Genomic DNA, 115,343 nt, shown 5'->3' with positions numbered 1-115,343 from the left:
CAGCGTCAACGGTGTGGCGCTGGCATACGCGGCCGGCTCCGGACAGGGCGACGCGAAGGCCACCAAAGACGGCAACAAGTACAAGATCACCGGGAATGCCACTGGCGTTGACGTGGCCAATCCGATGACGCCGGTGAAGAAGCCGTTCGAAATCGACGTGACTTGCCCCTAGCTCGGCGACGATGCGGGCCGGCACGGCCCGAGGAGAAGCCGGGCAATCAGCCCTAGCTCGGCGACGATACGGTGCGGTTGCCACCCGTCGAGTGGCAACCGCCCCGTAAGCTCAACGTCAACATCGATGGGATCAGACGCCCTGAGGGCGTCTTAACGGTGGAGAAAACCGTGCACGACGGACCCGGCAGCTCTGCAGCAAAAGACGCCGGTGATTCCGTCGACGAAGTCAACAGCACCGGCAATTCAGAGCCCTCGAATCTTCCGCCCACCGAACGCGGTACGCCGTTCGGCCGGTACCGGCTGATCGAGTTGCTCGGCCGTGGCGGCATGGGCGAGGTGTGGCGGGCGCTCGACACGGAGGCCAACAACCGCACCGTGGCGATCAAACTGCTTCCCGCGCATCTCGCCGGGGACAGCTCCTTTGTGCAGCGGTTCCGGCGGGAAGCCGAAGCCGCAGCGCAACTGAACAATCCGCACATAATTCCGATTCACAACTACGGCGAAATCGACGGCCAGCTGTATGTGGACATGCGGTTGGTCGAGGGCCGTGATCTTCAGGACGTGCTCTCTGCCGGCCCGTTGGAGCCGGCGCGGGCGGTGCGGATCATCGAGCAGGTGGCGAAAGCGTTGCAGGCCGCCCATAAGGTCGGCCTGGTCCACCGTGACGTCAAGCCGTCCAACATTCTGGTTGACGACGACGATTTCGCCTATCTGATTGATTTCGGTATCGCTCGCGGCGCCGATCAGACGGGCTTGACCGGCACCGGGAACATGATCGGCAGCCTGCATTACATGGCACCGGAGCGCTTGCAGGCCCAGGAGGCCGACGCCCGCGCCGACATCTATGCGCTGGCGTGCGTGCTCTATGAGTGCCTCACCGGGAGCCGTCCTTTCCGCGGCGACTCCTTGGAAAGCCAAGTGGCCGCGCACCTTACGGAACCACCGCCCCAACCATCGAGCCGATCGAACGTGCCCGCGCAACTGGACGCGGTGATTGCCAGGGGAATGGCCAAGAACCCAAACGTGCGGTATCCCACCACAATCGAGTTGGCAACCGCCGCGCGAGATGCGATTACCGTCCCGAATCCCCGGCCGGCACCGGGCACGCCGTCGCCTCAGATGACGCGGCAAGCGACGTTCCAGCCGACAGAGCACGGTCACGACGCGGCCGCCTTTCGCCCGAACACCGTCGCTCCCGAGAGGTTCGCGAACCCGCTTCCGCCGCTGTGGCCGGCCCCGTACGTCCCGGCGAGCAGTGCGAAGAGCAATCGGAGTGTCGCGATCGCGCTAATCGGCGGTGCGATAGCACTTGTCGTCGTGGTCGCAGTCGTCGTCGGCTTTTTCGTAACGAGCAAATTCGGCCAGAAGAGGTCGTCCCCAACAGCTTCGGAGCCCCCGACAGCGGAATCATTCGGCATCCAGACCGCTCCGCCGTCCACGAAACCGTGGAGCGCCCCATCGGTTGCCCCCGGCGGCGGTGCCGGGGCCGCGAAGGTGCTCATCGACGGCGTCGACCAGAACGTCAGCGGCACGGTCGTCTGCATGACATCGGCCGGCAACGTCAACATCTCGATCGGCGGCGCGTCGGCCGGCGTCGCCGCCGTCGTCACCGACGCGACCCCTCCCGTGGTGAAATCCGTTGGGCTGGGCAATGTCAACGGCGTGACACTGGCATATTCATCGGGCATGGGCCAGGGCGACGCTTCGGCCACCAAGAACGGCAACAGTTACAAGATCACTGGGACCGCCACCGGAGTTGACATGGCCAATCCGACGGCGCCGGTGAAGAAGCCGTTCGAAATCGATGTCACATGCCCCTGATTCAGGCGCCAACCGGCGGTTGAAACCCGTTGAGGGGCAACCGGACCGTGAACTCGGTGTGGCCGGGGGAACTCCGGACGGTGATCGTCCCGTGGTGCGCCTTGACGACCGCGGAAGCGATCGCAAGACCGAGGCCGGTGCTGCCGCCCTTGCGCGACCGCGAGGAATCGCCACGCGCAAACCGCTCGAAAACCTCTGACTGCAGTGCCTCCGGAATACCGGGCCCGTTGTCGATCACCTGAAGGACGCTGTGCGCCGGTTCGGTGCTCAACCGCGTCGTGACGACGGTACCGGCGCCCGTGTGGATGCGGGCGTTGGCGAGCAGGTTCGTCACCACCTGATGCAGCCGGGCCGCGTCGCCGGGCACCACCACCGGTTCTTCGGGCAGATCAAGCTCCCACTGGTGATCCGGTCCGGCCACGTGCGCGTCGCTGACTGCGTCGACCGCCAGCCGGGAAAGGTCTACCGGTTCGCGTTCCAGCGGCCGGCCGGAGTCCAGACGGGCCAGCAGCAGCAGATCCTCGACGAGGCGCGTTACCCGCTCGGTCTCGGACGCCACCCGGCTCATCGCATGCGCCACCGCTTCGGGATCATCACCCATCCGCTGAGTGAGTTCGGTGTAGCCGCGGATCGCGGCCAGGGGTGTGCGCAGCTCATGGCTGGCGTCTGCCACGAACTGACGCACCCGGGTCTCACTTGCCTGCCGCGCCGACAGCGCGGAGGCGATGTGGTCGAGCATCCGGTTCAGGGCCGAACCGAGTTGACCCACCTCGGTATAAGGGTTCGCGTCGGACTCCGAGACCCGCACCGGGAGTTCGACCTCGCCGCGGTCCAGCGGCAGATCGGCAACCCTGCTCGCGGTTTGGGCGACCCGGCGCAGCGGCGCCAGCGCGCGCCTGATGATGACGATGCCCGCGGTAGTCGCGGCGATCAGCGCGACCAGGGTGACGATCGCGAAGATCACCAGCATCCGCAACATCGTGGCGTCGATGTTGGACATCGACAGACCGGTCACGATGATGTCGCCGCCGCTGCGGCTGGGCGCGGCCACGACGCGGTACCGCCCCAGCCCGTCGAGGTCCACCGTCACCGGTCGGCGGCTACCGGCGATCCGCTGCAGCTGGTCCTGCGCGGTCGGGGTCAATGCGGCGCGGGAACCGGTACTGGTCAGGTAACCGGCGTCGACCGTCATGCCCTTGCTGACCACCGCCGCCACCATGCCCGCCGGCTGGCCCGGCGCATCGAGGAATCTGGGGCCCGGACCCGGCCTGACGTAATGCTCGTGCCGGTGCGGCGGTTCCGGGTACATCAAGGCCGACCGGTAGGAGGTGCCGCCGAGTTGCTGGTCGAGTTGCTTCAGCAGGTGGTGCCGCAGCGCCAGCTCCGTCACCGCGGTGATTCCCACGCATACGACGGCCAGCACCACCACCTGTCCGACCAGCAGCCGGAAGCGGAGCGACCAGACTCGCGGAGCTCTAGCGGGCCGGCTTAAGGACATAGCCCGCGCCGCGCAGCGTGTGGATCATGGGTTCGCGACCGCTGTCGATCTTCTTGCGCAGGTAGGAGATATACAACTCGACGATGTTCGACCGGCCGCCGAAGTCATAGCTCCACACCCGGTCCAGGATCTGCGCCTTGCTCAGCACCCGCTTGGAGTTGCGCATCATGAACCGCAGCAGTTCGAACTCGGTGGACGTCAACGAGATCGGTTCGCCCGCGCGCGTCACCTCGTGGCTGTCCTCATCGAGGACCAGGTCGCCTACTACCAGTTGGGCACCGCTGTCGACGGTGGTCACCCCGGTGCGCCGCAGCAATGCCCGCAGCCGCAGCACGACCTCCTCGATGCTGAACGGCTTGGTGACGTAGTCATCACCGCCTGCGGTCAGCCCGGCGATGCGATCTTCGACCGCGTCCTTTGCGGTCAACAGCAGCACCGGCAACTGCGGAATCTCCTCACGCAGTTTGTGCAGTACCTCGAGGCCGCTCATGTCTGGCAGCATGACGTCGAGAACCACCACGTCAGGCCGCTGGGCGCGGGCCGCGGCTATCGCGGACAATCCGTCGCCTGCGGTGGCGATGTTCCAGCCCTCGTATCGCAGCGCCATCGACACCATTTCGGCGAGAACGGGTTCGTCGTCGACTACCAGCACGTTGATCGGGTTGCCGTCGGCACGGCACATGACGACGCGCTCAACCGCCGTTCGGGGATACGACACAGGTTCAAGTATCCGTATACGTCTGGGCCGACGCTATGGCATTCCTTTGGGTGAACTGTGAAAAACCGCGTGACTGCCGAAGCAGTCACGCGGCTTCCACCCGCTCCGTTTGCGTGGACTTAGTACCAGTACCGCCTGCCGGCGACCGGGCGACCTACAGATCCCATGATCCACAAGATCGCACCGATTACCAGCAACACGATGCCGAGTGTCCACAGAATATGGAGCGTAGGGAACACAAGTCCCAGAATGATCAAGACGACACCAAGTGCGATCATGGTCAACTTCCTTTGTTTGAGAGGGATAGAGGGTTCACTTATTGCTTGGGCTGCGGCACATTCACCGGCGGCACATCACAATGGACTGCTGGATTGAGTTTGTAATTCAATGGTCCCGCAATCACCGTTGTTGCGATGGAAGCCGCTGAGGCGCAGTTAGTTGGCCCATTCTCGAAGTAGTGACGCTGCCACGCCGCGAATACGCCGATGAGCAGCCACACTACGACAATCGCACCAATAATTCCGCGGCCTCGCATAGTGACCTCCGTTGTGTCCGAGATTAAATCCCGTGGCACTAGCGATACCCGTTGGCCCGATGTCTAAACATCTTCTTAGACTGAGCTGTTGCACTTTGTCGGACATAGGCGCTACCGCTGTTGGGCCAGCCAGGCGGCGGCACGTTTCTTCGATGCCCGCGACAACCAGGCGTCCTGAACCAACTCGGTCAATTCGGCCTTGCCGATTTCCTTGAGCCGGCTCGCGCGCACCAGAACGGAAGGGTGCCCGTCGAAATGGCCGGTGGTGAAGAACGGCGAATCAGGGTCTTGAACCAGCGCCAATTTGTCGCTCTCCGACTCCACCCAGAGCATGATCACGTCGGCATAGCGTTCGCCGGTGACCGGGTCGGTTGCGTCGGGCTGGGGAGTTCGGAAGAACACGAACGACTTACCGCCCACCTGATAAATGGCGTTGCCCTTCGGGCCTTCCAGGCGCGTGACGTGTGGCATCGACGCGGCGATCCGATGCACGTCGTCAACCCGGGCGGGGCGGTCAGCCATTGCCGCGACGATACCCGGCGCCGCCGTCGTCGTCGCGTCGCTGCGCGGACACGAAAAGCGTTGGGGGCATTGAGTCCTCGGCACCGTGCGGAATGCTGCGGCCGTAGCGCGCCATCAGCTCGGGTAAGGTCGCCGCCGATGTGTCCCAGCCGTGTTGACGCAGCCAGTCGGCGACGGGTGTGCGTTCTTCGGCGTACCACAGGTCGTCGAAATCCGTAATCTCCGCGTCGACCAGTTTCGCGGCCGCCGCCCTCATGCGGCGCATCTCCTCGCGTTGGCGCTCCACTCGCTCGGGAGCGGTGAATCCTTCGGCGGGAACGTTGGAGGCCAGCCAACTGCCGTCCGAACTGAGGGCATGTACGCGCTCGAACAAAAGATCTTGGGCCTGCGCCGGCAGATACCGCACCAACCCCTCAGCCGACCACGCAGCCGGCCGTGATGCGTCAAACCCAGCTTCTTGCAAAGCTTTCGGCCAGTCCTGGCGGAGGTCTATCGGCACGTTCACCAATTGTGCCGTCGGTTGTGCGCCGTGATCGTGCAGCGTGGCGGATTTGAATTCCAGCACCTTGGGCTGGTCCAGCTCGTAGACGACGGTGCCCTCGGGCCACGGCAGCCGCCAGGCCCGCGCGTCCAGGCCGGACGCCAGAATCACGACCTGGCGAACACCGGCGTCGGCCGCGCCCAGGAAGAACTCGTCGAAAAACGCTGTACGTGTGGCCATGAAATCGACCATCAGCCGTAGTCGTGCCCGCACGTCGGGCTCTATGTCGGACGTTTCGGCCAGCAGCGCCGGGTTCAAGTACAAGCTCCACATCCCGTCGCCGGCTGCCTCCACAAACACCCGTGCGAAGGGGTCGTTGATGAGCGGGTCGTCGCTCGCGGTCTCGGCGGCGCGAGCCGCAGCGACGCCCAATGCGGTGGCGCCGACACTGTGCGTGATGTCCCAGGAATCGTTGTCCGTGCGCGGCATTCGCCCAAGCCTCCCTAGCCACCCCAACAGAACGTCAGTTTCGCAAACTATTCTTCCAGCATCGTTGTCCTCGTTGGAGGTTCCAGCCGCCTGCCGGGGGTGCCCTACGCTTTTTCCCAGAACGATCACCAGGTTTCGAGAGGTCGAGGAGCACCATGACTCGTACGCCGCAGCAAATATTCGCCCACCACGGCCAGGCGCTCGCCGCGGGCGACCTCGACGAGATCGTCGCCGACTACGCCGACGACTCGATGGTGATCACCTCGTCAGGTGTGGCGCGCGGCAAGGACGACATTCGAAAGGTGTTCGTCAAGCTGCTCGACGATCTGCCCAATGCGGCGTGGGACTTGAAGACTCAGGTACTGGAAGGCGACGTGCTTTTCCTCGAGTGGTCCGCCGATTCGGCGGCGAACCGGGTTGAGGACGGCGTCGACACGTTTGTGTTCCGCGACGGGATGATCTGGGCGCAGACCGTGCGGTACACCCCGCGGGCCAAGGGTTGAGCCGCGTGGAACCCGTAGACCTGAAAGCCGTTGCGGACTGGATGTCCGAGCAGGGGTTGGGCGAGGGTCCGCTGACCGACGTCTCGGCGGTTACCGGCGGAACCCAGAACGTCATGTTGCGCTTCAACCGGTCCGGGCGCTCCTATGTACTCCGCCGCGGGCCGCGGCATTTGCGACCCCGCAGCAATAGCGTGATCCTGCGGGAAACCAAGGTGCTCGCCGCGCTGGCCGGCTCCGACGTGCCGCACCCGCACCTGATCGCCGCCTGCGATGATCCCGGCGTGCTGGGCGATGCCGTGTTCTATCTGATGGAGCCGATCGACGGATTCAACGCCGGCGAAGGGTTGCCGCCGCTGCATGCCGGCGACCCAGAGGTGCAGTACGGCATGGGGCTGTCGATGGCCGATGCTCTGGCGAAGCTTGGGGCCGTCGACCATGTCGCCGTCGGTCTTGCCGATTTCGGCAAACCGGAGGGCTTCCTGGAACGCCAAGTGCCGCGCTGGCTTTCGGAACTGGAGTCCTACCAGGAGTACGACGGCTACCCCGGGCCCCAGATCCCGGGCGTCGATCAGGTCGCCGCGTGGCTGGAGAGCCATCGGCCCAAGACGTGGAAACCCGGCATCCTGCATGGTGACTACCACGCGGCCAATGTGATGTTCTCCCGCACCGGCCCGGAGGTGGTGGCCATCTGTGACTGGGAGATGTCGACGATCGGCGACCCGTTGCTGGATCTGGGCTGGCTGTTGGCGACCTGGCGTCAGAATGACGGGTCGTCGGTTTTCAGCCACTTTCTGGGCACGCAGGAGGGGCTGGCGAGCACCGACGACCTGCTACAGCGATATGCCGTGAACACCACTCGCGACCTTTCCCAGATGACCTGGTACACCGTGCTGGCCTGCTTCAAGCTCGGCATCGTGATCGAGGGGACGCTGGCCCGCGCGTGTGCGGGCAAGGCCGAGAAAGAGGTTGGCGACCAACTTCACGCGGCCACGGTGCAGCTGTTCGAACGAGCGTTGGGGCTGATCGAGACGGGGACTTGAGCTGCAGGTTGGCGCTCCGCCACGCCGCTTTCCGGCCGGCCGCCGAACTAAGCCGTTGGGGATGGGCCGCGAGTGTCCGGCGCCGCAGTTCCTGCTCCCACGGTGGGTCCATTGCGTCGGCGCGCCAGTCCGGCGAGCCCGAGCAGCCCAGCAAGCCCGGCCAGCCCCCACAACTCGCGGTTGTCACTGCGGTTGTCGGCGTGATTGTCGGCGATTGTGGTAGTCGACGATGGCGACGCCGGTGTCGGCGGAGGAGGGTTGACAAGTGCCCCGCCGAACAAGAGCGTCCCCGTCGCCGCGGTGACAGCTATGGTCATTCGCATAGCAAACTCCGAAGGTGAGTAGGTAAGACCTACCAGGCGCGTACCCCGCAAAGCCCGCACTAATCAACTTGTGTGTTACAAGCGTTCGGTTCAGGGAACCCGTATGTCGAAGATGGAGCCCATCGGGGGCGCCGTTACCGACAGGAGTTGCAATGATTGGGACAATAATCCTCGCCATCGTCGTGGGCGCGGTTATCGGTTTGGTGGCGCGTCTCGTCATGCCCGGTAAGCAAGACATCGGCATGATCATGACGATTGCGCTCGGCGCCCTAGGCGGGTTGATCGGCTCTTGGGTGGCTAGCTACTTCGGATACCACAATGCCAACGGTGGAATCGCCTGGATTCCCTTCTTCATCGGCGTAGGTGTTGCCGTCGTCCTCATCGCGATCTGGGAAGCCGTGCGGGGTCGTAGTGCCCGCCGTAGCGGGTTGCTTCGACGGTAGGCGATATCGAACTCGCCGGGTGCCTCCAGCCGCGGCGGCAAAGCTAGCCAAGCTCGCGGTGAGCGCGCCCGAAGAGATTCGAACTCCCAACCTTCTGATCCGTAGTCAGATGCTCTATCCGTTGAGCTACGGGCGCATGTCTTCAGTTGTGCTGCGTGGCGGAGGCGAGAGGATTTGAACCTCCGGTCCCCTTGAAGGGGGACAACTCATTAGCAGTGAGCCCCATTCGGCCGCTCTGGCACGCCTCCATTGGACTTCCTGAGGGTACCCGACTTCTTTTCGGCATCCCCGAACCGCCGGAGGGTTAGCGTACACAGCGGCGACATATGCTGTCGAAGTGAGCGCCCGCCTGCGTCCCGTGCTGGCCGGCCTTCCGGTTTATGTTCCCGGCAAAACGGTGCCGGGCGCAATCAAACTGGCCAGCAACGAGACCGTGTTCGGCCCGCTGCCCAGCGTCCGCGCCGCAATCGAACGGGCCACCGACGTCATCAACCGCTATCCCGACAACGGCTGCGTGCAGCTCAAGGCTGCGCTGGCCAGGCATCTGGGTTCGGACTTCGCGCCCGAGCACGTCGCAGTCGGCTGCGGTTCGGTCAGCCTGTGCCAGCAGCTTGTGCAAATCACCGCCTCGGCGGGCGACGAGGTGATCTTCGGCTGGCGCAGCTTCGAGCTGTATCCGCCGCTCGTCCAGGTCGCCGGCGCGATTCCGCTCAAAGTGCCGCTGACCGACCACACCTACGACCTCTACGCCATGCTGGCCGCGATCACCGACCGCGCCCGGCTGATCTTTGTCTGCAACCCCAACAACCCCACGTCCACCGTCGTCGACCCGGACGCACTCACGCGCTTCGTCGAGGCGGTACCGCCGCACATCCTGATCGCCATCGACGAGGCCTATGTCGAGTACATCCGGGACGGCATGTTGCCCGACAGCTTGGAGCTGGTCCGCGCCCACAGCAATGTCGTTGTGCTGCGCACGTTTTCGAAGGCTTACGGACTGGCGGGCCTACGCGTCGGCTATGCCATCGGGCAGCCCGACGTGATCACCGCGCTGGACAAGGTCTACGTGCCGTTCACCGCGACGAGCGTCTCGCAGGCCGCCGCCATCGCCTCGCTGGCTGCCGCCGACGAGCTACTGGCGCGCACCGACGCCGTCGTCGCTGAACGCGTCCGGGTCAGCAACGCGCTGCGTGATGCCGGATTCACCCTGCCGTCCTCGCAGGCCAACTTCGTCTGGCTGCCGCTCGGGCCGCGCACTCGGGACTTCGTGGAACAGGCCGCCGAAGCGCGTATCGTGGTTCGTCCGTACGGCACCGACGGCGTCCGGGTCACCATCGGCGCGCCCGACGAAAACGACGCTTTCCTCGAGTTTGCCCGGGGTTTCGCCCGCAGCTGGAACACCGATCGTAAGGAGTGACGATGAGCCTGGCCCGTAAGAAGTTCGCCGATTTCAAGGACCGCAGCGTTTCCGACGCCGAACTCGACGATTACTGGGCCAGCCTGGAGCCGGCGACCATCGAAGGCATGATCGGCGAGTGGTCCGGCGGCGAGTTCGTCACCGGCCACAAGATGAACGGCAAGCTGGAAAAGGCCGGCTGGTTCGGCAAGACCTTCAATTCGGTTACCGACGTCCAGCCGCTGGTGTGCCTGGACGCCGACGGCAACAAGTTCTCCAATGTGACGATGGGCAAGGGCGAAGCCTGCCTGTGGCTCGAAGAATTCCGCGGCGAAGTCACCGCCACGATGGTCTACGACGGGCAACCCGTGCACGACCATTTCAAAAAGATCGACGACGATGCGGTGATGGGCATCATGAACGGCAAAGGCGTCCTGGACAACGGCCGGTACTACTACTTCTATCTGGAACGCGTCTAGCCACTCGGCCTAAGCGGGTTGCGGCCGGTGAATGCGATCAGCCGGTCCATCGGGCCGGCATCGGCGGCCACCTCGACCGGCTCGGCGAACCCGCCGCGTGCGCGTTGATCCGGCTGGATGAGCCGCCGCGCCAAGTCGAGGACGTATTCGACCAGCGGATCCGGGGCCCTGACCTCGCGTCCCAGGGCCGCGGCGTAGTCCCAGGCGTGGACCAGGAACTCGACCGACAACACCGACGCGGCGACTTTGGCGGGTATCTCCGATTCGCCCAGCGAGACGTTGCCCTCCAGCCCGTGCCGATGCCAGGCATCCAAAGTGGGCCGGGCCGCGCCGATGATCCGGTCTTCCACCGCGCCGCTCGGTTCACCCGTCGGATGGTCGGCGTCAACCATGCGTCCGAGCGTGGTGACGGAGTTCAGCAAATGCTCGGTCAACTGCGATACGTCGTACTCCGAACACGGTGTCTGCCTGGACAAGTCGTCCCCGGCGATGGTGTGCACGACTTGCTGCAATACCGCGAGGGACTGCTCGGCGCTGCGTAGCTCGTCGGTCGGCGGGGAATCCGGTCCGGGTCGCAAATCTGAGGACATATCCGCCACGCTACGGTCTGGGAATGGGCGAAACATACGAATCCGTGACCGTCGAAACCAAGGACCAGGTTGCGCAGGTGACGTTGATCGGGCCGGGCAAGGGCAACGCGATGGGCCCCGCTTTCTGGTCCGAGATGCCGGAGGTGTTCGCGAAGCTGGACGCCGACCGCGACGTGCGGGCGATCGTGATCACCGGATCGGGCCGGAACTTCAGCTACGGCCTGGACGTGCCCGCGATGGGAGGTTCGTTCACCGCGTTGCTGGCCGACGGCGCGCTCGCTCGCCCGCGCGCGGAGTTCCACGCCGAGATCAAGCGGATGCAGGGCGCGATCAGTGCCGTCGCCGACTGCCGGACCCCCACTATCGCCTCGGTACACGGCTGGTGCATCGGCGGCGGCGTCGACCTGATCTCTGCGGTGGACATCCGCTACGCCAGCGCCGACGCCAAGTTCTCGGTGCGTGAGGTCAAACTGGCCATCGTCGCCGACGTCGGCAGCCTCGCCCGTCTGCCGCTGATCTTGAATGACGGACATCTGCGTGAACTTGCGCTGACGGGCCGCGACATCGATGCGGCAAGGGCCGAGAAGATCGGTCTGGTCAACGATGTATACGACGATGCCGAGGCCACACTGGCGGCCGCCCATGCCACCGCCGCCGAGATCGCCGCCAACCCGCCGCTGACCGTCAACGGCGTCAAGGATGTCCTTGACCAGCAACGCATTTCAGCGGTTTCGGAGAGCCTGCGCTATGTCGCGGCCTGGAACGCGGCCTTCCTGCCGTCCAGGGATCTGACCGAGGGCATCCAGGCGACGTTTGCCAAGCGTCCGCCGCAGTTCGCCGGCGAGTGACTTGCGGCCCGAGGGCGACGAAGCGTGCGCGACCACGCTAAATGCAGTCCCGGGCCGGCGGCACGTACCCTCTCGAAGGTGGCGACTTTGACACACGACGGAAGAATCCGTGTGCCGACCGACCTGGATGCAGTCACGGCGATCGGCGAAGAGGACCACTCCGAAGTCGACAGCGCAGCCGTGGAGCGGATCTGGCGGGCCGCGCGGCATTGGTACCAGGGCGGCATGCACCCCGCGATCCAGCTCTGCATCCGGCGAAACGGCCGCGTCATACTCAACCGGGCCATCGGCCACGGCTGGGGCAACGCGCCCACCGATCCGCCCGACGCCGAGAAGATCCCGGTCACGACCGAGACGCCGTTCTGCGTGTACTCGGCGGCTAAAGGCATCACCGCGACCGTCGTGCACATGCTCGTCGAGCAGGGGCACTTCTCGCTCGATGACCGAGTCTGCGAGTACATCCCCACGTACACCAGTCATGGCAAGCACCGCACCACGATCCGCCACGTGTTGACCCACAGTGCAGGGGTTCCGTTTCCCACCGGACCCAGGCCAGACCTCAGCCGCGCGGACGACCACGAGTACGCACAGGAGCAGCTCGGCAAGCTCAGACCGCTGTATCGGCCGGGCCTGGTGCACATCTACCACGCGCTCACGTGGGGTCCGCTTATGCGCGAGATCGTCTACGCCGCCACCGGCAAGGACATCCGCGACATCCTGGCCACCGAGATTCTGGACCCACTGGGCTTCCGGTGGACCAACTTCGGCGTCGCCAAGCAGGACATCCCGTCGGTCGCGCCCAGCCACGCGACGGGCCGGCCGTTGCCGCCGGTGATCGCGGCGATCTTTCGCAAGGCGATCGGCGGGACCGTGCACGAGATCATCCCGTACACCAACACTCCGGCGTTCCTGTCCACCGTGGTCCCGTCGTCCAACACGGTGTCGACCGCGAACGAGATGTCACGTTTTGCCGAGATCTGGCGTCGGGGCGGTGAACTCGACGGCGTGCGCATCATCAGCGCGGAGCGGATGTACGGCGCGGTGCAGGAATGCCGTCGGTTGCGGCCGGATTTCGCCGTGGGCCTGATGCCGGCTCGCTGGGGTACGGGCTACATGCTGGGCACCAACCGGTTCGGACCGTTCGGGCGCAACGCGCCGGCGGCGTTTGGAAATCTCGGCCTTTCCAACATCGCCATCTGGGCCGACCCGGCGCGCGGCATATCCGCCGGTGTGATCAGCAGCGGCAAGCCCGGGCGCGATCCTGCCGTCAACCGCTACACGGCGCTGATGGACACGATCACCGCTCAGATCCCCGCCGGTTAACAAAGTGGGCGGTGGGAACACTGCCGCTATGGCTACCTACCGAGTGCTCAACCCCAAAGGCGATGTGGTCGCCACCAAGGACATCGAAAGCGCCGACGACGCGCATGCCTGGTTCGTCGACAACGAGGTCGAGGGCAGCGAGCTGGGCTGGCGCATCGAGGTCGAGCGCGACGGCGAATGGCATTTCTTCGACGACAGCGAAGGCGACCGCAGCTATTAGTAGTGGGCGCGTCGCGCGCGTGCGCGAAATGTCAGCAACATCGGCATGTCGTCGTACAAACGCGCACCCTCGCGATGGGGGCTGACGCGACTCATGGCAAGAGCGGTGGCGGAGGGATTTGAACCCCCGGACGGTTTTAGCCGTCTCTCGCTTTCAAGGCGAGTGCATTAGGCCGCTCTGCCACGCCACCGCCGATAAGGGTAGCGGCCGCTGGCGCACCCGATCTCAATGCGGCCATCGACTGCACCGCATTGGCCACAGCTGCCACATCAGTCTCCAGCCCGGGGCGGGGTCCATACGAATTTGCCCTCTTTCGCGCGACACCGATGGCGTGTCCTCGATTTCTGCGAACCGGGTGCGCGAGCACGCCCACTAATCGCCTGTGCATCTACGGCTTTCAGTGTGCAGCGAGGGCGGGATTTTCGTCGTGAGAGCGCCCTGGGCTCACTCTGAACGCCGTAGATACACACTGAAAGCCCTGGGGCTCACACTGATCGCGCTGGGTTCATTGCTATAAGCCCGGGTCGCATACCGAGAGCTGCCAGCGGCCGATTCCGCCTGACAGCAGCCGGTAGCGTGACCCTATGCGCGCCATCGTGGCTGAATCCCCCGAGCAACTGACCTGGCAAGAAGTACCCGACGTCTCCGCCGGCCCCGGCGACGTACTGGTCAAGGTCGCGGCGGCCGGCGTCAACCGCGCCGACGTGCTGCAGGCGGCCGGAAAATACCCGCCACCGCCCGGAGCCAGCGAGATCATCGGCATGGAGGTCGCCGGCGTCGTCGCCGAGGTGGCCTCCGATGTGCCCGGATGGACTGTCGGACAAGAGGTTTGCGCCTTGCTGGCGGGTGGCGGGTACGCCGAGTACGTGGCCGTTCCGGCCGGCCAGCTGATGCCGATTCCCTCGGGTGTCGACGTGGCCGACGCCGCCGGGTTGCCCGAAGTGGCCTGCACGGTGTGGTCGAACCTGGTGCTCACCGCTCACCTCAGCGAGGGACAGGTCGTCCTGCTGCACGGCGGTGCCAGCGGCGTCGGAAGCCACGCGATCCAGGTGGCTCGAGCGCTGGGCGCTCGCGTTGCCGTCACGGCTGGATCGTCGGAAAAGCTGGAGTTTTGCCGCGACCTCGGCGCCCAGATCACCATCAACTATCACGACGAGGATTTCGTGGCCCGGCTGAGAGAAGAGACCGACGGGGCCGACGTGATCCTCGACATCATGGGCGCGGCGTATCTGGACCGGAATATCGACGCCCTGGCCACCGACGGGCAGCTGATCGTCATCGGGATGCAGGGCGGGGTGAAGGGCGAGCTCAACCTCGGCAAGCTGCTCGTCAAACGGGCCCGGGTGATCGGCACGACGCTGCGCGCCCGGCCGGTGTCTGGGCCGAACAGCAAGAGCGAGGTCGTCGCGGCGGTGACATCGGCGGTGTGGCCGATGATCGCCGACGGCAAAGTCCGGCCGATCATCGGCGAGCGCATGCCCATCCAGCAGGCCGCCGAGGCACATCAATTGCTGGTCTCCGGGAAGGTGTCCGGAAAGATCGTGCTCACCATCTGACGCGCAGAGGCTCCCGTTTCGGGCACGAAATGAGGAGCTTTTGCGTCCGCTCGCCGCTGGATCTGGCGTTACGCTCGCGAGGTTAGGTGAGGAAGGCGTGCCGATGGACGAGGTGGCGTTTGGCCGTTACCGGTTGTTGTCACTGATCGGTGCGGGCGGTATGGGCCGGGTGTATCGGGCCCACGACACGATGATCGGCCGTGATGTGGCGGTCAAGGTGTTGCCCCCCGAATTGGGTGCCGAACCGGGCTATCGGGCGCGCTTCAAGCGTGAGGCCCACGCGGCGGCCCGGCTCAACGAGCCGCACATCATTCCGATCTATGACACCGGCGAGATTGACGGGCAGCTGTATCTGGTGATGCCGATCGTCGACGGCATCGATGTACACGAGCTGTTGCGCCGCGAGGGCCCGATGAGCCCGCAGCGGGCTGTGCATGTGATCGAGCAGCTGGGTGCGGCGCTGGATGCCGCGCACACGGTGGGGTTGGTGCATCGTGATGTCAAGCCGTCCAACGCGCTGGTGACTGCTCGTGATTTCGTGTATCTGATCGACTTCGGCATCGCCCACGACGGCGCTGCCACCAAGCTGACCAGCACCGGGATGATGGTCGGCACGCTGGCCTACATGGCGCCAGAACGCTTCAGCGCCGGTGTGGCCGATGCCCGTTCGGACGTGTATGCGTTGGCGTGTGTGTTGCACGAATGCCTGACGGCACATCAGCCGTTTCCCGGTGACAGCCTTGAGCAGCAGATAGCCGCTCATCTGACGTTGGATCCGCCTCGGCCTACCGAGCGCCGGGCCGACCTGCCCGCGGGATTGGACGACGTCATCGCCCGGGGTATGGCGAAAAGTCCCGAGCAGCGCTACCAGAGCGGGCATGAGCTGGCCGACGCGGCCCGTCACGCATTGTCCAGCGCCTCCTCGCCGATCCCGCTTTCGCGGCTCACCGCTACCCGGCCCGCACCCGCTGCGTCTCCGCCCGTCGCCTCGACGTTGACGTCCACCCGCCGGGTCGCGCCTGAGCCTGCTCGGCGCACCGTTGCGACCGGACGGCCGGGATGGTGGATCGCCGCCGTGGTGGTCGTCATCCTGGCCGTCGTCAGCGTCGCTGTCCTGACGACGCTTCTGCTTCGGCATCCCAGCGGATCCCAAACCCCAACTGCTGCACCGTCTTCGGGACCGATCACACAGCCCGCGCCAGCCGCGGGCCAAACGGCCCAACCCGCACCTGCGTCAACCCATACCACCCCACCGGTCCAAGCCTCGACGCCGTATGTGAAGCTTCCAGGCCTTGCCGGATGCATGGTCGCTACGGAAAACGTTGTCTGTCAAGGTAATTGGCCGCAGGCCCCGGTGACGCCGTGTGCGCAATGCCGAGAACCGATGCACATGGACCAAGTGCTGGTGGACACCAACGGCACCCTCACCTGGCGAGACGCGAACATCGGCAGTCCCAATAGCCCCGGCGGTCCTGGGTGGTTTGTCCTCAACGCTGGACAGCCCTACCACGGCTACGGCTGGACAGCCGAGTCTGATGGCGGTGGCCATGTCACCTTCAAGAACGACGCGACGGGCCATGGCATGACCATTACCGCGGTGGCGACCGGCGACTCCAGCCATGGCGAGATCAAAGCGTTTTAGCGCGCAGCACTTTCGACGCGCAGACGTAATTTTGCGGCTGGTCGCCGAATTAACCGAGCGAGGCCAGCGCGCGGACCAGCTGGTCGACCTCGGCCATCGTCGAGTAGTGCGCCAGTCCGACGGTTACCGCACCGCCGACGTCGTTGACCCCCAGCACATCCAGCGCACGCGAATGCTCGTCGGTGATCGCCAGGATTCCGTTGTCCGCCAGGCGCTGGACCACCCGCTCGGCCGGCACTCCGTGCAGAGCGAAGCTGATCACCGGTATGCGCGTCTCGGGCCGGCCGATGAGCATCACCAACGGCAACGACCGCAACGACACCATCAGATAGTCGAAGACCCGGTTCAGATAAGAAGCGGCCGATTGCATCGACACCGCCAGGCGTTCGCGTCTGCTGCCGCGAGCCGACTCGTCAAGCGCAGCCAGGTATTCGATGCTGGCGACGACACCGGCCAGCAGACCGAACTGGTGCCCGCCGACTTCCAAGCGCGCCGGGCCGGTCGCATGCGGATCGGTCGAGACCGAGCTGAACGAGTCCACCAGAACCGGATCGCGAAACACCAACGCGCCGATCGGTGGACCGCCCCACGCGTTGGCGTTCACCGCCACCACGTCGACGTCGGTCTCCCTGACGTCCAGCAACCGATAAGGCGCGGCGGCGGAATGGTCGACCACGGCCAGCCCGCCGACGTCGTGGACCAGTTTGGTCATCGCCCGCAGATCGGTGACCGTGCCCAATGTGCCCGACGCGGAGGTGACGGCCACCAGCCGGGTCGACTTGCCGATCAGGCTCTCCCACTGCCACGTCGGCAAATCACCGGTCTCGATGTCGATCTCGGCCCATTGCACCTTGGCCCCATAGCGATGGGCCGCGCGTAGCCAGGGCGCGATGTTTGCCTCATGGTCCAGGCGGCTGACGATCAACTCGTAGCCGAGGCCGGCCCGCGACGACGACGCTTCGGCCAGCGAAGCCAGCAGGATCGCGCGATCGGCACCCAATACGACACCGGCCGGGTCGGCGTTGAAGAGGTCGGCGACGGCCGTGCGTGCCGCATCCAGCACCGCCGCACTGCGCTGCGCCGACGGGTGCGCGCCCACCATGCTGGCGCTGGATCGGCGAAACGCCGTCGAGACCGTGGTCGCGACGGAGTCGGGAATCAGCATCCCGGCCGGCGCGTCCAGGTGCACCCACCCGTCACCCAGCGACGGATGCAACCCACGCACCCGGGCGACGTCGTATGCCATGACAGCCACCTTAGAGCTTCCGCAATCCCGCGAAATTGTGACGGTAGCGGGCGTCCCAGACGGTCCAATCCGGTCCAGCCGGCCGGCTGTACGAAGAGGCCTCGCGAGCCAGGTCACCCGGCCAGCCATACTAGTCGAGTGGGGCTTGCCTTCGGAACGCTGATCGCGCTGTTCTTGCTAATCGCCCCCGGAGCCATCGTCGCACGCATTGCACAGCTAACTTGGCCGACCGCCATCGCAGTTGCTCCGGCACTCACTTACGGGGTGGTCGCGCTGGCCATCATTCCCTACGGTGCGGTCGGAATTCCCTGGAACGGGTGGACTGCGCTGGCCGCACTGGTCGCGGTCTGCGTACTGGTGACGGGTTTGCAGGTGTGGCTCGCCCGCTACCGTGACAGGGACGCTGAGGCCCGCGCGGTGGGCGGTCGGCCGGCGCTCATCGTGGCGGCGGGTGTGCTGCTCGGCGCGCTACTGATCGCCTTTGCCGCCTGTCGCGGCCTCGTGCACTGGCAGTCCATCCCGAGCACGTGGGATGCGGTCTGGCACGCCAACACCGTGCGCTGGATTCTCGACACCGGTCAGGCGTCCTCGACCCACATGGGCGAGCTCCGCAACGTCGAAACACACCGGGCGCTCTACTACCCGGCGGTCTTCCACGCATTGACCGCGGTGTTCTGTCAGCTGACCGGGGCCGCACCCACTACCGGTTACACCCTGAACTCCGTAGCGGCGTCCGTCTGGCTGTTCCCGGTCAGCGCCGCCATCCTGACTTGGCACGTGCTGCGACCGCGGACCAGCGAAATACGCGCTGCCGGGGCCGCGGCTACCGCGGCCGCGCTGTCGGCGTCGTTCACCGCGGTGCCCTATGTCGAGTTCGGCGTCGCCGCGATGCCGAACCTGGCCGCCTACGGAATCGCCGTTCCGACGATGGTGCTGATCACCTCGACGTTGCGGCACCGCGACCGCATTCCGCTGGCCGTGCTGGCATTGGTGGGGATCTTTTCGGTGCACATCACCGGCGGTGCGGTCGTCATGCTGTTGCTGGGTGCGCGGTGGCTTTTCGAAGAGCTATGGCACCCCGTCCGGGGGCGCATCGCCGACGTTCTGACGCTTGCCGGCGTCGGAGTGGTTGCCGGACTGATCCTGTTGCCCCAGTTCATCAGCGTCACCCAACAAGAGGACGTCATCGCCGGACATTCGTTCCCGACATATTTGAGCAAGCGACGCGGACTCTTCGACGCCGTCTTTCAGCACTCGCGCCACCTGAACGACTTTCCGGTGCAATACGCGATGATCGCGCTGGCCATTGCCGGCGCGCTGGTGCTGCTGTTCAAAAAGGTGTGGTGGCCGCTGGCGGTCTACCTGTTGCTGATCGTCGTGAACATCGATGCGGGCACACCGCTGGGTGGGCCGATCGGCGTCGTGGCCGGCGGCATCGGGGAGTTCTTCTACAAAGATCCACGGCGGATCGCGGCGGCGACGACGCTGCTGTTGACGGCCGGAGCAGGTCTTGGCTTATTCGTGGCCGTCAAGCTGTTCGCGGCGTTGGGGAGACGACTGACCGACCGTTTCAGACCGGTGCCCGCACGGGCCTGGGCCGCGACAACAGCCGTGCTGCTGACCGTGGCCACCCTGGTAAGTGCGTGGCACTACTTCCCGCGGCACCGCTTCTTGTTCGGCGACAAGTACGACTCGGTGATGATCAATCGCCAAGACCTCGACGCCATGGCTTACCTGGCGACGCTTCCCGGAGCCCGCAACACCATCATCGGCAACTCCAACGTCGACGGCACGGCGTGGATGTATGCGGTCGCCGACCTGCACCCGCTGTGGACCCACTACGACTTCCCACAACAGACGGGCCCGGGGTACTACCGCTACATCTTCTGGGTTCACGCCCGCGAGGGCACCAGCAATCCGAAAGTGGTCGAGGCCGTCCACGCGCTCAATATCCGCTACATCCTGACCAGCGAGCCGACGGTTCGCGGGTTCGCCGAGCCCGAAGGGATAAGGTCTCTGGAGAAATCGGAGTCGTGGGCGAAGCTGTACGACAACGGTGGGGCCCAGATCTGGGAATGGCGCGGGTATACCGCAGCGAAACGCCCCTGAACGGCTTGCAAGAGGACGGTGAGTGAATTGAGAACTGGTGACGATGGCCCAGATGACAACGGCATCGAAATCATCGGCGGTATTGACCCGCGGATCATGGCGCCCCGCGGTGCGGACGATGACGATAACGACGAACGCTCGCTGACCGACTTGGTCGAGCAGCCGGCCAAGGTGATGCGCATCGGCACGATGATCAAGCAGTTGCTCGAGGAAGTCCGCGCCGCGCCGCTCGACGAAGCCAGCCGCAACCGGCTGCGGGAAATCCACGCCACCAGCATCCGGGAACTTGAAGACGGGCTGGCGCCGGAACTGCGCGAAGAGCTCGACCGCCTCACCCTGCCGTTCAACGAGAACAGCGCGCCCTCGGACGCCGAATTGCGGATCGCCCAGGCCCAGCTGGTCGGCTGGCTGGAAGGGCTGTTCCATGGCATCCAGACCGCACTGTTCGCCCAGCAGATGGCCGCCCGCGCGCAACTCGAGCAGATGCGCCAGGGCGCCTTGCCACCGGGTATCGGTAAGCCGGGCCACCCCGGCGGTCACGGCACCGGCCAATACCTCTAACCTTCCAAGACCGTCAACCCGTGTCTCCCCGCCCGTACATCGAAACCCGCAATGCGTGGGTGGAGTTTCCCATCTTCGACGCGAAGTCGCGTTCCTTGAAGAAGGCCGTGCTCGGCAAGGCAGGCGGCACGATCGGGCGCAACAACTCCAACGTCGTCGTCGTCGAGGCATTGCGGGACATCACGATGTCGCTGAATCTGGGCGACCGGGTGGGCCTGGTGGGACACAATGGGGCCGGCAAATCGACTCTGCTGCGGCTACTTTCGGGCATCTACGAACCGACCCGCGGCTCCGCGAAGGTCCTCGGCCGAGTGGCTCCGGTCTTCGACCTGGGCGTCGGGATGGACCCCGAAATCTCCGGCTTCGAGAACATCATCATCCGCGGCTTGTTCTTGGGACAGACCCGAAAGCAGATGCTGGCCAAGGTCGACGAGATCGCCGAGTTCACCGAGCTCGGAGAATACCTATCGATGCCGTTACGCACCTACTCCACCGGAATGCGGGTGCGGCTGGCGATGGGCGTGGTCACCAGCATCGACCCCGAGATCCTGCTGCTGGACGAAGGCATCGGCGCGGTGGACGCCGACTTCTTGAAGAAAGCCCAGACACGGCTGCAGCGCCTCGTGGAGCGTTCCGGGATCCTGGTTTTCGCCAGCCATTCAAACGAATTCCTGGCGCGGCTGTGCAAAACCGCGATGTGGATCGACCACGGCGTCATCAAGCTCACCGGCGGCATCGAGGACGTGGTGCGCGCCTACGAGGGCGAGGACGCCGCCCGGCACGTACGCGAAGTACTGGAGGAAACCCAGTCCGACGCCGAAAAGCCGCTGGCGCAAAAAGTATCCGGGGATGAGTGAGGCCGTATTCGCCGTGGTGGTCACCCACCGGCGCCCCGACGAGCTGGCCAGGTCGCTGGATGTGGTGACCAGCCAGACCCGATTGCCCGATCAGTTGATCGTCGTCGACAACGACGCATCTGATCACGTGCGCGATCTGGTCGCCCGCCAGCCGATTTCCACCACGTATCTGGGGTCGCGCCGAAACCTCGGCGGCGCAGGGGGTTTCGCGCTGGGGATGCTGCATGCGCTGGCCCAGGGCGCCGACTGGGTGTGGCTGGCCGACGACGACGGGCGCCCGCAGGACGCCCGGGTGCTGGCGACCCTGCTGGCCTGCGCCGAGAAGTACGGCCTGGCCGAGGTGTCGCCGATGGTCTGCAACATGGACGACCCGCAACGGCTGGCGTTTCCGTTGCGGCGCGGCCTGGTATGGCGCAGGCGCGCAAGCGAATTGCGCACCGAACCGGGCCAGGATCTGCTGCGCGGGATCGCCTCGCTGTTCAACGGCGCCCTGTTCCGCGCGTCCGCCCTGGAATCGATCGGCGTACCAGACATGCGGCTGTTCATCCGCGGCGACGAGGTGGAGATGCATCGCCGGCTGGTGCGGTCCGGCCTGCCGTTCGGCACCTGCTTGGACGCGGTTTACCTGCACCCCTGCGGATCCGACGAGTTCAAGCCCATCCTGGGCGGCCGGATGCACACCCAATACCCCGACAACCCGACCAAGCGGTTCTTCACCTACCGCAATCGCGGCTACCTCATGTCGCAGCCGGGTCTGCGTAAGCTGCTGTTTCAGGAATGGGTGCGGTTCGGCTGGTTCTTCGTGGTGACCCGTCGTGACGCCAAGGGCCTGCTGGAATGGATTCGGTTGCGCCGCTTGGGACGTCGCGAGAAGTTTGGACGGCCTGGAGGTTCGGCATGACGTTCATTGACGCGGCTGCACAGTCCAAGACGTTTGCTCGGGCCCGAACAGACTTGATCGAGGGTTTCCGCCGCCACGAACTCTGGCTGCACCTTGGCTGGCAGGACATCAAGCAGCGCTACCGCCGCTCAGTGCTGGGGCCGTTCTGGATCACCATTGCCACCGGCACCACGGCGGTGGCAATGGGCGGCTTGTATTCCAAGTTGTTTCACCTGGAACTGTCCGTGCACCTGCCTTACGTCACCCTTGGGTTGATCATCTGGAACCTGATCAACGCCGCGATTCTCGAGGGTGCCGAAGTATTCGTCGCCAATGAGGGATTGATCAAGCAATTGCCGACACCGCTGTCCGTGCATGTGTACCGGCTGGTGTGGCGGCAGATGATCCTGTTCGCGCACAACATCGTCATTTATCTGGTCATCGCGATAGTGTTCCCGAAGCCGTGGTCGTGGGCCGACTTGTCGGTGGTTCCGGCACTGGCGTTGATCTTTCTCAACGCGGTTTGGGTGTCACTGTGCTTCGGCATTCTGGCGACCCGTTACCGCGACATCGGTCCGTTGCTGTTCTCCGTCGTGCAGCTGCTGTTTTTCATGACGCCGATCATCTGGAACGACGACACGCTGCGCCAGCAAGGCGCCGGGCGCTGGTCGAGCATCGTCGAGCTCAACCCGCTGCTGCACTACCTCGATATCGTCCGTGCGCCGTTGCTGGGTGCTCACCAAGAGTTACGGCACTGGGCGGTGGTGGTGGTGCTGACGGTCGTCGGCTGGATGTTGGCGGCCGTCGCGATGCGGCAATACCGCGCGCGCGTGCCGTACTGGGTGTAGGGAGCTGCTCGATAACGCGGCGGGCGTCGTCGTCACATCTGTCCCTTGAGTACCGGAAAAGGGAGGCATGATGTGGGCTGCAAAGTGATAGCGCCGGCGATATCACTTGCATGGGCCGGCAGGCCTTCCGCTTTTCTGGCTTTCCGCGTGAATCCTGGGCTTTCGGTGTGAATCCTGGGCTTTCGGTGTGAATCCTGGGCGGAAATTCGCGCCGATCGCCGCCCTAGATTCACGGCGAGCGCCGTAGATTCACACCGAAACCCGTCAGTTCACACCTAAAGCACGCCGCGTCGCACGGCATTGCAGTCGGCGAGTCGAAACACGGCTCCAAGAATCCTTTGAGAATCCGCCAAGGATCCTTCAAGGCCTCGCGCGGATGCTGAGCCGACGCATGAACACGCTCGATCACATGCGTCTCCACAAATGATTCCGAGAGGATCCACATGCTGCGTCATGCTGACCTGTCGATGCTCGCCGGTGGCTCACCGCCAGCCCCAGACAGCATTTCCGAGGTGCTGATTGCCCGTCCGATTCCGTTTCATTCGCTGTGCGAGCAGCATCTGCTTCCGTTCTACGGCGTCGTGCGCGTCGGCTACGTTCCGGACGAAACGCAACTAGGGCCGTCGGAGCTGGCCCGCATTGTCGATGCGTGCGCCCGCGGCATTCAGATCCAGCGGCGGATGACCACCCGGATCGCGCTGTGGCTGCACCACCAGCTGGCGCCCAGAGGGGTGGGCGTCCTGGTGGAGGCAGTCCACATCTGCACGCCACCGAGTCGCGTCTCGGCCGTCGGCACGCAGACGCTCACCACCGCCTACTACGGATCCTTCTTTGAGAGCACCCGTGCGCGACACGAATTCCTCACCCTGGCAAGCCAAGAGCAGGCATCGACGCAGAAAGGCAAATGATGAGTAACACCGCCCTCGCTGACGTGGTGCAAATTGCGACGATGCACCGTGACGACGCGCCGCAGGGCCGAACGGCACGATTCCATATGCGCAACCAGTTCGACAGCCTCCCCTGCTGCCACCGCTCCAACGAAGGAAAGCGCTTCTTTCTGCACGGCTATGAGCGGACCTTCGAAATCGAATTCGCTTGCGCGCAAACCGAACCCGGCACCGGTTTGGTGCTGGGTCCCGACGCCCTCGACGAAATCCGCGCGGCGTTGCGAAAGCAGTTCGACCACACCACACTGATCGCCGCGGACGATCCAGAACGCGATCTGTTCGAGCTGCTGGCCGGCCGGGGTGTGATCGATCTGCGGATCATGGACAACACCGGCATGGAGCGCTCCGCGGCCTGGGTGTTCGACACCGTCGAGAGCATCGTGGTGCGGTCAACACAAGGCCGCGTCTGGGTGTCGCAAATAAAGGCGCGCGAGAGCCACAGCCACGGCGTAACCCTGACCGCCCGGGCACCAGCAATCCCGAACTGAACCGAGCGAGGCTCGAAACGGGCCTTTCCGGGCGCACGGGCCTCCTGGCAAAGACGATTAACTCGACGCCGGACCGCTCGGAGGAGGATCATGCGATCGTGAGCGAGGTGATCGGCTGCGTCGGAACGCTGGTCGTAGCGACTCGCGGCGACGGCGGGGCCGGCGAGGTCTTGCTTACTGTGCGGGGGTCCAAGGAGGCATTCCTGGCCTGGTCCGATGAACCACTCCCGAAGGGCACCACGGTGCTGGTAATCGACGTCCGCGGCGCGAGAACAGTTGTCGTCGAGCCCTGGCATGACCCCGACCTGTTCAGGCCGTATTCGGGCTAACTGACGAAATCCCCTAAAAACAACAACGAACACCCAGGAGTCACCATGCTCGGTTATAGAGTGCCCGATCCGGACGAGGCGATGCTGATTGCGGGCGCCCGAAGCAAGGGCAACGCCCCCTTCCGCGTCGTGACCGGTCACGGCGCGTTCGTAGTCCCGTTCTTCCGCAAGGCCCACTTCCTGACGCTGGCGATGTGCGAGTCCGAGGTCGCCGAAAAATGCGTCACCCAGCAGGGCATCACCCTCAATGTCCGCGCGGTGATCGCGTTCAAAGTCGGCAACGACACCGAGAGCATCATCGCCGCGGCCCAGCGATTCCTGTCCGAGCAAGACCAGATGTCGGTACTCACCGGCCGGATCTTCGCCGGCCACCTGCGTTCGATCATCGGCTCGATGACCGTCGAGCAGATCATCCGGGAACGCCAGAAGCTGGCGACCGAGGTACTCGACGGCTCCAAGGAGGAAATGGCCCGCATCGGCCTGAACGTCGACGCCTTGCAAATCCAGTCCATCGATGACGACGGGCTCGGCTACATCACCGCGATGTCGGCGCCGCACAACGCCGCCATCCAGCAACAGGCGCAGATCGCTCAGGCACAGGCGAACCAGAAGGCCGCCGAGGCGGAGCAGGAGTCACAGCGCCAGCAGGCCGAATTCGCGCGTCAGACCGCCATCGTCAAGGCTCAGTACAAGGCCGAGGTCGACAAGGCTCAGGCGGAGGCGGCGCAGGCGGGCCCGCTGGCCGAAGCCGAGGCTCAGCGCGAAGTGCTGGCGATGCGCACCGAGTTGGCCCAGCGCGCTGCCGAACTGCGCCAGCAGGAGCTGGTCGCCGAGGTGGTCAAGCCCGCAGAGGCCGAAGCCGAACGGGTCCGGATCCTGGCTCTCGCCGATGCGGAGAAGATGAAGATCCAGGCCGAGGCGGCGGCGTCGCACAACCGGGTGGCGCTGGACAGGATGCTCATCGACCAGTTGCCGCAGATCGTGGAAAAGGCCGCCGGTGGGCTCGCGGGCGCAAATCTAACCGTGCTCAACGGCGCCGACGGACTCAGCCAGGTGGCCAGTGGGCTCGTCTCGCAAGGCAAAGCCATCTTCGACGCCCTGCGCGGCGGGATCATCGATTACGAGTACGACGGCGAGGACGCGCCGCCACCCGCCACCCAATAACGCGGGTATGCCGTTTGCCGACCGATTGGAAAACGCTCGTCCGAAATCGCAGACGGCTACGCCCAGTGGTGTCACACTGAAGCGCCACGAATTGGATTCACGGCAGCTGAGCGCGGCGGCGAACGGGTATCCATAGGCAAAACGTCAATCGGGCGCGAAAGGTCGGCCGACGTGAGTAAAAAGGTCCAATCATCGGGGCTGGCTGGCTCGGCGCGCGATCACCTCGCCGCGGAGCTAGCTCGGTTACGCCAGCGCCATGATCGCCTCGAAACCGAGGTCAAGAACGATCGCGGCATGATCGGCGACCACGGTGACGCGGCCGAGGCGATCCAGCGCGCCGACGAGCTGGTGGTGCTCGCCGACCGGATCAACGAGCTCGACCGGCGCCTGCGAGCCGGACCGCCAGAACACTCGGACGCCTCCGAAGCGTTACCGGTGGGAACCGAGGTGACGTTGCGGTTCGCCGACGGTGAAGTGGTCACCATGCACGTGATCTCCATCGTCGAAGAGACTCCGGCCGGCCGCGAAGGTGAGACCTTGACGGCCCGCAGTCCGCTGGGGCAGGCGCTCGCCGGACGTCAGCCGGGCGACACGGTGACCTACTCGACCCCGCAGGGGCCCAACCAGGTCGAATTGATCTCCGTCAAGCTGCCCACCTGAACTGCGGGCATAAGCGGGCCGGCCATTAGACTCCCCCCAATGGTTGCCCCGATACCCGAGGCTGCACCGCCGCGCCAACAGTTGAGCCTGACCACGCAGATTTGGCGTTTCGTCGTTACCGGCGGCCTGTCGGCGATCGTCGACTTCGGCCTTTACGTCATTCTCCTGAAAGTAGGAGGTTTGCCGTATGACCCGGCAAAGGCGCTCAGTTGGCTCGCCGGCACCATTACCGCCTACCTGATCAATCGGCGGTGGACATTTCAGGCCTCACCCAGCACCACGCGCTTCGTCGCCGTCATGGTGCTCTACGGCATCACCTTCGCGGTGCAGGTCGGGCTGAACCATCTGTGCCTGGCGCTGCTGCACTACCGGGGCTGGGCGATACCCGTCGCGTTCGTGATCGCCCAGGGCACCGCCACGGTGATCAACTTCATCGTGCAGCGAGCCGTGATCTTCCGGATCCGCTGAGCCGGTGCCGCAGCCTGTACCCTCTTTGACGATGTTGAGCAGTGATATCCCGACGACCGCGACCCGGCTGATGGGCTTTGGCCGCACCGCGCCGTCAGTGGCGCAGGTGCTGTCAACGCCGGATCCCGAGGTGATCGCGAAAGCGGTGGCTCGCGTTGCCGACGCAGGAAACAGAGGCGTCATCGCGCGCGGGCTGGGCCGGTCCTACGGCGACAACGCCCAAAACGGCGGCGGGCTGGTGATCGACATGACCCCGCTGAACACCATCCACGCGATCAGCGCCGACACCCGCCTGGCCGACGTCGACGCCGGGGTGAGCCTAGACCAGCTGATGAAGGCCGCCCTGCCGTTCGGGCTGTGGGTTCCCGTGCTGCCGGGCACGCGGCAGGTGACCGTCGGCGGCGCGATCGCATGCGACATCCACGGCAAGAATCATCACAGCGCGGGCAGCTTCGGAAACCACGTCCGGTCGATGGACCTGCTGACCGCGGACGGCGAGATCCGCCAGCTCACGCCCGACGGTGAAGACTCCGAACTGTTCTGGGCCACCGTCGGCGGCAACGGCCTGACCGGGATCGTCTTGCGGGCCACCATCGCGATGACCCCCACGGAGACCGCGTACTTCATCGCCGACGGCGTCGCCACCAAAGACCTCGACGAAACGGTCGCCGTCCACCTGGACGGCAGCGAAGACAGGTACACCTACTCCAGTGCTTGGTTCGACCTGATCAGTCCGCCGCCGAAGCTGGGTCGGGCTGCGATCAGCCGGGGCAGCCTGGCGAGGCTGGATCAACTTCCGAAAAAGCTCGCCAAGAATCCGCTGAAATTCGATGCGCCGCAGCTGTTGACGGTGCCGAACGTGTTTCCCGTCAGCGCGATGAACAAACTGTCGTTCATGGCGATCGGCGAGGTGTACTACCGGCTGGGCGGAACCTACACCGGCAAGATCATGAACCTGTCGCAGTTCTACCACATGCTCGATCTCGTCAGCGGCTGGAACAATGCTTACGGCCCAACGGGTTTCGCGCAGTATCAATTCCTGGTTCCACCCGACGCGATGGAAGAATTCAAGGCAATCATTCGCTGGATCCAGACTCGCGGGCACTACTCGGCATTGAACGTGTTCAAGTTGTTCGGACCGGGAAACCGCGCACCACTGAGTTTCCCGATGGCCGGCTGGAACGTCGCGATGGACTTTCCCAACAAGCCCGGGATCAACGAGTTCCTCAACGAACTCGACGACCGGGTGATGGAGTTCGGCGGCAGGGTGTACACCGCGAAGGACTCACGGATCAGCGCCGAGCGATTCCACGCCATGTATCCCCGCATCGACGAGTGGATTGCGGTGCGCCGCAAAGTCGATCCGTCGAGGGTGTTCGCCTCCGACATGGCCCGACGTTTGGAGTTGCTCTAAATGGTGCTAGACGCCGTAGGAAACCCGCAGACCATTCTGCTGCTCGGCGGAACGTCCGAGATCGGGCTGGCGATCTGCGAGCGCTATCTGCAGAACGCGCACGCGCGGATCGTGTTGGCCGCCATGCCCGATGACCCCGGTAGGGACGACGCCGTCGCGCAGATGAAGGCCGCCGGCGCGCGGTCGGTAGAACTGATCGACTTCGAAGCCACCGACACCGACAGTCACCCCAAGATGATCGAACAAGCCTGGGCCAATGGGGATGTCGATGTTGCCATCGTCGCGTTCGGTTTGCTCGGCGATGCCGAAGAACTCTGGCAGAACCAGCGCAAGGCTGTGCAGATCGCCGAGATCAACTACACCGCCGCTGTTTCCGTCGGCGTGCTGCTGGGTGAGAAGATGCGGGCCCAGGGGTTCGGCCAGATCATCGCGATGAGCACGGTGGCCGGTGAGCGGGTGCGGCGGTCCAACTTCGTCTACGGCTCCACCAAGGCAGGCCTGGACGGCTTCTACCTGGGCCTGTCAGAAGCGTTGCGCGAGTACGGGGTTCGCGTGCTGGTGATCCGGCCGGGCCAGGTGCGAACCCGGATGAGCGCGCATATCAAGGAAGCTCCGCTGACCGTCGACAAGGAGTACGTCGCCAACCTCGCGGTGACGGCGTCGGCAAAGGGTAAGGAACTGGTTTGGGCGCCAGCAACGTTCCGGTACGTGATGATGGTGTTGCGACACATCCCGCGGAGCATCTTCCGCAAGCTGCCAATCTGACCATGCCGAGCAGACGCAAAAGCGCCCGATTCGGGCGCGAAATGGGAGCTTTTGCGTCTGCTCGCGGCGGTAACGTGCTGGCAGTTCTCGGCCAGATGGTTCTGGCGGCCCTTATTGCCGTCGTGGTCGCAACGGCCTCGCTGGTCGCCATCTCCAGCGTCCAGTGGCCGGCGTTTCCGTCGTCGAACCAGTTGCACGCGCTGACCACCGTCGGCCAGGTCGCTTGCCTGGCCGCACTGATCGCGACCGGCTGGCTGTGGCGGCGCGGACGGTTTCGGTTGCTGACTCAGCTGAGCGGGCTGGTGTTCGTCTCCGCCTTCACCGTCGTGACCCTGGGCATGCCGTTGGGGGCCACCAAGCTGTACCTGTTCGGCATCTCCGTCGACCAGCAATTCCGCACCGAGTACCTGACCCGGCTCACCGACAGCCCCGCCCTGCAGGACATGACCTATCGCGGGCTGCCGCCGTTCTACCCGCCGGGCTGGTTCTGGATCGGCGGACGCGTCGCGGCACTTACCGGGACACCGGCCTGGGAAATGTTCAAGCCGTGGGCGATCACGTCGATCACTATCGCGGTCGCGGTGGCGCTGGTGCTGTGGTGGCGGATGATCCGCTTCGAATACGCGCTGATCGTCACCACTGCCACCGCGGCGGTCACGCTGGCGTACAGCTCGCCGGAGCCGTATGCCGCGATGATCGCGGTGTTGCTGCCGCCGGTGCTGGTGCTGACCTGGTCGGGTCTGCGCGGCGGCACCCGCGCGGGCGGCTGGGCTGCGGTCGTCGGCGCCGGGATATTCCTGGGCTTCACCGCCACGTGGTACACGCTGCTATTCGGTTACACGGCATTCACCATCGCCCTGATGGCGCTGGCGCTGGCCGCATCGCGCTGGCGAAGCGACGGACTGAAAGCCGCCCTGGACCCACTGCGCCGGGTGGCCGTCATCGCCGTCGTCGCAGCAGCCATCGGGTCCACCACGTGGCTGCCGTTCTTGTTGCGGGCGACCCGCAGCCCAGTCAGCGACACCGGCAGCGCACAGCACTACCTCCCGGCCGACGGCGCCGAGCTGACCTTCCCGATGCTGCAGTTCTCGCTGCTGGGCGCGATCTGCATGCTGGGCACGCTCTGGCTGGTGGTGCGCGCCCGTTCGTCGGTGCGGGCGGGTGCCCTGGCGATCGCGGTGCTGGCCGTCTACCTGTGGTCGTTGTTGTCGATGCTGACCACGCTGGCCCGCACCACACTGCTCTCGTTCCGGCTGCAGCCGTCGTTGTCGGTGCTGCTGGTCACTGCCGGGGTGTTCGGCTTCGTCGAGGCGGCCCAAGCACTTGCCGGCCGGAGCCGCGCGATCCTGCCGGTGGCCGGCGCGATCGGGCTGGCCGGGGCGATCGCCTTCAGCCAGGACATTCCCGACGTGCTGCGCCCCGACCTCACCATCGCCTACACCGACACCGACGGCTACGGCCAGCGTGGCGACCGGCGGCCACCGAGCTCGGAGAAGTACTACCCGGCCATCGACGCCGCAATCCGGCGCGTCACCGGCAAACCGCCCGACCAGACCGTGGTGCTGACCGCCGACTACAGCTTCCTGTCCTACTACCCGTACTGGGGCTTTCAGGGGCTGACGTCGCACTACGCCAACCCGCTTGCGCAGTTCGACGAGCGTGCCGTCCAGATCAAACACTGGGCCAAGCTCAACACCGCCGACGAGTTCATCCATGCGCTGGACACGCTGCCCTGGCAGCCGCCTACCGTATTCCTGATGCGCCGCGGCGCGGGCCACACCTATACCTTGCGGCTGGCCGAGGACGTGTACCCCAACCAGCCCAACGTCCGCCGCTACCTCGTCGAGCTACCGGCCGCGCTGTTCGCCGACCCGCGGTTCGCGATGGAAAGCGTTGGCCCCTTCGTACTGGCGATTCGCAAGCCTGCGGGTAGCGGCTGATGGCCACCGAGACCTCACCTGACACGGTCGAAGAACTACGATCTACCTCCGTGAGCGACACGGGAGCGAATCACCGGATCGCTCGCTCCATTGCCGTCGTCGCGGGGCTCCTCGGGACCCTGCTGGCGATCGTCACCCCGGTGCTGCCGGTCAACCAGACCACCGCCCAACTGAACTGGCCGCAGAACGCCACCTTCAACAGCGTCGAGGCGCCGCTGATCGGCTACGTGGCCACCGAACTGAACGTCAGCGTGCCCTGCCAGGCCGCCGCCGGACTGGCCGGACCACAGAACGCGGGCAAGACGGTGCTGTTGTCGACCGTCCCCAAACAAGCACCGAAAGCCGTCGACCGCGGCCTGCTGATCCAGCGCGCCAACGAAGAGCTCGTGTTGGTGGTACGCAATGTCGCGGTGGTCACCGCCCCACTGAGCCAGGTGCTCAGTCCGGCGTGTCAGCGTCTGACCTTCACCGCCCACGCCGACCGGGTCACCGCCGAGTTCGTCGGCCTGACCCAGGGACCCAACGCCGAGCACCCGGGCTCGCCGCTGCGCGGCGAACGCAGCGGCTACGACTTCCGGCCCCAGATCGTCGGCATATTCACCGACCTGTCCGGCCCGGCGCCACCGGGTCTGAGCTTCTCGGCGACCGTCGACACCCGCTACAGCAGCAGCCCGACGATGCTGAAGCTGGTCGCGATGGTCCTCGGCGTGCTGATGACGGTCGCGGCGCTGGTCGCGCTGCACGTCCTCGACACCGCTGACGGCACCAGGCACCGGCGCTTCCTGCCCGCTCGCTGGTGGTCGATCGGCGGCCTGGACGCCTTGGTGATCGGCGTGCTGGTGTGGTGGCATTTCGTCGGCGCCAACACGTCCGACGACGGCTACATCCTGACCATGGCGCGGGTGTCTGAGCACGCCGGTTATATGGCCAACTACTACCGCTGGTTCGGCACCCCCGAGGCGCCGTTCGGCTGGTATTACGACCTGCTCGCCCTGTGGGCCCACGTCAGCACCGCCAGCGTCTGGATGCGGCTGCCAGTCCTCGCGATGGCGCTGACCTGCTGGTGGGTGATCAGCCGCGAAGTCATGCCTCGTTTGGGGCAGGCCGTCAAGCGAAGCCGGGCTGCTGCGTGGACCGCGGCGGGCATGTTCCTGGCAGTCTGGTTGCCGCTCGACAACGGCCTGCGGCCCGAGCCGATCATCGCCCTGGGCATCCTGCTGACCTGGTGCTCGGTCGAACGGGCGGTGGCCACCAGCAGGCTGCTGCCGGTGGCGGTCGCCTGCATCATCGGCGCGCTGACGCTGTTCTCCGGGCCGACGGGCATCGCCTCCATCGGTGCGCTGCTGGTCGCGGTTGGGCCGCTGCGGACCATCCTGCATCGCAGGTCAAAACGCTTCGGCCTGCTGCCGCTGGTCTCGCCCATCCTGGCCGCGGTAACCGTCACCACGATCCTGATCTTCCGCGACCAGACCCTGGCCGGAGAGATGCAAGCCAGCATGCTCAAGCGCGCCGTCGGGCCCAGCCTCAGCTGGTTCGACGAACACATCCGCTACGAGCGCCTGTTCATGGCCAGTCCCGACGGGTCGGTCGCACGCCGTTTCGCGGTGCTGGCCTTGGTACTCGCGCTGGCGATCTCGGTGGCAATGTCGTTGCGCAAGGGCCGAATTCCGGGCACCGCCACCGGACCGAGCCGGCGCATCGTCGGCATCACGATCATCTCGTTCCTGGCGATGATGTTCACTCCGACCAAATGGACACACCACTTCGGGGTGTTCGCCGGGCTGGCCGGATGTCTGGGCGCGCTGGCCGCTGTCGCGGTGACGGCCGATTCGATGCATTCCCGACGCAATCGCACGGTGTTCGCCGCCGCCGTGCTGTTCTTGGTCGCGCTGTCGTTCGCCAGCGTCAACGGCTGGTGGTATGTGTCCAATTTCGGTGTGCCATGGTCGAATTCGTTCCCGGATTGGCACTATGCCTTCGCCACCGTGCTACTGGGGCTGACCGTGGTGGTGCTGTTGCTGTCGGCGTGGTTCCACTTCGTCGCGACCCATAACGGGCCGCCCCAGACCCGGTACGGGGCGCGCGTGGCCGTAATCGTCCAGTCTCCGTTGGCAATTGCGACGTGGATCCTGGTGATCTTCGAGGTGGTGTCGTTGACCGCGGCGATGGCGACCCAGTACCCGGCGTGGTCGGTGGGCCGCTCCAACCTGCAGGCGCTCGCGGGCAAGTCCTGCGGTCTGGCCGAGGACGTGATGGTGGAGCTGGATCCCAACGCCGGCATGCTGCCGCCTGTTTCAGCCCCAGTTGCCGACGCCCTCGGAGCGGGCCTGTCGGAAGCCTTTACGCCCAACGGTATTCCCGCCGATGTCTCCGCCGACCCGGTGATGGAACGTCCCGGCGACCGCAGTTTCATCAACGAAGACAGCAAGACCACCAACAGCGAGGCCGGCACAGAGGGCGGCACCAACCCCGCGCCGGGCATCAACGGCTCGCGCGCCCAACTGCCCTACCACCTGGATCCGGGCCGCACGCCGGTGCTGGGCAGCTGGCGAGCCGGTATTCAGGTGCCTGCGATGCTGCGCTCCGGTTGGTACCGACTGCCCGCCAAGAACGAGCGCACCAAAGCCGGCCCGCTGCTGGTGATATCGGCGGCCGGCCGCTTCGATCCGCGGGAGATTCAGCTGCAATGGGCCACCGACGACGGCGCGACCAGCGGGCATCCGGGCGGGTCCTTCCAATTCGGCGACGTCGGCGCGGTACCGGCCTGGCGCAACCTGCGACTGCCGCTATCGGTGATTCCGAGCGAGGCCACCCAGGTTCGCCTGGTCGCCGACGACTCGGATCTGGCGCCGCAGCACTGGATTGCGCTGACGCCGCCGCGGATACCCGAGTTGCGCACACTGCAGGAGGTGGTGGGCTCGAGAGACCCGGTGTTCCTGGACTGGCTGGTGGGTTTGGCCTTCCCGTGTCAGCGGCCGTTCGGCCATCGAAACGGCGTCACCGAGACGCCGAAATGGCGCATCCTGCCGGACCGGTTCGGGGCCGAGGCCAACTCTCCGGTGATGGACAACAACGGCGGCGGGCCGCTGGGCATCACCGAGTTGCTGGTGAAGGCAACGACGGTAGCCAGCTACCTCAGAGACGACTGGTTCCGGGACTGGGGCAGCCTGCAACAGCTGACGCCGTACTACCCCGACGCCCAGCCGGCCCAGCTCGAGTTAGGGACGGAGACCCGCGGCGGGCTGTGGAACCCCGCGCCACTGCGTAAGACCTAATGGTGGCGGGCAAATATCGGCACAACCCCGTAATGACCTCGGCGTAACTCGTCGTATTTAGACCGCACCGACGGCCGATTAGCAGAAACCCGGAAAATGCGGGCTGCATTCGCCATACTTGTGGTCTTCTTCATATCTTTCACGGGTCGAGAAACGAGCCGATGGGAGTTGCGCGATGTCGGCAGAGGACGGCACGCCTTTCGGGCGTTACCGCTTGGTGGAGTTACTCGGCCGCGGCGGCATGGGCGAGGTGTGGCGTGCCCATGACACCGAAACCGACCGAATTGTGGCAATCAAGGTTTTGCCCGCGAATTTGTCCGACGACAAAGACTTTCAGCAGCGATTCCGCCGGGAAGCCCATGCGGCAGCACGATTGAACAGCCCGCACGTAATTCCGATCCACAACTACGGCGAAATCGACGGTCGCCTTTATGTCGATATGCGTCTGATCGAAGGCCGGGACCTGGGCGCCGTGCTGGCTGACGGGCCGCTGGAACCAGGGCGGGCGGTGCGCATCATCGAGCAAGTCGCCAAGGCGTTGCATGACGCCCACCAGGTCGGGCTGCTGCACCGCGACATCAAGCCGTCGAACATCCTGCTCGATCGCGACGACTTCGCCTACCTGATCGATTTCGGCATCGCCCGAGTGGCCGATGAAACGCGAATGACCAAGTCCGGCTACATGATCGGCACTTTCCAATACATCGCGCCCGAGCGTCTGGACAGCGGAACCGAAGATGCCCGCGCCGACATCTATTCATTGGCCTGCGTGCTGTATGAATGCCTGACCGGAAGCCCGCCTTTCGACGGGACGACGATGGCGCGCCTGGTTGCCGCACACCTGAGCACGCCGCCTCCCCGGCCGTCGATAAATCAACCGAATGTGCCTCCGCAAGCCGACGAAGTGATCGCAACCGGTATGGCCAAAGACCCCGACGAAAGGTATGCGACAACAATCGAATTGGCCGACGCAGCCCGCGACGCGATCACCACCCCGATTCCGCGATCCCACCCGGTGCCGCCGACCGCACCGGTCAACCAGATGCAGCCCGACGTGCACCAGGGTCAGGGCGCACCCGTGGCCGCTTTCGCTTCGCCGTCAGGCGCCACCCATTTCCATCCAGCCACCGGCCCCAGCTCGCTTGGACCGCTGGTGGGTCAGTCGCCTAGTGGCCAAAGAAACCGCCGCCGCATCGCATGGGCGGGAGCTGCAGCGGTGCTCGCCGCAATCGCCGTGGTACTCGCCGTCGTGTTGACCACCGGCAGCGACCGCAGCAACCGGCCCGCTGCCGTCCCGACGAGCACGGCACCGCCGAATACCGGTCCCTTCACCGGCGTGTACCGCGCCGACTTCGGTGCCTCGGCCACCTACGGGAAACCGGACGACGGCGGGACCCCGTCGACCGGCCAATGGGCGGTCCGTTCCGCATGCCGTAACACCGGTTGCGTGGCAACAGCGGCCGCCACGGGCGGTCCCACCCTGCAGCCGTCATTCGTGCTGGACGACATCGGCGGAGAGTGGCATGCCGTCGGGACAGCTTCGGTGACGTCGTTCCCACCAGATGTGACGGGGTTCAAGGGCTGTGCTCCCGGCGAATACTGGACCACCATCACGCTGCAGCCACGCCCCGATGGAACACTCGGCGGCCAGTATCGCGCGACCGGCCCTCCTGGTTGCGAGACGGAACGAACCATCACCTTCACCCGGACCGGAGACGTCGACCTCAACAGCCTTCCCGATCCGGCCAGCCAACCTGTGCGCGTAGCGTCCGCGGCCGAGGCTTGGCACGGCCGCTACCGCATTACGCATACGCCCGCCAACACGCGATTCAAGGCTATGTCGGACGATGGCACTGTTCAGACCACGTGCCTTCGGACAGGCGAACGCTGCGTCAGCGTCAACCATGGTCATGGGACTGACGTCTACAATTTCGCGAACGGAAAATGGATCTACACGTATGACGGCAATCAAAACTGCAGCGCCGGCGGATCCGTTCCGACGAAAGTCTATTGGGAGCTTCCGCTTCCGCAGCCGACGCAAGATCCAATCACGCAAATGACTGGCTTCGGACATAGGGACATAGCCGGCAGCGGTGCTTGTGCCGGCTCCTATAACGAAGCGCTGAATGTCGAACGCACCGGTGACTGAACGGCCGAGAAGCGTACTGCGCTGCCGAAGCATTGAGTTCGAGGCTCTGTAAGTCTAGACTTACGGTTCGTGGTCACTTACCAAACGGGCGCTGCGTGGCTCGCCTTGGCTGACGGGACACGCCGGTCGATTGTGGAGCGGCTTGCGCACGGCCCGCTGGCCGTCGGCGAACTGGCTCGTGACCTGCCCGTCAGCCGGCCGGCCGTTTCGCAACACCTCAAGGTGCTCAAGTGCGCGGGGCTGGTGCGCGACCGCGCCGACGGCACGCGTCGCGTCTACCAACTCGACCCGACCGGCCTGCAAGCGTTGCGAGCCGACCTCGACCGATTCTGGACGCAAGCGCTGGCCACATACGCACAAAGCCTCAACGACATGGGAGGGGATCCTGCATGACAGAGCCACGAACACCCGACGTGCGTCACCGCATCGTCGTCAACGCCCCGGTCGAGCGCGCGTTCGCCGTCTTCACCGAGCGGTTCGGCGACTTCAAACCGCGCGAGCACAATCTGCTCGCCGTCCCCATCGCTGAGACGGTTTTCGAGCCCCGGGTGGGCGGGCACATCTACGACCGAGGGGTCGACGGCACCGAGTGCCGATGGGCACGCGTGCTGGTTTACGAGCCGCCCACCCGCGTCGTGTTCACCTGGGACATCGGTCCGACCTGGCAACTGCAAGACGATCCGTCCAAAGCCAGCGAAGTCGAGGTGCGCTTTATCGCCGAATCCGGCCAACGTACCCGCGTCGAACTCGAACACCGCCATCTGGACCGCCACGGCAAGGGCTGGCAGTCGGTCGCCGACGGCGTCGACGGGGACGCTGGCTGGCCGCTGTATCTGGACCGCTATGGTCACCTGTTCAGCGTGGCGGCACGGTCATGACGACAAACGGAGAAGCCAGCCTGATGGACATGGCCCGCGCCGAGCGGGCCGACCTCGCGGAGTTCCTGGCCACCCTGACTCCGCAACAGTGGGCCGCACCCAGTCTGTGTACCAAGTGGAGCGTGAAAGATGTTGTCGCGCATGTGATCAGCTACGAGGAACTCGGCACTCTTGGGCTGATCAAGCGATTCGCGAAGGGCGGGATAGTGCGCGCCAATGAGGTTGGCGTCAACGAGTTCGCCGCCCGCAGCCCGCAGGAATTGCTGGACTTTCTGCGCAATCACCTCACTCCACGCGGGCTAACCGCGGGCTTCGGCGGAATGATCGCACTCGTCGACGGCACGGTCCACCACCAGGACATCCGGCGCGCGCTCGGCCAGCCGCGCGCCATCCCCGCCGATCGACTGGTCCAGGTCCTCGGCCGCGTGCCGGGCAACCCCCGACTCGGTGCCGGACGCCGGATCAGAGGACTGCACCTGCGGGCCACCGACGTCGACTGGGAACACGGCAGCGGGCCCGAGGTTTCCGGCTCCGGCGAGGCCCTGCTCATGGCGATGACCGGCCGCCCCGCAGCGCTCGCGGACCTCGCCGGCCCCGGCCATGCCACCCTGGCCGCCCGGCTAAGTGGCTGAGTCCCCGCTGACCTCGACGACGAACTCGCTGCTGCCGATGCGGATACGGTCGCCGTCGGCGAGGTTGGCGCTGCCCCGGATGCGCTGACCTCCTACCTCGACGCCATTCGTCGAGCGCGAATCGTAAATCACGAAACCCGCTCCCGTGTCGATGATTACCGCATGATGGCGGCTGACATCCTCGTCGTCGGCGACGACGATGTCGTTGTCGTCGAGACGCCCGAGCCGGGTGGTCGCGCCGCTCAGCCGATACCGGCGACCGGTCTGGTCACGCAGCCAGGCTTCGGCGGACTCGGCCGCGGCATCCGAGTCGGCTTGGTAAGCGCCCAGCCGGCGGGTGGTCGAAATCAAACGCTTTGCGGCCAACGGCTGCTGGCGCAGTATGCGCTCGTGCAACGCGGTGACGGTGGGACCGGGATCGATGCCAAGCCCGTCGGCCAAAGCCGTTTTGAGACGGCGGTAGGCCCCGAGAGCGTCCGACTGGCGCTCGGTGATGTAGTAGGCCGTGATGAGCTGCGCCCACAGCGGTTCGCGGTAGGGATGTTCGGCGGTAAGCGCCTCGAGCTCGGCGATCACCGCGCCGGCGCGGCCGCACGCGATCTCGGCGTCGGCGCGCGCGGTGTGCGCCGCCACCTTTTCCTCCACCAGCGCGGTGCCGAATGCCTGAACGAAGGCGAAGTCTCGTAAGTCGTCGAGGACCGGGCCGCGCCATTCGCGCAGCGCTGCCGACAAATGGCTGCTGGCATCCTCGAATCGGCCAGCGGCGGCGGCCTGGACACCGGCGGCCTTTTCGGTGGTGAAACGCCCGACGTCGCATTCGGTGTCGGCAATGCTGAGCTGGTAGCCCGGCGGTGCGCTGGCCAGCACCTGGTACGGGTCGACGCCCGCGTCGCGCAGCAGCCGCCGCAGGTTGGACACGTGGGATTGGATGCTGGTCCGCGCGGCCGGTACCGGGTCCTCGTCCCATACCGCGTCGATCAACGCGTCGACCGACACCGGACGGTTGCGGTTGATCACCAGCATCGCCAAGACGGCTCGCTGCTTGGGCGCGCCCAGCGGCAACCGGACACCGTGGGTGGTCATCAGTAACGGCCCCAGCACGCCGAACCCGAGTCCCGAGCTCTTCATTGCGCCGCGAGCCTCCTGGGTTGTCGAGGGCCGTCGCTCCCATTGTGACGGCATGCACGGCCGCAAGCGGGTGAATCCACGCGGCGCCGCTTCGCGCTGGGTCCGCTTCGCGCTGCGCCGCTTCGCGCTGGACCGCGACACTTACATGGCTGCGACGACACGCCGCCTGGGGTCGCAGTGGTTTAAGTCTCGGCAATCGCTGGCGAGGGCCGGAGTGCCAAATGCCAATACCTCACCCGTTCAGGCCCCTGCCCGGCCCGGCATCCTCACCCGCGAAAGCGGCGTCGCTTACCATCGACCCTCGTGCCCCCCGACGGTAATGAGCGATCGCAGCGGATCCCACGGCTGGTCGCCACCGTCGCCGGCATCGTGGGCTTGTTGTTGTGCGCGCTGGTTCCGTTGCTTCCGGTGAAGCAGACCACCTCGACCATCCGATGGCCCCAGGGGAGCACCGCGGACGGCAACGTCACCCAGATCACCGCACCGCTGGTTTCCGGGGCGCCCCGCGCGCTGGACATCTCCATCCCGTGCGCAGCGATGGCCACCTTGCCCGCCGACGGCGGCTTGGTGCTGTCCACCCTCCCATCGGGCGGAATGGATGCCGGCAAGCACGCGCTGTTCGTGCGCGCCAGTAAAGACGTAATCGTCGTTGCGTTCCGAGACTCGGTCGCGGCGGTCGCGCAACGCTCGGCCGTCGCCGCCGGCGCCTGCAACGTGCTGCACATCTGGGCAGACGCCAGCGCCGCGGGTGCGGATTTCGTCGGGATCCCCGGTGCCAGAGGGATCCTGGCCCCCGAGAAGAAGCCGCAAGTCGGCGGGATCTTCACCGAGATGAAGGTCGCGGCCCAGCCCGGGTTGTCGGCCCGCATCGACGTCGACACCAGATTCATCACCGCGCCGACGGCACTGAAGACGGTCCTGATGATCCTCGGCGCGCTGAGCGTCCTGGCAGCCATCATCGCGATGGGCGCGCTGGACCGCCACAGCCGCGGCGACGACACGTTGCGGGACTGGCGCTCCCCGATCGCCTGGCTCTCCCGCTATCGCCCCCGAGAACACCGGCCGTCGTGGTGGCGGGTCGGCCTGACGACCTGGATCGCCGACGCTGCAGTGATTGCGACGCTGCTGCTCTGGCACGTTATTGGCGCCACTTCGTCCGACGACGGCTACAACCTGACCATCGCCCGTGTGGCGCCGCACGCCGGATACGTCGCCAACTACTACCGCTATTTCGGCACCACCGAGGCGCCGTTCGACTGGTACCACTCGGTATTGGCCCAGCTGGCGTCGGTGAGCACCGCCGGCGTGTGGATGCGACTGCCCGCCACGCTGGCCGGGATCGCATGCTGGCTGCTCATCAGCCGCTGCGTGCTGCGGCGGTTGGGACCGGGCAAGGGCGGCATGGCCTCCAACCGGGCGGCCGTGTACACCGCGGGCGCGGTGTTCGTGGCCGCGTGGCTGCCGTTCAACAACGGCCTGCGACCCGAGCCGCTGATCGCCCTGGGCGTGCTGGTCACCTGGATGCTGGTGGAACGCTCGATCGCGGCGCGACGACTGGTCCCGGCGGCGGTGGCCATCATCGTCGCCATGCTCACGGCGACGCTGGCACCGCAGGGGCTGATCGCGCTGGCCGCGTTGCTGACCGGGGCCCGGGCCATCGCCGCGACGATCCGCCGCCGCCAGGCCACCGACGGGTTGGTGGCACCGCTGGCAGTACTGGCCGCGTCGTTGTCGCTGATCACCGTCGTGGTCTTCCGGGCGCAGACGCTGGCCACCGTCGCCGAGTCGGCCCGCATCAAGTACAAGGTCGGGCCGACAATCGCCTGGTACCAAGATTGGTTGCGCTACTACTTCCTGACGGTCGAATCCAACCCCGACGGGTCGATGGCGCGGCGCTTCGCTGTCCTGGTGCTGCTGCTGTGCCTGTTCGGCATGTTGTTCGTGCTGCTGAGGCGTGGCCGGGTGCCGGGGCTGGCCAGCGGCCCGGCCTGGCGGCTGATCGGAACCACCGCGGTCGGGTTGCTGTTGCTGACGTTCACGCCGACCAAGTGGGCAATTCAATTCGGTGCGTTCGCCGGGCTGGCCGGGGCGCTGGGCGCGGTCACCGCATTCACGGTCGCGCGTATCGGCCTGCACAGCCGACGCAACCTGGCGTTGTACGTCACCGCGCTGCTGTTCGTGTTGGCGTGGGCCACGTCGGGAGTCAACGGGTGGTTCTACGTCGGCAACTACGGAGTGCCGTGGTACGACATCCAGCCCGTCGTCGCCAGCCACCCGGTGACATCGATGTTCCTGACGTTGTCGATCATCACTGGGTTGCTGGCCGCCTGGTACCACTTCCGGATGGACTACGCCGGGCACACCGAGGTCCAGGACAACCGGCGCAACCGGGTGCTGGCGTCGACGCCCCTGCTGGTGGTGGCAGTGATCATGGTCCTGGGCGAAGTGGGCTCACTGGCCAAGGGGGCGGCTTTCCGCTACCCGCTCTACACCACCGCGAAAGCCAACCTGGCTGCGCTGACCTCCGGGCTCACCAGTTGCGCGATGGCCGATGACGTGCTGACTGAACCCGACCCCAATGTTGGCCTGCTGCAGCCGGTTCCGGGTCAGACGTTCGGACCGGACGGCCCGCTCGGCGGCAGCAATCCCGTCGGGTTCAAACCCGAAGGGGTGGGTGACGACCTGCGGTCGTACCCGGTGGTGACCAAACCTGGGGTGGTGAATTCCACCGGGTCGCCCAACAAGCCCAACGCCACGATGAGTGACTCCGCGGGCACGGCCGGCGGGAAGGGCCCGATCGGCGTGAACGGGTCGCACGTGGCGCTACCGTTCGGCCTCGACCCGGCCCGTACGCCGGTGATGGGCAGCTACGACGAGAATTCGCTGGCCGCCTCCGCGACCTCCTCCTGGTACCAGTTGCCGCCGCGTACGCCCGACCGGCCGGTGGTCGTGGTCTCGGCATCCGGTGCTATCTGGTCGTACAAAGAGGACGGCACCTTCACCTACGGACAGCAGCTGAAATTGCAGTGGGGCGTCGCTCGCCCCGACGGCACCACCCAGCCGCTTGCGGAGGTGTATCCGATCGACATCGGGCCGGAGCCGGCGTGGCGCAATCTGCGGTTCCCGCTCACCTGGGCGCCCCCGGAGGCCAACGTGGCACGCATCGTCGCTTACGACCCAAACCTGAGTTCCGAGCAGTGGTTCGCGTTCACGCCGCCGCGGGTCCCGATGCTGCAGACCCTGCAGGAGTTGATCGGATCGCGCACACCTGTGCTGATGGACATCGCGACCGCCGCGAACTTCCCGTGCCAGCGGCCGTTCTCCGAACACCTTGGCGTTGCCGAACTTCCGGGATATCGGATTCTGCCCGATCACAAACAAACCGCGTCGTCGTCCAACGGGTGGGAGGCCAGCGAGACCGGCGGTCCGTTTCTTTTCACCCAGGCGCTGTTGCGGACCTCGACAATCTCGACCTATCTGCGCGGCGACTGGTATCGCGACTGGGGATCGGTCGAGCAGTATTACCCCTTGGTGCCCAGTGACCAGGCGCCGACTGCCGTCGTCGAACAGGGTGTGATGACCGTGAACGGCTGGAGCCGGCAAGGACCGATTCGGGCGCTGCCGTGAGCGTCATCCAGCACGAAGAACAAGCCGTCGGCCGTACGCGCGACGACGTCCGCGTCACCCGGTGGGTTGCCACGATCGCCGGACTGATCGGCTTCGTGTTGTCGATAGCGACACCGCTGCTGCCGGTCGTGCAGACCACCGCGACGCTGAACTGGCCACAGAATGGCCAACTCAACAACGTTACAGCGCCCCTCATTTCCCTGAGTCCGGTCGACGCGACGGCCACCGTGCCATGCACCGTGGTCCGAGACCTGCCACCCGAGGGCGGCGTGGTGCTGAGCACTGCGCCCAAGAAGGGCAAGGACGCCGCGCTCAACGCGCTGTTCGTCGTCGTCAGCAGCAAGCGCGTCGACGTCACCGATCGCAACGTAGTGATTGCCAGCGCGTCGCGGGATCAGGCCTTGTCGCCGCAGTGTCAGCGGATCGAGATCACGTCCACTCGTGCCGGCACTTTCGCCACGTTTGTCGGGTTGACCGACCCGGCGGGTAAGCCGCTCGGCGGCGGTTTCACCGACCCCAACCTGCGCCCGCAGATCGTCGGGGTGTTCACCGACCTGACCGGTCCCGCGCCGCCGGGACTGAAGTTCTCGGCGACCATTGACACGCGATTCTCCACCACCCCGACGACGCTGAAACTGCTGGCGATGGTGGGCGCCATTCTGTCCACCATCGCTTCGCTGGTCGCGCTCTGGCGGCTGGACCAGCTGGACGGTCGCCGGATGCACCGGCTGATCCCGACTCGCTGGAAGAAATTCACCCTCGTCGACGCCACGGTGATCTTCGGGTTCGTGCTGTGGCACGTGATCGGGGCGAACTCCTCCGACGACGGCTACATCCTGGGCATGGCCCGAGTCGCCGACCACGCCGGCTACATGTCCAATTACTTCCGCTGGTTCGGCAGCCCGGAAGACCCCTTCGGCTGGTATTACAACCTGCTGGCGTTGATGACCCACGTCAGCGACGGCAGCTTGTGGATGCGGTTGCCGGACCTCGTCGCCGGGCTGGTGTGCTGGCTGCTGCTCTCGCGTGAGGTGTTGCCCCGGCTGGGGCCGGCGGTAACCGCCAGCACGGCAGCCAACTGGGCGGCCGGCCTGGTTCTGCTCACCGCGTGGATGCCGTTCGACAACGGCCTTCGTCCCGAGCCGATCATTGCGGTCGGTTCTCTGATCACCTACGTGCTGATCGAGCGCTCGATGTGCGCCTCTCGGTTGACGCCGGCGGCGCTGGCGGTGGTGACCGCCGCGTTCACCCTGGGGGTGCAGCCCACGGGCTTGATCGCGGTGGCCGCGTTGGTTGCCGGTGGACGTCCGATCCTGCGAATTTTGGTCCGCCGCCATCGCGTTGTCGGTACCTGGCCGCTGGTGGCGCCGATGCTGGCTGCAGGGTTCGTCATCTTCACCGTCGTGTTCGCTGACCAGACCCTGTCAACGGTGTTGGAAGCAACCAGGATTCGCACCGCGATCGGCCCCAGCCAGGCCTGGTACACCGAGAACCTGCGCTACTACTACCTGATCCTGCCCACGGTCGACGGTTCGTTGTCGCGCCGGTTCGGGTTCTTGATCACCGCGCTCTGCCTGTTCACAGCTGTGTTCATCATGTTGCGGCGCAAGCGAGTTCCCGGCGTGGCCCGCGGGCCGGCGTGGCGGCTGATGGGTGTCATCTTCGGCACCATGTTCTTCTTGATGTTCACCCCCACCAAGTGGGTGCACCACTTCGGGCTGTTCGCCGCGGTGGGCGCGGCGATGGCCGCACTGACTACCGTGCTGGTTTCACCCCAGGTGCTGCGCTGGTCGCGCAACCGTATGGCGTTCCTGGCGGCGGTTTTGTTCGTGCTAGCGCTCTGCTTCGCCACCACCAACGGTTGGTGGTACGTCTCGAGCTACGGCGTGCCGTTCAACAGCTCCATGCCGAAAATCGGCGGAATCTCGGTCAGTGCAATCTTTTTCGCGCTGTTCGCGATTACCGCGGTGTATGCGGCCTGGTTACACTTCGCGGATACCAGCCATGGCCAGGGCCGGCTGGCCCGGGCGGTGACGGCGGCGCCTGTCCCCCTCGCGGCGGGTTTCATGGCGCTGGTGTTCGTCGCATCGATGGTGGCCGGCATCGTTCGGCAGTATCCCACCTACTCCAATGCCTGGGACAACCTGCGCGAGTTCAGCGGCGGTTGCGGACTGGCCGACGACGTGCTCGTCGAGCCGGACAGCAACGCCGGCTTTATGGCGCCGCTACCAGACAATTACGGCCCTTGGGGCCCATTGGGCCCATTAGGGGGGACCAGCCCAACAGGATTCACCCCCAACGGCGCGCCGGAACGCACTCTGGCCGAAGCGGTCCGGGAGACGGCGGTACCGCAGCCCGGGACCGACTACGACTGGTACGGACCGACCAAGCTGACGGCCCCGGGAATCAACGGATCCCTACTCCCGTTGCCCTACGGTCTCAACCCCGACCAGGTTCCGGTGGCCGGCAGCTACACCACCGGTCCGCAGCAGCAGAGCCGCCTGACCTCGGCGTGGTACCAGCTGCCGAAGCCCGACGCCGGACACCCGTTGGTAGTGGTGACCGCCGCAGGCACGATCGCCGGTAACAGCATCCTGCACCACCACACCTCCGGGCAGACCGTCGTACTCGAATACGGCAGGCCCGGTCCCGGCGGTGACCTGCTGCCGGCTGGGCGACTGCTGCCCTACGACTTGTACGGCGAACAGCCGAAGGCGTGGCGCAACCTGCGCTTCGCCCGTTCCCAGATGCCCGCCGACGCGGTTGCGGTCCGGGTGGTGGCCGAGGACCTGTCCCTGACGCCGGACGACTGGATCGCGGTGACTCCGCCGCGCGTGCCGGAGCTGCGTTCCCTGCAGGAGTATGTCGGGTCGTCGCAGCCGGTGCTGATGGATTGGGCGGTCGGGCTAGCCTTCCCATGCCAGCAGCCGATGCTGCATGTCAACGGCGTCACCGACATCCCCAAATTCCGCATCACGCCGGACTACAACGCCAAGAAACAGGACACCGACACCTGGCAGGACGGCGTCAACGGCGGCCTGCTGGGGATTACCGACCTGCTGCTGCGCGCCCACGTCATGTCGACCTATCTGTCTCGGGACTGGGGCCGCGACTGGGGCTCGCTGCGCAAGTTCGAGACGCTCGTGGACGCCGGGCCGGCCCAGCTTCAATTAGGCACCGCGACCCGCAGCGGGTTGTGGTCGCCGGGCAGGATCCGGATCAAGCCGTAGCGTTTTGGCCTTAGGGTTAAGTTTTACCGCGGTAATCACAGGTGTCACTTCAGCACCGGCGCGGCTGGCACCAATCGTTTCGGGAAAGCGCTAGCGTCGGCGCTAGCACATCGCTGAGCGACGCGCCACCCCCTCCGGTGATGGGAGTGACCGATGTGACCCATGGTGTATCGAGCCAGTGCGGCGGCACTGAATCCCATTTCGAAACAACCTGGTTTCCGAACGATGAGTGCGTCAGCACCGGATGACCGGATCATTTTGGTTGGCTAGGGCATCTTCGAAGGGGCCGGCGGTCGCTTTCCCGGTCAACCCGTCCTCCGCAACGACTCCGACTACTTGCAGAACCCGAGCGAGGTCGACGACCGCCAACGACGGCTCGCGGGAAATCGACTATTTCGACACCAGGCCGTTGTCGCCAAGACACGACATTTGTACGTCGCCCGGCGATCGGTACGTCGAGGGCTAACGACGAACCCACTGGCAATCCCCTTGCGCCCCAAGGTATTTAGCGATTCGCCAGCAGGACACGCGCTCGCTAATTATGCCGATCGCGGCAGTATCCGCAGTTGAATTTCTTCAGCTAACTAAAGAAATTGAATTCAAAGAATTTCGGTAGTGCCGGGTTTTAAGTTTCACGAATTCGGTCAATACTTGGCTTTGGGTTTGCGGGATCTAAAACGAGCAAAATGGTGGGGCAAATGCGCACATGTACAATAATCACGAAATCCGCCGCGGCAATCACGCTGGTCACCTCCTCAGCAATCGCGACCGGCAGCGCTATAGCCTCGGCTGACCAGGGCGGCACAATTGTTGCGCTGGATTCGACTCTTCGAAATTGCGACTTCAGCGCCGTGAGCACCCCGCCCCTTGGCTTCGAGCCGGCTTTGGCCACCGGTTCGGTCCGCATTCACAAGAGTGGGTCAACAGCGGTCGCCGAGGTTTATCTGTCGGATTCGCCGGAGCCGGGAACCCATTTCGACGTCGGACTGATCCAGGAACCCCGGCCGACGTCGGCGGGGTGTGGCCCCGGGGCCCCGGGTACCGCCTTTGCGGGCCTGGACACCGATGGGGCCGGCGTCGGACGGACGACCGTTCAAGACACCCTCCGGCCGGGCACGACGGGCGTGTGGGTGATCGTCGAACGACCCAGTCCGCATTCTCAAGATCCGGGTGAGTACTACACCTCCGAGTTTGTGGTGCCCACCTAAAGGCTTGTAACACCACGCTTTTGTAATACCGTCGCGGTGTGAGCGACTACGACCTGGAGGCCGTGGACCGGCTGCCCTTCTCGACCCCGGAAAAGGCGCAGCGGTACCAGACGGACAACTATCGCGGAGCCGTCGGCCTCAATTGGTATCTGACCGATCCCAGCCTGCAGTTCCTGATGGCGTACTACCTGCGGCCCGACGAGTTGGCGTTCGCAGAGCCACATTTGACGCGCATCGGCGAGTTGATGGGTGGTCCGGTGGCGCGGTGGGCGGAGGAAACCGATCGAAACCCGCCGCGGCTCGAGCGTTACGACCGGTGGGGCCACGACGTCAGCCGGGTGGTCATGCCCGCGTCGTTCACGGCATCGAAACGGGCCGTCCTGGACGTCCAGCGGACATTGCGTGCTGAAGCGCGCAGCGCGGGACTGAGTTCGTCGCTGCCTATGTTCGCGTCCAATTACCTGCTGAACCAGGCCGACATCGGGATGGGATGCGCGCTGGGCACCGGCGGCGGCATGGTGCAGTCGCTGGTGGCCGCCTACGCGCCCGCCGACGTACGCGACCACGTGCTGGCCAAGTTCGACTCCGGCGAATGGGCCGGCGAGACCGCGCAACTGCTGACCGAGCGGACAGGGGGTTCCGACCTGGGGGCGCTGGAGACGACGGCAAGGCGCGTCAGCGGCGAAAAGGGAGAAGCGTGGCTTTTGAACGGCTTTAAGTGGTTCGCGTCCAATTGCGCCGGCGAGGCGTTCGTCGTGCTGGCCAAACCCGAGGGCGCCCCGGACTCGACCCGTGGTGTCGCCAACTTCCTGGTGCTGCGCACGCGCCGCGACGGTTCCCGCAACGGGGTGCGGGTGCGCCGACTGAAGGACAAGCTCGGCACCCGGTCGGTGGCCTCCGGCGAGGTCGAGTTCGTCGACGCCGAGGCGTTTCTGTTGTCGGATCAGCCTTCTGGCGAGTCGGGTCCGGCCGATGGCAAGGGACTTGGCCGCATGATGGAGCTGACGAACGCCGCGCGGCTCGGCATCGCGCTGTTCGGGCTGGCCAATGCGCGCCGGGCCCTGGTCGAATCGCTGTGCTACGCCCGGCAGCGGCGGGCGTTCGGCGGACCGCTTATCGACAAGCCCCTCATGCGCTGCAAGCTCGCCGAGCTGATCGTCGACGTCGAGGCCGCGCAGGCGCTGGTGTTCGACGGCATCGGGGCAAGCAACCACCGCCAGCCCCGAAGCCTGCGACAGCGCATCGCGGTGCCCGTCACCAAGCTCAAGGTCTGCCGGCTCGGGATCACCGCGGCCTCGGACGCGATCGAGATCCACGGCGGCAACGGCTACATCGAAACGTGGCCGGTGGCAAGGCTTTTGCGCGACGCGCAGGTGAACACCATCTGGGAGGGACCGGACAATATCCTGTGCCTCGACGTGCGGCGCGGCATCGAGCAGACCCAAGCGCACGAGACGCTATTGGCGCGGATGCGCGACGCCGTTTCGGTCTCCGATGATGACGAGACCACAGCATTGGTCGCCTCGCGTATCGAGGACCTCGAATCGGCGACGACGGCCTGGTCCAAGCTCGACCGGCCGGTGGCCGAGGCGCGGCTGTTCCCGCTGGCGGTGTTCATGGGCGACGTGTACGCCGCCGCGCTGCTCACCGAACAGGCGGCGTGGGAGCGGAACACCCGCGGCGCCGACCGGAAGGGGCTCGTCGCGCGGCTGTACGCGCAGCGGTATCTGGCCGATCGCGGGCCGCTGCGCGGCATCGACGCCGAGTCCGACGAGGCGCTGGAACGTTTCGACGAGTTGGTCGACGGCGCGTTCACGCCTCAAGTGTGAGTTGGCCACGCCCAAGCGGCGTGGGTGCTCGGCGAGCGAATTAAAGCGGGAGCAGGCTGTGCTTGCGCGCGACGCGGAACCACAGCTGCTTGTCCCGCAACAGGTGCATCGACTTGCGGATCAGCAGCCGGGTCTGGTGCGGGTCGATGACCGCGTCGATGAAGCCGCGTTCGGCGGCGGTCCACGGGATCGCCATGTTGAGGTTGTAGCCCTCGATAAAGTCCTTCTTGATCTGCTGCGCCTCCGGCGTCGTCGGGTCCGGGAACCGCTTCATCAGCAGCTGCGCGGCCCCCTCGGCGCCGATCACCGCGATGCGCGCCGTGGGCCAGGCGAAATTGAAGTCGGCGGTCAGCTGCCGCGACCCCATCACCGCGTAGGCGCCGCCGTAGGACTTGCGGATCGTGATCGTCACCTTCGGTACGTCGGCCTCGACGACCGCGGACAGGAACCGCCCGCCGCGCTTGATGATCCCGTTCTTCTCCTGCTCGGCCCCCGGCAAGAATCCCGGTGTATCCACCACGAACACGAGCGGAAGCTCGAACTGGTCGCAGAACCGGATGAATCGCGCCGCCTTGTCGGAGGCCTCGTTGTCGATCGACCCGGACAGATGCATGGGCTGGTTGGCGATCACGCCCACCGGACGCCCGTCGACCCGGGCGAACCCGGTGATGATGGCCGGTCCGCCCTGCGCGGCCACATCCAGGAAGTCGCCGTCATCGAAGATCCGCAGCAGGATCTCGTGCATGTCGTAGGCCATGTTGTCCGAGTCCGGCACGATCGAGTCGAGCTCCATGTCGGTCGGAGTGATCTCCGGCTCCAGCCCCGGGTTGACGACTGGCGGCTTGTCGAAGCAGTTGGACGGCAGAAACGACAGGAAATCGCGCACGTACTGGAACGCCTCGGCCTCGGAATCCACCACCTGGTGGATGTTGCCGTAGCGGGCCTGGGCGTCGGCGCCGCCCAGCTCGTCGAGGCTGACCTCCTCACCGGTGACTTCCTGGATCACGTCGGGCCCGGTGACGAAGAAGTAGCCCTGGTCGCGCACCGCGACAAGCAGGTCGTCCTGGATCGGCGAATACACCGCTCCCCCAGCGCATTTGCCGAAAATCAGAGAGATCTGCGGCACGACGCCGGACAGCGCCTCGTGACGGCGACCCAGCTCGGCGTACCAAGCCAGCGAGGTGACCGCGTCCTGAATCCGGGCCCCACCCGAGTCCTGGATGCCGACGATCGGGCAGCCGACCATCGCGCACCACTCCATGAGCCGCGCCACCTTGCGGCCGAACATCTCACCGACGGTGCCCTGGAACACCGTCTGGTCGTGGGAGAAGACCCCGACCGGCCGGCCGTCGATGAACGCGTGGCCCGTGACGCAGCCGTCACCGTAGAGCGCGTTCGGATCCCCGGGCGTCTTGCACAGCGCACCGGTTTCCAGGAAAGTGCCCGGATCGACCAGGGCGTGGATGCGGGCGCGGGCGCTCGGGATGCCCTTCTTCTCGCGCTTGGCGGCAGCCTTTTCACCACCGGGCTCTTTGGCCAGCTCCAGCCGGGCTCGCAGCTCGGCCAGCTTCTCGGCTGTGGAGTGGACGACGATAGCTGGTGCTGGGGCTAGATCCGTCACTACCTACCTCACCTGTTCTGACTCGGCCGCCTGCCGCTCGATGTCGCCGAGCGCACGACTCATGTGTGCGCCCACCTTGGCGATGATCGGCTCGTCGATGGCCTGAATGTGCTCGCCACCGATCGGCACGACCTCGAGGTCGGAGACGTACTCGCCCCAGCCGCCGTCCGGCTGGCGAACGGCGTACCGCGGCTCGAACATGATCGCGTCGTCATGGTAGCGATCGGCCATGTAGAGGGTGACATGACCGTCGTACGGTTGGATCTCGGCGGTGTCGATCGCCCGGTTGTCCAGGTACGACGTGCGCTGATGCTCGACGATCCCGGCCGGAATCTGCACGCCGCTTTCGCGGACGGCGTCGAGGACGAACCGGATCTGGCCCTCGTCGTCCAGCTGCTCGAGTTGCTCGTACGGGATCTCCGGAATGGTGACGTTGAACGTCTTCTCGGCGAACCGGGCATAGCGGTCCCAGCGCTTGCGGATCTCCTCCTTGGTCTGCGGAATCTCTTCGCCCGCGCGCACCGCGTCGATCAGCCCGACCCACCGGACGTCCTTGCCGAGCCGCTTGAGCCCGATCGCGCACGCGTAGGCCAGCACACCGCCCAGCGACCAGCCGGCCAGAATGTAGGGCCCGTCGCCCTGCATTTCGATCAGCTTCGGAACGTAGGCCGCCGCACGCTCTTCGATCGAGCCTTCCACCCGCTCCAAGCCGTACATCGGCGTATCCGGCGGCAGCCGGTTGAGCAGCGGCTCGTAGACCACCGTCGACCCGCCCGCCGGATGGAACACGAACACCGGCACTTTCGAGCTGCCGTCTGGCCGGGCCCGCAGCGTACGGACGAAGCCGTCGATCTGGCCGGCCTCGAGGTACCCGCGCACCTTGTCGGCCAGCTCCTCGATGTTCGACGAGCTCAGCACGTCCTCGGCGGTGATCGGTCCTTCGGCGCGCTCCGACAGTCGCTGCGCCATCTTGGCGGCGCTGTCCTGGTCCAGCTGGGGCAGCGTGTTGAAGATGCCGCCGGGTGACTTGCCGGTGACGATCGCCCAGGTGGCGAAGGTGACCCGCTCGGCGGCGTCGCGCGGCGGCACGTCGGAGTTGAGCGCCGCGGCGACGGCCTGCTGGTTCAGCGCCTCCGCGGCGGCCGCCAGGTTCGGCTGTGCGCCATTCCCCCGAGCACCGCCATTCCCCTCAGCACCGGAAGTGCCCGACGGGCCAGACGGGTCGGTCGGCGGGGGCGGGATGACGCCTTCCGTCGGCGGCGGTGACTGCTCCGCCGGCGCAGCCGGTTCCGCAGGCTGGGTCTGAGGCTCGGCCTGCGGATCGGGCGCGGGCGCCAGCACCGTCGAAGGCGTTGCGCCACTGAGCAATTCCGCCTGAGCCCGGGCGATCTCCTCGGCGGTCTGACTGCGCTGGTACTCGTGCAGCTGCTCCACCTCGTCGCGGTGCTCGATCGCGTACTCGATCAGCTTCTCGACGTTGTAGAGGTTCGCGTCGCGCACCGCCTGCAACTGGATCGGTGGCAGGTCGAAGTCGTACTCGACACGGTTCTTGATGCGCACGGCCATCAGCGAGTCCAGGCCCAGCTCGATCAGCGGCACCTCCCACGGCAGGTCCTCGGGCTCGTACCCCATCGCCGCCGCGACGATGCTGCCCAGCCGATCGGCGATGGTCTCGCCGGAATCCGGCGACCACTTGACGAAGTCGCTGGGCATATAGCGGGCGGTCAAGCTGTCCGACAGCGTCTCGGCGTCTTCTTCGGCGCCCACCGGTTCGGCCGCCACCGGAGTAGCCGCGGGGGTCGCGGTGGCAGCGATTGCGGTGCCGGCGCCCACGGCCGTCGGCAACACCGCTTCGGAACCGGCGCGGGCCACCAGCGCGTCGTACACCAGCGTGAACGACTCGTCGATCCGCGCGTGCACCTGAACCGACGCGCCGCCGGGATGCCGCGTCATCGTGGTGACCAGCCGGGCGCCCTCGCCGGGCACCGCCCGCTGCTCGGCGGCCGTCAACTGCGAATCCGGAAGCACTTGTGCCGCAGCGGCTCTCACCAATCCAGCCAAGTCCGTCTTGCCCTCACGGGGCGCGTACTCCCAGACGTGCCGGCCGTCCGGCAGCGCGACATGGTTGCCCGGCATCACCACCGAGGCGTCGCCGGAAAAGTGCGCGGGCAGCCAGTGTTCCTTGCGCTTGAACCGGGTCGGCGGAATGTTGGCGAAATCCTCCGGCCCCAGCGGCCCGTCGGAGCGCCGCGGGAACAAAGTCCAGATATCCAGGTCGTGTCCGTACACGTACAGCTGGGCCATCGTCGAGGTGATCGACTCGACTTCGTCCTGCTTGCGGGCCAGCGTCGGGATCAGCTGGGCGTCAGGAAGACCGGCAGCAGCCGTCGTCAAACCCACCTGCATCAATGCCACCGGGTTGGGCGCGAGCTCCAGGAATGTGGTGTGCCCGCTGTCCACGGCGTTGCGGATGCCGTGGGTGAAGTAGACGGAATGCCGCAGACCCTTCTTCCAGTACTCGACGTCGTGGATCGGCTCGCTGCCCGGCTTGATGTAGCGGCCCTCGTGCACCGTCGAGAAGATCCCGGCCGTCGGGCTCATCGGCTTGATGCCCTGCAGCTCGGCCGTGAGCTCACCGAGCAGCGGATCCATCTGCGAGGTATGGCTGGCGCCCTTGGTCTGGAACTTGCGGGCGAACTTGCCCTCGGATTCCGCGCGGGCGATGATCGCGTCCACCTGCTCGGGCGGACCGCCGATGACGGTCTGGTTCGGTGCGGCGTAAACACACACCTCAAGATCCGGGAAGTCAGAGAACACCGTCTTGATCTCGTCGGCGGAGTACTCCACCAACGCCATCAACCGGATGTACTCGCCGAACAGCATCGCCTCGCCCTCGCCCATCAGATGCGAGCGTGAGCAGATCGCACGGGTGGCGTCGCGCAGCGAGAGCCCGCCGGCGAAGTAGGCCGATGCGGCCTCGCCCAATGACTGGCCGACCACCGCGGCCGGCTTGGCCCCGTGATGCTTGAGCAGCTCACCGAGCGCGATCTGGATCGCGAAGATGGTGACCTGGGTGGTCTCGATGCCGTAGTCCTGCGAGTCGTCCAGGATCAGCTCGAGCACCGAGTATCCCAGTTCGTCCTGGACGAGCGCGTCGACCTTCTCGATCCACTCGGCGAAGACCTCGTTGCGCAGATACAGGCTCTTGCCCATCTTGCGGTGCTGCGCGCCGAAGCCGGCGAGCACCCACACCGGGCCGTTGGTCACCGGACCGTCCGTGCTGAACACGTTCGGCGCCTGCTTGCCCGCGGCAACCGCACGCAGGCCCTTGATCGCCTCGTCGTGGTCGTGGGCCAGCACTACCGCGCGAGAGCGGCCGTGGTTGCGCCGCGACAACGACCGGCCGATCGACTCCAGCGACGATGCGCGGCCTTCGGGGCTCTCCATCCAGTCCGCCAGCTCGGCGGCGGCGGCCTTCTTGCGCGACGTCAGAAACGCCGACACGGCCAACGGAATCACGGGAGCCGTCGCCTCTTGCGCGGCAAGCTCTTCCAGTGCGGCTTCCTTGAGCCGCACTGCCTCTTCGGTCAGGCCCGGAAGTTCGGGTTCGGGCTCTTCGGCGTCCGGCGTGGCGGTGAGGATGTTGCCGAAGTCGTCGAACCGGAGCGCGTGGCCTTCCAGGCCGCCCGGCTGGGCGGCGGCTTCGGTCTGGACCGGCTGGGCCGGCTCGGCCTCGGGTTCCCGCTCGATCACGTCGCGCGGCAAGACTTCGCGAACCACCATGTGCGCGTTGGCCCCACCGAAGCCGAAGCTGGACACCCCGGCCAGGGCGTAACCCCCGTAGCGGGGCCAGTCGGTGGCCTGGTCGATGACCTTGAGGTGCATCGCGTCGAAGTCGATGTACGGGCTGGGCCCCGCGAAGTTGATGGACGGCGGCAGCTTGTCGTGCTGCAGGGCCAGCACCACCTTGGCGATGCTGGCCGCACCGGCGGCCGACTCCAGGTGGCCGACGTTGGTCTTGACCGCGCCCAACAGCACCGGTCGGTCGGCGGGACGCCCCTTGCCGACGACGCGGCCCAGCGCCTCGGCCTCGATCGGGTCACCGAGAATGGTCCCGGTGCCGTGCGCCTCGACATAGTCGACGGTGCGCGGGTCGATGCCGGCGTCCTTATAGGCGCGGCGCAACACCTCGGCCTGCGCATCCTGGTTGGGGGCGATCAGGCCGTTGGACCGGCCGTCGTGATTGACCGCGCTGCCCGCGATGACGGCCAGGATCTGGTCACCGTCGCGTCGCGCGTCGTCGACCCGCTTGAGTACCACCATGCCGCCGCCCTCGGAGCGGGTGTAGCCGTCGGCGTCCGACGAGAACGACTTGATCCGGCCGTCGGGAGCCAGCACCGCGCCGATCTCGTCGAACCCGAGCGTCACCATCGGGGTGATCAAGGCATTGACACCGCCCGCCACCACCACGTCGGCCTCGCCGTTGCGCAGTGCCTGCACGCCCTGGTGCATCGCCACCAGCGAACTCGAGCACGCGGTGTCGATGGTGACCGAAGGCCCGCGGAAGTCGTAGAAGTAGGACACCCGGTTGGCGATGATCGAGCTGCTGGTACCGGTGATCGCGTAGGGATGCGCGACGGTGGGGTCCGAGACGGCCAGGAAGCTGTAGTCGTTGGTGGAGCTGCCGACGTACACGCCGACGGGCTTACCGCGCAGGCTGGACGCCGGAATGCGGGCGTGCTCGAGCGCCTCCCAGGTCAGCTCCAGCGCCATCCGCTGCTGCGGGTCGATGTTGTCGGCTTCGGTCTTGGCCACCGCGAAGAACTCCGAGTCGAAGCCCTTGATGTCCTTCAGGTAGCCGCCGCGGGTGCGTGCGGTGGCGACGCGCGCGGCCAGCCGCGGCTCTTCGAGGAATTCCGACCACCGGCCCTCGGGCAGATCGGTGATCGCGTCGCGGCCCTCCATCAGGGCCTGCCAGGTCTCGTCTGGGCTGTTCATGTCGCCGGGGAACCGCGTGGACAGCCCGACGATGGCGATGTCGACGCGTTCGGCCGCGCCGGCCCGCGACCAGTCCATATTGTCGTCGAAGGCCGAGGTCTCCGTTTCCGGCTCGCCCTCGACGATCCGGGTCGCCAGCGCTTCGATGGTCGGATGCTGGAAAGCCACCGCAACCGACAGCGTGACGCCGGTCAGGTCCTCGATGTCGGCCGCCATCGCCACTGCGTCGCGCGACGACAGACCCAGCTCCACCATCGGCACCGACTCGTCGATCGAGTCCGGCGACTTCCCGACGGCCTTGCCCACCCAGTTGCGCAGCCACTGCCGCATCTCGGGGACCGTGATTTCGCTCTTCTTGGCGGGCGCGTTCCCCGCAGTCCCCTCCGAGGTGGGGTCCGTGTTGTCCGCAGAATCGGCTATCTCAGACATAAGTCCCTTTGGTGGTTGCTCAGGATCCGGTGGCGAAGACCGTCGGGGATGCGACGCCGCTGCGCAGGCTGCCGTCCATGTAGGCGGTCCGGCATGCGCGACGGCCGATCTTGCCGCTGGATGTCCGGGGAATGGTTCCGGCCTGCACCAGCAGCACATCCCGCACGGTCACGCCGTGCCCGACGGCGATGGCCGCCCGGACGTCGTCGGCGATGGGCTGGTAGTCGAGCTTGTGCGTGCCGGCCGCCCGCTCCGCGACGATCACCAACTGCTCGGAGGTGTCTTCGGGGTCGAACTTGAGGCCGGCGTGCGGGTCGTCGAACACGTTCTGGGGCAGCTGGTTGGCCGGCACCGAGAACGCGGCGACATAGCCGACGCGTAACGCCTTGTTCGATTCCTGCGCCGTGAACTCGAGGTCCTGCGGGTAGTGGTTGCGGCCGTCGATGATGACAAGGTCCTTGATCCGGCCCGCTATATAGAGGTGTCCCTTGAAGTAGGTGCCGTAGTCGCCGGTGCGGACCCACAGCCCGTCGTCAGCGGCGCCCTCGGCGTGCGACTCGCTGATCCGCGACTTCAGGATGTTGCGGAAGGTGTGGTTGGTCTCTTCTTCCTTGTTCCAGTAGCCGGTGCCCAGGTTCTTGCCGTGCAACCAGATCTCGCCGATCTGCCCGTCGGGCAGCTCGCTGGCGGACTCGGGGTCGACGATGACGGCCCACTCGTCGACACCGATCACGCCGGCGGAAACCTGCGCGACGGCATTCGGCGCATCCGCGGCCACCTCGACGAAGCGTTGGTTGTTCAGCTCGTCGCGGTCGACGTGGATGACCGTCGGCGGCTCGTCCATCGGGGTCGTCGACACGAACAGCGTCGCCTCCGCCAGCCCGTAGGACGGTTTGACCGCGGTCTCCGGCAGGCCGTAGGGCCGGAAGGCGTCGTAGAACTTGCGCATCGACGCCGGCGATACCGGCTCGCTGCCGTTCAGGATCCCCTTGACGTTGCTCAGGTCCAGTGGCGGCTCGTCGTCGCGCGGCAGCCCGCGGTTGGCGGCATGTTCGAACGCGAAGTTCGGCGCGGCCGAGAACGTACCGCCCGTCTCGCCGGGCTTGCGGGCGAGTTCGCGAATCCAGCGGCCGGGCCGGCGCACGAACGCGGCGGGGGTCATGAAGGTGAAGCTGTAACCGAACACCGGGGAAAGCAGCGCGGTGATCAGACCCATGTCGTGGAAGAACGGCAGCCAGCTCACCCCCCGGTCACCTTCGGTGCCCTCCAGCGCGTTCAGCACCTGCAGCACGTTGGTGGGCAAGTTCAAGTGGGTTATCTGCACACCGGTCGGGGTGCGGGTGGAGCCGGAGGTGTACTGCAGGTACGCGGTGGTGCCCTCGGTGGCTTCCGGCTCCTGCCAGGTGACGGCCACCTCGTCGGGCACCGCGTCGACGGCGATGACGCGCGGGCGTTCCTTGGCCGAACGGGCGCGGATGAATTTGCGGACGCCCTCCGCCGAGTCGGTGGTGGTCAAGATCGTCGACGGGGTGCAGTCGTCGAGCACCGCGTGCAACCGGCCGACGTGACCCGGCTCGGCCGGGTCGAACAGCGGCACCGCGATACGTCCGGAGTACAGCGCGCCGAAGAAGGCGACCAGATAGTCCAGGTTCTGCGGGCACAGGATGGCGATGCGGTCACCGGGCTGGGTGACCTGCTGCAGACGTGCTCCCACGGCACGGTTGCGGGCGCTGAAGTCCGACCACGAGATGTCCCGTTCGACACCCTCACGTTCGGTGGAGTAGTCCAGGAACCGGTACGCCAGCTTGCCGCCGCGAAGCTTGGCCCACCGCTCGACATGCTTGACCAGGTTCGTGTTGTCCGGGAACCTGATCTTCCCATTCACGATGAATGGGTTGTGGTACACCATGCGGCTCTCCTGTCACATACTCAATCAGGTCGGCTTCGCCGACGTATCCGTTCTGGTCGGCTTGGCCGACTGTGTCTTCCTAGGCCGGCTTGCGCCGCCATGGTCTTTCCTAGGCCGGCTCGCGCCGCCATGCCGGCTTCGCCGACGTTCTGCACGCGTGCCGACCCTCGCACCGCGCATGCGTGCGCGGAGCCGGGTCGGTGCCAGCTGCGACCCGATCGGGTCAACCACAATGCTCTGATCGCTCTTAGTTTTCTCTTAATGTTAAGGGGCGGCGCGCGGCATACCAAATCACAAGGTACCTCTGTTCGCGCCGACCATCGGCGCTCTAAAGCGTGTCGAACGACGCGGCTTCTCCATGCCCGAATGCTTCGGGCGGATCAACCATGTTTGGGGTGCGGCGCGTTCTCGATGAGTCCGTGCGCCCAGTTCAACGTCCAGTCGGTCGCCGGTGCGCCGTCCATGTTCCAGAACTGCGTGGTGGCATACATCGCATGGATCGGCTGAGCGCCGTTGCCGGCCAGCGTATTCAGTGTGTTCGGCAGGTTCGTGATGCTGAAGGCCTCGGCCGGGGCGGCGCAGATGAGATCGCCGGGGGCGCAGATCTCATTCGTCTTGTCGTTGAGCGAGCCGAAGCCATCCGGCCGCGCGCCGGTCATGGTCAGACCCAAGCCGGAAAGGATCGGTATCTCATGCAGGGTGATCTCCGCGCCCTCGCCCGGCGGGTTGGGTCCGATCTGCTTGCCCACATCCACCTGGCGGCGGCCGTCGGCGATCAACGTCACACCGAGGACCAGGTCGTCGTCGACGGGCCCGCGGCCGTTGCCGATGTCGCTGGCGATGTCGCCCGCGATGACCGCGCCCTGCGAGAAACCGATAATCACATAGCTGGTCAACGGGCACTTGGTGTTCATGTCCGTCATCGCGCGCAGCGTTGCCTGGGTGCCCTGCGCCCGGCTTTCGTTGTAGGACATCTGGTTGTCCGCGGACAGCGGATTGTGGAACTGCGCCGTATAGGGCGTGGTGAACGCCTGCACCCGGGCCGGGCCGAATTGTTGCGTTAGTGTCCCAATCACGTTGTGCAACAACGCGTTCGGGAATTGAATCGGGGCTAGCGGCGGATCCTGCAGCGACGACTCCCACGTGCCCGGGATGTTGATCAGCTGCACGTCGGGGCAGGACGCGTCCTGGTATGCGGGTCGCGGCTTGTGCGGGTGTGGAGTGGCAGTGGCGGACGGCGGCAGCCCCCCCGGCGGCACCGCGCTAGGCGGCGTTTTGGGGGTGCGCAGCATGAGCACGATCGCCACGATCACGACGATGACCACCGTCGCCATCCCGCAGGCAGCAACCCAAGCCAGGATCCGGTGCCGCTTGCGTCGTGCATTCTTGGCCCGCTTGGCCATACGGGGTCTCCTGCTGACAGTGTCGGTAGGTGGCAGCGACGCGGCCATCCCGACCTCTGCTGCACTTGCCTACACGGTACCGGCTCCCCACTGGGAGCCGGCCGCGGCAGAGAGCTAGCCCAGGCGGCCGTGTCAGCTCAGGCGCTGAGTCTGGCCCCGCTTGGTTACCGAATGGCGCCGGCGATGTCGCCGGACATGGCGCCCAGTTCCCCGCTCCACGATCCCCAGCCGTGGTCCCCGCCGGCCGGGAAGTCGAAGTGGCCGTTGTGCCCGCCGACGTTGCGATATTGCTGGTAGAACGTCAGGCTGCTGCCCAGCGCCTGGTCGGGAACGTCGATCATGGCGGCCTGGTCACTGGCCGTCTGAACCTTGGGCGCGAAGACCCAGACCCGGGTGTTGTTGGCGGCCAGCAACGACGCGTGGACCCATGGGTCATGCCACTTCCACCGGCCCAGCTGTGGCGCGCCCCACATGCCGTTGCCGTCGACGCCGCCGTACTTTTGCAGCCCGGCCAGGATGGCACCGTTCATGGTGGTCTCCGACGGGTACAGGAAGCCCGACATCGAGCCGGCGAAGCCGAACCGGTCGGGGTGGAAGGCGGCCAGCGCCATCGCGCCGTACCCGCCCTGAGCGGCACCGACGGCGCCGTGGCCACCGGGCGCCAGGCCCTTGTTGGCGGCCAGCCAGTCGGGCAGCTCCTGGGATAGGAAGGTCTCCCACTGCTTGCTGCCGTCCTGCTCCCAGTTGGTGTACATGCTGTAGGCGCCGCCGGCGGGTGCCACGACCGAGATGCCCTTGCCGGCCAGGGTGTTCATCGCGTTGCCCGCGGTGACCCAGTTGCTGACGTCCGGGCCGGCGTCGAAGGGATCCAGCAGATACACGGCGTGCGGCCCGCCGGCCAGGAAGGCCACCGGGATGTCACGGCCCATGGCGGCGGACGGCACCATCAAGGATTCGTAGCCTGCTGCCCTGGCCGTGCCGGTGGAACCAGCGGTAACCGCAACACCGCCGATCCCGATCGACAGCACGGCAACGCAGAGCAGCCGCAGAACCGTCGACAGACGCCTTATGCCCCTCATGTCCACCTCCATGGTCGATTGCTCTGTGAACCCTATCCAGGGCAACCCTATGAGCGGTAGGCCCGGTTATGAACTGCGCCACACTAACGACCACCGGAGACGCCAGACGGCGACGACTCCGAGGAGTCGCCGCCGTCAGCGGGTGTAGTCGAGGCCGGCGCGAAAACCGGTCCCGGATCAAGCCCTACGCGCCGTGCGTGGTGCCGCCGCCGGTACCACCGGCCGCGGTAGCGGCGGGCGCGCCGCCACCGGGGGTGGCACCGAGCACGCGCTGCAGGTCAGGCTTCATCGCGTTGAGCTGCTGGCCCCAGTACTCCCAGCTGTGAGTGCCGTTCGCATCGAAGTTGAACACCGCGTTGTGGCCACCAGCCCCGTTGTAGGCGTCCTGGAACTTGATGTTGCTGGTCCGCACGAAGCCTTCCAGGAACTTCGCGGGCAGGTTGTCGCCACCGAGCTCGGACGGCTTGCCGTTACCGCAGTAGATCCAGATGCGGGTGTTGTTGGCGACGAGCTTGCCCACCTGAAGCGACGGGTCGTTGCGCTGCCAGGCCGGGTCGTCCTTGGGACCCCACATGTCCGCGGCCTTGTAGCCGCCGGCGTCACCCATGGCCAGGCCGATCAGCGACGGGCCCATCGCCTGCGACGGGTCCAGCAGGGCCGACAACGAACCGGCGTAGATGAACTGGTCGGGGTGGTACGCCGCAAGAATAAGGGCCGACGAGCCGGCCATGGAGATGCCGACCGCCGCGCTACCGGTGGGCTTGACCTGCCGCTGGCTCTGCAGGTACTGCGGCAGCTCGCTGGTCAGGAAGGTCTCCCACTTGTAAGTGGTGCAGCCGGCTTTGCCGCAGGCGGGCTTGTACCAGTCGGAGTAGAAGCTGGACTGCCCACCGACCGGCATGACGACCGACAAGCCCGACTGGTAGTACCACTCGAATGCCGGGGTGTTGATGTCCCAGCCGTTGAAGTCGTCCTGCGCGCGCATACCGTCGAGCAGGTACAGCGCGGGCGAGTTGGCGCCACCGCTTTGGAACTGGACCTTGATCTCGCGGCCCATCGCGGCCGACGGCACCTGCAAATACTCCACTGGCAGGCCTGGACGGGAGAACGCCCCCGCAGTCGCGGTGTCCCCGACGGCGCCGATCAGACCCGACAGCAGGGCCGCACCGACGGCTCCCACCACGAGTCGGCGCGGCATGCCCGTCACGGCACCGCGGAACCTGTCAACAAGCTTCATTCGTTGCTTCCTTATCCTCGTAATCCCTCGTAGGCCGCATCCAAAGGGGTTTGGGCGCATCCTGAACTAGGTCGGACTGCAAGCGTCCACGCTGCAGTGCCCGGTGTAGTCAACCACAACTTCGGGTGCCGGCTCGCATCGAGCGGGCCGCGCAAACCCTCATCCTGCGTTCGTCCACAGCGGATTCCGGCTCAAAATCGGCGGCCGGAGCTGGCATTTCCGCATGTGCCTGAGCGTCGTCGCGTCCTGGTAAGCGCCCAGATGTGATTTTGCTGTCAATCTCTGCTCGGGCACCGGAAGCGGGGCGGCAGTCAGCCGGTGGATAAGCATGCAAAAAATTTGCCGGCGAAGGTCGCCACGCCGCGCGACACGCCGTCAGTCGTGCGGCGGCGGCGGTCCCGCGTCGGGCACTTCGAGGCCACATCTGACGAGTTCGTAGAGCGGGACACGGTCGATGCGATACATGGTGAATTCATAGGAGTGAACGAAATTCGACACGAACCGGTGCAGGGTCATCGGGGCACGCACCGAGCTCAGCACGGCCTTGGTCGCGGGGCATTGCAACGCCGCCACCGCCTCGGCGACCCATTGCTGATCGAGGTAGCCAGGAATCCCCGGATACACCTTCACCCACGGACCGTCTGCCACCACCCAGTCCGGGAAAAGGTTCTTGTCGTGCCCGATCCGGCCATGCTTGAGCCGGTCGGTGTGCTGCGCAAGGGGATTCGCCAATCCGATCTGGTCTATCACCCGCACGTCGAGCCCCACGTTCATGCCCAACATGCCGAGGTTGGTGAAAAACACTGCGTGCTGCGGCTTTTGGTTCGCTGGAATGTCCGGCGTGCTGCCGGGCGGGATCATCGGCACCAGGTCCCACTGGGTGTAGTTGCCCGACGGCAGCAGCAACGCCCCGTCCGGGGTGTTGTTGATCGCGGTCAGGACGGCAGCCATCCTCGGGTAGTTGAGGTAGTCGGCGGCGGTCAGCGGGTGCGCGTGGCCGGTGGCCTGGGCATAGAAGCGGCGCTCGTCGACGATCCCGGAGTAGGTTACGCGGGTGGCGTCGTCACCCATTCCCGATGAGTTGGCCGCCCACAGCGACCAGCCCGCGACACCGAGCCACAGCACGCCGGCCGCCGCGGCGGCCAGCCAATTACCGGTCTCGCTGGTGAAGTCTTTTTGGTCGGGAAGCGTTACCGGAATGACCGCTACCGGTGCCAGCAAACAGAATAACGGCGCCAGCAATACCCGCGCGTGCATGAAGTCGCCGCCTTGGCGGATCCAGTAGAGCGCCTGCAAGAGTCCGCTGACGAGGACGAAGGCCACCGCAGCCGGCGGGCTCTGCACGGCCCGGGCCAGCCTGCCGTAGTTCGGCGCCTCAAGGGGCCGCAGGAACGACGGCCGCCGCCGCGCCACCATCAGCAGCAGCCCGAGCGGCACCAGCAGCACAACCGGAGCCCAAAGTGCGTAGGGCGCATTGAAATTCGACAGATATGTCATGCCCTGCGACCATTTGTCGCCGGCGGCGTCCTTGGCCAGGGCGGTTCCGGGGACCAACAGGCCGTAGTAGCCCATCCGGAAGATCTGGTAGACGATCGGCAGAAAACCGCCCGCCACCACGATCAGCACCCGCCGCTGCCAGGTACGTGCCGCGATCAGCATCATGATCAGCGCCAGGCCGCCCATCAGGGCCAGCTCGGGCCGCACCAGCACGCTCAACCCCGCGACAAAGGCCAGTGCGGCCAGGAACCACGGGTTGCCCGGACGGTTGCGCAGCGGCTGCGACCAGCAGACCATCATCCACCACAGCAGACCCAGATAGGCCAGCACCAGTCCGCTCTCCAGGCCGGAGGTGGCGAAGTCACGCGCGGGCGGCAGCGCGATGTAGACCAACGCACCGGCGGGCAGCATGATCGCCCGGCGGCCCCGCAGGCTGGGCGCATACAAGCGCCCGGCACCCAGCATGAGCAGCGCAACCCCCAACAGCGAGAGAGCCAGGGCCAGCGCCAGCGCCACGTACTCCATCCGCATCGGGCCGCCGACCCAGCTGCCCACGTACATCAGATAGGTCCACAGCGTGGAGGTGTTGGCCTCTACCCGCTCGCCCTTGTTGAACACCGGACCGTTGCCGGCCAACAGATTTCGCACCGTGCGCAGCACGATCAGCCCGTCGTCGGCGATCCAGCGTCGTTGCCAGGCACCCCAGCCGAACAGCACAACGACCACCGCCACGCTGACCCACAGGCTGATCCGGACTACCCGGTGGTAGCGGAACACCGGCCGAACGGGCCGCCGGACCACCGGCCGGCGGCGCAGCACGGCGGGATTCAGGCCTTTCAGACCGTCGAGGCGTAGCGGCCCGGTTATGGCCTTCAGGCGGGCGGATACCGGGCTAGCCGAAGGCAACGGCGGCTCCCAGCGTTGCGATCCACGCCAAGAACAGGAACTGCAACACCCGGTCGCGAAGCGCGATGTCCTCGGGCTCCCCGGCCAGGCCACCGTCGACGTCCACCGCGTACCGCAGGATCGCGATAGTGAACGGGACCATCGTCACCGCGAACCACGACGACCCCGAGTAACGGTCGCGCTCGAACGCCCAGAGGCCGTAACACATCACCACCGCGGTGGCCGACAACGTCCAGACGAACCGAAGGTAGGTGCCGGTGTAGCTTTCCAGCGATTTCCGGATCGCGGCGCCGGTGCGTTCGGCAAGTTGCAGCTCGGCGTAACGCTTGCCGGCCCCCATGAACAGGGACGCGAACGCCGCGGTGAGCAAGAACCACTGGGACAGCGAGATGTTGGTGGCCGCACCGCCGGCGATGGCCCGGAGCAGGTATGCCGACGACAGGATGCAGATGTCGAGCACCGCCTGGTGCTTGAGCCCGAAGCAGTAGGCCAGCTGCATGGCGATGTAGATGGCCATCACCACCGCCAGGTTGGGCGTCAACCACCAGGACAGGCCCAGTGACACCGCGGCGAGCACGACGGCCAGGGTGTAGGCCAGCCATTCGGGCACGACGCCGGCGGCGATCGGGCGGAACCTCTTGGTGGGGTGTTCGCGGTCGGCCTCGACGTCGCGGACGTCGTTGATCAGGTAGATGGACGACGCTGCCAGGCTGAACACCACGAAGGCGACCGCCACCTGGGTGCCCAATTGGCCATAGTCGTAGCGGTGGCCGCGGCCGGCCGCAGCCACCGGCGCGGCCAGTACCAGCACATTCTTCACCCATTGCCGCGGGCGGATCGCTTTGATCACACCGGTGACCAGGTTGCCCGGAGGTCCGGTCACCACGTGTTCGTTCGTGTCACTCATGCCCTGCCCCTGTCGAGCCGGACGGCGGTGCCCGCCACCGCGACGCCCAAGGCGATACCGGCAGCCACGTCGCTGGGATAGTGCACCCCAGCCAATACCCGCGAGAGAGCCATCGGAGGCACCAGCACCGCCGGCAGGGGCAGTCCGGTGGCCCGGCCCATCAGGATTGCCGCGGCGGTGGTGGAGGTGGCATGGGCCGACGGGAAGCTCAGCTGGCTGGGTGTGCCGACATTCACCGCGACGGCCGGATGGTTCGGCCGTTTGCGCCGCACCACCCGCTTGATCAGCACCGCGGCCGCATGCGCGACGAACGCCCCGGCCCCGGCTACCAGCCACTCGCGGCGGTGCCTTGGTATCAGCGCCGCCCCGAGCAGCGAGACGACTACCCAGCCGATGCTGTGCTCGCCGAAATGCGACAACCCGCGCGCGGCGGTCAGCACGCCGGGCCGGTCGCCCAGCGCCGACTGGATGGCCACCATTGCGGCCACTTCGCCGCTCGGCGGCCCCGGTTCAGGCATTTCTCGGCTCGTGATTTGCTGCCGAGCCCGTCGGCAAGAGAGCCGTCTCCCACTTCTGTTTGCTGGATAGCACGGGCAATGCGTCCCGGTACACCCGGCGCATCTCGTCGAACCGCCGCGCCAGCCGGCGCTGACGGCGCAAGGACTGAAGCAGCAGCGAGAACATCTTGGATCGATCGCGCTGCCGGTACACCACGCCGCAGCCGTCGGCCGTCGTGACGGTGACACCGTCGACGGTGCACAGCCGGAACCAGCGGGCGTCCTGAGTCGGGACGTTGTACTCCGGGCGCTGATGGTGGGCCGGGTCGGCGGCCTTGATGTTGTGCAGCGTCCCGCGGGCCAGCCGGTAGCCGATCACCAGCGGATTCACCGGCGGCTTCATCGCCTTGGTCTTGTGCAACGGCGCGGGCAGCTCGCTGGCGGCCGGCAGCACGACCGCGTCCGGAAACTCCTTGCGGATGCGATGCACTTCCGGCAGCGCCGACTCCAGGATCGAAAAGATGTGCTCGGGGCCGGCGAGGAAGTCGTCGATGGCTTTGTTCTGGATGGCCACCGTCGAATATTCCAGGCAGGCAAGGTGTTTCAGGGTCGCTTTGAGGTGGCTGCGGATCAGGCCGCCGATGTCACCGTCCCAGTGCATGGCCGCGACCACCAGCCGGTTACGCAGATGGAAGTAGGCCTGCCAGTCGATGGCGTCGTCCTTATCGCTCCAGGCCATGTGCCAGATCGCCGCGCCCGGGAGCGTGACGGTGGGATAGCCGTGCTCGGCGGCCCGCAGCCCGTAGTCGGCGTCGTCCCATTTAATGAACAGCGGTAGCGGCTGTCCCAGCTCCTCGGCGACCTGCCGCGGGATCATGCACGTCCACCAGCCGTTGTAGTCGACGTCGATGCGGCGGTGCAGCAGCTTGCTTCGGATTTCCTTGTCGCTGAGCGCATATTCGGCGAAGTCGTGGTCATACTCGGCGTGCGGTGCGGCGGTCCACATGAAGTTCGCCCGGTCCACCACCTCGCCCATGATGTGCAGGTGCGAGGGCTCCTGCAGGTTGAGCATCTGGCCGCCCACCAGCATCGGGGACTTGGCGAAACGGTGCATGGCCAGCACCCGCAGGATCGAGTCCGGCTCGATGCGGATGTCGTCGTCCATGAACAGGATCTGCTGGCAATCGGTGTTTTTCAGCGCTTCGTACATGACCCGGCTGTAGCCGCCGGAGCCGCCGAGGTTGGGCTGGTTGTGAATGGAGAGCCGGTTGCCCAATCGGGCCGCTGCGGCGGGAAAGTCCGGGTGGTCGCGCACTTTGCGGGTGCCCTGATCGGGCACGATCACCGCGCCGATCACCTCGTCCACCAACGGGTCGGCGGTGAGTTCACCCAGCGCGTTGGCGCAGTCCGCGGGACGGTTGAAGGTCGGGATGCCGACGGCGACGTTCGCGGTCCCGGGAGCGGGGACGGTCGCGTACCAGCCGCCGCTGAGCAGCGTGACCGCGGTTTCGGTGGTGATGTCGAACCAGATCCAGCCACCGTCCTCGAACGGCTGCAGGCCTACCTCGATCTCCAGCACGGTTGGTTTCTCCGTGCCGTCGAATTGCCGCCCCTCGACGAAGATGCGGGCGCCCGTGGCCTTGGTCCGATAGACGTCGACGCGGCCGGCTCCGGTCAGTTCGACACGCAGCACGACCGACTTGCAGATCGTCCAGCGCCGCCAGTAGCTGGCCGGGAACGCGTTGAAATACGTCGCGAACGACACCTCGGACTCTTTGCCGATCTCGACCGAGGTGCGGCTGGTCGCGTGCGCGCGCCGGGAGTTGGTTGCCGATTCCTCCAGGTACAGCTTGCGCACGTCGAGGGGTTCACCTGGCCGCGGCAGGATGATCCGGGACAGCAGGCTCACCGCGGTCATGCGCGCCCCCCGTTGTCGTCCACCAACGGGGCGCCGTCGCGCAGGTGCGGCGCGAGGACGTTGTCGTACATATTCAGTGCGCTCGCAATGGCCATGTGCATATCCAGATATTGATAGGTGCCCAGCCGTCCGCCGAACAGTACCTTCGATGCTGCGGTCTCGGACTTAGCCCTCGCCCGGTAGGCGGCCAAAAGGGCTCGATCGGCCTCGGTATTGATCGGATAGTAGGGCTCGTCGTCGTCATCGGCGAACCGGGAATACTCCCGCATGATCACCGTCTTGTCGGTCGGGTAGTCGCGTTCGGCGTGGAAGTGCCGGAACTCGTGGATACGGGTGTAAGGCACGTCGAGGTCGTTGTAGTTCATCACCGGCGTGCCCTGGAAATCCCCGATCGGTAGCACCTCCACCTCGAAGTCCAGTGTGCGCCAGCCGAGTCGGCCTTCGACGTAGTCAAAGTACCGATCGAGGGGGCCGGTGTAGACCACCGGCGCGTCGGGGCTGTCGGCGCGCAGTTGTTCGCGGACGTCGAACCAGTCGGTGTCCAGCCTCACCTCGATGCGGTCGTCGGCGGCCATCCTGGTCAGCCAGGCCGTGTAGCCGTCGGCCGGCAGGCCCTCGTAGGTGTCGTTGAAGTACCGGTTGTCGAAGGTGTAGCGCACCGGCAACCGGGTGATGTTGGCTGCCGGAAGCTCTTTGGGGTCGGTCTGCCATTGCTTGGCGGTGTAGCCCTTGACGAACGCCTCGTAGAGCGGCCGGCCAATCAAAGAGATGGCCTTCTCTTCGAGGTTCTGCGCGTCGGCGGTGTCGATCTCGGCGGCCTGCTCGGCGATGAGCTGCCGCGCTTCCTGGGGCGTGAAGTACCGGCCGAAGAACTGCGACACCAGGCCCAGTCCCATCGGGAACTGGTAGGCCTGGCCGTTGTGCATGGCGAACACCCGGTGTTGGTAGTTGGTGAACTCGGTGAACTGCCGCACGTAGTCCCAGACCCTCTTATTAGAGGTGTGGAACAGGTGGGCACCGTACTTGTGCACCTCGATGCCGGTCTGCGGCTCCGCCTCGGAGTACGCGTTGCCACCGATGTGCGGGCGGCGCTCAACGACGAGCACGCGCTTCCCGAGTTGGGTAGCCGCGCGCTCGGCGACCGTCAAGCCGAAGAATCCGGAGCCGACGACGAAGAGGTCGAAACGAGCGGGGAGGTCGGAACGAGTGGGGACGTCGGAACGAGTGGGGAGGTCGGAACGCGCTGTCATCGGTTGCCTAGGTTATCTGACCTTGCTGCCAAAACCCGACTTGACAACTCGCGGCAGGCCGACTTCTGCCGCTGCGGAGGGCCGTCAGGCGGCCGCATCCCAATGCAACAGGCAAGGTCGCGATTGCCTCACGATTCGATATCGCCACTCTAGTCACAGCAACCACACTCGTACCATCGAACGTGTGAGGTTCACGCCATGCATGACGGGCAGAGACGGACCGCACAAAACATAGTCCCGATTGAGGGCCAGATTGAGGAGACTTTCGTGCCGAACCGACGCCGACGCAAGCTTTCTACAGCCTTGAGCGCGGCCGCCGCCCTGGCAGTCGCAAGTCCTTGCGCATATTTCCTTGTTTACGAATCAACCGCGACCAGCAAGCCGACCGAGCACCACGACTTCAAGCGGGCAGCCCAGATCAGCGACCTGCCCAACGAGCTGATCGGCGCGCTGTCACAGGGGCTGTCGCAGTTCGGCATCAACTTGCCGAACGTGCCGAGCATCACCGGGGGTGGCGGTGCCAGTCCGAGCTTGGCCAGCCCAGGCCTGACCAGCCCCCTTACCCCGGGCCTGACCAGCTCGCCCAGCCTTGCCAGCCCCGGCTTGACCGGTACGCCTAGCCTGACCAGTCCAGGCCTGACCGGTACGCCCGGTTTGACCAGTCCGGGCCTGACCGGGACTACGCCGGGTTCGCTCGCCACGCCTGGCGGCCCACTGACGCCGACGACGCCGACGCCGGCCGCAGGGGTCAACCCCGCACTGACCAACCCCGCGCTGACCAGTCCGGCCGGCGTGGCACCGGGCGTGGCCACTCCGGGGGCCGCGAATCCGGCGATAGGCTCGCCGATTGCCGCTCCTGGTGAGGTGCCGATCACCTCGCCCGGAGCAGGATTGGACCCGGGCGCCGACGGCACCTACCCGATCCTGGGCGACCCGTCGTCGCTGGGCGGACTGCCGGGGACTTCCCCGGCTGCGGCGGCCGCCCCGAGCGGGGGCGGCGGGCTGGTCAACGACCTGATGCAAGCCGCCAACCAGCTGGGCGCCGGTCAGGCCATCGACCTGCTCAAGGGCATGGTGTTGCCGGCGATCACGCAGGGCATGCAGGGTGGCGCCGCAGGTGCGCCCGGTGCCGGCCTGCCGGCCGGTGGCATACCGGCGCCGTCGCTGCCCGCGGGCTTGCAGGGTGCCGGACTGCCCGGCGCTGCACTACCGGGTGCCGCGGGCGCCGCTGGCGCGCTACCAGCCGCGGGGGCGCTACCAGCCGCCGCCGGCCTTCCTGCTGCGGCCGGGGCGGTGCCCACCCTGACGTCCGCGCCGGTCGAAGCCCTACCCGCGGGGTAACGGGACTTGTCACCTGACGGCACCGCAGAGATTTGTTGCCGGCCGGATTGCCAGATACCGGCCTCAGTGCGACTCTGCGGTGCCGTCGAACAAGGCTCTCGCTGAATTCCGCGCCGATATACCGTGTCGGCTCAGGAATAACAATAGGCACACGCGTAACATCGCCTGGTGCCGTCTCGCAGCCGCGCACCCACGATGTTGCTCACCGCTATCGCGGCGACCGTCGTCATCGTCACGTGGCTGGTGGGCGCGATCCGCCACAACACTCAGGAAGCACCGCCGGCCGACGACACCCTCCTTTCCGAGCGGCCGCTGGTCGGGCTCGGCGGCGGTGTGACAATTCGCGAGCTCACCCAAGACGCGCCGTTCTCTCTGGTCGCGTTGACCGGCGACCTGGCCGGCACCTCGACACGAGTGCGGGCGAAGCGCTCCGACGGCTCCTGGGGGCCCTGGTACCAGACCGAGTACCAGACCGAATACCAAACCGGAGCGCGCGACGTAGAACCGGCGGCTTCGCGCGGGCCCGGCAGCACAGATCCGGTGTTCGTCGGCTCGACCAAGGCGGTGCAGATCGCGATCACCCGACCCATCGATGCCGTGGTGACGCAAGCGCCCGCGGGGCCGCCGAATGCCGGCAAGCCCGTCCTGGGATACCGGCCGGCCACCAAGGAAGAGCCCATCGGGCAGACCATCTCCGCCATTCTCATCTCCCCGCCGCAGGCACCCGCCGGATCGCATTGGACGGCGCCGTCCACGGCCGTGCTGCCCGGTCAGGTGCCCAGCATCATCAGCCGCGCCGAGTGGGGCGCCGACGAGTCGCTTCGATGCGGAACTCCCCAGTACGGCAACGGCATTCGCGCCGCGGTAGTCCACCACACCGCGGGCAGCAACGACTACTCGCCGCAAGAGTCGGCGGGGATCGTCAAGGCCATCTACACCTACCACAGCAAGACACTGGGCTGGTGCGACATCGCGTACAACGCGCTCGTCGACAAATACGGTCAGGTATTCGAGGGCAGCGCCGGCGGACTCAGCAAACCGGTCGAGGCTTTCCACACCGGCGGATTCAACCGCGGCACCTGGGGTGTGGCCATGATCGGCAACTTCGACGACGTTCCGCCCACGCCGCTGCAGATCCGCGCCGTGGGCCGGCTGCTGGGCTGGCGCCTGGGGATGGACAACGTCGACCCCAAGGCAACGGTGGAATTGGAGTCGGCCGGTAGCCACTTCACCACGTTTCCGGCCGGGACGTTGGCGAAGTTGCCCACCATCTTCACTCACCGCGACGTCGGCAACACCGACTGCCCGGGCAATGCCGCCTACGCACTGATGGACGAGATCCGCGATATCGCATCGCATTTCAACGATCCGCCGGAGGAACTGATCAAGGCACTGCAGGGTGGCGCGATCTACGAACACTGGCAGGCGATCGGTGGCATGAACAGCGTGCTCGGTGCCCCGACCTCGACGGAGGCGAGCGGGCTCGGCGCGAGCCGATACGTCACGTTCGCCAAAGGGGCGATGTACTGGGCGCCCGGCATCGGCGCCGAGCCGGTCACCGGGGCGATCTACGACGCGTGGGCGTCGCTGAGTTACGAGCGCGGTCCGCTCGGCCTGCCCACCAGCGCCGAAATCCAAGAGCCGCTCCGGATCACCCAGAACTTCCAGCACGGGACGTTGAATTTCGAGCGCCTCACCGGAAACGTCACCGAGGTGGTCGACGGCATCACCATGTCGCTGTCGACGGAACCTCCGAGCGGCCCGACTGTCCCGTCCGAACACTTCTCGGTTCCGACGCACCCGGCCGGCTAGGGCGGACCGCCCGGTGCGGCGGCCCGTACTACGCTGCGACCTGTGCCCGAGACGCCGTATCTGACCATCGATCTCGACCGGATACGGGAAAACTTCCGCAAGCTGCAGTCGGCTCTACCCGCCGCGCGGATCCGCTACGCCGTCAAGGCGAATCCGGCCGAACCCGTCCTGCGGCTGCTCGCGGGCGAGGGCGCGGAGTTCGACGTCGCATCTGCCGGCGAGATCGACGCGTGTGGGAATGCGGGTGTGGACGGAAGCCTGCTGACGTTCGGCAACACCGTCAAGAAACCTGCCGATGTGGCTCGGGCGCATTCGCTCGGGGTGCGCCGGTTCGCGTTCGACACCCAAGATGGGGCCGCCGCGATCGCCGCGCATGGCCCCGGTTCCGCGGTGGAATGCCGTATCGCGCCGCCGTTTCCGTCGTCGGTAACGCCGTTCGGCCACAAGTTCGGGTGCGCTCCGGCGGATGCCGTGGACTTACTGGACCATGCCCGTGGGCTGGGCCTGCGTCCGGAGGGGGTGTGCTTCCATGTCGGCTCGCAACAGTTGGACCCTTCTGCTTGGGAACTCGGTATACGTTGTGCTGCAGATATTTTCGGCACAGTGGGTGAGCTTTCGACGATCAACGTCGGCGGTGGGTTCCCGCTACCGTATGCGACCGGTGCGCCCGAACTCGAAGTGGTGGCCGAGTCGATCTTGTCTGCGCTGGCACGCTATTTCGGCTCCAGCCCACCACGGCTCGTGGTGGAGCCGGGACGGGTGGTCGTCGGTTCAGCCGGCATCATCCACTCCGAGGTGGTGTCGGTGCGCGCCGGCACCGACGGCAGGCGCTGGGTGTACCTCGACATCGGCCGCTACGGCGGACTCGCCGAAACCGAGAACGAGTACATCCGATACCGGCTGCGGACCGAACGCGACGGTGATCCCGTCGGCGCTGCCGTGGTAGCCGGCCCGACATGCGACGGCGACGATGTGCTCTACCAACGGTATCCGCTGCCGATGACGCTAGCCGCAGGTGACCATGTCGAAATCGAGGATGCCGGCGCCTACACCGCCAGCTACGCGTCGGCGCATTTCAATGGATTCGCTTCGTTGCCAACATATTTCGGAGGGCAGGCCTCGGCCGTGGAAGTCGTCGAACCAATTGCGCCTGGGATGGCCCGAAGCTGGCATCTGTCCGAGGTCATCTGCGACGCGCGCACGGAGTTCCAGCATCTCGTGATCGGCCAATCGGAACAGGGCGTGGCGTTGTTCAGCGACGGCGAGCGGCAGAGTACCGAGTTCAGCCAGCTCGTCTACCACGAGGCGCTGCTGGTGCCGGCGCTGCTGCTGGCGGAGAAGGTCGGACGTGTGCTGGTCATCGGCTCCGGCGAAGGGGTGGTCAGCCAGCTGGCGGTAGCCGCCGGCGCAACACATGTCGACCACGTCGACATCGACCGCGAAGCGGTGCGGCTGTGCGCGAAGCATCTGCCATACGGCTATTCGAGCGACGAATTGCGCAGGGCGGAAGGCGCAATCGGCCCTGTCGCCATGCATTACTGCGACGGGTGGAGCTTTGTCGAACGGTGCACCGCCCGCTACGACATCGTCGTTGTCGACCTTCCCGACGAGCGTGCCGAGCCCGCGCAACACAACCGGTTATATGAAGGTGACTTCCTGCGAACGTGCCGTGCTGTCGGTGGCGTCGTCGTCTTTCAGGCCGGCTGCCCGACGCTGTGGCGCAACACGTCGCTGTTACGTTCGTGGCGGCGATTTCACGAAACCTTCGACACCGTCGTCTATTTCGGCAGTGACGAGCATGAGTGGGCGTTTCTGTCCGGGCTGGCCGGATTCACCGGCGACCCCGTTGCGGTCATGGCGGCCCGGTTGGCGACGCTGCCGTATCAACCGCAGACGATCGACGCCGACTCTCTGGTCGCTACCACGGTGCCGCCAAAAACATTGCGGGACATGGGCCGTGGCCCGCACTAATGTCCCGGTCCACCGCCGGATTGGCTCGGTGCACCATTGGCCACACCGATCACTCCCATCACCGGAGAAGGGGCGTGTGTCGGTGCGGAAATTTTGATAGCGCCGACGCTAGCGCTTTCCGGATACTGCTGGTGGCAGCCGCGCCGCTGCTGAAGTGACAGCTGTGACTACGGGGTAACGGTCAAAGATGTGGTAGCGGCCCACGTTTACGCGAGACCAACCCGGCCGCACTTCAACGCCAGATCCAAACCCTAACTGCTGACCGGGTGTCCCATTCGTTGTCTCAGGCTTTCCGTGTGAATCGTGGGCTTTGCGCGTGTAAGTAGGGCGGAGATTCGTCCCGATTTCCGCCCAGATTGCACACTCAACGCCATCAGTACACACCGAAAACCCCCAGTACACACTGAACGTGCAGGGGTGCCCGCAAGTCGCCGGGGCGTCACTGCTACAGAATCGCGACCGCAACCACGATGCCGAGCGCGAACTGCGCGGCCGCCACCATCAGCGACGAGTAGTTGAACTCGTCGGCTTCGAGCAATGTGTCCATGTCGATCCCGATCACAAGAGTGGCGATCCGCATCATCACGACTTGTGCGACGATCCCGACGATCCCGAAAATGGCTGACCCCACCAGCCCTTCGACCAGCTTGCCTGACGACGCATAGATCGCCAGCACCACGATCAGCGCCATGCTGACCATGCCCGCGGCGGCGACGACGATAGCGTTGGGCTTCCCCGCGTCGACCATCTTGCGCAGCGGGCCTGGGGTAGTGAGATCAATCGCGTAGAAACCGATGATCATCAGTACCAGGCCGACGATCGCATACAGGATGATTGCATAGACCCCGCGGGCCAGCACATTCCAATAGCCCGCATCCCAATAGCCCGACAGCGCAACGCTAGTTGTCGTCATCGATGATCAACTCCATTCATTTGAGAGGAATCCGGTGCGGGACGAAAGCTGCGCCGTCGTCGGTCACTAGTCCGGCGGTTTCGCGGATGCCGAGTCCGGCCGCCGAATCGCCGACGAGCCAGGCGCCCAACGCGGGTCGCATGTCGTCGAACTCGGGCAGCGGATCCAGCAACTGATAGACGAAACCCTCTTCCCCGTAGACCCCGCCGGTAGCGGTCTCCAGGCCGGCGCCGACGATGGTGATGTTCGCGCCTTCGCGACCGAGCTTGGGCTTGCGCACGTATTCGGTCAGCTCGTGCGGGTCGTCGAGGTAGGCCGGAAGCAGGTTCGGGTGGCCCGGGTACATCTCCCACAGCACCGCCAGGATTGCCTTGTTGGACAACAGGGTCTTCCACAGCGGCTCGACCCACATCGTCCGGGGCAGGCTGGCAACGACATGTCGGCCGAACTCGTCGTCGAGCACCCACTCCCACGGGTAAAGCTTGAAGACGGCGTGGATCTGGTCCTCTTCCAAGTCGACGAACCGTTCCAGCGCCGAATCCCAACCGAGGTCTTCGATCATCAATCCGATCGTCTGAAAACCCGCTTCGGCGGCCGTCTCCTGCATATAGGTTGTCGTGATCTGATCCTCGCCGGTCGCTTCCACACCCGACCAGGTGAAGTGCAGCTCGGCGCTGGGCAGCGAATCACCGACCACCTTCCAGCGATCAACCAGCTGCTCGTGCAACGAGTTCCATTGGTCGTCGTCCGGAAATTTGTCCTTCAACCAATACCATTGCAGGATTGCAGCTTCCAGCAACGTGGTCGGCGTATCGGCGTTGTACTCCAGCAGCACCGCCGGCCGGCGGCCGTCGTAGCGCAAGTCGAATCGGCCGTACACGTGTGGGTCTGAGCGGCGCCAGGATTCGGCGACCGCTTGCCAACTCCATTCCGGCAGACCGAAATCGGCGTACCGCTCCATCAACACCACTTGCTCGACGGCGTTGAGGCACATCGAGTGCAGCAATTCGACGTCGGCCTCCAGCGCCAAGATCTCGTCCATGTCGAATTCGTAGTAGACCGACTCGTCCCAGTAGGGACGGTCTCTCCCCCGCGCGTCACGAGCCGGCGTACCGTACACCAGCCCTTGCGATTCGACGATCGAACGCCACTTGGGGCGCGGGTCTGTGCGGCAGCGCTTCACGAACCGCCGCCCCTGCTTCCGCCGAACTTGCCGCCCAGCCCGCCGCGCTGAATTGTGGTGCCCGACCCCGTCTTGATGGTCGCTCCCGGCGGTCGCGCAGTCGTACCGCCGAACGGCCGCGCACCAATGCCACCCGAGCTGCCGTAGTAATACCGGTACTGATGTCCCCCGTAATAGAAGAAGCCGTTGAGGCCAGACGTGTGCCCGGTGCAGTAGCTGTCCGGGACGATCACCGGCTGACCGTTCGGGTCATCCCGCACGCACTTGGCCATGACCGTGGGCGACGACAATGCCCAATATCCAAGGCCCGCGACGACGCCCACTATCCCCACACCGGCGCCGGCGCCGAGCAGTCGGCGGTTCCGTTTTTTCCGCTTCTCCTCCGCCGCGAGGCGCGCCTCTTCGATCTCGCGCTGCTTTTTCTCGTACTTCTCGCGAGCACGTAGTTCGGCTGGCGTCGCCGGCCGCGGCCGCGTGGTCGCCGCATCCTGGGACTTCATGCTGCCGCCGGATGCGAAGGTGCCGGGTTCGTCCTGATCCGTGCCCGTCTCCCCCGAACCCGAACCCGAAGACAGCCAAACCGGGTTCACCGGCTGGGGTTGCTCCCCAAAGGATGGGATCGGCGGCAGCGAGATGGCAGGGTCCTGACTGGCACCGGGGATCGGCGGCAGCGGCTTGGGAAACGCCGATTCCTCATCCGAGCCGCCACGCTCATTCCGACTTTCCGGCGGCGGGTCTTCTGGCACGACCGGCAGTCTCCCACATTGCCGCGTCGTTGGGCGATAGTGAAACCGCACCTGCTCGCAGGTTCTATTGCCACCATCGCTCGAGCACCCGCGCGACACCGTCGTCGGTGTTGGGTGCGGTCACCTCGTCCGCCGCGGTCAGCACATCGGGGTGGGCGTTGCCCATGGCCACGCCGAGACCGGCCTGCACCAGCATCGGCAGGTCGTTGGGCATGTCGCCGAACGCCAGCACGTCGCCGTCGGTTATGCCCAGCGGCGCCGCGATCTCCGCCACGCCGCTGGCCTTGGTGATTCCCGACGGCACGATCTCCACCAGCCCGTTGTTGGTCGAGTAGGTGATTTCGCCTTCGGTCCCCATGTGCTTGGCCAATTGGGCGGCCATGTCCGCGCTGCGGGCACCGCTCTTGCGGATCAGCAACTTGATCGCCGGCGCGCTGAGCAGGTCCGGGATAGACACCTCGGTGTTGTCCGGGTTGAGCCAGGCATGCTCGTAGCCAGGCGAGCTGACGAACTGCGGCGTCGCGGTGTCGTGGGCGCGCTCACCGATGCGCTCAACGGCCAGCCCGGCACCGGGAATGGCGCGGGTTGCGATCTCGGCCAACTCGGCCAGGGCGTCTACCGATAGCGTGCGCGCCGAGATCACCCGATCGCTCGAGGGATCGTAGATGACCGCACCGTTGGCGCACACCGCCATGGGTGCGAAACCGAGCGCCTCGACGACGGGACGCACCCACCGTGGCGGACGGCCGGTCGCGAGGATGAAGTGCGCACCCGCACCCACGGCGGCGTGCACCGCCGCCCGGGTCCGCGGACTGATGGTTTCGTCGTCGTCGAATAAGGTGCCGTCGACGTCGCACGCGATAAGCGCCGGTTTCGTCAGGACTGTTCGCCTTCGCTGCGGAATTCCGTCATCCGGAAGATCGGTTCTGCCATGGCTTCTCCTGCTGCGCCTGGGCGCGGCCGGCGGCTTTGGCCGCCAGCTCATCAGCCTCCGTCCGAGCCGCCTCCGCCATCGTCGGGGCTCCGCCTCCCAGTCGGCGCGGCACCCAGTACTCACCGGCCGGGTGCGGATAGCGCTGCTGCACCTGGTCCAGCAGCGCGGTCATCGACTCCCGCAGCGCTGCCGTGGTCTCCGAGATGTCCGAGGCGGGCCGCAACGGCACCCCCACCTGCACGGCGACCGGAATCTTCTTGCGGCCCAAGTGCCTTGGATGATCCTTGGTCCAAATCCGCTGTGCACCCCAGACAATCATCGGGATGATCGGCACATCCGCCTCGCCTGCCATCCGGGCCGCGCCGGTCTTGAATTCCTTGAGCTCGAAGCTGCGGCTGATGGTGGCCTCCGGATAGACGCCGACCAGCTCTCCCTCGCGCAGCCGCTGCACCGCCGCGGTGTAGGCGCCCGCCCCGGCTCCCCGGTCCACGGGGATGGTCTTCGTGTGCTTGATCAGGAAGTTGACCACCTTCACCTGTTGCATCTCGGCCTTGATCATGAAGCGCATCCGCCGGCCCCGGCGATACACCGCCAGCGCCGCCGGTAGCCAATCGACGTAGCTGGTGTGGTTGATCGCGATCACGGCACCGCCGTGGTCAGGGATGTTCTCTTCGCCGGTGAAGGTGATCGGGGTTCCGTTGGCCCTGACAATGAGCCGGGCAATTATCTCGAGCGCGCGGTATACCGGTTCCGCCATCGGCCACTACTCCGGCGCTCCGGCCCGCTGATTGCGGCGCGCCGCCCGTCGTAATGCCTCCTCATGGTCCAACCGGGCCGCTTCGGCCATCGACGGGGCGCCCCCACCGAGCCGGTGCGGCACCCAGAACTCCCCTGCCGGATGCGGGCCGTACTGCTCTTGCGCCCGCTCCAGCAGATGCTGCATCCGCGAGTGCAGCAGCCCTTTCAGTTCCTCGATGCCCAGCGTCGGCTCTATCGGCTCGCCCACCAGCACCGTGATCGGCACCTTCGGCCGGAACAGCTTCTTGGGGTGGTCCTTGGTCCAGATCCGCTGCGCACCCCAGATGATGTGCGGAATGATCGGCACCCCGGCGTCGACCGCCATCCGGGCAGCGCCCGTCTTGAACTCCTTGATCTCGAAGCTGCGGCTGATCGTCGCTTCGGGATATACGCCGACCCATTCACCGTCTTTGAGGTTCTTGACCGCGGCTTCATAGGAGGCGGCCCCGGACGAGCGGTCCACCGGTATGTGCCGCAGGCTGCGCATGATCGGGCCGGTGATCTTGTGGTCGAACACCTCCTGCTTGGCCATGAATCGCACCTTGCGGCCAAGTCCCTGCTGGTAGGCGGGCAGACCCGCGAGCATGAAGTCCAGGTAGCCGGTGTGGTTGATCGCAATGACGGCGCCCCCGCTGACGGGCAGGTTCTCCACGCCGATGACGGTGATCTTCAGGCCCTGTATACGAAAGGCCAAACGGGCAAGCTGAATGACGGTCGCGTATACGGGTTCCACAGAAATTCAGCCTAATGCTCATGTCCCCGCCGCGCCCCAAGTGGTGGAAAACAACGGCTGGGACGGCCCGCGGGCCAAGCCCCCGGTTAAACTCGACGGGGCGCGCTGCGCCGAAAACACCCCGTTCGATCAGTAGTCCGAAAAGGTACCCGTTCTGTTCCGAAAGGTACCCGTTTCTTTCCGAAAGGTACCCGTTTCTTTCCGAAAGGTATTTGTGCAGGTCACGAGCGTCGGCCACGCCGGCTTTCTGATCCAGACCCAGGCGGGCCGCATCCTGTGCGACCCCTGGGTCAATCCGGCTTACTTCGCTTCCTGGTTTCCGTTCCCGGACAACAGCACACTGGATTGGGACCAGCTGGGCGACTGCGACTACCTGTACGTCTCGCACCTGCACAAGGATCACTTCGACGCAAAGTTGCTCGCCGCACGCGTCAACAAGGACGCGGTCGTGCTGCTGCCCGATTTTCCGGTGCCCGACCTGCGAAATGAATTGCAAAAGTTAGGGTTTCACCGGTTCTTCGAAACCACCGATTCGGTCAAGCATCGGATCAGCGGGCCTCGGGGCGACCTCGACGTCATGGTCATCGCGCTGCGCGCTCCCGCCGACGGCCCGATCGGCGACTCGGCGCTGGTGGTTTCCGACGGCACCACAACGGTTTTCAACATGAACGACGCCCGCCCGGTCGATCTGGAGCCGCTGTCGTCCCAGTTCGGTCACGTCGATGTGCATCTGCTGCAGTACTCCGGAGCGATCTGGTACCCGATGGTCTACGACATGCCGGCGCGCGCCAAGGAGGCCTTCGGCACCCAGAAACGCCAGCGCCAGATGGACCGCGCCCGCCAGTACATCGCCCAGGTGGGCGCGACCTGGGTGGTGCCGTCGGCCGGACCGCCGTGCTTCCTGGACCCCGAGTTGCGCCACCTGAACGACGACAGCGATGACCCCGCCAATATCTTCCCCGACCAGATGGTGTTCCTGGACCAGATGCGCGCGCACGGCCACGACCGTGGCCTGCTGATGATGCCTGGGTCCAGCGCCGACTTCGCTGGCACGACGTTGAATTGGCTGCGGCATCCGCTGCCCACCGAACTGGTCGAGGCCATCTTCACCACCGGTAAGGCGGCATATATAGCCGATTATGCCGACCGGATGGCGCCGGTGCTGGCGGCCGAGCGGGCGAGTTGGGCGCCGGCCACCGGTGAGTCGCTGCTGGAGCCGCTGCGTGCGTTGTTCGAACCGATCATGCTGCAGAGTGACGAGATCTGCGACGGCATCGGCTATCCCGTCGAACTGGTGATCGGGCCTGAGTCAATAATCCTGGACTTCCCGAAACGCGCTGTGCGCGAACGGATTCCCGATGAGAAGGTTCGGTATGGATTTGCGATAGCTCCGGAGCTGGTGCGTACCGTGCTGCGCGATCAGGAACCGGATTGGGTCAACACCATCTTCTTGTCCACTCGATTCCGGGCCTGGCGCGTGGGCGGCTACAACGAATACCTGTACACGTTCTTCAAGTGCCTCACCGACGAACGGATTGCCTACGCCGACGGCTGGTTCGCCGAGACCCATGACGATTCCGCGTCGATCATTCTGGATGGCTGGGAGATTCAGCGCCGCTGCCCCCACCTCAAGGCTGACTTGTCGAAATTCGGTGTGGTGGAAGGCAATACATTGACCTGCAACCTGCACGGGTGGCAGTGGCGGTTGGACGACGGACGGTGCCTGACCTCACGAGGTCACGAGTTACGGAGTTCCCGGGCATGACTGAGATTTACGACGACGGGCTGGTCCAACTGGATCGTGAAGCGGTCACGTTGCGCCGCTACCACTTTCCCGACGGTACCGCAAAGGTCATCGCGCTTGACGCGATCCGCGGCTACAAAGCCGAGTCGTTAGGCTTGTTCATGCAACGGTTTCGCGTCTGGGGCACTTCGGATTTCCGTCGGTGGCTGCCGCTGGACGTACACCGCCCGTTTCGTTCGACCTTGATCACGCTGGACGTGCCGGGCAGCCGGTGGCGTCCGGCCTTCACGCCGGAACGCCCGGACGAGTTCACCGCCCTACTAGACAAGCTCCTGGGATAACGCGGTTGCGGCTCCCAAGCGGCCCGGCCTCAACCATCAATCGGTTATCAAACTGGGCTCAATCTGAGGTAGGAGGAGTCATGAACATCAAGTTCGATATCGGCACGAGCTCGGCTCAGTTTCATCGGAATCCGCTTACTGGGAGCACATATCTCCTGATCGACGGTCAGAAGACTTCGCTGGCCAGTCCGCTGGACCCCGCCACGCAGTTCAGTATGCAATTGAAGCGCGTGTGGACAGTCTCGCACGGCGAGCGCACGATTGAGATCGAGAAGGTTCGTCCACAATGGCTCGCCGGATTTCGGCCACAAACATACGTCGTCAGGGTTGATGGTGAAGAAGTCGCCACTGCTCACGGCTTCTGAACACGGCTGCCGCCAACCGATGAGAAATGTACTTCACTCGTTGCGGTCGGCGAGCGCCTGATGGGCCGCGTTGTAGCCGGGGATGAAGGTGATTCCGGGTCCGCCGTGGCACCCCGCACTGCCCAGGTATAGCCCGTCGACCGGAATCGGCTGCCCGATATAGCCTTTCGGTCCAGGGCGGTTCTGACCGATCTGGTCGGGGTGCAGCAGACCGTGGCAATAATCTCCACCCGGCGCCCCGAACATCACACCCATGTGTCTGGGGGTGAAGGTGGTGTGCCGGGTGATGCTGCGTTCGAAGTTCGGCGCCAGCCGGGTGATCTTGTCGATCACCCGCTGACCCATTTCCACCTTCGCCTGCCCGTAGTCCGCATTGCCTTCTATCGGGAACCACATCGCGAACGCCGACGCGGCATGCTTGCCCGCGGGAGCCAGATCCGGGTCGTGCAGCGAGGGGATCTGCAGCACAACGGTCGGGTCGGCCGGCACGATGCCGCGGCGGCAATCCTCCCACTGCTGCTGGACTTCTTCCGGGGTACAGAAGATTCCTATCGACGCCTGCATGGACGGGTCGTTGAGCGCCTCGTACGGTGAGAGGAACTCCGGTGCATCGTCGAGGGCGAAGTGCATCTGCAGGTAGCTGCCGCGGTGGTCGATCCGCGAATAGCGTTCCCGGACTTCAGCGGGCAGCGCCGACGGCTCGATCAGCTCGTTGAGCGTGATGTCGGGTGCAATGCCGGACACGACGATCGGGGCGGTCAGGGTCTCCCCCGCCTCGGTGCGCACGCCGTTGACCTTGCCATCGGCGACCAGGATTTCGGTCACCTTGGTGCGCAGCCGGACTTCCCCGCCGTCGCTTTCCAGCCGTCGGCCCAGATGCGCGGTGAGCGCGCCGATGCCGCCGCGCAGTTTCTTCATCTGTACAAAGTCGCCGTCGGGAATGCCGAGCCCGAACGCGAGCGCGGCGGCGCTGCCCGGCGTGGCCGGCCCGCGGTAGATGGTGTTGACGGCCAGCACGGTCATCGAACCACGTATGGCGGCGTGCTTCTCGCGGTCTGGAAAGTAGCGGTCCAATACGTCGCTGACCGAGCCGAACAGCATGTCGTCGATGGCCGAGCGCTCGAATTCGTTTGTGGCGCAGGCATACATCTCGTCGAGAGTCTTGGGCAGCGTACCGGCCTCGAACCGGCCCAGCGCCCGTGTCGGCGCCTGACTCCAGGCCAGCAGACCCGCCATCCCGGTGACGGCGTCCGCGCCGTGCACCTCGTTGAGGTGGCTGAACATCTTCGTCGGGTCGGTGTACTGGACCAGCGGATCGTCACCGACGCCGCGCAGTGCTACCGACATCACCTCCATGTCGACCGTTGGCAGCGTGTCCAGCCCAAGCGCCTCGATGACGACGGCCGACGTCGGGAACTGCACCGATCCGGCGATCTCGAACTTGTAACCGTCGAACAGCTCCACCGTGGAGGCCATCCCGCCGGCGTAGAGCTTGGAGTCCAGGCACAGCGTCCGCAGCCCGGCCTGCTGCAGGAGCACCGCCGCGGTCAGCCCGTTGTGCCCGGCGCCGATGACTATCGCGTCGTATTCAGGCATGCTCCACCTCCCGGGTTGCAGGCTGGCACGGACGTAAAGTTTTGTCAATTATGACGAAACTTGTGCTGTCCAGGTGACCCACGTGTCCGGGATGCCGGCCCGCAGTGATTCCAGTGCAACGTGGCTCATCCTGGCCAACTCCCCGAGCGACCGATCGTTGCCGACCATCCAGGCCTCCATGGCCCCGAAGATCGCGGCGGCAATGCAACGCGCGATGACCACCATGCGGAGCTGGGCGTCGGGGTCGCGGTCGAGCTTGCAGCTACGACGGTGCAGCTGCGCCTGAATGGCATCGGCGAGGTCTGCCTGAACATCGCGGATATGGCGCGCTAGCCGGTCCTGGTCGATCTCAGCGCCCCGGAGAGCGGCGATTTTCGCAACGGCCTCAACGTCATACGGAAAGGCGAAGATGGCCGACTGTACCGACTCGATCACCGGCTCGTCGGCCGGCCGGGCCTCCAACGCCGCGCGAAACCAGTTCAGTCCGGTGTAGTCGGCAAACAACAGCTCATGCTTGGACCCGAAGTGGCGGTAAAAGGTGCGCAGTGAGACTCCGGCGTCCGCCGCTATCTGCTCGGCCGAAGTGGCCTCCACACCCTGGGCCAGGAATCGCACCACCGCGGCCTGACGCAGCGCCTCCCGGGTGCGCTCGCTGCGCGCAGTCTGAGCCGGCCGAACCATGGCAGTAAGGTACCTCCAGATTGTTCTGTCAATATTGACAAAACTTTGGGTGTGGCGCGAGACTGCGCCCATGGCCTCCATCGTCATCCACTTCTTGCTTGGGCTCGTCTGCGTCGGCGGGATCATCGCGTCAAACCGGCAGATCTACGCCAAACCCGAAGGCGGGCCGTGGTTGTCGCCGCTGGAATGCGTGTACTACGCCGCCGGCATCGCCTCGATCGCGTTGGGCTACTGGTTCAACATCCACTTCGTGCTCGACGCGCACGGGCAGGGAAATCTGATCTCGGGACCGGCCAGCTATCCCACTTTTCTGCGTGAGCAGTTCGCCAACCCGGCGTGCGGTTCGGGCAATCAGGACTACATCATCGCGAATGTCATTCTGATGCCGGCGTTTACGATCGTCGACGGAGTTCGGCGCGGCATCCGGCGCCCCTGGCTGTTCTTTGCGTCCAGCTTCTTCACCAGCTTCGCGTTCCCGTTCGCGTTCTACTTCGCCACCATGGAACGGCAGCGCCGCCACGAACAAGCCGGCGCCGTACCGGCGCCGAAAGTCGACGCTTGAGCATGGCGATGACAAGTGGTTGAGATCGAGAGACAGCGGGTCAGTCGAACTACGGCAACCGCGCATTCATACGTTGCCGCGCGCGGCCTTCCGACGCCGGATCACTCGTTTGTCGACAAACGAGACACCATAGGTGTCACACCCGCTCCCTACGATTCGGTCATGAACAACGGCATGACTACACAGATTGGCTTGCTGGCCGTCGCGGCGCTTGATCTGCTGATCGACGCGACGAGTCAGATTCCGCCGGGAAGCTGGGACAACCCGTCGAACCTAGCCGAGTGGAGCCTGCGCGACCTGGTCGGCCATGCAACCGGCAGTGCAACGAAAATCGTCACGCTCGTCGAAGGCGGAAAGGTCTGGGACGGTCCATCCCAGCCTGCCGACTGGATTTGCGATAATCCGGTGGGACGTCTGCTTGAGCTGGCGGCTCGACTCCGGGATGCTCTGCCCGCAGCCGACCTGGACGCGATGCGGACCTCTCCGGAGGGCGAGGTGCCGCTGCGGCGGGCGTTGGTGTACCCGGTTGCGGATTTGGCCTTGCACAGCTGGGACATTCACCGCTCGCAAGGCAGGTCGGTCGAGCTGCCCGAAGATCTGCTCGCCCTATCCCACGGGCTGGTGGAGTCGGTGCCGGAAGCCGTGATGCGGCGCCCGGGCGGCTTCGGGCCGGCCCAACGCGCGCCGACGGACTCCTCGCCGACCACCCAACTGATGGCGTTTCTCGGGAGGTCGGTCGACGGATGACGATTTGGCGATCTCGTCACACCTGCCACTTCGTTACCAGAAAGGTGGCCATGTTGCGGTCTTCAATTCGATAGCGCCGGTGCTATCAGATTGCAGAATCGGTGGCCGCGACTCGTTGGGACTGATGTGACTGGTGTGGTTCCGGCCGCCGCGCATCGGGTCCGGCCTGCAGGGGACATTTCTAAGCGGGCTCCAGTACCTCGGTACCGACGAACGGCACGAGTGCCGCGGGTACCCGGACGCTGCCGTCGGGCTGTTGGTGGTTCTCCAGGATCGACACCAGCCACCGCGTGGTGCCCAGCGTGCCGTTGAGCGTGGCCGCGGTTTGCGGCTTGCCGCTGGCATCCCGGTAACGGGTCGCCAGCCGGCGCGCCTGAAACGTGGTGCAGTTCGACGTCGACGTCAGTTCGCGATAGGTCCCCTGCGTCGGAACCCACGCCTCACAGTCGAATTTGCGAGCGGCCGACGAGCCGAGGTCGCCTGCGGCGACGTCGATTACCCGGTACGGCACCTCGATGAGCGCCAGCATTTCGCGCTGCCAGCCCAACAGGCGTTGGTGTTCTGCCTCAGCGTGGGCGGGCTCGCAGTAAACGAACCCCTCCACCTTGTCGAACTGGTGCACCCGGATGATGCCGCGGGTGTCCTTACCGTAGCTCCCGGCCTCGCGACGGAAACAAGACGACCAGCCCACATACCGAAGCGGGCCGCCGGAGAGATCGAGGATCTCGTCGGAGTGGTAGCCGGCCAGCGGCACCTCGGACGTGCCCACCAGGTAGAGGTCATCGGCTTCCACCCGGTACACCTCCTCGGCGTGTGCGCCCAGAAATCCGGTTCCGGACATCACCTGGGGGCGCACCAGCACCGGCGGGATCATCGGGACGAAGCCGTTCTCCACGGCCAGCTGCAGCGCCAGCTGCAACAGGCCCAGCTGCAGCAGCGCGCCGCGGCCGGTCAGAAAGTAAAACCGCGAGCCGGACACTTTCGCGCCACGCTGCATGTCGATGAGACCCAGCGATTCGCCGAGCTCCAGATGATCCTTCGGGTCTCGCAATTGCGGTGGTTCGCCGACGATGTCGAGGACCGCGAAGTCGTCCTCCCCGCCGGCAGGCACCAAGTCCAAAATGACGTTCGAGATAGCCATGTGTGCCGCGGTGAATGCCTGTTCGGCTTCGGCTTGGGCGGCTTCTGCGGTCTTGACCTGCCCGGCGAGCTCCTTGGCGCGCTGCAGCAGCGCGGGGCGCTCGTCGGCCGTCGCTGCGCCGACGCTCTTGCTGGCGGCCTTCTGTTCGCCACGCAGGGCATCGGCGGCCGATATCGCTGCACGGCGGTTGGAGTCGGCCGTGAGCAGCGCGTCTACCAGCGCCGGGTCCTCTCCACGGCTGAGCTGGGAGCGACGTACCGCGTCGGGGTCTTCCCGGAGCAACTTCAGGTCGATCACGGGGCAAGATTACTGTTGGCGTCCCGGACGCCAGTCAATGCATCACATCTGCAACAGGGGTAACGCCGTTTGACCTCCCCTGTCAGAATGGAGCCGATGTCGGAGAAACCCGAGGACCTCGGGGACGAAGTTCCCGAAGCCAGCCCGCCCGCACCAGAGCCGCCCGCCGAAGAGGCAGAGCAGCCGCTGGGCAAATTTCACTGGCCGCGCGCGTTGGCGCCGGTGGCCACCAGGCGGGCGCTGCTTCTCACGGCGCTGGGCGGCCTGATGATCGCCGGGCTGGTCACCGCCCTTCCATCGGTCGCCACCGGATCGGGTCGGCTGACCAGTTACATGGACAACAACCCCGTCCCGAGCACCGGCGGTAAGACCAACCCCGCCTTCGGCCGCGCAACCAGCGGCAGCTGCCTGATGTGGCCGGAAGGCACGCCGGATGCCGCGGCGATAGTCAACTGCGCCGACGAGCACCGGTTTGAGGTCGCCGAGTCCGTCGACATGCGGACCTTCCCCGGCTCGGAGTACGGGCCCACCGCCGCTCCCCCGTCGCCCGCTCGCATTCAGCAGATCACCCAGGAGCAGTGCGAGTCGGCGGTGCGCAACTACCTCGGGCCGAAATTCGATCCCAACAGCAAGTTCACGGTGAGCCTGCTCTGGTCCGGCGACCGTGCGTGGCGCCAGGCCGGTGATCGCCGCATACTGTGCGGCCTGCAGTTGCCGGGCGCCAACAACCAGCAGGTCGCCTTCAAGGGCAAGGTCGCCGACATCGACCAGTCGAAGGTGTGGCCCGCCGGAACCTGCCTGGGCATCGACTCGGCGACCAACCAGCCGATCGACGTTCCGGTCGACTGTGCCGCACCCCACGCGATGGAGGTCACCGGCACGGTCAACCTCGCCGAGAAGTTCCCCAACGGGCTGCCTGCCGAGGCAGACCAGGACGGGTTCATCAAAGACACCTGCACCAAGATGACCGACGCCTACCTCGCGCCGATCAAATTGCGCACCACCACGCTGACGCTGATCTATCCCACCGTGTCGATGGCCAGCTGGTCGGCCGGTAGCCGCGCGGTGGCCTGCAACATCGGCGCGACCCTGGGCAACGGCGGCTGGGCGACCCTGCTCAACAGCGCCAAGGGGCCGCTGCTGATCAATGGTCAGGCGCCGGTGCCACCGCCGGACATCCCCGAGGAGCGGCTCACGTTGCCGCCGATACCGGCTCCTCAGGCGCCGACTCCCCAGCAGCAGCCAAGCGCTCCGGCACAGCCGACTCCGCCGGGCAATCAGCATCTGCCCCAGCAGCCGGTGGTGACTCCGTCTCAAGCTCCTCCTCAGGCCCCGGCGTCCCCGCCATCTCAGGCCAACCCGCCGCCGGCGGCTCCGCCCGCGCCCGATGGTGGAGCGCCGCCCGCCGCGCCTGCGCCGGAAGCGCCGCCACCAGCCGCGCCCGCCGAGCCTCCGCCGGGATAACGGCGTGGCCGTGCGGATGGACCCGCAGCGGTTCGACGAGCTGGTTTCCGACGCACTCGACCTGATTCCATCCGAGTTGACCGACGCGATGGACAACGTCGTGGTCCTGGTCGCGGACCGCCATCCGGAAGAGCACGACCTACTGGGGCTCTACGAAGGGGTGGCGTTGACCGAGCGCAACTCCGACTACGCCGGAGCGCTGCCGGACGCCATCACCATCTATCGCGAGGCGCTGCTCGACGTCTGTTCTTCCGAAGACGAGGTCGTCGAACAGGTGGCGATCACGGTGATCCATGAAATCGCCCACCACTTCGGCATCCACGACGACCGGCTGGACGAGTTGGGCTGGGGCTAACAGAGGGCTGCCGAGCCCGGCGCGGCATCACGGATTTGTCCGCCGCCGGTGCTATGAACGCTCGTATGAGCATGGGCTGCCGCGAGTGCCGGGCGGGCTTAGACCATTGCCACGGCACCGTCATTCGCCACTCTGTGGGTCGCTTACTGGGCCGCGCGGAGTGCACCGAGCCGGGGTGTGCGAGTCCCGAGCTGTCGTTGCACGCGTTCGTGGTCGACTGTGATGCGGTCGGCTGCGGATGCGCCGCCGAATCGGTCGCGCTGGTGGGCTGACTCAGCCCATCGGGTCACTGCTGGACGCCACGGCATCAGCGACCGCACTGGAGTCGGGCTTCGGGTAGAACGGCGGCGTCAGCGATCCCCACCGCACACAACTCCACCGCCCGTCGGTAATCGGCGACAGCACCACCGACTCCGCGTTGCCCAAATGGTTGTCCAGCGCAAAGTTGGCGTCCACCCCGGCCAGTACCGCAGCGGCCAGCCGGATCACCGCGCCGTGACTGACGACCACGATGTCGCCGTTCCAGTCTTGGTCGTCGAGGTAGCGCAACCGCAGGTCGGTCACCACCGGCAGATAGCGCTCCAGCACCTCGTCCCCGGTCTCGCCGCCGGGTAGCGGCACGTCGAGCTCACCGTGATGCCAACGCTCGTAGACGGCATTGAACTCAGCGACCGCTTCGTCATCGTTGCGGTTCTCAAGGTTTCCGACCTGCACCTCGTGAATGGCCTCGAACTCCTGCGCCGTCAGCTCGAGGTGTGCACCGATCACTGCGGCCGTCTCCGACGCCCGGAGGGCCACCGAATGCGCGAGCATCGCCGGTCGGCCAAAACCCAGCGCGAACGCGAGGGCCTGATCGCGGCCCAATGGTGTCAGCGGGCTGCCCGGAGGGCGCGTGTCCAACCTGCGGTCGACGTTGCCGTAGGACTGGCCGTGCCGCAGCAGCACCAACCGGCCGCTCATGGCCCGGACCCTTCGTCGGCACCTAGCCCGGTTTTGCCGGCCCGCAGCCGCTCCAGCCAGTTCGACGCCTCTTCTGCCGGCGGCGGCTGGGCGCCGGCGGCGCGTCCCATCGGCCAGGACCCCAGGTATCGCACGTCGGCACAACGACGGTGCAGCGCCATGAGTGCCTCGGCGACCAAGCCGTCGTCGATGTGCCCGACGCAGTCCACGAAGAACAGGTAAGTGCCGAGTTCGGTTCGGGTGGGCCGGGATTCGATCCGGGTCAGGTCAATATTGCGAATGCCGAATTCAGCGAGCGCCGCCAGCAGCGCACCCGGTACGTTGTCGATGCGCAACACCGCCGATGTGCGATCGGCCCCGGTGCGGGGCGGTGGAGGCCCGGGCAGCCCCACCAAGACGAATCGGGTGCAGGCATTCGATTCGTCGACGACGTCGTTTGCCAGCGTCTCCAGCCGGTAGTGCGTTGCGGCGAGCGGCGAGGTGACCGCGGCGTCGACCTGGCCGTCGCCCACCTGTCGCGCCGCGTCGGCGTTGGAATAGGCCGGCCGCAGCTCGGCATGCGGCAGATGAGCAGCCAGCCACTGCCGCACCTGAGCCGCGGCCACCGGAAAGGCCGCCAACGTGGCCACGTCAGCCGCGGTGAACCCGGGTTTGACGACGATGCTGAACGCCACGTCCAGCGTTGTTTCGGCGAACACCTGCAGCGGCGATCCGACGGCCAAGCTGTCCAAAGTGGGCATCACCGACCCGTCGATCGAGTTTTCGATCGGCACGCACGCGTAGTCGGCGCTGCCGTCACGGACAGCGGCCAACGCGGCCGGGGTGCTCTCGATCGGTAACCGCCGCACCGTATCCGGCCCCGCCGCGGGAATCATGCCCGCGGCGGTCATCTGCAGCAGGGCAGCCTCGGTAAAGGTCCCTTCCGGACCGAGGTAAGCGATGCGGGGCACAACGACAACCCTAAGACAACACTCACGGCGAGCGACCGTCCGTCAAGCCTTGCGGTTCATCATGCGGCAAGTTAACTTAGCCTTACCTAATTTGAGGAGGAATGGTGTCACCGGTCACAACCCCCGCGCCGACGACCGCAGAACGCATTCGCAGCGCCTGCGCCCGCGCCGGCGGCGCGTTGCTGGCCATCGACGGCCAGGAGCCGGTGGCCACGCCGCTGCACCACCTGCTCTGCGACGGATCGTTCGCCATCGCTACGCCGGCCGATCGCGGTGACCTGTCCGGATCGCAGGCGATGCTAGAGCTGACCGACTATGCGCCGCTGCCGATGCGAGAGCCGGTTCGATCGCTGGTTTGGGTGCGTGGAAGTCTTCAAAGTGTTCCGCTGGACGCGGTGCCCAGTCTCCTGGACTTGATCGCCAGCGAGGATCCCAACCCTGCGTTGCTTCAGATCGCGACGCCGCTATCGGTGCCGTCATGTCCGGAGGAAGCCCGCTACGCACTCGTGCGTCTGGAGATCGCCTCCGTGGTCGTCACCGACGCCACCGGCGCTGAACCCGTCAGCGTGTCAGACCTGCTGGCAGCCCGCCCCGACCCGTTCTGCGAGGTCGAATCGACGTTGCTCTGGCACCTGACCACGGCCCACGACGACGTGGTCGCGCGACTGGTCTCGAAACTGCCGACGCCGTTGCGCCGTGGGCAGGTCCGGCCCCTGGGTCTCGACCGCTATGGCGTGCGGTTCCGCGTTGAAGGCAGCGACGGCGACCACGACATCCGGCTGCCGTTTCACAAGCCGGTCGACGACATGACCGGGCTGAGCCAAGCAATCCGGGTACTGATGGGGTGCCCGTTCCTGAACGGGCTCCGGGCCCGCAGATAGCCTGCGTTCGCAGTTCGGGCTGCGTGCGCCCAAAGCGGCTGACCACGTAGGTTATCCGGGTGACCGGTGACCGATCACCGCATTTGCCGCGGCCGCATCGCCCGCCGCCGCGCAGGGAAGCCGAGCCGTCGCCGATCATTCGCCGTCACACCGGCTCTCCGCCACCGCGTTCCGAGCACACACAGCCGCTACACCGCACACCGTCGGCGCCCTCTCCGCCTGTTGCGCGACGGGGTCTGTCGGCGCGACCGGTCTCATCCCAGCGGCGCAAGCGCAACCGCCGGCGCTGGGCCCGCATGTTGGCGCTGACGCTGCTGATCACGCCGCTGATTGCAGTTCTGGGCATCATCGCTGTCGCAGCGTGGCTCGAGACGTCGCTGCACCGCGAGCCGGTACTGGCCGACTACACCGATCGGCCCGCGGCCGGCCGCGGCACGAACTGGCTGATCGTCGGTTCAGACAGCAGGCAGGGTCTTACCGCTGAGCAGCAGAACGAACTGGCCACCGGCGGCGACGTCGGCAACAGCCGTACCGACACGATGCTGTTGGTGCACGTTCCCGGCCTGGGTTCCGGCACCCCGCCGACGATGGTGTCCATACCCCGCGATTCCTACGTGCCGATCCCCGGTCACGGGAAAGACAAAATCAACGCCGCATTCGCCATGGGGGGCGCAACCCTGCTGACCCAGACGGTGGAGCAGGCAACTGGGCTGCGCATCGAGCACTACGCCGAAATCGGATTCGGCGGGTTCCCCGCCCTGGTCGACGCGCTCGGTGGGGTGACCGTATGCCCGACCGAACCGATCAACGATCCGCTGGCCGGTATCAACTTGCCCGCCGGGTGCCAGACACTGAGCGGCCGCAACGCGTTGGGTTACGTCCGGAGTCGAGCCACCGCCCGGGCGGACCTGGACCGGATGGTCAACCAGCGGCAGTTCATGTCGGCGCTGTTGGACCGCGCTGCAAGCCCCGCGGTGTGGCTGGATCCAAGGCGCTGGTACTCGGTGCCCCATGCCGTTGCGGGTGCCCTGACCGTCGACCGGGGCGACCACGTGTGGGATCTGGCCCGGCTCGGTTGGGCCATGCACGGCACCACCGCCGCGGTGACCATTCCCATCGGGGAGTTCACCGAGAGCGATGTCGGCTCGGTGGTGGTGTGGGACCACGACGCGGCCCGCAAGCTGTTCGCCGCCCTGGCGACCGATACACGGCTGCCCAGCAGCTTGTCGGACGTACACCAGTGAGGCGTATTCGCTTTGCGGCCGGGAATTATCTGAATTCAGCATAGCCTCGGTTTACTTAGGCAAGACTGCCCATATTTAGCAGGGTGACTTAGGAAATGCTTTCCTGAGTAAGTAATACCTTCGTTGCGACGGCACTTCACCTGCAGTAATCTCGCTTTCATGAGCGATTACGACGGTCCACGATCAAAATTCTTTGCGTTACTGCAAGAACAGATTCACAACGAATTCACGGCCGCGCAGCAATATGTGGCGATCGCCGTTTATTTCGATAGTTCCGATCTACCGCAATTGGCGAAACATTTTTACAGCCAGGCGGTCGAGGAACGCAATCACGCGATGATGCTAGTGCAGCATCTGATCGACCGCGGCGTCCGCGTGGAGATTCCGGGAGCCGACGCGGTGCGCAACCAATTCGACCGGGCCCGCGACGCTCTGGCGCTGGCTCTCGACCAGGAGCGCGCTGTCACCGAGCAGGTCAGCCGCCTCGCGGCGGTGGCCCGCGACGAGGGCGACTACCTTGGCGAGCAGTTCATGCAGTGGTTCCTGCAGGAGCAGATCGAAGAGGTGGCGTTGATGAGCACGCTGCTGCGGGTCGCCGACCGCGCCGGAGCCAACCTGTTCGACCTGGAAAACTTCCTCGCACGCGAGGTCGGCTCGGCGCCCAGCGCGGTTGCCGCGCCACGCGTCGCCGGAGGCCGATTGTCCGCCTAGTCCGACGGTGGCGACCCGCCGCGCCCGGCTACGCCGCGCTTGCGATCACCACTAGTCCGACGGTGGCGACCCGCCGCGCCCGGCCACGCCGCGCTTGCGATCACCACTAAGCCGACGGTGGCGACCCCGCTGCGCGGCCGTCGGCTGGACGCCCGTCCTCCAGCCAGGCTTTGGTGCGCCCGGGATAGTTGGTGGCAATCCACGCCACACCGATTTCCCGGCAGAAGTCGATGTCGTCGTACTCGTCGACGTTCCAGCAATAGACCGACCGGCCCTGGGCAAGCGCACGATCCACCAACTGGGGGTACTCCCGAAGCGCCGGCAGCCAGGGGCCGACGGCGGTGGCGCCGACGGCGGTGGCCGCACTGCTGGCCAGGTAGCGACCCGTCTTGCCGAGCAGAACGGTCGGCAACAGCGGTGCGGCTCGCCGAATCCGCCAGACCGCGGCGGCGGAAAACGACATCACCACTGCCCGGGACCTGTCCGCAGAGGCGGGCGCGGCGATGCCGAACCGATGCAGCAGTGCCAGCAGCTTGGTCTCCACCAGGGAGCCGTACCGGACCGGATGCTTGGTCTCAATGAAGATCTTCACGGGCCGGCGCCAGTCCAGCACCAGCGCTACCAGGGCGTCGAGCGTCAGCAGGCTGGTGTCGCCGTGCGTGCCGTCCGGGCGCCAGCTGCCGTGCCATTCGCCGTATTCGAGTTCGCGCATCTCGGCTAGCGTCTTGGTACTGACCACCCCGTCGCCGGTCGACGTACGGTCGAGCCGTCGGTCATGCACGCAAACCAGGTGGCCGTCGCGGGTCAGCCGAACATCGCATTCGACACCGTCGGCGCCCTGTTTGAGGGCAAGGTCGTAGGCCGCCAACGTGTGTTCGGGCAGGCTCGCCGAAGCTCCGCGGTGGGCGACCACGAAAGGATGCCCGGTGAGCACCTCGTCGGCCCACGTCATACGCCTATGCTGCCGGTTCCTGCCCGTCCATCTCAACCGGGGCGGCAGATCTGTCGGCGGATCGGGCGGGACCGTCTGAACCCACCACGACCCAGCGATGCGCCGGTCGTTCGATCGGCTTCAGTTCGAACCCTTCGAAGACCCGGGCGACAGCGGCCACGGCGGCGGCCGCGAACAGGTACGCGAACACCATCCACGCGGTGTTGTTCGCGATGCCCTGCGCGTCGGTGGCCAGGCTGGTGAAGATGGCGAAGATCGAGACCACGTTGCTGATAACCCACACGATCCACCACTGGACGATCGGTCTCTGCAGCCGGTGGTAGTGGTCCTCGACGGTGGCCAGTTCTATCACGTACACCGGCGCCCAGAACAGATTGACCAGCGGGATCAGACATCCGGCCCACAGCGCCCGGGCCGAACGCTGGTCCGGCAGACCGTGGTGTTTGAATGCGGCAGCGCGGCGCGCGATCAGCCATCGGATCAGCGTCACGGCGCACAGGATCGCCGTTGCTATCGCTGCCACACTGGCCACGATGCCAAGCCAGTCCACGGCCAGCGCCACCAGCGAATTCAGCAACACGCTGCGGTTGACGATCAGCACCACGTACCGCACGACGTACAGCAGCGCGACGATGCCCAGCACCAACACGCCCAGGAACAGCGTGGTGCGCACGGTTGCCGCGGAGGGCCCCTGCGCGGCAGGTCCGTCGGCCGGCGCCGCGGCCTGCTCCCCGACTTGTGGGCGGTCCGCCAGGCCCCAGCGCGGGATCACGGCATAGTGCGGTGTGGGACCGAGCGGTCGTCGCACGCGCCGTGCTGGCGGCGCGGCACCGGGTCGCACCGCGATCCAACGGAAGCCGGGCAGCAATCGCGGCGGTGTGCGCTGCCAACCCCCGGGCCTGGAGGCAGTGGCGCCGGGCCGGGTAGCGGCTGGGGCCGCCGCAGTGGATTGACCAGCGCTGGTGCTCCACCGCGGGTCGGCCCCCGGCGCGTTCGGTAGCGGCGCCATCAGCGCCCCGCGGCAACGGGGACACCACTCGCGACGCTTCTCCCGGACGTTCCACCGAGTGCCGCACTGGGAGCACACCTGGATCACCGGACCAGCCTAACGCTGACGGCGAAGCGGGCAGCGCCAACGGCCGTCGGCACCACGCAGCAACCTACGGCTATCCACAGTTTCCACAGGTTTATGCACAATGGTCATCCGGGTACCCGCACCCATTGATACAGCCTCTACCCGGTAGCCCGGCCCGCCATGTGGATAACCGGGGCTGTTTTACGTGTGCCCATCGACAACCAAACAGGTGTCCGAGCGAATGGATAGTTCCGCTAGCGACCACAGACACGATTGCCTCATGGCCGGCGCCCTGTCGCCGTCGGCGTTGGTCGATACGCGTCACGCGTGGCGCGAAAGCCCTGCTGAGAGCGCTGTTTTCGGACAAGTTTTCGCAACACCATTACAACGCGTTATGATCGCGGTCACTGGAGTCAGTTGTGACTCACCTCACTGCTGCGAAGTGAACGTCCAGGTGAAAGGCGTTTGATGGCCATGCATCCGTTCGGTCGGGGAACGACGGCGTCGTCGAACCCGTATTCGGGCTCGCCCGCGTGGAGCCATGCTTACGGCGTCGCCGCGTTGCGCGCCGGCCTCATCGCTCTGGCGTTGCTCGCCATCCTTCTCGTCATCGTTCTGTAGCGAGTTCATCCCGCTCGCGGCGTTTCAGGAAGCTCTCTACCGGTCATCCTTGCGGCGCGGGCGGTCATGGAGCAGGGTTGGTTACGCTAGGCCGCCCCACGCGGAACCCGCGCGAAAGACGCTTCAGGCGATCACCAACGATCATCGAAGGAAGGAATGCCGTGGCTGAATACACCCTGCCCGACTTGGACTGGGACTACGCAGCACTGGAACCACACATCTCCGGTCAGATCAACGAGATCCACCACACCAAGCATCACGCCACCTACGTCAAGGGCGTGAACGACGCCGTCGCCAAGCTTGAAGAGGCGCGCGCGAAGGAAGACCACTCTGCGATCTTCTTGAACGAAAAGAATTTGGCCTTCCATCTCGGTGGTCACGTCAACCACTCCATCTGGTGGAAGAACCTGTCGCCGGACGGTGGCGACAAACCGACCGGCGACCTGGCCGCCGCCATCGACGACCAATTCGGGTCGTTCGACAAATTCCGCGCGCAATTCAGTGCCGCTGCCAACGGATTGCAGGGTTCGGGTTGGGCTGTATTGGGCTACGACACCCTTGGCGACAAGCTGTTGACTTTCCAGCTTTATGACCAGCAGGCCAATGTCCCGCTCGGCATCATTCCCCTGCTGCAGGTCGACATGTGGGAACACGCCTTCTACCTGCAGTACAAGAATGTCAAGGCGGATTACGTCAAAGCATTCTGGAATGTCGTCAACTGGGCGGACGTGCAATCGCGGTACGCGGCCGCCACTTCGAAAACCCAGGGATTGATATTCGGCTGAGCCTTTCCGGTCGGTGCGGGCGTCGCGCGGATCGCGCGGCGCCCGCACCGTTTTCGCCGGTCAAAATTTGTCGTTTGTGAGCGCGGGCACGCAGTGGCCGTGTCGGCTTGCGGGGCGCCAAAACCCCGCGCATGCTTAATTATTCGAGATTACTGAGCTGGGGTTTATTCGAGCTACCGGCGTGGTTACTTCGAATGAAGGCGTCGCGGAGGGCGAGATGGATGCAGGATCAAGCCGGCCCATAGGGGTTGCTCCCTTTCATTCTCGTGGTGCCCTGAAAGGGTTTGTGATCTCCGGACGTTGGCCCGATTCGACCAAAGAATGGGCCCAGCTGCTGATGGTCGCAGTTCGGGTCGCATCGCTACCCGGCTTACTGTCCACCACAACGGTGTTCGGCGCCCGCGAGGAGTTGCCCGACGAGCCGCAGCCGGACACCGTTGGTCTGGTCCTGGCCGAAGGCACCGTCTTCGGTGAATCGGCGATTCCGCCGGGATATTTCGCTGACCATCAGCCTCCCGCTCTGCTGATGCTGCACCCACCGTCGGAGACCACTCCGTCGTTGCCGGAATGCACAGGCGCAGCATCGGGCTGCGTCCTGCTGCCGGGACTGCCGTATCTGGGATTGGAGCACCGGGCGGCTTGGGTAGAGGCGGAAGCCGACGGCACCATCACGTCTATGGTCAGCCGCGTCGGAGTCGATCCGATCAGCCATCCCGATACCGCGATTCTCGCGATGCTGCTAGCTGCATAGCTTTGCTTCCCAAGGGCGACCCGCCTCTGCCGACGGTGCCGGCCGAGGCCACCAAACCGTCGTGCCGGTAACCCCGGCCCTGGTAGCGGCGCAAACTCGGCGGCGGTGCGCGAAAACGGCTTGGAGCCTCGGAAGATCCCCCCGCTAGCCTGGCGTTGCGGCGCCGGCAGCTGCCTCACCTCCCCGTTGGCTGCTCGCCCGCGTCCACATAGTTTTCAGAGGTATCTCAAATGTGTGCGCTGGCCGTCGCCCGCGCGCTGGTTGTCATCCATGGCCCGCGGGTGGCGGGACAGCAAATGAGTTACTCGTTGCGTCGTCATCGTCCGTCGGTTGCCGAGCGACGCGCGCATCGCCTCGCTACACCCCGTTCTGACCCTTCTCGCACGCCGGCAAAGCTGAAAAGCTGCAGGAGCTGTCGAGCCGAATTCTTCGGATAACCTGTGAATTCTGTTCGGATTATGGACATCGGACCAGGTTGGTTGGATGCTCTGCAGGGGCGGTGTCGCACACCGCTGCCGATGCCGGAGCCAAATCCGGCTGGGTTTGCACTTGGTTTGTGGACGCAACAGTCGCTACCATAGTCAGCAAATACATGTTGATAGCCGTTTCCTCTTCAGCCCCGGTGGAGGTCATATCGATGAGCACGACGTTCGCTGCCCGCCTGAACCGCCTATTCGACACCGTTTATCCCCCCGGACGCGGGCCGCACACCTCCGCAGAGGTCATCGCGGCGCTCAAGGCGGAGGGCGTCACGATGTCGGCTCCGTACCTCTCGCAGCTACGTTCGGGCAACCGCACCAATCCTTCGGCAGCGACGATGACGGCCCTCGCCAACTTCTTCCGGATCAAACCCGCCTACTTCACCGATGACGAGTACTACGAAAAGCTCGACAAGGAATTGGCGTGGTTGGCCACGATGCGCGACGAGAACGTGCGCCGCATCGCGATGAAGGCCGCCGAGCTCTCTCCCAAGGCCCAGGAAGACCTTGCCGAGCGCGTGGAAGAACTGCGCCGCGCGGAGAGTCTGAGCGCCTGAGCGCCTCTTCAGCCTCCTCACCGGGTCGATCCTGACCTGACGGACCGCCCCCAGCCTGCTCCGTTTAGGGTTGGCACAACGATCGCGTACCCGCACCGCGATAGTCCACGAGATACCGGGAGGCGTCCGGGAATGGGCCTGTTCCGCAAGCGAAAGAGCCGTGCGACGCGACGCGCCGAAGCACGCGCGATCAAGGCCCGCGCCAAGCTCGAGGCGAAGCTGGCCGCCAGGAACGAGAGGCGTCGCATCAAGGCGGCCCGGCGGGCCGACGACAAGGCTCTCCGCGCGCGAATCAGGGCCCTGCAGGAAAGCGACAAGGCAGCGCTGAAAGTCGCCGAGGCCCAACTCAAGACGGCCCGCGAGGGAAAGCTGCTCTCACCGACGCGGATCCGCCGGGTGCTGACGGTGTCGCGGCTGCTCGCGCCGGTGCTCACCCCGTTGATCTACCGCGCCGCCATCGCTGCCCGCGCGCTGATCGACCAGCGGCGAGCGAATCAGCTCGGCATCCCCTTGGCCCAGGTCGGCCAGTTCTCCGGGCATGGCGCGCGCCTGTCCGCCCGCATTGCCGGTTCGGAGCAGTCGTTGCGGATGGTGCAGGAGAAAAAGCCCAACGACGCCGAAACCAAGCAGTTCGCGGCGGCGGTCAGCGAACGGCTGGCCGATCTCTCGGCGGCGATCACCGCCGCCGAGCACATGCCGGCCGCACGGCGCCGCGCAGCCCACTCGGCGATCTCATCGCAACTCGACGGGATCGAAGCCGACCTGATGGCGCGGCTCGGGCTGGGCTGACATGTCCCTTGGCAACAAGTGGATTTCGCGCATCGCGGGCATTGCAAGCGGTGTGACCGTCCTAACCGCGCTCTGGGTTGGTGCGGGTACTCCGGCGGCCTGGGCGCATGTCCATGCCAGCGGCGACAACACCGTGCAGGGTGGCATGGCAATCGTGACCTTCCAGGTGCCGAACGAGTCCACCACGGGCGCCGCCACCACCGCGCTCACCGTGCTTCTCCCGCATGTCGCAGCCGCGCGTACCGAGTCCATTCCCGGGTGGACGGCCAAGCTGGACCGCGACGCCGCGGCAGGCACCGTCCGGTCGGTCACCTGGACAGCCTTGCCCGACGGCGGGATCGGACCGGATCAGTTCGGGTTGTTCCGGATATCGATGCGACTGCCCAACACCGACACCGTCAGCTTCCCGGTCACCCAGACCTACGCTGACGGGTCGACCGTGAAATGGGACCAGCCGCCCGCGTCCGGCGGTGCCGAGCCGGAGCATCCGGCACCCATGCTGGCGCTGACAGCGGGTCCAGCGGGTCCCGCTGCACCCCTAGACCACCACCCCAACGCCGCCGGACCGAAGTCAACGCCGGACAACACCGCGCGGTTGCTTGCAGGCGCGGCCCTGGTGGTTGCCGGACTGGGTATCTGCCTCGTACTGCTGCGCAGGCCAGCATGAGCCGCGTCGGAGTTCTCGCGCGGCTCGGTCTGCTCCTGGCCGCCATGATCTTGGGTGCGCTTCTGACCGCACAGGTCGCATCCGCCCACGCCACACGCGTGTCCAGCGAACCGGCGGACGGCGCGGTTCTCACCACCGGCCCCGACCGCGTGAGCGCAACCTTCAACGAACAATTGCAACCCGACTTCGCCGCGATGACGGTCGTCGGGCCCGACGCCAACTTGTGGTCGTCGGGAGATCCCAATGTGCAGGGTGCCGTCGTCAGCGTCAACGTGCGGCCCCTCGGACCGGCCGGCAGTTACACGGTGAATTACCGGGTGACCTCGGCGGATGGGCACCCGGTGTCCGGGTCGTGGGGGTTTCGGCTGACGGTGTCGGGGTCCGGGACCCCTGGGCCCGCAGCCGCTCCGCCCGACAACGGCGACAACGTACCGGTGTGGCCGTTTGTGGCGATAACCGTGGCAGCCGTCGGCGCGGCGGCGCTATGGGAGGTGCGTCGCAGGCGCTGACCAGCACTGGGCACCGAAAGGTCCGGACACCCCCTGGCATGATGGGACCCGGTGAATCAGGTGCGAAATACAAAGATGTGAGAGAGCTGTAAAGGAGCGGCCGCATGGCAGACCCGCAGGATCAACCCAACTCGGAACCTGAAGGCGAATCGACACCTCCGGCCAAGAAGCCGCCCGCGAAACACGCGAAGAAGGCGGCCAGCCCGCCCGCCAAGAAAGCGCCCGCCAAAAAGGCGCCGGCCAAGAAAGCGCCCGCGAAAAAGGTGCCGGCTAAGAAAGCGCCCGAAAAGGCCGAGAGCCCTGCACCGGCACCACCGAAGCCCGCCGACCCACCCAAGCCTCCCGAGCCGCCGCTCGACCTGCAGCAGCGCATCGAAACCAACGGAGACCTGGCTGCTGCTGCGAAAGATGCTGCGGCGCAAGCAAAGTCAACCGTAGAGGACGCCAAGCCGGTCAGCAGTGAACCCGCCGTGCCGTCGTCGGGCAGCTCGCCGCTTCCGCTGGTGGTTGCGCTGGCATTGAGCCTGCTGGCCATCTTGCTCATCCGGCAGCTGCGACGCCGCTGACCCGGTGATCGTGTCCTTCCGGCCTACCGCCGACCTCGTCGACGACGTCGGGCCCGAGGTGCGCAGCTGTGACCTACAGTTCCGGCAGTTCGGCGGTCGTACCGAATTCGCCGGTGCGATCAGCACCGTGCGTTGCTTCCAGGACAATGCGTTGCTGAAATCGGTACTTTCGCAGCCTGGTACGGGCCGGGTGCTGGTGATCGACGGAGCCGGCTCCCTGCACACCGCACTGGTCGGCGACGTCATCGCCGAGTTGGCCCGCTCCAATGGCTGGTCCGGCCTGATAGTTCACGGCGCGGTTCGGGACGCTGCCGCGTTGCGCGGCATCGACATCGGCATCAAGGCGCTGGGCACCAACCCCCGCAAGAGCACCAAGACCGGCGCCGGCGAGCGCGACGTCGAAATCAGTTTGGGTGGAGTGACATTCGTGCCCGGTGATGTCGCCTACAGCGACGACGACGGCATCGTCGTCGTCACTGAGCGTTGACCTTTATCGCCGCCGAACGTGTTCTGAGGGCGAAGAATCCGACGGTTTTTCCGCCGTGATTGCACGCTCGGCGAGCGCGGTCGATGGCGAACGCCTGTGACGGGCGTGGGGTTGTCAGGCCGCTATCCTGGCCCGCTTCTTGGCGAATCGCAGGCCCTCACCGTCGACCTTGCCGCGCCGGATCAGCCAGATGTCGCGCAGGTAGTTCTGATTCAGCCGCCACGGGGTCCGCGAACCCTGCTTGGGCAGCTCGTCGAGTGAGCGCAGCACATAGCCGGGAGTGAATTCCATGAACGGCCGCTCGTCGACGTCGGAACCCGGGTGCTCAACCTCGACGGTGTCAAAACCGTTGTCGTCCATATAGTTCAGCAGACGGCAGACGAACTCGGACACCAGGTCGGCTTTGAGCGTCCAGGACGCATTGGTGTACCCGACGGTGTAAGCCATGTTGGGCAGATCGGAGAGCATCATGCCCTTGTATGCCATCGTCTTGGTGAGGTCCACCGGTTGCCCGTCGACGGTCACCGCCGCCCCACCGAAGAGCTGCAAGTTCAATCCGGTTGCGGTGATGATGATGTCGGCTGGGAGTTCGCGGCCCGAGTTGAGCCTGATGCCGGTTGCGGTGAACCGCTCGATGGTGTCGGTGACCACGTCGACCTGGTCGTGCCGGATGGCGCGGAACAAATCGCCGTTGGGCACCAGGCACAGCCGCTGGTCCCACGGGTTGTAGTGCGGACCGAAGTGCTTCTCGACCTCGTAGCCCTCGGGCAGTTGGCGCTGGGCGAAGCGCAAGAACACGTTTCGCATCCGCTGCGGCCACCTTCGGCAGGCCTGATAGAGCGCCACCTGCAGCACCACGTTCTTCCAGCGGGTCGCCGTGTAGGCCACCTTGTCCGGCAGCAAGCGGTTGAGCCGTTCGGCGATCTTGTCCCGCTCTGGCTGCGAAATGATGTAGGTCGGTGAGCGCTGCAGCATCGTGACGCGCTTGGCGCCCGAATTCGCCAGTGCGGGAACCAAAGTCACGGCCGTGGCACCGCTGCCGATCACGACGATGTTCTTGTCGGCGTAGTCGAGGTCTTCCGGCCACAGCTGCGGATGGATGATCGGGCCGGGGAAATCCTCCTCGCCGGCGAACTTCGGGGCGTAGCCCTGATCGTAGTTGTAGTAGCCGCTGCACAAGAACAGGAACGAACAGGAGAGGGTGGTCTTGCTGCCGTTGCTCTCGATGTGCAGAGTCCAGCGGTTCTCCGTGTTGGACCAGTCTGCGCTGATGACCTTCTGGTTGAGGCGGATGTGCTTGTCGATGCCGTACATCTCCGCGGTGCTCTTGACGTACTCGAGGATCGGCTTGCCGTCGGCAATGGCCTGGCGCTCGGTCCACGGGCGGAAGCGGAAGCCCAGGGTGTACATGTCGGAGTCGGAGCGGATGCCCGGGTAACGGAACAGGTCCCAGGTGCCCCCCATGGCCTCCCGCTTTTCCAGGATGGCGTAGCTCTTTGTCGGGCAGCGGTCCTGCAGGTGCCAGGCCGCGCTCACGCCGGAGATGCCGGCGCCCACGATGACGACGTCAAGGTGCTCAGTCATGAATCGCACGCTATCAACGGTCTGTCGAATGCGTCAACAGGGTGTCGAAATTTTCAACACAGGGTAAGCTGCCGCTCGTGACCAGTAGTACGGCGGCCAGAGCCGGCCAGACCTCTCGGGGCCGGCGCAGCGCACGCCCGTCCGGGGACGATCGGGAACTGGCCATCCTCACCACCGCCGAACGGCTCCTCGAGGACCGATCACTGACCGACATTTCCGTCGATGACCTGGCGAAAGGTGCCGGCATCTCGCGACCGACGTTCTACTTTTACTTCCCGTCCAAGGAAGCGGTGCTGCTGACCCTGCTGGACCGCGTGGTCAACGAGGCCGACTCCGCGTTGCAAGCCCTGGCCGAGAACGGCGAGGCGGAACGCGACGACATGTGGCGCACTGGCATCAACGTGTTCTTTCAGACGTTCGGATCGCACAAGGCGGTGACCCGGGCCAGCATGGCTGCTCGGGACACCAGCGCTGAGCTGCGGGGACTCTGGTCGACGTTCATGCAGAAGTGGATCGCGTTCTCCGCCGCCGGGATCGAGGCCGAGCGCAACCGCGGTGCCGCTCCGGCCACGTTGCCCGCCCTGGAACTGGCCACCGCGCTCAACCTGATGAACGAGCGGACGTTGTTCGCGTCCTTCGCCGGCGAGCAGCCCTCCGTGCCGGAAGCGCATGTGCTGGACACGTTGGTGCATGTGTGGGTCAGCAGCATCTACGGCGAGGAGCACTGAGGTCGACTTCGGCCGTTTGTCGCTTTCGCATGCGAACATATGTTCGTGCGGTGCGACGCGTCCATCCTGCACGCGGACCTAGATTCGTTCTACGCGTCCGTCGAACAACGCGACGACCCGGGTTTGCGGGGGCGCCCGGTGATCGTCGGCGGCGGCGTGGTGCTGGCGGCCAGCTACGAAGCCAAGGCCTACGGCGTGCGCACCGCGATGGGCGGCGCGCAGGCACGAAGGCTCTGTCCCCACGCCGTCGTGGTACCACCGCGCATGAACGCCTACTCGCAGGCCAGCGACGCCGTGTTCGAGGTGTTCCGCGACACCACGCCGATAGTGGAGGCACTGTCGGTTGACGAGGCTTTCCTCGACGTCAGCGGCCTGCGTCGGGTATCCGGGACCCCGGTAGAGATCGCGAGACGACTGCGCGCCGACGTCCGCGACCGGGTGGGTTTGCCGATCACCGTGGGCATCGCCCGGACAAAGTTCTTGGCGAAAGTCGCCAGCCAGGAGGCGAAGCCAGACGGGTTGCTGTTGGTGCCGCCAGACCGGGAGCTGGCCTTTCTGCACCCGCTGCCGGTCCGCCGGTTGTGGGGTGTTGGCGCGGTGACGGCCGCCAAGCTGCATGCGCATGGCATCACCACGGTCGCCCAGGTCGCCGAACTGTCCGAGTCGACGCTGGCTTCGCTGGTCGGTGGTGCGATGGGGCGCCAACTGTATGCGCTGTCCCGCAACATCGACCGCCGCCGGGTGTCCACCGGCGTGCGGCGACGGTCGGTGGGGGCCCAGCGAGCGGTGGGACGGGCCGGCAACAGCATGTCACCTGCCGAGCTGGACGCGGTCGTTGTCACCCTGATCGACCGCATCACCGGACGGATGCGCGCCGCCGGCCGCACCGGACGAACCGTGACCCTGCGGCTGCGTTTCGACGATTTCAGCCGGGCGACACGGTCGCGCACCTTGCCGTGGGCCACTTCGTCGACCCAGGCGGTGCTGGCCGTGGCGCGGCAACTGGTCGCGGGGGCCGCGCCGGCGATGGCCGATCGCGGGCTGACCCTGGTCGGGTTCGCGGTATCCGGCATCGACCGCACCGGCGCGCAACAGTTGATGCTGCCCTTCGACGGGGAGCCTCCGGCGGTGGATGCGGCCGTCGACCAGGTCCGTCGGCGCTTCGGCAAGTCCGCGCTCACCCGTGGGGTGCTGGTGGGCCGCGACCCGGGGCTGGAGATGCCTCACCTCCCGGACTGAGCCTTACGTCGAGGCTAGGTGCTACCATGTGCTACATGCAGCGCATCGGGGTCCGCGAGCTCCGGCAGAATGCCAGCCGCTACCTCGCGCTGGTTGCGTCAGGCGAAATCGTGGAGGTGACCCAGCGCGGTCGACTGGTGGCGCGAATTGTTCCCGCCGGCGGCGACGCATGGGCTGATCTGGTGGCGGCCGGTGAGGTCATCGCCGCCTCGTCAAACGAAAATCTCCTATCCGAGCCACCGGGCAAATTCGGTTCCGGATTGTCCGCGGAGCTCGAACGTCTCCGCGAAGACGAGCGCTGATGCAGCTGTACCTTGACACCTCGGCGCTGGCGAAACTTGTCACTGAGGAGGCTGAGACCGCAGCGCTTCAGAGTTACCTCCAAACTCATGCAGCGGACACACACTTCACCTCCGCGTTGACGCGCACGGAGTTGATCCGCGCGGCGTCACGACACGGGCCGCCTTCAGCGATCGCGCATGCACGACGACTGCTGACACGAATTGACGTGATTGCGTTAACCATCCGACTGCTCGAGGTCGCAGCGGTTCTCCCGCCAGCACAGCTCCGGACGCTTGATGCGATCCATCTGGCGGCGGCGCAAACAGCGCCCGACTTGCGGGCGCTGGTCACCTACGACGTTCGCATGGCGCAAGCGGCTGCTTTAGCGGGAATCGCTGTCGCGCAACCCGTTTAGGGGGGCCTAAATCAAGCCGCCGCCCACTCGAGTAGCTTCTCGGCCGGCCAGGTATTGACGATGCGGTCGACGGGAACACCGGCGTCCAGCGCCCGCTGTGCGCCGTAGCCGAGAAAATCCAGCTGGCCGGGCGCGTGCGCGTCGGTGTCGATGCTGAACACGCAACCGATGTCGCGCGCGAGGTTCAGCAGCCGGCTCGGCGGGTCGCGGCGCTCCGGGCGCGAGTTGATCTCGACCGCGGTGCCGTGATCACGGCAGGCGGTGAATACCGCCTCGGCGTCGAACTTCGACTCTGGCCTAATGCCACGGTTACCCGCGACCAGCCGGCCCGTGCAATGACCAAGCACGTCGGCATGGGGGTTGCGGACCGCGGTGATCATCCGACGGGTCATCGCGGCGGAATCCATCGACAGCTTCGAGTGCACGCTGGCCACCACGATGTCGAGGCGCTCGAGCAATTCGGGCTCCTGGTCCAGGCTGCCGTCGTCGAGGATGTCGACCTCGATCCCGGTGAGAATGCGCAGCGGCGCGAACTTTTCGCGCAGCCCGTCGATTACGTCGAGCTGTTTGCGCAACCGCTCGGGTGACAGTCCGTTGGCGATCGTCAAACGTGGCGAGTGGTCGGTCAGCGCGCAGTACTCGTGGCCGAGTGCCGCGGCGGTGGCCATCATCTCGTCGATCGGCGCCGACCCATCCGACCAGTTCGAGTGCAGGTGCAGATCACCGCGCAGCGCGGCCCGTACCTCTCCCCCACCGAGATCTTCTGCTGCAGAACGCAATTCGACCAGCTGGTCCGGTTCCCGTCCGGACCAGGCCTGTGCGATGACCTTCGCGGTTTTGGGCCCGATTCCCGGAATCGTCTGCCAGCTGTTGGCGTGTCCGTGCCGCTCACGCGTCGCGTCGTCGAGTTGCTCGACGATGTCGGCGGCGTTGCGGTATGCCATCACCCGCCGGGGATCTTGACGGCTGCGGTCCTTGTAATAGGCGATCTGCCGCAGCGCGGTTACCGGGTCCATAGCTGCCCTGCGATGAATCCGGCCAATATCACTGCGAAGCCGCCGATTTCACCGACGATGAGAAACACCATCGACACCCGGGCTCCGCGCGTCGGATGTTCAAACTGGTTCTCGGTATCGCGCCGCGCGCCGTGCAGGATGTAGGCCAGGATGGCGGCCACGAAGAAGAACACCAGGACCATCGCCGCGGTCAGGTTCACCCACGTCGGCCAGGCGCTGAGCGCAACGAAGACCGCGATCAGCCCCGTCGCGAACGCATACAGCAGCGCCGCCCGGTGCGCGATGTCGACGTAGACATGCGCCCGGTGATCAGGGCTGACCATGATCTGGCGGTACTTCCACACGCCGAGGGCGAGTGCCAGCAGAAAAATCAGTCCGGCCGCCAACAGCGTGATCTTGGTATCGATACCGAGTGTCATCCTTCCGCCCAGCCTAGTGGCGATCGCGGTCGCGGCGGAGCCGGGCGAAGCGGGTCGCCACGATCAGGAATAGTGGCGATCGCGAGCGCGGCGGAGCCGGGCGCTGGGGGCACCCCCGCGAAGCTGGGGGACGGGTCGCCACCATCAGGAATAGTGGCGATCGCGAGCGCGGCGGAGCCGGGCGATGGGGGCACCCCCGCGAAGCTGGGGGACGGGTCGCCACCATCAGGAATAGTGGCGCTTCAGAAAGCGCGACTAGCGTCGGGGTCATGCGATTCGCGTTCAAAACCTCACCGCAAGAAACCACCTGGGCCGACATGCTGGCCGTCTGGCAGGCCGCCGATGACATCGACGTCTACGAGTCGGGATGGACCTTCGACCACTTCTATCCGATCTTCGGCAACAGCAGCGGCCCCTGCCTGGAGGGCTGGACGACGCTGACCGCGCTGGCGCAGGCCACCACGCGGCTGCGGTTGGGCACGCTGGTCACCGGGATCCACTATCGGCATCCCGCGGTGCTCGCCAACATGGCCGCCGCTCTCGACATCATCTCCAACGGGCGGCTCGAGCTCGGGATCGGCGCCGGCTGGAACGAGGAAGAGTCCGGCGCCTACGGCATCGAGCTGGGCAGCATGAAGGAACGTTTCGACCGATTCGAGGAAGCGTGTGAGGTGCTCACCAGCCTGCTGAGCCAGGAGACCACCAACTTCGACGGCAAGTACTACCAGCTCAAGGACGCGCGCAACGAGCCGAAGGGTCCGCAGCGTCCGCACCCGCCGATCTGCATCGGCGGCAGCGGCGAGAAGCGCACGTTACGGATCACCGCGCGCTACGCCCAGCATTGGAATTTTGTCGGCGGCCCGCCGGATTTGTTCGCCCGCAAACGCGACGTGCTGGCCGCGCACTGCGCAGACATCGGCCGCGACCCGACAGAGATCACCTTGTCGGCGCACCTTCGGCTGGATCCGAGCCGCAACTATCAGCAGGTCGTCGAGGATGCGGCCGGCCTGGCTGCCGAAGGGCTGCAGCTGGGGATCGTCTACATCAATCCGCCGCACGACCCCGCCGTTCTGGAGCCGCTGGCGGAGGCGATTCGGGATTCCGGTCTGTGGGACGGGGTGGCCGCCTAGTCCTCGGCTCTTTGGCTCGCGAGGGTGCGTGAATGTACAGAATTCGTGCCATATTCCGTACATTTGCGCACGCTCGCGGTCGAGCACCGCACATATGCGCACGCTCGCGGTCGAGCAAACTCCTTGCGCGCCGCAGGTGACCTGCGCTAAGCGCTCACACGCCGAATACCAGCAGCTCCTCAGCTGTGACCAGGCGCTCGCGTTTGGCGGGAAACTCTCGACTCTTGACCGGGTGACGAAACCATGACCAGGCGATTCGCCCCGCTCGCGACTGGGGTACCGGTTTGACATGCACAGTTATCACTCCTGCGATCGGTTAACTCAACCGAGGGCTCGCATGCGACTTCATGTGACGCAGCCCACACCGGGTTATTAGACACCCAACTCCTGGCAAACTGTCGACGACGCGCCGAGCAATATCAACCTGTTTCTGGTGTGACTGATGTGGCTATTGTAGCGGTGCTGCCGTCGGCTTGATGGGCGACGGCAGCGCGCTCGACCCCATCAGATGCCGGTCCACAGCCGCCGCGGCGGCCCTGCCCTCAGCTATCGCCCAAACGATCAGTGACTGGCCGCGACCCATGTCTCCGGCAACGAAAACACCGGGCACCGTGGACTCGAAATCGGCGTCCCGCGCCACGTTTCCGCGCTCGGTCAGCTTCACGTCGAGGTCGGTCAGCAGGCCTGCCTTCTCCGGACCGACGAAGCCCATCGCCAGCAAAACCAAGTCGGCCTCGATCTCGAAGTCGGTGCCCTCGACCTTCACGAACTTGCCATCCTGCATGGTCACCTCGTGCACCTTGAGTGCGGTCACGTGCCCGTCCTTGCCGATGAACTCCTCGGTGTTCACCGAGAACAGCCGTTCGCCGCCTTCCTCATGCGCCGCGGAAATGCGATACATCAGCGGATAGGTCGGCCACGGGGTCGACGAAGCGCGGGAGTCCGGCGGGCGCGGCATGATCTCGAACTGGTGCACGGCAACCGCGCCTTGCCGATGCACGGTACCCAGGCAGTCGGCGCCGGTGTCACCACCGCCGATGATCACGACCTTCTTGCCTTTGGCCGTGATCGGCGGCTGGCCGTCCTCGTCGCGGTCGGCCTCGTCCAACTCGCCTAAAGCTTGGTGGTTACCCCACGGCAGGTACTCCATCGCCTGATGGATTCCGTCCAGGTCCCGACCCGGAATGGGCAACTCCCGCCAGTCGGTGGCGCCGCCGGCCAGCACTACCGCGTCGAAATCGGTGCGCAGCTGCTCGGCGGTGATGTCGACCCCGACGTTGACGCCGGGCCGGAATTCGGTTCCCTCCGCCCGCATCTGCTCCAGCCGCCGGTCCAAGACGCGCTTTTCCATCTTGAATTCCGGAATGCCGTAGCGCAGCAGCCCACCGATGCGGTCGGCCCGTTCGAAGACGGTGACGCTGTGGCCGGCACGGGTGAGTTGCTGAGCGGCGGCCAACCCCGCCGGGCCCGAACCGACCACGGCCACCGTCTTTCCGGTCAGCTTCGTCGGCGGCAGCGGCTTTACCCAGCCTTCCTCGAATGCCTTGTCGATGATCTCGAGCTCGATCTGCTTGATAGTCACCGGATCCTGGTTGATACCGAGCACACACGCCGGTTCGCACGGCGCCGGGCACAGCCGGCCGGTGAAGTCGGGGAAATTGTTGGTGGCATGCAACCGTTCGATCGCGTCGCGAAACTGGTTCCTGCGCACCAGGTCGTTCCATTCCGGGATCAAGTTCCCCAGGGGACATCCGTTGTGGCAGAACGGAATACCGCAATCCATGCATCGGGTCGCCTGATAACGCAACTTCTCGAGATCGAATTCCTCGTAGACCTCGTTCCAGTCCCGCAGCCGCAGCGGGACAGGGCGGCGCTTCGGCAATTCCCGATGCGTGTATTTCAGGAAGCCGCTCGGATCAGCCATGCGAGGCCGCCATGATCGCCTTGTCGACATCGACGCCATCGCGTTCGGCTTCGGCGATCGCCTGCAGCACCCGCTTGTAGTCCCGCGGCATCACCTTGACGAAACGTCGCTGCTGGCGGCGCCAGTCGGCGAGGATCCGCTGGCCCACAGCGGAATCGGTGGCATCGACATGGGCCTGGATGATGCCGTACAGGTAGTCCACGTCATCCTCGTCGAGAGTCTCGAGTTCGACCATCTCGGCGTTGAGGTGGGAAGGCAGTTGCCCGTCGGGGTCGTACACATAGGCCACGCCGCCGGACATTCCGGCCGCGAAGTTGCGGCCGGTGCGGCCGAGGATGACGACCTTGCCGCCGGTCATGTATTCGCAGCCGTGATCGCCGACGCCCTCGACCACGGCGTGCGCACCGGAGTTACGGACGGCGAACCGCTCGCCCACCACGCCGCGCAGGAATACCTCACCACTGGTGGCGCCGAACAGAATCACGTTGCCGCCGATGATGTTGTCCTCGGCCACGTAGTCCTGCGGCGCATTGTCCGACGGGCGCACCACAATCCGCCCACCGGACAGGCCCTTGCCAACGTAGTCGTTGGCGTCGCCGTAAATTCGCAAGGTAATCCCCTTGGGCACAAAGGCCCCGAAGCTGTTGCCCGCCGAACCGTCGAACGTGATGTCGATGGTCCCGTCCGGCAATCCTTGGCCGCCATAAGCTTTCGTCACCTCATGACCGAGCATGGTGCCGACCGTACGGTTGACGTTGCCGATGGTGGTCGAGAACCGCACCGGTTTCCCGGAATCCAGCGCCTCCCTGCTCATCACGATCAACTGCTGGTCGAGCGCCTTGTCCAGGCCGTGGTCCTGCCGCGAGCTGCAGTACAGGTCCTGGTTCATGAACGCCGACTCCGGCTCGTGCAGCACGGGCGTCAGATCCAGCCGGTGCGCCTTCCAGTGCGCGCGCGCCAGCGTGGTGTCAAGCGCTCCGGCTTGCCCGACGGCCTCGTTCAGAGTGCGGAAGCCCAACTGCGCCAGATACTCCCGGACCTCCTCGGCGATGAACATGAAGAAGTTCTCGACGAACTCCGGCTTGCCGGTGAACCGCTCTCGCAGCACAGGGTTCTGCGTGGCCACGCCGACCGGGCAGGTATCCAGATGGCATACCCGCATCATGATGCAACCGGCCACCACCAAAGGCGCGGTCGCGAAACCGAATTCCTCGGCGCCGAGCAGAGTCGCGATCATCACGTCCCGACCCGTCTTCAGCTGCCCGTCCACCTGCACCACGATCCTGTCGCGTAACCCGTTGAGCAGCAGGGTCTGTTGCGTCTCGGCCAGCCCCAACTCCCACGGGGCACCGGCGTGCTTCATGGACGTCAGCGGGGTTGCGCCGGTCCCGCCGTCATGCCCCGAAATCAGCACCACGTCGGCGTGTGCCTTGGAAACGCCGGCCGCGACCGTACCAACCCCGTTCTCCGACACCAGCTTCACGTGCACCCGCGCCGACGGGTTGGCGTTCTTCAGGTCATGGATCAGCTGCGCCAGATCCTCGATGGAATAGATGTCGTGGTGCGGCGGTGGTGAGATCAGCCCCACGCCGGGCGTGGAGTGCCGGACCTTGGCGACCCACGGGTACACCTTGTGCCCCGGAAGCTGGCCGCCCTCACCGGGTTTCGCCCCCTGAGCCATCTTGATCTGGATGTCGGTGCAGTTGGTCAGATAGTGCGACGTGACGCCGAACCGGGCCGAGGCGACCTGCTTGATCGCGCTGCGGCGCCAGTCGCCGTTGGGATCCTGCTCGAATCGCTTGACGTCTTCGCCGCCTTCGCCGCTGTTCGAGCGGCCACCCAGCCGGTTCATCGCGATGGCCAGAGTCTCGTGCGCCTCGGCCGAGATAGAGCCGTAGCTCATCGCGCCCGTCGAGAAGCGCTTGACGATTTCGCTGGCCGGCTCGACCTCCTCCAGCGGAATCGGGGGACGCACTCCCGCACGGAATTTCAGCAGACCGCGCAGCGACGCCATCCGCTCGCTCTGGTCGTCGACCAGCCGGGTGTACTCCTTGAAGATCTTGTACTGACCGGTGCGGGTCGAGTGCTGCAGCTTGAAAACCGTCTCCGGGTTGAACAAGTGGTATTCGCCCTCACGGCGCCACTGGTATTCCCCACCGACCTCGAGTTCGCGGTGCGCACGCTCGTCGGGGCGGTCCAGGTAGGCCAGCCGGTGCCGGGCCGCGACGTCGGCTGCGATGTCGTCGAGGGTGATGCCGCCGGTCGGACAGACCAGACCGGTGAAGTATTCGTCGAGCAGTTCCTGGGAGATGCCGACCGCCTGGAACAGCTGCGCGCCGGTGTAGGACGCCAGCGTCGAAATGCCCATCTTGGACATCACTTTGAGCACGCCCTTGCCGGCGGCCTTGATGTAATGGTTCAGCGCCGTCTTGCGGTCGATGCTGTCGATCACCCCGCGGTCGAGCATGTCCTCGATCGACTCGAACGCCAGGTAAGGGTTGACGGCGGCCGCGCCGCAACCGATCAGCAGCGCCATGTGGTGCACCTCGCGGGCGTCACCGGATTCGACCACCAGGCCCACGTGTGTACGGGTGCGGTCGCGCACCAGGTGGTGGTGCACCCCCGCGACGGCGAGCAGCGACGGTATCGGCGCCATCTGCTCATTGGAATCGCGGTCGGACAAGATGATCAGGCGGGCACCGTCGGCGATCGCTGCCGACGCCTGCGCGCGCACATCCTCCAACGCTGCGGCCAGACCGGCACCCCCCTCGGCCACCGGGTACAGGCACCGAATCACCTTGGACCGCATGCCATGCGGGCGCCCGTTGACTTCGTCGTCGGGGTTGAGGTTGATCAGCTTGGCCAACTCGTAGTTGCGCAGAATGGGCTGCGACAACATGATCTGGTGGCAGGAGTTCTCGTTGGGGGTGAGCAGGTCGCGCTCCCCGCCGGTGGTGCCCTGCAGGCTGGTCACCACCTCCTCGCGAATGGCGTCCAGTGGCGGGTTGGTCACCTGGGCGAACAACTGATGGAAGTAGTCGTAGAGCATCCGGGGGCGCTGCGAGAGCACCGCGACCGGGGTGTCGGTGCCCATCGACCCGATAGGCTCGGCGCCGGTGCGCACCATCGGCGCCACCAGCAGGTTGAGTTCCTCATAGGTGTAGCCAAAAGCCAACTGCCGCATCACAAGCCGGTCGTGTGGCATGCGCAAGTACTTGCCCGCGGGCAATTTCTCCATCGGAATCAGGTTTTTGTCGAGCCACTCCTGATAGGGGTGCTCGGCAGCCAGCTCCGCCTTGATCTCCTCGTCGGCGACGATGCGGCCCTGCGTGGTGTCCACCAGGAACATCCGGCCGGGCTGCAGCCGCATCCGCTTGACCACGGTGGACGGGTCCAAGTCCAGCACGCCGGCCTCCGACGCCATCACCACCAGGCCGTCTTCGGTGACCCAAATCCGTGACGGCCGAAGGCCGTTGCGGTCGAGCACGGCACCCACGATGGTGCCGTCGGTAAAGGTCATCGAGGCCGGGCCGTCCCACGGCTCCATCAGCGAGGCGTGGTACTGGTAGAACGCCCGGCGCGCGGGGTCCATCGACTCGTGGCGCTCCCAGGCTTCGGGGATCATCATCAGCACCGCATGCGCCAGGCTGCGTCCGCCCAGGTGCAGCAGCTCGAGCACCTCGTCGAAGCGCTGGGTGTCGGAGGCGCCCGGCGTGCAGATCGGGAACAGCTTCTCGACGTCGTCTTCAGATCCGAAGACGTCGGTCTTGATCAACGCCTCGCGGGCGCGCATCCAGTTCTCGTTACCGGTGACGGTGTTGATCTCCCCGTTGTGGGCGATGCGCCGGAACGGATGGGCCAGCGGCCAGGACGGGAAGGTGTTGGTGGAGAAGCGCGAGTGCACAATGCCCAGCGCGCTGGTCAGCCGATCGTCCTGCAGATCGAGGTAGAACGCCTTCAGCTGCGGGGTGGTCAGCATGCCCTTGTAGACCAAGGTCTGACCGGACAGGCTCGGGAAGTACACGGTTTCGCGGCCCGGACCGTCCTGGCCCGGTCCCTTGGTGCCAAGTTCGTGCTCGGCGCGCTTGCGGACGACGTAGCAGCGCCGCTCCAGGGCCATGCCCGAGGCACCCTCGATGAACACCTGCCGGAAGGTAGGCATCGCGTCGCGGGACAACGCGCCCAGTGAGGAGTCGTCAGTGGGGACATTGCGCCAGCCCAGCACGTGCAGGCCCTCGGCTTCGGCGATCTTCTCCACCGCGGCGCAGGCCGCCGCGGCGTCCTTGGACGACTGCGGCAGGAACGCGATACCGGTGGCGTAGCTGCCCGGTTCGGGCAGCTCGAAGTCGACGACCTCCCGAAGGAAAGCGTCCGGGACCTGGATCAGGATGCCTGCGCCGTCGCCGCTGCGCGGCTCGGCGCCCTGCGCACCGCGATGTTCCAGGTTGAGCAGGGCGGTGATCGCCTTGTCCACAATGTCGCGGCTACGCCGGCCGTGCATGTCCACGACCATGGCGACCCCACACGAATCATGTTCGAATGCGGGGTTATACAGCCCGACGCGGTTGGGCGCCATTCCCACCTGCCCCTTCACCAGACTTTCTGCGCGGCTCTATTAGCAGCCATTAGCGGCTCCCGATGAGGCCGCACCCATGAGATGCGGGCTAGACCCCTCCGGTCTTGTCGATAGGCTGTCCGTCAAGCGGAGGTGATCCGGTCAGGGGATTCGTCCGTGCAGCGCTGAACGGAGCCCGACAACCGGTCTCGACAAGTCGTAAAACGATATGACAAAACCCGCCTGACATGCCAACTTCCCTAATACTAACCTGCCCACCCGCTATCTGTGACCTGCGAAGAAGCCGGTGATCGCCCTCTGCGCAGTGGGCTGTCTCACCACGTGCCACCTGCCGCGACGGTGCCGGCGCGCTTATTGGCCGGACCACACCAACCGCTCAAGCAGGTTTGCTGTGGCCGTGATGAACGAGGCCTGTAACTCCACCAGCATCGCCGTCGG

Annotated in this window: 102 protein-coding genes, 3 tRNA genes and 1 pseudogene (1 of these 106 running past the window's edge); 63 read left to right on the top strand and 43 right to left on the bottom strand. The window is 65.9% G+C overall.

Annotation, left to right across the window (positions count from 1 at the left end):
* Together A5791_RS06185 and A5791_RS27075 are read left to right on the top strand one after the other, a co-directional pair.
* A protein-coding gene (locus A5791_RS06185; RefSeq protein ID WP_067232799.1) for a lipoprotein LpqH crosses the window boundary here: on the top strand, positions 1 to 172 show its end. It extends 320 nt beyond the left edge of the window; the window shows 172 of its 492 coding nt (coding positions 321–492); its start codon lies off the left edge, out of view; it ends in the stop codon at positions 170 to 172.
* 170 nt (positions 173 to 342) lie between these two features.
* Positions 343 to 1,995, top strand: a complete 1,653-nt coding sequence (locus A5791_RS27075; RefSeq protein ID WP_156661029.1) for a lipoprotein LpqH — start codon at positions 343 to 345, stop codon at positions 1,993 to 1,995.
* A 1-nt stretch (position 1,996) separates the two neighbouring features.
* Here A5791_RS27075 and A5791_RS06175 read toward each other — a convergent pair whose 3' ends face one another.
* The 6 genes from A5791_RS06175 to A5791_RS06160 all read right to left on the bottom strand — a co-directional run bounded on the left by A5791_RS06175 (position 1,997) and on the right by A5791_RS06160 (position 6,238).
* Complete coding sequence (locus tag A5791_RS06175; RefSeq protein WP_067232795.1) at positions 1,997 to 3,493, bottom strand: cell wall metabolism sensor histidine kinase WalK; 1,497 nt, start codon at positions 3,491 to 3,493, stop codon at positions 1,997 to 1,999.
* On the bottom strand, positions 3,471 to 4,175 hold the full coding sequence (locus A5791_RS06170; protein WP_067232792.1) for a response regulator transcription factor: 705 nt from the start codon (positions 4,173 to 4,175) through the stop codon (positions 3,471 to 3,473). Before A5791_RS06170 ends, A5791_RS06175 begins: the two co-directional genes overlap by 23 nt.
* A 155-nt stretch (positions 4,176 to 4,330) precedes the next feature.
* Entirely contained in the window at positions 4,331 to 4,489 is a 159-nt protein-coding gene (locus A5791_RS27070) for a DUF6131 family protein (protein WP_231995815.1), read from the bottom strand.
* A 38-nt stretch (positions 4,490 to 4,527) separates the two neighbouring features.
* Positions 4,528 to 4,746 carry a hypothetical protein gene (locus A5791_RS27065; protein WP_067374428.1) on the bottom strand — a complete coding sequence of 73 codons (219 nt, stop codon included), beginning with the start codon at positions 4,744 to 4,746 and terminating at the stop codon, positions 4,528 to 4,530.
* A gap of 111 nt (positions 4,747 to 4,857) precedes the next feature.
* Entirely contained in the window at positions 4,858 to 5,268 is a 411-nt protein-coding gene (locus tag A5791_RS06165) for an MmcQ/YjbR family DNA-binding protein (RefSeq protein ID WP_067232788.1), read from the bottom strand.
* On the bottom strand, positions 5,261 to 6,238 hold the full coding sequence (locus tag A5791_RS06160; protein WP_067232785.1) for a class I SAM-dependent methyltransferase: 978 nt from the start codon (positions 6,236 to 6,238) through the stop codon (positions 5,261 to 5,263). The genes A5791_RS06165 and A5791_RS06160 overlap by 8 nt, the downstream gene beginning before the upstream one ends.
* 155 nt (positions 6,239 to 6,393) lie before the next feature.
* On the opposite strand from A5791_RS06160, the gene A5791_RS06155 reads away from it, so the two are divergent.
* Together A5791_RS06155 and A5791_RS06150 are read left to right on the top strand one after the other, a co-directional pair.
* Positions 6,394 to 6,741: a nuclear transport factor 2 family protein gene (locus tag A5791_RS06155; RefSeq protein WP_067232782.1), complete on the top strand. Its 348-nt coding sequence runs from the start codon at positions 6,394 to 6,396 to the stop codon at positions 6,739 to 6,741.
* Between the two features lie 41 nt (positions 6,742 to 6,782).
* Positions 6,783 to 7,781: a phosphotransferase family protein gene (locus A5791_RS06150; protein WP_082966776.1), complete on the top strand. Its 999-nt coding sequence runs from the start codon at positions 6,783 to 6,785 to the stop codon at positions 7,779 to 7,781.
* A 47-nt stretch (positions 7,782 to 7,828) separates the two neighbouring features.
* Here the strand turns inward: A5791_RS06150 and A5791_RS25845 are convergent, their stop codons facing one another.
* Entirely contained in the window at positions 7,829 to 8,098 is a 270-nt protein-coding gene (locus tag A5791_RS25845; RefSeq protein WP_197504611.1) for a WGxxGxxG family protein, read from the bottom strand.
* 158 nt (positions 8,099 to 8,256) lie between these two features.
* On the opposite strand from A5791_RS25845, the gene A5791_RS06145 reads away from it, so the two are divergent.
* On the top strand, positions 8,257 to 8,547 hold the full coding sequence (locus tag A5791_RS06145) for a GlsB/YeaQ/YmgE family stress response membrane protein (protein ID WP_067232776.1): 291 nt from the start codon (positions 8,257 to 8,259) through the stop codon (positions 8,545 to 8,547).
* A gap of 63 nt (positions 8,548 to 8,610) precedes the next feature.
* Here the strand turns inward: A5791_RS06145 and A5791_RS06140 are convergent.
* Both A5791_RS06140 and A5791_RS06135 read right to left on the bottom strand, forming a co-directional pair.
* Positions 8,611 to 8,683 (bottom strand) — tRNA-Arg (locus A5791_RS06140).
* Between the two features lie 20 nt (positions 8,684 to 8,703).
* Positions 8,704 to 8,795: transfer RNA gene (locus A5791_RS06135), tRNA-Ser, on the bottom strand.
* Between the two features lie 89 nt (positions 8,796 to 8,884).
* On the opposite strand from A5791_RS06135, the gene A5791_RS06130 reads away from it, so the two are divergent.
* On the top strand, positions 8,885 to 9,964 hold the full coding sequence (locus A5791_RS06130; protein ID WP_067232771.1) for a pyridoxal phosphate-dependent aminotransferase: 1,080 nt from the start codon (positions 8,885 to 8,887) through the stop codon (positions 9,962 to 9,964).
* Positions 9,965 to 9,966: 2 nt separating this feature from the next.
* Positions 9,967 to 10,422: a DUF4334 domain-containing protein gene (locus tag A5791_RS06125; protein ID WP_067232765.1), complete on the top strand. Its 456-nt coding sequence runs from the start codon at positions 9,967 to 9,969 to the stop codon at positions 10,420 to 10,422.
* Here A5791_RS06125 and A5791_RS06120 read toward each other — a convergent pair.
* Entirely contained in the window at positions 10,419 to 11,012 is a 594-nt protein-coding gene (locus A5791_RS06120) for a TIGR03086 family metal-binding protein (RefSeq protein WP_067232761.1), read from the bottom strand. The two genes, A5791_RS06125 and A5791_RS06120, sit on opposite strands and share 4 nt — an antisense overlap.
* A 23-nt stretch (positions 11,013 to 11,035) precedes the next feature.
* On the opposite strand from A5791_RS06120, the gene A5791_RS06115 reads away from it, so the two are divergent.
* The 3 genes from A5791_RS06115 to A5791_RS06105 all read left to right on the top strand — a co-directional run bounded on the left by A5791_RS06115 (position 11,036) and on the right by A5791_RS06105 (position 13,403).
* Entirely contained in the window at positions 11,036 to 11,860 is an 825-nt protein-coding gene (locus A5791_RS06115) for a crotonase/enoyl-CoA hydratase family protein (protein WP_067232758.1), read from the top strand.
* A gap of 87 nt (positions 11,861 to 11,947) precedes the next feature.
* The gene (lipE, locus tag A5791_RS06110) at positions 11,948 to 13,183 is read left to right on the top strand and encodes a lipase LipE (RefSeq protein WP_067232848.1); all 1,236 of its coding nucleotides are present in this window, start codon (positions 11,948 to 11,950) and stop codon (positions 13,181 to 13,183) included.
* A gap of 28 nt (positions 13,184 to 13,211) precedes the next feature.
* Positions 13,212 to 13,403: a hypothetical protein gene (locus A5791_RS06105; protein WP_067232755.1), complete on the top strand. Its 192-nt coding sequence runs from the start codon at positions 13,212 to 13,214 to the stop codon at positions 13,401 to 13,403.
* Positions 13,404 to 13,506: 103 nt separating this feature from the next.
* On the opposite strand, the gene A5791_RS06100 is transcribed toward A5791_RS06105, so the two are convergent.
* A tRNA-Ser gene (locus tag A5791_RS06100) sits at positions 13,507 to 13,593 on the bottom strand.
* A gap of 394 nt (positions 13,594 to 13,987) precedes the next feature.
* Between A5791_RS06100 and A5791_RS06095 the strand changes: the two genes are divergently transcribed.
* Positions 13,988 to 14,959, top strand: coding sequence for an NAD(P)H-quinone oxidoreductase (locus A5791_RS06095; RefSeq protein ID WP_067232750.1), 972 nt, complete (start codon positions 13,988 to 13,990; stop codon positions 14,957 to 14,959).
* A gap of 103 nt (positions 14,960 to 15,062) precedes the next feature.
* Positions 15,063 to 16,601, top strand: a complete 1,539-nt coding sequence (locus A5791_RS06090; RefSeq protein ID WP_082966775.1) for a serine/threonine-protein kinase — start codon at positions 15,063 to 15,065, stop codon at positions 16,599 to 16,601.
* 49 nt (positions 16,602 to 16,650) lie between these two features.
* Here A5791_RS06090 and A5791_RS06085 read toward each other — a convergent pair whose 3' ends face one another.
* Positions 16,651 to 17,847 carry a cysteine desulfurase-like protein gene (locus A5791_RS06085; RefSeq protein WP_067232742.1) on the bottom strand — a complete coding sequence of 399 codons (1,197 nt, stop codon included), beginning with the start codon at positions 17,845 to 17,847 and terminating at the stop codon, positions 16,651 to 16,653.
* A gap of 138 nt (positions 17,848 to 17,985) precedes the next feature.
* On the opposite strand from A5791_RS06085, the gene A5791_RS06080 reads away from it, so the two are divergent.
* From A5791_RS06080 to A5791_RS05990, 19 genes are all read left to right on the top strand, one after another.
* Entirely contained in the window at positions 17,986 to 19,956 is a 1,971-nt protein-coding gene (locus tag A5791_RS06080) for a DUF6541 family protein (protein ID WP_067232739.1), read from the top strand.
* Between the two features lie 96 nt (positions 19,957 to 20,052).
* On the top strand, positions 20,053 to 20,517 hold the full coding sequence (locus A5791_RS06075; protein ID WP_067232845.1) for a bacterial proteasome activator family protein: 465 nt from the start codon (positions 20,053 to 20,055) through the stop codon (positions 20,515 to 20,517).
* A 20-nt stretch (positions 20,518 to 20,537) separates the two neighbouring features.
* On the top strand, positions 20,538 to 21,374 hold the full coding sequence (locus tag A5791_RS06070; RefSeq protein WP_067232736.1) for an ABC transporter ATP-binding protein: 837 nt from the start codon (positions 20,538 to 20,540) through the stop codon (positions 21,372 to 21,374).
* A complete protein-coding gene (locus A5791_RS06065) occupies positions 21,367 to 22,275 on the top strand; it encodes a glycosyltransferase (protein WP_067232732.1) in 909 nt (302 codons plus the stop codon). Before A5791_RS06070 ends, A5791_RS06065 begins: the two co-directional genes overlap by 8 nt.
* Positions 22,272 to 23,102: an ABC transporter permease gene (locus tag A5791_RS06060; RefSeq protein WP_067232730.1), complete on the top strand. Its 831-nt coding sequence runs from the start codon at positions 22,272 to 22,274 to the stop codon at positions 23,100 to 23,102. Before A5791_RS06065 ends, A5791_RS06060 begins: the two co-directional genes overlap by 4 nt.
* Positions 23,103 to 23,545: 443 nt before the next feature.
* The gene (locus A5791_RS06055; protein ID WP_067232727.1) at positions 23,546 to 24,010 is read left to right on the top strand and encodes a GTP cyclohydrolase I; all 465 of its coding nucleotides are present in this window, start codon (positions 23,546 to 23,548) and stop codon (positions 24,008 to 24,010) included.
* Positions 24,010 to 24,537: a 6-carboxytetrahydropterin synthase gene (locus A5791_RS06050; RefSeq protein ID WP_197504609.1), complete on the top strand. Its 528-nt coding sequence runs from the start codon at positions 24,010 to 24,012 to the stop codon at positions 24,535 to 24,537. The genes A5791_RS06055 and A5791_RS06050 overlap by 1 nt, the downstream gene beginning before the upstream one ends.
* A 98-nt stretch (positions 24,538 to 24,635) precedes the next feature.
* Positions 24,636 to 24,866: a hypothetical protein gene (locus tag A5791_RS06045; RefSeq protein ID WP_067232723.1), complete on the top strand. Its 231-nt coding sequence runs from the start codon at positions 24,636 to 24,638 to the stop codon at positions 24,864 to 24,866.
* 45 nt (positions 24,867 to 24,911) lie between these two features.
* Positions 24,912 to 26,030 (top strand): flotillin family protein, encoded by a 1,119-nt coding sequence (locus A5791_RS06040; protein WP_067232720.1) that lies wholly within the window; start codon positions 24,912 to 24,914, stop codon positions 26,028 to 26,030.
* A gap of 171 nt (positions 26,031 to 26,201) precedes the next feature.
* Positions 26,202 to 26,690 carry a GreA/GreB family elongation factor gene (locus A5791_RS06035; RefSeq protein WP_067232717.1) on the top strand — a complete coding sequence of 163 codons (489 nt, stop codon included), beginning with the start codon at positions 26,202 to 26,204 and terminating at the stop codon, positions 26,688 to 26,690.
* A 39-nt stretch (positions 26,691 to 26,729) separates the two neighbouring features.
* Positions 26,730 to 27,158 (top strand): GtrA family protein, encoded by a 429-nt coding sequence (locus A5791_RS06030; RefSeq protein WP_067232715.1) that lies wholly within the window; start codon positions 26,730 to 26,732, stop codon positions 27,156 to 27,158.
* 31 nt (positions 27,159 to 27,189) lie between these two features.
* Complete coding sequence (locus A5791_RS06025) at positions 27,190 to 28,572, top strand: FAD-binding oxidoreductase (protein WP_067232711.1); 1,383 nt, start codon at positions 27,190 to 27,192, stop codon at positions 28,570 to 28,572.
* Positions 28,573 to 29,337, top strand: coding sequence for a decaprenylphospho-beta-D-erythro-pentofuranosid-2-ulose 2-reductase (locus A5791_RS06020; RefSeq protein ID WP_067232707.1), 765 nt, complete (start codon positions 28,573 to 28,575; stop codon positions 29,335 to 29,337).
* 2 nt (positions 29,338 to 29,339) lie between these two features.
* Positions 29,340 to 31,277, top strand: coding sequence for a galactan 5-O-arabinofuranosyltransferase (locus tag A5791_RS06015; RefSeq protein ID WP_082966768.1), 1,938 nt, complete (start codon positions 29,340 to 29,342; stop codon positions 31,275 to 31,277).
* Positions 31,277 to 34,552, top strand: coding sequence for an arabinosyltransferase domain-containing protein (locus A5791_RS06010; RefSeq protein ID WP_067232704.1), 3,276 nt, complete (start codon positions 31,277 to 31,279; stop codon positions 34,550 to 34,552). Before A5791_RS06015 ends, A5791_RS06010 begins: the two co-directional genes overlap by 1 nt.
* Positions 34,553 to 34,727: 175 nt before the next feature.
* The gene (locus tag A5791_RS26680; RefSeq protein ID WP_067232701.1) at positions 34,728 to 36,701 is read left to right on the top strand and encodes a serine/threonine-protein kinase; all 1,974 of its coding nucleotides are present in this window, start codon (positions 34,728 to 34,730) and stop codon (positions 36,699 to 36,701) included.
* A gap of 69 nt (positions 36,702 to 36,770) precedes the next feature.
* Entirely contained in the window at positions 36,771 to 37,094 is a 324-nt protein-coding gene (locus A5791_RS06000; protein WP_067232697.1) for a helix-turn-helix transcriptional regulator, read from the top strand.
* Positions 37,091 to 37,579, top strand: coding sequence for an SRPBCC family protein (locus A5791_RS05995; RefSeq protein ID WP_067232693.1), 489 nt, complete (start codon positions 37,091 to 37,093; stop codon positions 37,577 to 37,579). Before A5791_RS06000 ends, A5791_RS05995 begins: the two co-directional genes overlap by 4 nt.
* Positions 37,576 to 38,211: a maleylpyruvate isomerase family mycothiol-dependent enzyme gene (locus A5791_RS05990; RefSeq protein ID WP_067232689.1), complete on the top strand. Its 636-nt coding sequence runs from the start codon at positions 37,576 to 37,578 to the stop codon at positions 38,209 to 38,211. Before A5791_RS05995 ends, A5791_RS05990 begins: the two co-directional genes overlap by 4 nt.
* On the opposite strand, the gene A5791_RS05985 is transcribed toward A5791_RS05990, so the two are convergent.
* Entirely contained in the window at positions 38,200 to 39,339 is a 1,140-nt protein-coding gene (locus tag A5791_RS05985) for a BTAD domain-containing putative transcriptional regulator (protein WP_067232685.1), read from the bottom strand. The genes A5791_RS05990 and A5791_RS05985 overlap by 12 nt on opposite strands.
* Before the next feature lie 303 nt (positions 39,340 to 39,642).
* On the opposite strand from A5791_RS05985, the gene A5791_RS05980 reads away from it, so the two are divergent.
* Together A5791_RS05980 and A5791_RS05975 are read left to right on the top strand one after the other, a co-directional pair.
* Positions 39,643 to 42,966 carry an arabinosyltransferase domain-containing protein gene (locus A5791_RS05980; protein WP_067232681.1) on the top strand — a complete coding sequence of 1,108 codons (3,324 nt, stop codon included), beginning with the start codon at positions 39,643 to 39,645 and terminating at the stop codon, positions 42,964 to 42,966.
* Positions 42,963 to 46,196, top strand: coding sequence for an arabinosyltransferase domain-containing protein (locus A5791_RS05975; RefSeq protein WP_082966767.1), 3,234 nt, complete (start codon positions 42,963 to 42,965; stop codon positions 46,194 to 46,196). The genes A5791_RS05980 and A5791_RS05975 overlap by 4 nt, the downstream gene beginning before the upstream one ends.
* 625 nt (positions 46,197 to 46,821) lie before the next feature.
* On the opposite strand, the gene A5791_RS27060 is transcribed toward A5791_RS05975, so the two are convergent.
* A complete protein-coding gene (locus tag A5791_RS27060; RefSeq protein WP_231995814.1) occupies positions 46,822 to 47,055 on the bottom strand; it encodes a hypothetical protein in 234 nt (77 codons plus the stop codon).
* Between A5791_RS27060 and A5791_RS05970 the strand changes: the two genes are divergently transcribed.
* The gene (locus A5791_RS05970; protein WP_231995813.1) at positions 47,048 to 47,404 is read left to right on the top strand and encodes a hypothetical protein; all 357 of its coding nucleotides are present in this window, start codon (positions 47,048 to 47,050) and stop codon (positions 47,402 to 47,404) included. The genes A5791_RS27060 and A5791_RS05970 overlap by 8 nt on opposite strands.
* Before the next feature lie 38 nt (positions 47,405 to 47,442).
* On the top strand, positions 47,443 to 49,233 hold the full coding sequence (locus A5791_RS05965; protein ID WP_067232678.1) for an acyl-CoA dehydrogenase family protein: 1,791 nt from the start codon (positions 47,443 to 47,445) through the stop codon (positions 49,231 to 49,233).
* A gap of 40 nt (positions 49,234 to 49,273) precedes the next feature.
* On the opposite strand, the gene A5791_RS05960 is transcribed toward A5791_RS05965, so the two are convergent.
* From A5791_RS05960 to glf, 11 genes are all read right to left on the bottom strand, one after another.
* The gene (locus tag A5791_RS05960; protein WP_067232675.1) at positions 49,274 to 50,854 is read right to left on the bottom strand and encodes an acyl-CoA carboxylase subunit beta; all 1,581 of its coding nucleotides are present in this window, start codon (positions 50,852 to 50,854) and stop codon (positions 49,274 to 49,276) included.
* Positions 50,855 to 50,857: 3 nt separating this feature from the next.
* Positions 50,858 to 56,281, bottom strand: a complete 5,424-nt coding sequence (gene pks13 / locus A5791_RS05955) for a polyketide synthase Pks13 (RefSeq protein WP_067232672.1) — start codon at positions 56,279 to 56,281, stop codon at positions 50,858 to 50,860.
* A 19-nt stretch (positions 56,282 to 56,300) separates the two neighbouring features.
* Entirely contained in the window at positions 56,301 to 58,190 is a 1,890-nt protein-coding gene (fadD32, locus tag A5791_RS05950) for a long-chain-fatty-acid--AMP ligase FadD32 (protein ID WP_067232669.1), read from the bottom strand.
* Positions 58,191 to 58,570: 380 nt separating this feature from the next.
* Positions 58,571 to 59,593 carry a cutinase family protein gene (locus tag A5791_RS05945; protein ID WP_067232665.1) on the bottom strand — a complete coding sequence of 341 codons (1,023 nt, stop codon included), beginning with the start codon at positions 59,591 to 59,593 and terminating at the stop codon, positions 58,571 to 58,573.
* 164 nt (positions 59,594 to 59,757) lie between these two features.
* A complete protein-coding gene (locus A5791_RS05940) occupies positions 59,758 to 60,672 on the bottom strand; it encodes an esterase family protein (RefSeq protein ID WP_067232828.1) in 915 nt (304 codons plus the stop codon).
* A gap of 184 nt (positions 60,673 to 60,856) precedes the next feature.
* A complete protein-coding gene (gene ag85A, locus A5791_RS05935) occupies positions 60,857 to 61,909 on the bottom strand; it encodes a diacylglycerol acyltransferase/mycolyltransferase Ag85A (RefSeq protein WP_067232661.1) in 1,053 nt (350 codons plus the stop codon).
* A gap of 375 nt (positions 61,910 to 62,284) precedes the next feature.
* Positions 62,285 to 64,273 (bottom strand): terminal beta-(1->2)-arabinofuranosyltransferase, encoded by a 1,989-nt coding sequence (aftB, locus tag A5791_RS05930; RefSeq protein ID WP_156661032.1) that lies wholly within the window; start codon positions 64,271 to 64,273, stop codon positions 62,285 to 62,287.
* A 25-nt stretch (positions 64,274 to 64,298) separates the two neighbouring features.
* On the bottom strand, positions 64,299 to 65,219 hold the full coding sequence (locus A5791_RS05925) for a decaprenyl-phosphate phosphoribosyltransferase (protein WP_067232654.1): 921 nt from the start codon (positions 65,217 to 65,219) through the stop codon (positions 64,299 to 64,301).
* Positions 65,216 to 65,737 carry a phosphatase PAP2 family protein gene (locus A5791_RS05920; protein ID WP_067232650.1) on the bottom strand — a complete coding sequence of 174 codons (522 nt, stop codon included), beginning with the start codon at positions 65,735 to 65,737 and terminating at the stop codon, positions 65,216 to 65,218. The genes A5791_RS05925 and A5791_RS05920 overlap by 4 nt, the downstream gene beginning before the upstream one ends.
* Positions 65,730 to 67,634 carry a glycosyltransferase gene (locus A5791_RS05915; RefSeq protein ID WP_067232646.1) on the bottom strand — a complete coding sequence of 635 codons (1,905 nt, stop codon included), beginning with the start codon at positions 67,632 to 67,634 and terminating at the stop codon, positions 65,730 to 65,732. The genes A5791_RS05920 and A5791_RS05915 overlap by 8 nt, the downstream gene beginning before the upstream one ends.
* A complete protein-coding gene (gene glf / locus A5791_RS05910) occupies positions 67,631 to 68,884 on the bottom strand; it encodes a UDP-galactopyranose mutase (RefSeq protein WP_067232642.1) in 1,254 nt (417 codons plus the stop codon). Before glf ends, A5791_RS05915 begins: the two co-directional genes overlap by 4 nt.
* Positions 68,885 to 69,151: 267 nt before the next feature.
* Between glf and A5791_RS27055 the strand changes: the two genes are divergently transcribed.
* The 3 genes from A5791_RS27055 (at position 69,152) to A5791_RS27050 (ending at position 74,008) form a co-directional block, all read left to right on the top strand.
* On the top strand, positions 69,152 to 70,225 hold the full coding sequence (locus A5791_RS27055; protein WP_231995812.1) for a PirG: 1,074 nt from the start codon (positions 69,152 to 69,154) through the stop codon (positions 70,223 to 70,225).
* A gap of 168 nt (positions 70,226 to 70,393) precedes the next feature.
* Positions 70,394 to 72,037: an LGFP repeat-containing protein gene (locus A5791_RS05900; protein WP_197504608.1), complete on the top strand. Its 1,644-nt coding sequence runs from the start codon at positions 70,394 to 70,396 to the stop codon at positions 72,035 to 72,037.
* 42 nt (positions 72,038 to 72,079) lie between these two features.
* Positions 72,080 to 74,008, top strand: coding sequence for an alanine racemase (locus tag A5791_RS27050; RefSeq protein WP_067232630.1), 1,929 nt, complete (start codon positions 72,080 to 72,082; stop codon positions 74,006 to 74,008).
* 445 nt (positions 74,009 to 74,453) lie between these two features.
* Here the strand turns inward: A5791_RS27050 and A5791_RS05890 are convergent, their stop codons facing one another.
* From A5791_RS05890 to A5791_RS05865, 6 genes are all read right to left on the bottom strand, one after another.
* Entirely contained in the window at positions 74,454 to 74,921 is a 468-nt protein-coding gene (locus tag A5791_RS05890) for a DUF350 domain-containing protein (RefSeq protein WP_067232625.1), read from the bottom strand.
* A 16-nt stretch (positions 74,922 to 74,937) separates the two neighbouring features.
* The gene (locus tag A5791_RS05885) at positions 74,938 to 76,104 is read right to left on the bottom strand and encodes a glutathionylspermidine synthase family protein (protein ID WP_067232621.1); all 1,167 of its coding nucleotides are present in this window, start codon (positions 76,102 to 76,104) and stop codon (positions 74,938 to 74,940) included.
* The gene (locus A5791_RS05880) at positions 76,101 to 76,850 is read right to left on the bottom strand and encodes a hypothetical protein (protein ID WP_231995811.1); all 750 of its coding nucleotides are present in this window, start codon (positions 76,848 to 76,850) and stop codon (positions 76,101 to 76,103) included. Before A5791_RS05880 ends, A5791_RS05885 begins: the two co-directional genes overlap by 4 nt.
* A gap of 64 nt (positions 76,851 to 76,914) precedes the next feature.
* On the bottom strand, positions 76,915 to 77,730 hold the full coding sequence (locus tag A5791_RS05875) for a Cof-type HAD-IIB family hydrolase (protein ID WP_067232821.1): 816 nt from the start codon (positions 77,728 to 77,730) through the stop codon (positions 76,915 to 76,917).
* A 28-nt stretch (positions 77,731 to 77,758) separates the two neighbouring features.
* Complete coding sequence (locus A5791_RS05870) at positions 77,759 to 78,541, bottom strand: 1-acyl-sn-glycerol-3-phosphate acyltransferase (protein WP_067232616.1); 783 nt, start codon at positions 78,539 to 78,541, stop codon at positions 77,759 to 77,761.
* A gap of 6 nt (positions 78,542 to 78,547) precedes the next feature.
* Positions 78,548 to 79,315 carry a 1-acyl-sn-glycerol-3-phosphate acyltransferase gene (locus A5791_RS05865; RefSeq protein ID WP_067232613.1) on the bottom strand — a complete coding sequence of 256 codons (768 nt, stop codon included), beginning with the start codon at positions 79,313 to 79,315 and terminating at the stop codon, positions 78,548 to 78,550.
* Positions 79,316 to 79,529: 214 nt separating this feature from the next.
* On the opposite strand from A5791_RS05865, the gene A5791_RS05860 reads away from it, so the two are divergent.
* The 3 genes from A5791_RS05860 (at position 79,530) to A5791_RS05850 (ending at position 81,765) form a co-directional block, all read left to right on the top strand.
* Complete coding sequence (locus tag A5791_RS05860; protein ID WP_067232610.1) at positions 79,530 to 81,080, top strand: MBL fold metallo-hydrolase; 1,551 nt, start codon at positions 79,530 to 79,532, stop codon at positions 81,078 to 81,080.
* Positions 81,077 to 81,400 (top strand): hypothetical protein, encoded by a 324-nt coding sequence (locus tag A5791_RS05855; protein WP_067232607.1) that lies wholly within the window; start codon positions 81,077 to 81,079, stop codon positions 81,398 to 81,400. Before A5791_RS05860 ends, A5791_RS05855 begins: the two co-directional genes overlap by 4 nt.
* 80 nt (positions 81,401 to 81,480) lie before the next feature.
* Complete coding sequence (locus tag A5791_RS05850) at positions 81,481 to 81,765, top strand: hypothetical protein (RefSeq protein ID WP_067232605.1); 285 nt, start codon at positions 81,481 to 81,483, stop codon at positions 81,763 to 81,765.
* A 33-nt stretch (positions 81,766 to 81,798) separates the two neighbouring features.
* Here A5791_RS05850 and A5791_RS05845 read toward each other — a convergent pair whose 3' ends face one another.
* Positions 81,799 to 83,361 (bottom strand): NAD(P)/FAD-dependent oxidoreductase, encoded by a 1,563-nt coding sequence (locus A5791_RS05845; protein ID WP_067232603.1) that lies wholly within the window; start codon positions 83,359 to 83,361, stop codon positions 81,799 to 81,801.
* Positions 83,362 to 83,409: 48 nt separating this feature from the next.
* Positions 83,410 to 84,042: a TetR/AcrR family transcriptional regulator gene (locus tag A5791_RS05840; RefSeq protein WP_067232600.1), complete on the bottom strand. Its 633-nt coding sequence runs from the start codon at positions 84,040 to 84,042 to the stop codon at positions 83,410 to 83,412.
* Positions 84,043 to 84,112: 70 nt separating this feature from the next.
* On the opposite strand from A5791_RS05840, the gene A5791_RS05835 reads away from it, so the two are divergent.
* Together A5791_RS05835 and A5791_RS05830 are read left to right on the top strand one after the other, a co-directional pair.
* Entirely contained in the window at positions 84,113 to 84,604 is a 492-nt protein-coding gene (locus A5791_RS05835) for a DUF2834 domain-containing protein (protein ID WP_067232597.1), read from the top strand.
* A gap of 174 nt (positions 84,605 to 84,778) precedes the next feature.
* Positions 84,779 to 85,351 carry a TIGR03086 family metal-binding protein gene (locus tag A5791_RS05830; RefSeq protein WP_231995810.1) on the top strand — a complete coding sequence of 191 codons (573 nt, stop codon included), beginning with the start codon at positions 84,779 to 84,781 and terminating at the stop codon, positions 85,349 to 85,351.
* 181 nt (positions 85,352 to 85,532) lie between these two features.
* On the opposite strand, the gene serS is transcribed toward A5791_RS05830, so the two are convergent.
* Positions 85,533 to 86,789 carry a serine--tRNA ligase gene (gene serS, locus A5791_RS05825; RefSeq protein ID WP_067232594.1) on the bottom strand — a complete coding sequence of 419 codons (1,257 nt, stop codon included), beginning with the start codon at positions 86,787 to 86,789 and terminating at the stop codon, positions 85,533 to 85,535.
* Between the two features lie 96 nt (positions 86,790 to 86,885).
* Between serS and A5791_RS05820 the strand changes: the two genes are divergently transcribed.
* From A5791_RS05820 to A5791_RS27045, 3 genes and pseudogenes are all read left to right on the top strand, one after another.
* Positions 86,886 to 88,253: a septum formation family protein gene (locus A5791_RS05820; RefSeq protein WP_156661023.1), complete on the top strand. Its 1,368-nt coding sequence runs from the start codon at positions 86,886 to 86,888 to the stop codon at positions 88,251 to 88,253.
* 4 nt (positions 88,254 to 88,257) lie between these two features.
* A pseudogene (locus A5791_RS05815) lies at positions 88,258 to 88,667 on the top strand (metallopeptidase family protein); the annotation flags it as partial.
* A 6-nt stretch (positions 88,668 to 88,673) separates the two neighbouring features.
* Entirely contained in the window at positions 88,674 to 88,880 is a 207-nt protein-coding gene (locus tag A5791_RS27045) for a hypothetical protein (RefSeq protein ID WP_067232584.1), read from the top strand.
* Position 88,881: 1 nt separating this feature from the next.
* On the opposite strand, the gene A5791_RS05805 is transcribed toward A5791_RS27045, so the two are convergent.
* Both A5791_RS05805 and pheA read right to left on the bottom strand, forming a co-directional pair.
* Positions 88,882 to 89,568 (bottom strand): histidine phosphatase family protein, encoded by a 687-nt coding sequence (locus A5791_RS05805; RefSeq protein WP_067232581.1) that lies wholly within the window; start codon positions 89,566 to 89,568, stop codon positions 88,882 to 88,884.
* The gene (gene pheA, locus A5791_RS05800) at positions 89,565 to 90,518 is read right to left on the bottom strand and encodes a prephenate dehydratase (protein ID WP_067232579.1); all 954 of its coding nucleotides are present in this window, start codon (positions 90,516 to 90,518) and stop codon (positions 89,565 to 89,567) included. Before pheA ends, A5791_RS05805 begins: the two co-directional genes overlap by 4 nt.
* Before the next feature lie 101 nt (positions 90,519 to 90,619).
* Between pheA and A5791_RS05795 the strand changes: the two genes are divergently transcribed.
* The 3 genes from A5791_RS05795 (at position 90,620) to A5791_RS05785 (ending at position 93,354) form a co-directional block, all read left to right on the top strand.
* The gene (locus A5791_RS05795) at positions 90,620 to 91,399 is read left to right on the top strand and encodes a DUF2470 domain-containing protein (protein WP_067232576.1); all 780 of its coding nucleotides are present in this window, start codon (positions 90,620 to 90,622) and stop codon (positions 91,397 to 91,399) included.
* A 59-nt stretch (positions 91,400 to 91,458) separates the two neighbouring features.
* Complete coding sequence (locus tag A5791_RS05790; RefSeq protein ID WP_067232570.1) at positions 91,459 to 92,643, top strand: LCP family protein; 1,185 nt, start codon at positions 91,459 to 91,461, stop codon at positions 92,641 to 92,643.
* 159 nt (positions 92,644 to 92,802) lie between these two features.
* On the top strand, positions 92,803 to 93,354 hold the full coding sequence (locus A5791_RS05785; RefSeq protein WP_067232567.1) for a ferritin: 552 nt from the start codon (positions 92,803 to 92,805) through the stop codon (positions 93,352 to 93,354).
* A 106-nt stretch (positions 93,355 to 93,460) separates the two neighbouring features.
* Here A5791_RS05785 and A5791_RS05780 read toward each other — a convergent pair whose 3' ends face one another.
* Together A5791_RS05780 and A5791_RS05775 are read right to left on the bottom strand one after the other, a co-directional pair.
* Entirely contained in the window at positions 93,461 to 94,306 is an 846-nt protein-coding gene (locus tag A5791_RS05780) for a glycerophosphodiester phosphodiesterase (RefSeq protein WP_067232564.1), read from the bottom strand.
* A gap of 4 nt (positions 94,307 to 94,310) precedes the next feature.
* Complete coding sequence (locus A5791_RS05775) at positions 94,311 to 95,402, bottom strand: DUF4328 domain-containing protein (protein ID WP_067232560.1); 1,092 nt, start codon at positions 95,400 to 95,402, stop codon at positions 94,311 to 94,313.
* Between the two features lie 447 nt (positions 95,403 to 95,849).
* Between A5791_RS05775 and A5791_RS26675 the strand changes: the two genes are divergently transcribed.
* The 9 genes from A5791_RS26675 to rraA all read left to right on the top strand — a co-directional run bounded on the left by A5791_RS26675 (position 95,850) and on the right by rraA (position 101,592).
* Positions 95,850 to 96,002 carry a hypothetical protein gene (locus tag A5791_RS26675; protein WP_197504607.1) on the top strand — a complete coding sequence of 51 codons (153 nt, stop codon included), beginning with the start codon at positions 95,850 to 95,852 and terminating at the stop codon, positions 96,000 to 96,002.
* Between the two features lie 161 nt (positions 96,003 to 96,163).
* Positions 96,164 to 96,787, top strand: a complete 624-nt coding sequence (locus tag A5791_RS05770; protein ID WP_067232557.1) for a superoxide dismutase — start codon at positions 96,164 to 96,166, stop codon at positions 96,785 to 96,787.
* 217 nt (positions 96,788 to 97,004) lie between these two features.
* Positions 97,005 to 97,538 carry a peptidase gene (locus A5791_RS05765; RefSeq protein WP_067232556.1) on the top strand — a complete coding sequence of 178 codons (534 nt, stop codon included), beginning with the start codon at positions 97,005 to 97,007 and terminating at the stop codon, positions 97,536 to 97,538.
* A 637-nt stretch (positions 97,539 to 98,175) separates the two neighbouring features.
* A complete protein-coding gene (locus A5791_RS05760) occupies positions 98,176 to 98,574 on the top strand; it encodes a helix-turn-helix transcriptional regulator (RefSeq protein ID WP_067232813.1) in 399 nt (132 codons plus the stop codon).
* Positions 98,575 to 98,706: 132 nt separating this feature from the next.
* Positions 98,707 to 99,363 (top strand): DUF6474 family protein, encoded by a 657-nt coding sequence (locus A5791_RS05755; RefSeq protein WP_067232553.1) that lies wholly within the window; start codon positions 98,707 to 98,709, stop codon positions 99,361 to 99,363.
* Between the two features lies 1 nt (position 99,364).
* Complete coding sequence (locus tag A5791_RS05750; RefSeq protein WP_067232550.1) at positions 99,365 to 100,030, top strand: YcnI family protein; 666 nt, start codon at positions 99,365 to 99,367, stop codon at positions 100,028 to 100,030.
* Positions 100,027 to 100,539: a copper resistance CopC family protein gene (locus A5791_RS05745; protein ID WP_067232548.1), complete on the top strand. Its 513-nt coding sequence runs from the start codon at positions 100,027 to 100,029 to the stop codon at positions 100,537 to 100,539. The genes A5791_RS05750 and A5791_RS05745 overlap by 4 nt, the downstream gene beginning before the upstream one ends.
* 104 nt (positions 100,540 to 100,643) lie before the next feature.
* Positions 100,644 to 101,105 (top strand): nucleoid-structuring protein H-NS, encoded by a 462-nt coding sequence (locus A5791_RS05740; protein WP_067232545.1) that lies wholly within the window; start codon positions 100,644 to 100,646, stop codon positions 101,103 to 101,105.
* Positions 101,106 to 101,109: 4 nt separating this feature from the next.
* Positions 101,110 to 101,592 carry a ribonuclease E activity regulator RraA gene (gene rraA, locus A5791_RS05735; RefSeq protein WP_067232542.1) on the top strand — a complete coding sequence of 161 codons (483 nt, stop codon included), beginning with the start codon at positions 101,110 to 101,112 and terminating at the stop codon, positions 101,590 to 101,592.
* Between the two features lie 114 nt (positions 101,593 to 101,706).
* On the opposite strand, the gene A5791_RS05730 is transcribed toward rraA, so the two are convergent.
* Positions 101,707 to 103,176, bottom strand: coding sequence for an NAD(P)/FAD-dependent oxidoreductase (locus A5791_RS05730; RefSeq protein ID WP_067232539.1), 1,470 nt, complete (start codon positions 103,174 to 103,176; stop codon positions 101,707 to 101,709).
* Positions 103,177 to 103,253: 77 nt separating this feature from the next.
* Here A5791_RS05730 and A5791_RS05725 point away from each other — a divergent pair, with 77 nt between their 5' ends.
* The 4 genes from A5791_RS05725 to A5791_RS05710 are packed head-to-tail and all read left to right on the top strand — an operon-like array spanning position 103,254 to position 105,840.
* Positions 103,254 to 103,904 carry a TetR/AcrR family transcriptional regulator gene (locus tag A5791_RS05725; protein ID WP_067232808.1) on the top strand — a complete coding sequence of 217 codons (651 nt, stop codon included), beginning with the start codon at positions 103,254 to 103,256 and terminating at the stop codon, positions 103,902 to 103,904.
* A 39-nt stretch (positions 103,905 to 103,943) separates the two neighbouring features.
* The gene (gene dinB, locus A5791_RS05720; RefSeq protein ID WP_067232537.1) at positions 103,944 to 105,143 is read left to right on the top strand and encodes a DNA polymerase IV; all 1,200 of its coding nucleotides are present in this window, start codon (positions 103,944 to 103,946) and stop codon (positions 105,141 to 105,143) included.
* A gap of 35 nt (positions 105,144 to 105,178) precedes the next feature.
* On the top strand, positions 105,179 to 105,445 hold the full coding sequence (locus tag A5791_RS05715; RefSeq protein WP_156661022.1) for a type II toxin-antitoxin system Phd/YefM family antitoxin: 267 nt from the start codon (positions 105,179 to 105,181) through the stop codon (positions 105,443 to 105,445).
* On the top strand, positions 105,445 to 105,840 hold the full coding sequence (locus tag A5791_RS05710; RefSeq protein ID WP_067232531.1) for a type II toxin-antitoxin system VapC family toxin: 396 nt from the start codon (positions 105,445 to 105,447) through the stop codon (positions 105,838 to 105,840). The genes A5791_RS05715 and A5791_RS05710 overlap by 1 nt, the downstream gene beginning before the upstream one ends.
* 11 nt (positions 105,841 to 105,851) lie before the next feature.
* Here the strand turns inward: A5791_RS05710 and A5791_RS05705 are convergent, their stop codons facing one another.
* Together A5791_RS05705 and A5791_RS05700 are read right to left on the bottom strand one after the other, a co-directional pair.
* The gene (locus A5791_RS05705) at positions 105,852 to 106,856 is read right to left on the bottom strand and encodes a PHP domain-containing protein (protein WP_067232529.1); all 1,005 of its coding nucleotides are present in this window, start codon (positions 106,854 to 106,856) and stop codon (positions 105,852 to 105,854) included.
* On the bottom strand, positions 106,844 to 107,275 hold the full coding sequence (locus tag A5791_RS05700) for a hypothetical protein (RefSeq protein WP_067232527.1): 432 nt from the start codon (positions 107,273 to 107,275) through the stop codon (positions 106,844 to 106,846). The genes A5791_RS05705 and A5791_RS05700 overlap by 13 nt, the downstream gene beginning before the upstream one ends.
* Before the next feature lie 269 nt (positions 107,276 to 107,544).
* Between A5791_RS05700 and A5791_RS05695 the strand changes: the two genes are divergently transcribed.
* A complete protein-coding gene (locus A5791_RS05695) occupies positions 107,545 to 108,405 on the top strand; it encodes an LLM class F420-dependent oxidoreductase (RefSeq protein ID WP_067232524.1) in 861 nt (286 codons plus the stop codon).
* Between the two features lie 448 nt (positions 108,406 to 108,853).
* On the opposite strand, the gene A5791_RS05690 is transcribed toward A5791_RS05695, so the two are convergent.
* Both A5791_RS05690 and gltB read right to left on the bottom strand, forming a co-directional pair.
* Positions 108,854 to 110,329: a glutamate synthase subunit beta gene (locus A5791_RS05690; RefSeq protein ID WP_067232520.1), complete on the bottom strand. Its 1,476-nt coding sequence runs from the start codon at positions 110,327 to 110,329 to the stop codon at positions 108,854 to 108,856.
* Positions 110,322 to 114,905 (bottom strand): glutamate synthase large subunit, encoded by a 4,584-nt coding sequence (gltB, locus tag A5791_RS05685; RefSeq protein WP_067232517.1) that lies wholly within the window; start codon positions 114,903 to 114,905, stop codon positions 110,322 to 110,324. Before gltB ends, A5791_RS05690 begins: the two co-directional genes overlap by 8 nt.
* Positions 114,906 to 115,343: the final 438 nt, after the last annotated feature.

Source organism: Mycobacterium sp. 852002-51163_SCH5372311 (assembly GCF_001667115.1).
Taxonomy (GTDB): domain Bacteria; phylum Actinomycetota; class Actinomycetes; order Mycobacteriales; family Mycobacteriaceae; genus Mycobacterium.
Note: the sequence above shows the minus strand (reverse complement) of the source record. Positions and strands in the feature narration are given on the sequence as shown.

Bases quoted from the DNA above. Each gene is read 5' to 3' on its own strand.
- A5791_RS06150 (WP_082966776.1), top strand. From the start codon at position 6,783: ATGTCCGAGCAGGGGTTGGGCGAGGGTCCGCTGACCGACGTCTCGGCG.
- A5791_RS05705 (WP_067232529.1), bottom strand. From the start codon at position 106,856: ATGGACCCGGTAACCGCGCTGCGGCAGATCGCCTATTACAAGGACCGC.
- A5791_RS06145 (WP_067232776.1), top strand. From the start codon at position 8,257: ATGATTGGGACAATAATCCTCGCCATCGTCGTGGGCGCGGTTATCGGT.
- A5791_RS05830 (WP_231995810.1), top strand. From the start codon at position 84,779: ATGACTACACAGATTGGCTTGCTGGCCGTCGCGGCGCTTGATCTGCTG.
- A5791_RS05855 (WP_067232607.1), top strand. From the start codon at position 81,077: ATGACTGAGATTTACGACGACGGGCTGGTCCAACTGGATCGTGAAGCG.
- A5791_RS05995 (WP_067232693.1), top strand. From the start codon at position 37,091: ATGACAGAGCCACGAACACCCGACGTGCGTCACCGCATCGTCGTCAAC.
- A5791_RS06010 (WP_067232704.1), top strand. From the start codon at position 31,277: ATGGCCACCGAGACCTCACCTGACACGGTCGAAGAACTACGATCTACC.
- gltB (WP_067232517.1), bottom strand. From the start codon at position 114,905: ATGGCGCCCAACCGCGTCGGGCTGTATAACCCCGCATTCGAACATGAT.
- A5791_RS05730 (WP_067232539.1), bottom strand. From the start codon at position 103,176: ATGACTGAGCACCTTGACGTCGTCATCGTGGGCGCCGGCATCTCCGGC.
- A5791_RS05755 (WP_067232553.1), top strand. From the start codon at position 98,707: ATGGGCCTGTTCCGCAAGCGAAAGAGCCGTGCGACGCGACGCGCCGAA.
- A5791_RS06160 (WP_067232785.1), bottom strand. From the start codon at position 6,238: ATGCCGCGCACGGACAACGATTCCTGGGACATCACGCACAGTGTCGGC.
- A5791_RS05990 (WP_067232689.1), top strand. From the start codon at position 37,576: ATGACGACAAACGGAGAAGCCAGCCTGATGGACATGGCCCGCGCCGAG.
- A5791_RS05840 (WP_067232600.1), bottom strand. From the start codon at position 84,042: ATGGTTCGGCCGGCTCAGACTGCGCGCAGCGAGCGCACCCGGGAGGCG.
- A5791_RS05805 (WP_067232581.1), bottom strand. From the start codon at position 89,568: ATGAGCGGCCGGTTGGTGCTGCTGCGGCACGGCCAGTCCTACGGCAAC.
- A5791_RS25845 (WP_197504611.1), bottom strand. From the start codon at position 8,098: ATGACCATAGCTGTCACCGCGGCGACGGGGACGCTCTTGTTCGGCGGG.
- A5791_RS27065 (WP_067374428.1), bottom strand. From the start codon at position 4,746: ATGCGAGGCCGCGGAATTATTGGTGCGATTGTCGTAGTGTGGCTGCTC.
- A5791_RS05940 (WP_067232828.1), bottom strand. From the start codon at position 60,672: ATGAGGGGCATAAGGCGTCTGTCGACGGTTCTGCGGCTGCTCTGCGTT.
- A5791_RS05695 (WP_067232524.1), top strand. From the start codon at position 107,545: ATGCGATTCGCGTTCAAAACCTCACCGCAAGAAACCACCTGGGCCGAC.
- A5791_RS06155 (WP_067232782.1), top strand. From the start codon at position 6,394: ATGACTCGTACGCCGCAGCAAATATTCGCCCACCACGGCCAGGCGCTC.
- A5791_RS05700 (WP_067232527.1), bottom strand. From the start codon at position 107,275: ATGACACTCGGTATCGATACCAAGATCACGCTGTTGGCGGCCGGACTG.
- A5791_RS27070 (WP_231995815.1), bottom strand. From the start codon at position 4,489: ATGATCGCACTTGGTGTCGTCTTGATCATTCTGGGACTTGTGTTCCCT.
- A5791_RS05745 (WP_067232548.1), top strand. From the start codon at position 100,027: ATGAGCCGCGTCGGAGTTCTCGCGCGGCTCGGTCTGCTCCTGGCCGCC.
- A5791_RS06090 (WP_082966775.1), top strand. From the start codon at position 15,063: ATGGACGAGGTGGCGTTTGGCCGTTACCGGTTGTTGTCACTGATCGGT.
- A5791_RS05750 (WP_067232550.1), top strand. From the start codon at position 99,365: ATGTCCCTTGGCAACAAGTGGATTTCGCGCATCGCGGGCATTGCAAGC.
- A5791_RS06095 (WP_067232750.1), top strand. From the start codon at position 13,988: ATGCGCGCCATCGTGGCTGAATCCCCCGAGCAACTGACCTGGCAAGAA.
- A5791_RS06015 (WP_082966768.1), top strand. From the start codon at position 29,340: ATGCCGAGCAGACGCAAAAGCGCCCGATTCGGGCGCGAAATGGGAGCT.
- A5791_RS06085 (WP_067232742.1), bottom strand. From the start codon at position 17,847: ATGGCATACGACGTCGCCCGGGTGCGTGGGTTGCATCCGTCGCTGGGT.
- A5791_RS05765 (WP_067232556.1), top strand. From the start codon at position 97,005: ATGGATGCAGGATCAAGCCGGCCCATAGGGGTTGCTCCCTTTCATTCT.
- A5791_RS05920 (WP_067232650.1), bottom strand. From the start codon at position 65,737: ATGCCTGAACCGGGGCCGCCGAGCGGCGAAGTGGCCGCAATGGTGGCC.
- ag85A (WP_067232661.1), bottom strand. From the start codon at position 61,909: ATGAAGCTTGTTGACAGGTTCCGCGGTGCCGTGACGGGCATGCCGCGC.
- A5791_RS05795 (WP_067232576.1), top strand. From the start codon at position 90,620: ATGGTGTCACCGGTCACAACCCCCGCGCCGACGACCGCAGAACGCATT.
- glf (WP_067232642.1), bottom strand. From the start codon at position 68,884: ATGACAGCGCGTTCCGACCTCCCCACTCGTTCCGACGTCCCCACTCGT.
- A5791_RS26675 (WP_197504607.1), top strand. From the start codon at position 95,850: ATGGCCATGCATCCGTTCGGTCGGGGAACGACGGCGTCGTCGAACCCG.
- A5791_RS27045 (WP_067232584.1), top strand. From the start codon at position 88,674: ATGAGCATGGGCTGCCGCGAGTGCCGGGCGGGCTTAGACCATTGCCAC.
- A5791_RS05740 (WP_067232545.1), top strand. From the start codon at position 100,644: ATGGCAGACCCGCAGGATCAACCCAACTCGGAACCTGAAGGCGAATCG.
- A5791_RS06105 (WP_067232755.1), top strand. From the start codon at position 13,212: ATGGCTACCTACCGAGTGCTCAACCCCAAAGGCGATGTGGTCGCCACC.
- A5791_RS05945 (WP_067232665.1), bottom strand. From the start codon at position 59,593: ATGGCCAAGCGGGCCAAGAATGCACGACGCAAGCGGCACCGGATCCTG.
- A5791_RS06055 (WP_067232727.1), top strand. From the start codon at position 23,546: ATGCTGCGTCATGCTGACCTGTCGATGCTCGCCGGTGGCTCACCGCCA.
- A5791_RS06165 (WP_067232788.1), bottom strand. From the start codon at position 5,268: ATGGCTGACCGCCCCGCCCGGGTTGACGACGTGCATCGGATCGCCGCG.
- A5791_RS06020 (WP_067232707.1), top strand. From the start codon at position 28,573: ATGGTGCTAGACGCCGTAGGAAACCCGCAGACCATTCTGCTGCTCGGC.
- A5791_RS06030 (WP_067232715.1), top strand. From the start codon at position 26,730: ATGGTTGCCCCGATACCCGAGGCTGCACCGCCGCGCCAACAGTTGAGC.
- A5791_RS06170 (WP_067232792.1), bottom strand. From the start codon at position 4,175: ATGTGCCGTGCCGACGGCAACCCGATCAACGTGCTGGTAGTCGACGAC.
- A5791_RS26680 (WP_067232701.1), top strand. From the start codon at position 34,728: ATGTCGGCAGAGGACGGCACGCCTTTCGGGCGTTACCGCTTGGTGGAG.
- A5791_RS05820 (WP_156661023.1), top strand. From the start codon at position 86,886: ATGTCGGAGAAACCCGAGGACCTCGGGGACGAAGTTCCCGAAGCCAGC.
- A5791_RS05780 (WP_067232564.1), bottom strand. From the start codon at position 94,306: ATGACGTGGGCCGACGAGGTGCTCACCGGGCATCCTTTCGTGGTCGCC.
- A5791_RS06075 (WP_067232845.1), top strand. From the start codon at position 20,053: ATGGCGCCCCGCGGTGCGGACGATGACGATAACGACGAACGCTCGCTG.
- A5791_RS05985 (WP_067232685.1), bottom strand. From the start codon at position 39,339: ATGAAGAGCTCGGGACTCGGGTTCGGCGTGCTGGGGCCGTTACTGATG.
- pks13 (WP_067232672.1), bottom strand. From the start codon at position 56,281: ATGTCTGAGATAGCCGATTCTGCGGACAACACGGACCCCACCTCGGAG.
- A5791_RS05915 (WP_067232646.1), bottom strand. From the start codon at position 67,634: ATGACCGCGGTGAGCCTGCTGTCCCGGATCATCCTGCCGCGGCCAGGT.
- A5791_RS06120 (WP_067232761.1), bottom strand. From the start codon at position 11,012: ATGTCCTCAGATTTGCGACCCGGACCGGATTCCCCGCCGACCGACGAG.
- A5791_RS05835 (WP_067232597.1), top strand. From the start codon at position 84,113: ATGGCCTCCATCGTCATCCACTTCTTGCTTGGGCTCGTCTGCGTCGGC.
- A5791_RS06060 (WP_067232730.1), top strand. From the start codon at position 22,272: ATGACGTTCATTGACGCGGCTGCACAGTCCAAGACGTTTGCTCGGGCC.
- A5791_RS06175 (WP_067232795.1), bottom strand. From the start codon at position 3,493: ATGTCCTTAAGCCGGCCCGCTAGAGCTCCGCGAGTCTGGTCGCTCCGC.
- A5791_RS05845 (WP_067232603.1), bottom strand. From the start codon at position 83,361: ATGCCTGAATACGACGCGATAGTCATCGGCGCCGGGCACAACGGGCTG.
- A5791_RS06115 (WP_067232758.1), top strand. From the start codon at position 11,036: ATGGGCGAAACATACGAATCCGTGACCGTCGAAACCAAGGACCAGGTT.
- A5791_RS05785 (WP_067232567.1), top strand. From the start codon at position 92,803: ATGAGCGATTACGACGGTCCACGATCAAAATTCTTTGCGTTACTGCAA.
- A5791_RS06040 (WP_067232720.1), top strand. From the start codon at position 24,912: ATGCTCGGTTATAGAGTGCCCGATCCGGACGAGGCGATGCTGATTGCG.
- A5791_RS05870 (WP_067232616.1), bottom strand. From the start codon at position 78,541: ATGGCGGAACCGGTATACCGCGCGCTCGAGATAATTGCCCGGCTCATT.
- A5791_RS05850 (WP_067232605.1), top strand. From the start codon at position 81,481: ATGAACATCAAGTTCGATATCGGCACGAGCTCGGCTCAGTTTCATCGG.
- dinB (WP_067232537.1), top strand. From the start codon at position 103,944: ATGTTCGTGCGGTGCGACGCGTCCATCCTGCACGCGGACCTAGATTCG.
- A5791_RS05710 (WP_067232531.1), top strand. From the start codon at position 105,445: ATGCAGCTGTACCTTGACACCTCGGCGCTGGCGAAACTTGTCACTGAG.
- A5791_RS05690 (WP_067232520.1), bottom strand. From the start codon at position 110,329: ATGGCTGATCCGAGCGGCTTCCTGAAATACACGCATCGGGAATTGCCG.
- A5791_RS05890 (WP_067232625.1), bottom strand. From the start codon at position 74,921: ATGACGACAACTAGCGTTGCGCTGTCGGGCTATTGGGATGCGGGCTAT.
- A5791_RS05715 (WP_156661022.1), top strand. From the start codon at position 105,179: ATGCAGCGCATCGGGGTCCGCGAGCTCCGGCAGAATGCCAGCCGCTAC.
- A5791_RS05760 (WP_067232813.1), top strand. From the start codon at position 98,176: ATGAGCACGACGTTCGCTGCCCGCCTGAACCGCCTATTCGACACCGTT.
- A5791_RS06025 (WP_067232711.1), top strand. From the start codon at position 27,190: ATGTTGAGCAGTGATATCCCGACGACCGCGACCCGGCTGATGGGCTTT.
- A5791_RS06125 (WP_067232765.1), top strand. From the start codon at position 9,967: ATGAGCCTGGCCCGTAAGAAGTTCGCCGATTTCAAGGACCGCAGCGTT.
- A5791_RS05925 (WP_067232654.1), bottom strand. From the start codon at position 65,219: ATGAGTGACACGAACGAACACGTGGTGACCGGACCTCCGGGCAACCTG.
- A5791_RS06065 (WP_067232732.1), top strand. From the start codon at position 21,367: ATGAGTGAGGCCGTATTCGCCGTGGTGGTCACCCACCGGCGCCCCGAC.
- A5791_RS06050 (WP_197504609.1), top strand. From the start codon at position 24,010: ATGAGTAACACCGCCCTCGCTGACGTGGTGCAAATTGCGACGATGCAC.
- fadD32 (WP_067232669.1), bottom strand. From the start codon at position 58,190: ATGGTGTACCACAACCCATTCATCGTGAATGGGAAGATCAGGTTCCCG.